The sequence below is a fragment of the Brevundimonas goettingensis genome (assembly GCF_017487405.1).
Taxonomy (GTDB): Bacteria; Pseudomonadota; Alphaproteobacteria; order Caulobacterales; family Caulobacteraceae; genus Brevundimonas; species Brevundimonas goettingensis.
The window spans coordinates 936895-1052237 of sequence record NZ_CP062222.1 but is presented as its reverse complement, the minus strand read 5'-3'; the positions used below and the strand labels follow the sequence as shown (position 1 = coordinate 1052237).

General features: G+C 67.4%; 94 protein-coding genes and 1 tRNA gene (2 of these 95 only partly in view). 49 read left to right on the top strand and 46 right to left on the bottom strand.

Annotation, left to right across the window (positions count from 1 at the left end; genetic code table 11):
- The 8 genes from IFJ75_RS05215 to IFJ75_RS05180 form a co-directional block, all read right to left on the bottom strand.
- On the bottom strand, window positions 1-1875 hold the 5' portion of the coding sequence (locus IFJ75_RS05215) for a penicillin-binding protein 2 (protein ID WP_207931573.1). It extends 861 nt beyond the left edge of the window; the window shows 1875 of its 2736 coding nt (coding positions 1-1875); the start codon lies at window positions 1873-1875; the stop codon falls past the left edge of the window.
- Window positions 1875-4598: a hypothetical protein gene (locus tag IFJ75_RS05210; protein WP_207931572.1), complete on the bottom strand. Its 2724-nt coding sequence runs from the start codon at window positions 4596-4598 to the stop codon at window positions 1875-1877. The genes IFJ75_RS05215 and IFJ75_RS05210 overlap by 1 nt, the downstream gene beginning before the upstream one ends.
- Entirely contained in the window at window positions 4595-5239 is a 645-nt protein-coding gene (locus tag IFJ75_RS05205; protein WP_207931571.1) for a hypothetical protein, read from the bottom strand. Before IFJ75_RS05205 ends, IFJ75_RS05210 begins: the two co-directional genes overlap by 4 nt.
- Complete coding sequence (locus IFJ75_RS05200) at window positions 5236-6792, bottom strand: hypothetical protein (protein ID WP_207931570.1); 1557 nt, start codon at window positions 6790-6792, stop codon at window positions 5236-5238. The genes IFJ75_RS05205 and IFJ75_RS05200 overlap by 4 nt, the downstream gene beginning before the upstream one ends.
- Window positions 6792-8363 (bottom strand): hypothetical protein, encoded by a 1572-nt coding sequence (locus tag IFJ75_RS05195; protein ID WP_207931569.1) that lies wholly within the window; start codon window positions 8361-8363, stop codon window positions 6792-6794. The genes IFJ75_RS05200 and IFJ75_RS05195 overlap by 1 nt, the downstream gene beginning before the upstream one ends.
- A complete protein-coding gene (locus tag IFJ75_RS05190; protein ID WP_207931568.1) occupies window positions 8360-8899 on the bottom strand; it encodes a hypothetical protein in 540 nt (179 codons plus the stop codon). Before IFJ75_RS05190 ends, IFJ75_RS05195 begins: the two co-directional genes overlap by 4 nt.
- A gap of 88 nt (window positions 8900-8987) precedes the next feature.
- Complete coding sequence (locus tag IFJ75_RS05185; RefSeq protein WP_207931567.1) at window positions 8988-10307, bottom strand: tetratricopeptide repeat protein; 1320 nt, start codon at window positions 10305-10307, stop codon at window positions 8988-8990.
- Window positions 10292-12229 (bottom strand): SEL1-like repeat-containing protein kinase family protein, encoded by a 1938-nt coding sequence (locus tag IFJ75_RS05180; RefSeq protein ID WP_207931566.1) that lies wholly within the window; start codon window positions 12227-12229, stop codon window positions 10292-10294. Before IFJ75_RS05180 ends, IFJ75_RS05185 begins: the two co-directional genes overlap by 16 nt.
- Before the next feature lie 319 nt (window positions 12230-12548).
- Between IFJ75_RS05180 and acs the strand changes: the two genes are divergently transcribed.
- Together acs and IFJ75_RS05170 are read left to right on the top strand one after the other, a co-directional pair.
- Entirely contained in the window at window positions 12549-14486 is a 1938-nt protein-coding gene (gene acs / locus IFJ75_RS05175) for an acetate--CoA ligase (RefSeq protein WP_207931565.1), read from the top strand.
- A 133-nt stretch (window positions 14487-14619) separates the two neighbouring features.
- Window positions 14620-14709, top strand: a tRNA-Ser gene (locus IFJ75_RS05170).
- 22 nt (window positions 14710-14731) lie between these two features.
- Here the strand turns inward: IFJ75_RS05170 and IFJ75_RS05165 are convergent.
- The 3 genes from IFJ75_RS05165 to IFJ75_RS05155 form a co-directional block, all read right to left on the bottom strand.
- A complete protein-coding gene (locus IFJ75_RS05165; RefSeq protein WP_207931564.1) occupies window positions 14732-15295 on the bottom strand; it encodes a Crp/Fnr family transcriptional regulator in 564 nt (187 codons plus the stop codon).
- Between the two features lie 62 nt (window positions 15296-15357).
- The gene (locus IFJ75_RS05160; RefSeq protein ID WP_207931563.1) at window positions 15358-16077 is read right to left on the bottom strand and encodes a Crp/Fnr family transcriptional regulator; all 720 of its coding nucleotides are present in this window, start codon (window positions 16075-16077) and stop codon (window positions 15358-15360) included.
- The gene (locus IFJ75_RS05155) at window positions 16078-16341 is read right to left on the bottom strand and encodes a DUF6894 family protein (RefSeq protein ID WP_207931562.1); all 264 of its coding nucleotides are present in this window, start codon (window positions 16339-16341) and stop codon (window positions 16078-16080) included.
- 131 nt (window positions 16342-16472) lie between these two features.
- Between IFJ75_RS05155 and msrA the strand changes: the two genes are divergently transcribed.
- Window positions 16473-16991 carry a peptide-methionine (S)-S-oxide reductase MsrA gene (msrA, locus tag IFJ75_RS05150; RefSeq protein ID WP_207931561.1) on the top strand — a complete coding sequence of 173 codons (519 nt, stop codon included), beginning with the start codon at window positions 16473-16475 and terminating at the stop codon, window positions 16989-16991.
- Between the two features lie 355 nt (window positions 16992-17346).
- Here the strand turns inward: msrA and hmgA are convergent, their stop codons facing one another.
- The 12 genes from hmgA to IFJ75_RS05090 all read right to left on the bottom strand — a co-directional run bounded on the left by hmgA (window position 17347) and on the right by IFJ75_RS05090 (window position 39690).
- The gene (hmgA, locus tag IFJ75_RS05145) at window positions 17347-18642 is read right to left on the bottom strand and encodes a homogentisate 1,2-dioxygenase (protein ID WP_207931560.1); all 1296 of its coding nucleotides are present in this window, start codon (window positions 18640-18642) and stop codon (window positions 17347-17349) included.
- Between the two features lie 43 nt (window positions 18643-18685).
- Complete coding sequence (locus tag IFJ75_RS05140; RefSeq protein WP_207931559.1) at window positions 18686-19726, bottom strand: LacI family DNA-binding transcriptional regulator; 1041 nt, start codon at window positions 19724-19726, stop codon at window positions 18686-18688.
- Between the two features lie 90 nt (window positions 19727-19816).
- On the bottom strand, window positions 19817-21346 hold the full coding sequence (locus tag IFJ75_RS05135) for a tryptophan halogenase family protein (RefSeq protein ID WP_207931558.1): 1530 nt from the start codon (window positions 21344-21346) through the stop codon (window positions 19817-19819).
- A gap of 11 nt (window positions 21347-21357) precedes the next feature.
- Window positions 21358-22896, bottom strand: coding sequence for a tryptophan halogenase family protein (locus IFJ75_RS05130; RefSeq protein WP_207931557.1), 1539 nt, complete (start codon window positions 22894-22896; stop codon window positions 21358-21360).
- Between the two features lie 107 nt (window positions 22897-23003).
- Window positions 23004-26084, bottom strand: coding sequence for a TonB-dependent receptor (locus IFJ75_RS05125; RefSeq protein ID WP_207931556.1), 3081 nt, complete (start codon window positions 26082-26084; stop codon window positions 23004-23006).
- A 62-nt stretch (window positions 26085-26146) separates the two neighbouring features.
- Complete coding sequence (locus tag IFJ75_RS05120; RefSeq protein ID WP_207932478.1) at window positions 26147-28387, bottom strand: beta-glucosidase family protein; 2241 nt, start codon at window positions 28385-28387, stop codon at window positions 26147-26149.
- A 490-nt stretch (window positions 28388-28877) separates the two neighbouring features.
- Window positions 28878-30116 carry an MFS transporter gene (locus tag IFJ75_RS05115; protein WP_207931555.1) on the bottom strand — a complete coding sequence of 413 codons (1239 nt, stop codon included), beginning with the start codon at window positions 30114-30116 and terminating at the stop codon, window positions 28878-28880.
- A 105-nt stretch (window positions 30117-30221) separates the two neighbouring features.
- Window positions 30222-31499, bottom strand: a complete 1278-nt coding sequence (locus tag IFJ75_RS05110) for a cation:proton antiporter (RefSeq protein WP_207931554.1) — start codon at window positions 31497-31499, stop codon at window positions 30222-30224.
- A 70-nt stretch (window positions 31500-31569) separates the two neighbouring features.
- Window positions 31570-34116 (bottom strand): glycoside hydrolase family 3 protein, encoded by a 2547-nt coding sequence (locus IFJ75_RS05105; protein ID WP_207931553.1) that lies wholly within the window; start codon window positions 34114-34116, stop codon window positions 31570-31572.
- A gap of 126 nt (window positions 34117-34242) precedes the next feature.
- Window positions 34243-35247, bottom strand: a complete 1005-nt coding sequence (locus IFJ75_RS05100) for a cupin-like domain-containing protein (protein WP_207931552.1) — start codon at window positions 35245-35247, stop codon at window positions 34243-34245.
- Complete coding sequence (locus tag IFJ75_RS05095) at window positions 35244-36758, bottom strand: tryptophan halogenase family protein (protein ID WP_207931551.1); 1515 nt, start codon at window positions 36756-36758, stop codon at window positions 35244-35246. Before IFJ75_RS05095 ends, IFJ75_RS05100 begins: the two co-directional genes overlap by 4 nt.
- A 142-nt stretch (window positions 36759-36900) precedes the next feature.
- Window positions 36901-39690, bottom strand: coding sequence for a TonB-dependent receptor (locus IFJ75_RS05090; protein WP_318781069.1), 2790 nt, complete (start codon window positions 39688-39690; stop codon window positions 36901-36903).
- A gap of 348 nt (window positions 39691-40038) precedes the next feature.
- On the opposite strand from IFJ75_RS05090, the gene IFJ75_RS05085 reads away from it, so the two are divergent.
- Both IFJ75_RS05085 and IFJ75_RS05080 read left to right on the top strand, forming a co-directional pair.
- Window positions 40039-41826, top strand: coding sequence for an alpha-amylase family glycosyl hydrolase (locus tag IFJ75_RS05085; protein WP_207931550.1), 1788 nt, complete (start codon window positions 40039-40041; stop codon window positions 41824-41826).
- Window positions 41823-43454 carry an alpha-amylase family glycosyl hydrolase gene (locus tag IFJ75_RS05080; RefSeq protein WP_207931549.1) on the top strand — a complete coding sequence of 544 codons (1632 nt, stop codon included), beginning with the start codon at window positions 41823-41825 and terminating at the stop codon, window positions 43452-43454. The genes IFJ75_RS05085 and IFJ75_RS05080 overlap by 4 nt, the downstream gene beginning before the upstream one ends.
- Before the next feature lie 5 nt (window positions 43455-43459).
- On the opposite strand, the gene IFJ75_RS05075 is transcribed toward IFJ75_RS05080, so the two are convergent.
- Window positions 43460-44434: a LacI family DNA-binding transcriptional regulator gene (locus IFJ75_RS05075; RefSeq protein WP_404822093.1), complete on the bottom strand. Its 975-nt coding sequence runs from the start codon at window positions 44432-44434 to the stop codon at window positions 43460-43462.
- 146 nt (window positions 44435-44580) lie between these two features.
- Here IFJ75_RS05075 and IFJ75_RS05070 point away from each other — a divergent pair, with 146 nt between their 5' ends.
- The 5 genes from IFJ75_RS05070 to IFJ75_RS05050 all read left to right on the top strand — a co-directional run bounded on the left by IFJ75_RS05070 (window position 44581) and on the right by IFJ75_RS05050 (window position 53285).
- A complete protein-coding gene (locus IFJ75_RS05070) occupies window positions 44581-46653 on the top strand; it encodes a glycoside hydrolase family 97 protein (RefSeq protein WP_207931547.1) in 2073 nt (690 codons plus the stop codon).
- Complete coding sequence (locus IFJ75_RS05065; protein ID WP_225897004.1) at window positions 46650-48161, top strand: MFS transporter; 1512 nt, start codon at window positions 46650-46652, stop codon at window positions 48159-48161. Before IFJ75_RS05070 ends, IFJ75_RS05065 begins: the two co-directional genes overlap by 4 nt.
- Complete coding sequence (locus IFJ75_RS05060) at window positions 48161-49105, top strand: alpha/beta hydrolase (protein ID WP_207931546.1); 945 nt, start codon at window positions 48161-48163, stop codon at window positions 49103-49105. The genes IFJ75_RS05065 and IFJ75_RS05060 overlap by 1 nt, the downstream gene beginning before the upstream one ends.
- Before the next feature lie 83 nt (window positions 49106-49188).
- Entirely contained in the window at window positions 49189-51534 is a 2346-nt protein-coding gene (locus IFJ75_RS05055) for a glucan 1,4-alpha-glucosidase (protein ID WP_207932475.1), read from the top strand.
- A gap of 98 nt (window positions 51535-51632) precedes the next feature.
- On the top strand, window positions 51633-53285 hold the full coding sequence (locus IFJ75_RS05050) for an MFS transporter (RefSeq protein WP_207931545.1): 1653 nt from the start codon (window positions 51633-51635) through the stop codon (window positions 53283-53285).
- Between the two features lie 12 nt (window positions 53286-53297).
- On the opposite strand, the gene IFJ75_RS05045 is transcribed toward IFJ75_RS05050, so the two are convergent.
- The 3 genes from IFJ75_RS05045 to IFJ75_RS05035 form a co-directional block, all read right to left on the bottom strand.
- A complete protein-coding gene (locus tag IFJ75_RS05045) occupies window positions 53298-53885 on the bottom strand; it encodes a class I SAM-dependent methyltransferase (protein ID WP_225897003.1) in 588 nt (195 codons plus the stop codon).
- A 108-nt stretch (window positions 53886-53993) separates the two neighbouring features.
- Complete coding sequence (locus IFJ75_RS05040; protein WP_207931543.1) at window positions 53994-55166, bottom strand: glycosyltransferase family 4 protein; 1173 nt, start codon at window positions 55164-55166, stop codon at window positions 53994-53996.
- Window positions 55167-55168: 2 nt separating this feature from the next.
- Window positions 55169-56155, bottom strand: coding sequence for a glucosamine inositolphosphorylceramide transferase family protein (locus IFJ75_RS05035; RefSeq protein WP_225897002.1), 987 nt, complete (start codon window positions 56153-56155; stop codon window positions 55169-55171).
- Window positions 56156-56395: 240 nt separating this feature from the next.
- On the opposite strand from IFJ75_RS05035, the gene IFJ75_RS05030 reads away from it, so the two are divergent.
- The 6 genes from IFJ75_RS05030 (at window position 56396) to IFJ75_RS05005 (ending at window position 64240) form a co-directional block, all read left to right on the top strand.
- Window positions 56396-56920: an RNA polymerase sigma factor gene (locus IFJ75_RS05030; RefSeq protein WP_225897001.1), complete on the top strand. Its 525-nt coding sequence runs from the start codon at window positions 56396-56398 to the stop codon at window positions 56918-56920.
- A 100-nt stretch (window positions 56921-57020) separates the two neighbouring features.
- A complete protein-coding gene (locus tag IFJ75_RS05025; protein WP_207931542.1) occupies window positions 57021-58025 on the top strand; it encodes a FecR family protein in 1005 nt (334 codons plus the stop codon).
- A 46-nt stretch (window positions 58026-58071) separates the two neighbouring features.
- Entirely contained in the window at window positions 58072-60468 is a 2397-nt protein-coding gene (locus tag IFJ75_RS05020; RefSeq protein ID WP_207931541.1) for a TonB-dependent receptor domain-containing protein, read from the top strand.
- Between the two features lie 55 nt (window positions 60469-60523).
- The gene (locus tag IFJ75_RS05015; protein WP_207931540.1) at window positions 60524-63601 is read left to right on the top strand and encodes an intermembrane phospholipid transport protein YdbH family protein; all 3078 of its coding nucleotides are present in this window, start codon (window positions 60524-60526) and stop codon (window positions 63599-63601) included.
- A 70-nt stretch (window positions 63602-63671) separates the two neighbouring features.
- Window positions 63672-63863 (top strand): YnbE family lipoprotein, encoded by a 192-nt coding sequence (locus IFJ75_RS05010; RefSeq protein WP_207931539.1) that lies wholly within the window; start codon window positions 63672-63674, stop codon window positions 63861-63863.
- Window positions 63863-64240, top strand: a complete 378-nt coding sequence (locus IFJ75_RS05005; RefSeq protein WP_225897000.1) for a YdbL family protein — start codon at window positions 63863-63865, stop codon at window positions 64238-64240. The genes IFJ75_RS05010 and IFJ75_RS05005 overlap by 1 nt, the downstream gene beginning before the upstream one ends.
- Before the next feature lie 21 nt (window positions 64241-64261).
- Here IFJ75_RS05005 and IFJ75_RS05000 read toward each other — a convergent pair whose 3' ends face one another.
- Window positions 64262-67525, bottom strand: a complete 3264-nt coding sequence (locus IFJ75_RS05000) for a S41 family peptidase (protein WP_207931538.1) — start codon at window positions 67523-67525, stop codon at window positions 64262-64264.
- A gap of 147 nt (window positions 67526-67672) precedes the next feature.
- Here IFJ75_RS05000 and IFJ75_RS04995 point away from each other — a divergent pair, with 147 nt between their 5' ends.
- The 4 genes from IFJ75_RS04995 to IFJ75_RS04980 all read left to right on the top strand — a co-directional run bounded on the left by IFJ75_RS04995 (window position 67673) and on the right by IFJ75_RS04980 (window position 69296).
- A complete protein-coding gene (locus IFJ75_RS04995) occupies window positions 67673-67999 on the top strand; it encodes an ArsR/SmtB family transcription factor (RefSeq protein ID WP_207931537.1) in 327 nt (108 codons plus the stop codon).
- Window positions 67996-68418: an SRPBCC family protein gene (locus tag IFJ75_RS04990; protein ID WP_207931536.1), complete on the top strand. Its 423-nt coding sequence runs from the start codon at window positions 67996-67998 to the stop codon at window positions 68416-68418. The genes IFJ75_RS04995 and IFJ75_RS04990 overlap by 4 nt, the downstream gene beginning before the upstream one ends.
- Window positions 68419-68422: 4 nt before the next feature.
- Window positions 68423-68629 (top strand): hypothetical protein, encoded by a 207-nt coding sequence (locus IFJ75_RS04985; RefSeq protein WP_207931535.1) that lies wholly within the window; start codon window positions 68423-68425, stop codon window positions 68627-68629.
- Between the two features lie 91 nt (window positions 68630-68720).
- Window positions 68721-69296 (top strand): DUF4136 domain-containing protein, encoded by a 576-nt coding sequence (locus IFJ75_RS04980; protein ID WP_207931534.1) that lies wholly within the window; start codon window positions 68721-68723, stop codon window positions 69294-69296.
- 254 nt (window positions 69297-69550) lie between these two features.
- Here the strand turns inward: IFJ75_RS04980 and IFJ75_RS04975 are convergent, their stop codons facing one another.
- Both IFJ75_RS04975 and IFJ75_RS04970 read right to left on the bottom strand, forming a co-directional pair.
- Window positions 69551-70519 carry a formylglycine-generating enzyme family protein gene (locus IFJ75_RS04975; protein WP_207931533.1) on the bottom strand — a complete coding sequence of 323 codons (969 nt, stop codon included), beginning with the start codon at window positions 70517-70519 and terminating at the stop codon, window positions 69551-69553.
- Window positions 70520-70659: 140 nt separating this feature from the next.
- On the bottom strand, window positions 70660-71247 hold the full coding sequence (locus IFJ75_RS04970; protein WP_207931532.1) for a response regulator: 588 nt from the start codon (window positions 71245-71247) through the stop codon (window positions 70660-70662).
- A gap of 284 nt (window positions 71248-71531) precedes the next feature.
- Here IFJ75_RS04970 and IFJ75_RS04965 point away from each other — a divergent pair, with 284 nt between their 5' ends.
- Together IFJ75_RS04965 and IFJ75_RS04960 are read left to right on the top strand one after the other, a co-directional pair.
- A complete protein-coding gene (locus IFJ75_RS04965) occupies window positions 71532-72518 on the top strand; it encodes a sensor histidine kinase (protein ID WP_207931531.1) in 987 nt (328 codons plus the stop codon).
- Window positions 72519-72630: 112 nt separating this feature from the next.
- Window positions 72631-73548 (top strand): HAD family hydrolase, encoded by a 918-nt coding sequence (locus IFJ75_RS04960; RefSeq protein WP_207931530.1) that lies wholly within the window; start codon window positions 72631-72633, stop codon window positions 73546-73548.
- A 10-nt stretch (window positions 73549-73558) separates the two neighbouring features.
- Here IFJ75_RS04960 and IFJ75_RS04955 read toward each other — a convergent pair whose 3' ends face one another.
- On the bottom strand, window positions 73559-74428 hold the full coding sequence (locus IFJ75_RS04955; protein WP_207931529.1) for a bestrophin-like domain: 870 nt from the start codon (window positions 74426-74428) through the stop codon (window positions 73559-73561).
- Between the two features lie 217 nt (window positions 74429-74645).
- Here IFJ75_RS04955 and IFJ75_RS04950 point away from each other — a divergent pair, with 217 nt between their 5' ends.
- Window positions 74646-74858 carry an SHOCT domain-containing protein gene (locus tag IFJ75_RS04950; RefSeq protein ID WP_207931528.1) on the top strand — a complete coding sequence of 71 codons (213 nt, stop codon included), beginning with the start codon at window positions 74646-74648 and terminating at the stop codon, window positions 74856-74858.
- Between the two features lie 296 nt (window positions 74859-75154).
- Here IFJ75_RS04950 and IFJ75_RS04945 read toward each other — a convergent pair whose 3' ends face one another.
- On the bottom strand, window positions 75155-75628 hold the full coding sequence (locus IFJ75_RS04945; protein WP_207931527.1) for a DUF202 domain-containing protein: 474 nt from the start codon (window positions 75626-75628) through the stop codon (window positions 75155-75157).
- 171 nt (window positions 75629-75799) lie between these two features.
- On the opposite strand from IFJ75_RS04945, the gene IFJ75_RS04940 reads away from it, so the two are divergent.
- From IFJ75_RS04940 to IFJ75_RS04910, 7 genes are all read left to right on the top strand, one after another.
- A complete protein-coding gene (locus IFJ75_RS04940; RefSeq protein WP_207931526.1) occupies window positions 75800-76162 on the top strand; it encodes a DUF1622 domain-containing protein in 363 nt (120 codons plus the stop codon).
- A 423-nt stretch (window positions 76163-76585) separates the two neighbouring features.
- Window positions 76586-77059 (top strand): Csu type fimbrial protein, encoded by a 474-nt coding sequence (locus tag IFJ75_RS04935; RefSeq protein ID WP_207931525.1) that lies wholly within the window; start codon window positions 76586-76588, stop codon window positions 77057-77059.
- An 8-nt stretch (window positions 77060-77067) separates the two neighbouring features.
- Window positions 77068-77769, top strand: a complete 702-nt coding sequence (locus tag IFJ75_RS04930) for a fimbrial biogenesis chaperone (RefSeq protein WP_207931524.1) — start codon at window positions 77068-77070, stop codon at window positions 77767-77769.
- Window positions 77750-80104 (top strand): fimbria/pilus outer membrane usher protein, encoded by a 2355-nt coding sequence (locus IFJ75_RS04925; RefSeq protein ID WP_207931523.1) that lies wholly within the window; start codon window positions 77750-77752, stop codon window positions 80102-80104. The genes IFJ75_RS04930 and IFJ75_RS04925 overlap by 20 nt, the downstream gene beginning before the upstream one ends.
- A complete protein-coding gene (locus IFJ75_RS04920) occupies window positions 80092-80553 on the top strand; it encodes a spore coat protein U domain-containing protein (protein WP_207931522.1) in 462 nt (153 codons plus the stop codon). The genes IFJ75_RS04925 and IFJ75_RS04920 overlap by 13 nt, the downstream gene beginning before the upstream one ends.
- A 22-nt stretch (window positions 80554-80575) precedes the next feature.
- A complete protein-coding gene (locus tag IFJ75_RS04915; RefSeq protein WP_207931521.1) occupies window positions 80576-80761 on the top strand; it encodes a hypothetical protein in 186 nt (61 codons plus the stop codon).
- A gap of 107 nt (window positions 80762-80868) precedes the next feature.
- Window positions 80869-82152 (top strand): BamA/TamA family outer membrane protein, encoded by a 1284-nt coding sequence (locus IFJ75_RS04910; RefSeq protein WP_207931520.1) that lies wholly within the window; start codon window positions 80869-80871, stop codon window positions 82150-82152.
- A gap of 39 nt (window positions 82153-82191) precedes the next feature.
- On the opposite strand, the gene IFJ75_RS04905 is transcribed toward IFJ75_RS04910, so the two are convergent.
- Together IFJ75_RS04905 and IFJ75_RS04900 are read right to left on the bottom strand one after the other, a co-directional pair.
- On the bottom strand, window positions 82192-82539 hold the full coding sequence (locus tag IFJ75_RS04905; protein WP_207931519.1) for a hypothetical protein: 348 nt from the start codon (window positions 82537-82539) through the stop codon (window positions 82192-82194).
- A 40-nt stretch (window positions 82540-82579) separates the two neighbouring features.
- A complete protein-coding gene (locus tag IFJ75_RS04900) occupies window positions 82580-82768 on the bottom strand; it encodes a hypothetical protein (RefSeq protein WP_207931518.1) in 189 nt (62 codons plus the stop codon).
- A gap of 312 nt (window positions 82769-83080) precedes the next feature.
- Here IFJ75_RS04900 and IFJ75_RS04895 point away from each other — a divergent pair, with 312 nt between their 5' ends.
- The gene (locus IFJ75_RS04895; protein WP_207931517.1) at window positions 83081-84277 is read left to right on the top strand and encodes a DUF2252 family protein; all 1197 of its coding nucleotides are present in this window, start codon (window positions 83081-83083) and stop codon (window positions 84275-84277) included.
- 3 nt (window positions 84278-84280) lie between these two features.
- Here the strand turns inward: IFJ75_RS04895 and IFJ75_RS04890 are convergent, their stop codons facing one another.
- The 3 genes from IFJ75_RS04890 to IFJ75_RS04880 all read right to left on the bottom strand — a co-directional run bounded on the left by IFJ75_RS04890 (window position 84281) and on the right by IFJ75_RS04880 (window position 88722).
- Window positions 84281-84784 carry a DUF1543 domain-containing protein gene (locus IFJ75_RS04890; protein ID WP_207931516.1) on the bottom strand — a complete coding sequence of 168 codons (504 nt, stop codon included), beginning with the start codon at window positions 84782-84784 and terminating at the stop codon, window positions 84281-84283.
- Entirely contained in the window at window positions 84781-86445 is a 1665-nt protein-coding gene (locus IFJ75_RS04885; RefSeq protein ID WP_207931515.1) for an FAD/NAD(P)-binding protein, read from the bottom strand. The genes IFJ75_RS04890 and IFJ75_RS04885 overlap by 4 nt, the downstream gene beginning before the upstream one ends.
- A 132-nt stretch (window positions 86446-86577) precedes the next feature.
- Window positions 86578-88722 (bottom strand): catalase, encoded by a 2145-nt coding sequence (locus IFJ75_RS04880; protein ID WP_207931514.1) that lies wholly within the window; start codon window positions 88720-88722, stop codon window positions 86578-86580.
- Between the two features lie 233 nt (window positions 88723-88955).
- On the opposite strand from IFJ75_RS04880, the gene IFJ75_RS04875 reads away from it, so the two are divergent.
- Complete coding sequence (locus tag IFJ75_RS04875) at window positions 88956-89177, top strand: hypothetical protein (RefSeq protein WP_207931513.1); 222 nt, start codon at window positions 88956-88958, stop codon at window positions 89175-89177.
- Here IFJ75_RS04875 and IFJ75_RS04870 read toward each other — a convergent pair.
- The gene (locus IFJ75_RS04870; RefSeq protein WP_207931512.1) at window positions 89166-89888 is read right to left on the bottom strand and encodes an N-formylglutamate amidohydrolase; all 723 of its coding nucleotides are present in this window, start codon (window positions 89886-89888) and stop codon (window positions 89166-89168) included. The two genes, IFJ75_RS04875 and IFJ75_RS04870, sit on opposite strands and share 12 nt — an antisense overlap.
- 55 nt (window positions 89889-89943) lie before the next feature.
- Between IFJ75_RS04870 and IFJ75_RS04865 the strand changes: the two genes are divergently transcribed.
- Together IFJ75_RS04865 and IFJ75_RS04860 are read left to right on the top strand one after the other, a co-directional pair.
- Window positions 89944-90882, top strand: a complete 939-nt coding sequence (locus IFJ75_RS04865; protein WP_225896998.1) for a transglutaminase family protein — start codon at window positions 89944-89946, stop codon at window positions 90880-90882.
- Between the two features lie 2 nt (window positions 90883-90884).
- Entirely contained in the window at window positions 90885-91700 is an 816-nt protein-coding gene (locus IFJ75_RS04860; RefSeq protein ID WP_207931511.1) for a transglutaminase-like domain-containing protein, read from the top strand.
- A gap of 30 nt (window positions 91701-91730) precedes the next feature.
- Here the strand turns inward: IFJ75_RS04860 and IFJ75_RS04855 are convergent, their stop codons facing one another.
- Together IFJ75_RS04855 and IFJ75_RS04850 are read right to left on the bottom strand one after the other, a co-directional pair.
- Window positions 91731-92309, bottom strand: coding sequence for a peptidase S14 (locus IFJ75_RS04855; RefSeq protein WP_225896997.1), 579 nt, complete (start codon window positions 92307-92309; stop codon window positions 91731-91733).
- Window positions 92310-92313: 4 nt separating this feature from the next.
- Window positions 92314-92544: a hypothetical protein gene (locus tag IFJ75_RS04850; protein WP_207931510.1), complete on the bottom strand. Its 231-nt coding sequence runs from the start codon at window positions 92542-92544 to the stop codon at window positions 92314-92316.
- A gap of 258 nt (window positions 92545-92802) precedes the next feature.
- Between IFJ75_RS04850 and IFJ75_RS04845 the strand changes: the two genes are divergently transcribed.
- Window positions 92803-94299, top strand: a complete 1497-nt coding sequence (locus IFJ75_RS04845) for an ATPase domain-containing protein (RefSeq protein ID WP_207931509.1) — start codon at window positions 92803-92805, stop codon at window positions 94297-94299.
- Between the two features lie 155 nt (window positions 94300-94454).
- Window positions 94455-95969, top strand: coding sequence for an ATP-binding protein (locus IFJ75_RS04840; RefSeq protein ID WP_207931508.1), 1515 nt, complete (start codon window positions 94455-94457; stop codon window positions 95967-95969).
- Window positions 95970-96105: 136 nt separating this feature from the next.
- Here the strand turns inward: IFJ75_RS04840 and IFJ75_RS04835 are convergent, their stop codons facing one another.
- The 3 genes from IFJ75_RS04835 to IFJ75_RS04825 all read right to left on the bottom strand — a co-directional run bounded on the left by IFJ75_RS04835 (window position 96106) and on the right by IFJ75_RS04825 (window position 99125).
- Window positions 96106-96444, bottom strand: a complete 339-nt coding sequence (locus IFJ75_RS04835) for a response regulator (protein WP_207931507.1) — start codon at window positions 96442-96444, stop codon at window positions 96106-96108.
- 1171 nt (window positions 96445-97615) lie between these two features.
- Window positions 97616-98179: a type 1 glutamine amidotransferase domain-containing protein gene (locus IFJ75_RS04830; RefSeq protein ID WP_207931506.1), complete on the bottom strand. Its 564-nt coding sequence runs from the start codon at window positions 98177-98179 to the stop codon at window positions 97616-97618.
- A gap of 58 nt (window positions 98180-98237) precedes the next feature.
- Entirely contained in the window at window positions 98238-99125 is an 888-nt protein-coding gene (locus tag IFJ75_RS04825) for an SDR family oxidoreductase (protein WP_207931505.1), read from the bottom strand.
- A gap of 143 nt (window positions 99126-99268) precedes the next feature.
- Between IFJ75_RS04825 and IFJ75_RS04820 the strand changes: the two genes are divergently transcribed.
- From IFJ75_RS04820 to IFJ75_RS04785, 8 genes are all read left to right on the top strand, one after another.
- Window positions 99269-100306: an alpha/beta hydrolase gene (locus IFJ75_RS04820; protein WP_207931504.1), complete on the top strand. Its 1038-nt coding sequence runs from the start codon at window positions 99269-99271 to the stop codon at window positions 100304-100306.
- Between the two features lie 255 nt (window positions 100307-100561).
- Entirely contained in the window at window positions 100562-101512 is a 951-nt protein-coding gene (locus tag IFJ75_RS04815; RefSeq protein WP_207932470.1) for a histone deacetylase family protein, read from the top strand.
- A 239-nt stretch (window positions 101513-101751) separates the two neighbouring features.
- Complete coding sequence (locus IFJ75_RS04810; RefSeq protein ID WP_225897088.1) at window positions 101752-102849, top strand: AraC family transcriptional regulator; 1098 nt, start codon at window positions 101752-101754, stop codon at window positions 102847-102849.
- A gap of 35 nt (window positions 102850-102884) precedes the next feature.
- Window positions 102885-104351 (top strand): S41 family peptidase, encoded by a 1467-nt coding sequence (locus tag IFJ75_RS04805; protein WP_207931502.1) that lies wholly within the window; start codon window positions 102885-102887, stop codon window positions 104349-104351.
- A gap of 53 nt (window positions 104352-104404) precedes the next feature.
- Window positions 104405-104791 (top strand): hypothetical protein, encoded by a 387-nt coding sequence (locus tag IFJ75_RS04800; protein WP_207931501.1) that lies wholly within the window; start codon window positions 104405-104407, stop codon window positions 104789-104791.
- A gap of 268 nt (window positions 104792-105059) precedes the next feature.
- Window positions 105060-105368 (top strand): hypothetical protein, encoded by a 309-nt coding sequence (locus tag IFJ75_RS04795; RefSeq protein ID WP_207931500.1) that lies wholly within the window; start codon window positions 105060-105062, stop codon window positions 105366-105368.
- 8 nt (window positions 105369-105376) lie between these two features.
- Window positions 105377-106975, top strand: coding sequence for a methyl-accepting chemotaxis protein (locus IFJ75_RS04790; protein WP_207931499.1), 1599 nt, complete (start codon window positions 105377-105379; stop codon window positions 106973-106975).
- Window positions 106976-107125: 150 nt separating this feature from the next.
- A protein-coding gene (locus IFJ75_RS04785; protein WP_207869564.1) for an IS5 family transposase occupies window positions 107126-107892 on the top strand; the annotation gives its coding sequence in 2 pieces (ribosomal slippage) (window positions 107126-107450 and window positions 107450-107892; 768 coding nt in all).
- Here IFJ75_RS04785 and chrR read toward each other — a convergent pair.
- The 3 genes from chrR to IFJ75_RS20070 all read right to left on the bottom strand — a co-directional run bounded on the left by chrR (window position 107889) and on the right by IFJ75_RS20070 (window position 111279).
- Entirely contained in the window at window positions 107889-108524 is a 636-nt protein-coding gene (gene chrR, locus IFJ75_RS04780) for a cadmium/peroxide/UV radiation responsive anti-sigma factor ChrR (protein ID WP_207931498.1), read from the bottom strand. The genes IFJ75_RS04785 and chrR overlap by 4 nt on opposite strands.
- On the bottom strand, window positions 108521-109084 hold the full coding sequence (locus IFJ75_RS04775) for a sigma-70 family RNA polymerase sigma factor (protein ID WP_225896996.1): 564 nt from the start codon (window positions 109082-109084) through the stop codon (window positions 108521-108523). The genes chrR and IFJ75_RS04775 overlap by 4 nt, the downstream gene beginning before the upstream one ends.
- A 701-nt stretch (window positions 109085-109785) precedes the next feature.
- On the bottom strand, window positions 109786-111279 hold the full coding sequence (locus tag IFJ75_RS20070) for a globin-coupled sensor protein (RefSeq protein ID WP_207931497.1): 1494 nt from the start codon (window positions 111277-111279) through the stop codon (window positions 109786-109788).
- A gap of 220 nt (window positions 111280-111499) precedes the next feature.
- Here IFJ75_RS20070 and IFJ75_RS04765 point away from each other — a divergent pair, with 220 nt between their 5' ends.
- From IFJ75_RS04765 to IFJ75_RS04745, 5 genes are all read left to right on the top strand, one after another.
- The gene (locus IFJ75_RS04765) at window positions 111500-112117 is read left to right on the top strand and encodes a response regulator transcription factor (RefSeq protein WP_207931496.1); all 618 of its coding nucleotides are present in this window, start codon (window positions 111500-111502) and stop codon (window positions 112115-112117) included.
- Between the two features lie 254 nt (window positions 112118-112371).
- On the top strand, window positions 112372-113424 hold the full coding sequence (locus tag IFJ75_RS04760; protein ID WP_263973023.1) for a sensor histidine kinase: 1053 nt from the start codon (window positions 112372-112374) through the stop codon (window positions 113422-113424).
- A gap of 7 nt (window positions 113425-113431) precedes the next feature.
- Entirely contained in the window at window positions 113432-114028 is a 597-nt protein-coding gene (locus tag IFJ75_RS04755) for a response regulator transcription factor (RefSeq protein WP_207931495.1), read from the top strand.
- A 372-nt stretch (window positions 114029-114400) separates the two neighbouring features.
- Window positions 114401-115015 (top strand): response regulator, encoded by a 615-nt coding sequence (locus tag IFJ75_RS04750; protein ID WP_207931494.1) that lies wholly within the window; start codon window positions 114401-114403, stop codon window positions 115013-115015.
- Window positions 115012-115343: the 5' portion of a hypothetical protein gene (locus IFJ75_RS04745; RefSeq protein ID WP_207931493.1), read on the top strand. The gene runs 148 nt beyond the window's last position; only the first 332 of its 480 coding nucleotides appear in the window; its start codon is at window positions 115012-115014; its stop codon lies off the right edge, out of view. The genes IFJ75_RS04750 and IFJ75_RS04745 overlap by 4 nt, the downstream gene beginning before the upstream one ends.

Genomic DNA, 115343 nt, shown 5'->3' with positions numbered 1-115343 from the left:
CTCGCGCTCGAGCCCCAACGCCTGCAAGGCCGGGCTGTCGAGGTTCACCCCGCCGGCCTTGGCCTGCCAGACGGAGGTGTCGCGGCGCGGCGTCTCGCGGTCGAACTCGGCCTGGACGCCGAACAGCCGGGTCAGCTCCAGCGCCCAGGGCACGGCGCGCTGCTGGGCCATGTCGGGGACGATGCCGAACTCCCCGCGCGGCTGGCCGGACAGGATCGGCGTCACCGGAAGCTGACAACGCTGGGCGCCCGAGATGCGGTAGCAGTCGGTCGGCGCGGCCGGCAGGCTCTGGTCCGGCTTCGTCGGATCGTCGCTGAGCGACAGCAGCATCAAGGCCGCCGCATATTTGTTGCTGGAGGCCTCGAGGAAGCGCGTGAAGTTCATCCAGGCAGGGCCGGAGACGGTGTCGGAGAAGGCCATGCCGTCGGCGCGGCGGGTGCCCAGATCGACGCCCAGCAGCTCGCGGAAGCCGGGCGCGCCGGGCCGCACCTCCAGCGTCGCCAGGGCCGGGAAGGTCTGGAGGATGGCCATCGACAACGGCGCCTTGGCCACCGAGCCCACGGGCATCAGATCGAAATTGTGGTTCGAGGTGGTGAAGCGGTGGCGGCCGCGGGTGTCGTCCTGCTGGTCCGCCGTCGCGACGGGCAGGCTGGCGATGGCCAGAACCTCGCCGGTCATGCCGTCCATCATCGTCACCGCCGAGCGGAAGGCGGGCGCCGGGGCAAGCTGGTCGACAATGGCGTGGAGCTGGCTCTCGGCCTCGGACTGGAGACGCTGGTCGAGGGTGACGACGATCGGCCGGTCGTCGCGGCGGGTGACGGCGGGCTCCAGCGAACGGGCGAAGCTTTCCAGACCGGGCGCGCGCAGCCTCTGGCCGCTGACGGCCTCGAAGCGGGACACGGTCGGCGCCGCGACCTCATAGACGAAGCGCTCGGCCCGCTCGCCCCGGGTAAAGACCAGATCGCGGTCGGCGGGCAGGCGTAAGTACTGGACCTCGCCCGGCCCGGCCGAGGCCTCGACCCCGGCGACGGTGACCACGACCGGCGAGCCGCCGATGACGCGCACCAGGGCGTTCTGGTTGTCGAGGGCGATGACGTCGGCGACCTCCTTCTCGTCGACGAAGCGGTAGCGGCGCGGCCAGAGCGACTGCCCCTCCCCCTCCTCCGGCTTGAACAGGTTCAGTGTCGCCGTGGTCAGCCCGCCCTCGGAGGCGCCGCGCGCCGGGCGGAACAGGAAGGCCCGAGTCTCGCCAACGCGCCTCAGCGACGCCCCGCCCGAGGAGCCGGTGCGGAACTGGATGTCGCCGCGCCATTGCAGGGTCCCGGCATAGGGGCCGAGCACCTGGTGCGCCGTGGGATCGATCTCGGTCAGCCGGGCGCCGCGCCCGAGGTCGTCGTCGAACAGCCAGCGGCCGGGCTCGGTCATGTCGACGCGCAGATAGGAGCTGCGCACGAACGCCTTCCAGCCCTCGGCATCGCCGGGAGCCAGGGCCGAGGGCTGGATGCGCACCTCGCCGTCGGGACGCTGTTTGATCTCGAGCCAGCCGCGCTTGAGCACCAGATCGTTGATCAGGGCGTTGTAGGCGTCGGCCTGACGCACGGCGTGGATGTCCGAGCGCGGATGCCCCATCAGCTCCCGGATCCAGGGCGCGCCGACGATCAGCAGAACGAAAACGAAGCCCACGATCCAGCCGGGCGCGAGGCGCGACGACGGCAGGGACACACGCGGGATCGTCGGGCCGCGCGGGGCTTCGGGCGGCGGCTCCTGTGGCGATCCGGGCGGCGGCGGGGTCGCGGCAGCCTTGGCCGCCAGAGCCTCGGCGGCGGCGGCGGCCTTCTTCTTGCCGGCGGCGATCAGGGACTTTCCACGGGCCATCAGACGACCTCGTCTTCAGGCGTGGAAGGACGCAGCGCCGTCAGGCCGAACCAGGCCATGAAGAACAGGGTCATCCCCTCCAGCAGGTCGCTGTCGGAGGCGGCGGCCAGCAGATAGACGTTGCGGCCCGTGAAGGGCGCCAGCTGAAGATTGGCCAGCACCACATAGGCGCCGACCCCGAACAGGATCCACAGGGCCATCAGGCCGAGGATCCGCCCCTGCCCCGGCTCGCCCGCCACGTCAGGCCGGGTCGCCCGCGCCGCCGCCGCCGCCAGCACCCCGAGGCAGAGCAGCAGGGCCGCGGCCCCGAACCGGCCGTAGGGAGCCATGATGTGGATGGTCGAGACATTGTCGTTCAGCTGGACCGGCTTGAGTACGCTCAGATTGACCGGCGCCAGCCAGCCCCGGCCGAACAGGGTCGCGGTATAGTCGGACAGGTGCTGGGACCAGACGCGCAGGTTCTCGGCCTCCCACGACCCGTAGCGCTCGACCTGATCGGGCGAGCCGAAGGCCCAGAGGCGCAGCTGGTTCTGGCTGTAGGCGCCGGCGCGGGACAGGATGTCGAGGGCGGGCTGGTCCGAGGCCGAGACGGCGGCGCGGGCCAGATCCTCGGGCGAGGCCGCGGCGGGCGCCTGGAAGACAACGAGCGCGGCGAAGACCATCAGCACGGCGCCGCACAGGGGCGCGGCCCAGGCGGCGGCGGCCAGCCGGGCCTCGCCGTCGGTCGCGCGGCGGCGACGCTCCCACACCCCCATGGCCGCCATGACCATGATCGGGATGCCGACGAGGGCATAGCCGTTGTCCTTGACCCCCACCGGCAGCAGGACGAACAGCACCCCGAGCGACAGGCAGAAGGCGAGCCCGAGCCGGATCGCCTGACGCCCCGACGCCTTCGCTCCCTCGGCCATCAGGCTCGAAAAGCCGAGGATCAGGGCGGGCGTATAGAGGGCGCTGACGGCGAAACCGAGCACCGGCAGCCGCTCCTTGATCGACATCAGACCCAGCAGACCGCGCACGATCCCGGTCGTCGGCAGGACGGTCTTCCAGTCGACGGTGCGGTTCCTGAGGAGTTCAGGAACAAGGCCTTGAGCACGGGATTGCAGGTTCTGAACGAGGTCGGCGCCCCGTTCGGTCGCGCCCCAGGCCTGAAGGGCGCTGAGGGCCAGAACACCCGCCGTGGCCAACAGCGACAGGCCGCCGGGCGTCGGGCTCCAGAACGGCCCGCCCATCCACAGGTGCAGCGCCAGACTGACCGCCAGCATGAAGCCGAAAACCAGGGCGAGCCGCAGCGCCCGCCCCTGCGTCGGCGGCGCCATCAGCAGGAACAGGCCGGTCATGGCGACATAGGCGAGGCCCGCTTCCCCCACGACCGTGATCCCGCCCGCCAGCTCCGGATCGGCGACGAGGCCGGCGAAGGCGGTCAGCATCCGCATGGCCAGCAGGGCCTGCAACGCGACGAACAGCATCCAGTGCAGGCGCCGCTTGCCGCCGCTCTCGCCCCGCCAGTCCTCGCCCCAGACGGCCAGCACCACCACGGCCCAGGCGAGGCTGAGCCAGCCGAGGATCCAGGGCCCGCCTAGCCGGTCCAGCCGCAGCTCCGCCGCCTTGCCCACCGCTACCGGGTCGGTCAGACGGAAGGTCCCCGAGACCAGTTCCGCGCAATGGGCCGGCTCCGGATAGGGCAGATCCTGGGTCAGGGCGTTGGACAGGTCGCCGCCCAGCACGGGGAAGTCGGGCGCCACCGGCGAGGGCGAGCCGTTCCTCGGGCAGCGCCCCACCCGTTCCACCGCAGGGGTCGACAGGGCGGCCGTTAGCACCGTGCCGGACTGGCCGAGCGCGATCTCGCGCCGTTCCTGCAACCGCCCCAGAGGATCGCCCGGATCGACGGCGTTGTAGGTGCGGATGTCCCAGATCGACAGGGCGCGGGCCTGATCGACCGGGATGGGTTCGGGCTTGGGCGTCGGGAACGGGACGACCTGCCCGCCCTCGACCTTGCCGAGGCGCGCCTTCGGATCGAGCAGGACGATCTTCCAGCCGCCGAAGAGCTTGCCCGTCTGATAGACGAAACCATGCGTCGCGGGCGCGCCGGGCAGAACCCGGTTCAGGGGATGGATGGCCTGGGACGGCTTCCACGACACCGTCGGCGCCAGGCCGAAGGCGCGGCGCTGCGGCAGGGCCGGTCCGGCCTTCCCGTCCTGCTCGAAATGGAAGGGCCCGCGTTCGAAGCGATACCAGACGGCGTCCGGGGCCTCGCAGCCCTTCAGGCAGACGGCCATGCCGGGGTCGAAGTCCTGCGCCCCGATGACGTCATAGGATCCGCCGTGCCGGACCGCCGCGACCGACAGGGTCTCGCCGACGGGGTTGGGCGCCGGGGCCTCAGGGACCTCCATCAGGACGGCGCCCTTGCCGGGGGCCTGACGCGGGATGGTCACGACCGAGGGCGAGGCGCCGCGGATGAAGAGGTCGTCGTCGGGGCCGCCGCCGATGCTGAGGCTTCCTCGTGTGACGTCGACCGTCAGCCGGCTGAGCGACAGATGCATGTCGCCGAACCGGCCGTTCAGCGCGCCGTCGATCAGGCTGGCCCAGACAAGGGCGGGGGCGATGGCGACGCCCAGCCCTACCAGCCAGGGCGTCATCGGCCGCGACCGGTCCGACGCCCGCCAGATCGCCCAGACGGCCGCCAGGAACAGGGCGGAAAAGACGACCCCCAGCCAGCCGGTCATCGGCTCTCCGGATCCGGCCGGTGATGCGAGACATAAAGGCGGCGATAGGCGTCGCGGACCCGGGCGAAGGCATAGACACCCACCCCCATCCCGACCGCCAAGAGGGCCAGGATCAGGCCGCCGAGGATCGCGCCGGCGCCCGCCCCGAAGGTCCGGGCCAGCCGCGCCTGATCAAGCGTCTTGTCAAAACCTTGGCACAGACCATTGGATTCACTGATGCGATAGGCGACGGCGGCACGGCTGACAGGGTTGGACTGGGCCTTGGAGAAGGGGCCGCAGACGTGGCGGTCCAGCCAGTCCCGCTCCTGCCCGGGACCCGCCGGGAACGGAGGCAGGCCCTCAGGAGCCTCCCCGTCTCCGCGCAGGAACTCGGCCCACTGGAAGGCGGAGTTGCCCGCCGCGGCGCCCAGGCCCTCGTCGCTCTCGGCGCCCGCCGGGATGACCATGGCGCCGCGCTCCCCGCCCCAAGGCGAGGGGAAGCCGGTCAGCCAGACGGCGACGATCAGCCAGATCACCACAAAGGCGGCGACCAGCACCTGGACCGGCCTCTGGTCGGCCTCGCCGAAGACGATGTCGATGCCGTCCATGCGCCAGCGGCGCAGGCGTTGGGTCAGGGTCGGGGTGGCTGCAGCGTCGGTCACAGGCTACGTCTCTTCACCGGGGTCAGGCGACCGTCGTCACGGAAGCGGCGGATGGCGCGGGCGGCGGAGATGAAGGCCCAGTCGGCCTGGCTGGACAGCTGCTGCCCCCGCCCGGCCCACTGGATCCAGCGGATCACCGGAACCACGCCCCAGCTGCGCCGGGAATAGTCGACGCGCAGGGGATCGCGCTTCCTGCGCGCCGGGTCCTCGGACTCGGCGAAGGCGGTGACGAAGTCCAGTTTGCACCAGCGGAAGCCCTCCATGCACTGGACCAGCCCGCGCCGGAACCGGCGCACCGTCGACAGGGGATCGTCGTCAAACTTCTCCAGCGCCAGCAGGTCTTCCTCGGCGTCCTTGAACAGCAGGTGCAGCAGATTGACCGGCTTGTCCGGCACGCCGTCGGCATAGGCGTCCTGTATCTCGCGGATGTAGTCCTTGATGACGTCAGCCTTGGCCAGGCCGATGAAGACCGGCTTGGACGGGCGTTTGGCGGTCGCGGCGTGGGCGATGACTCCGTCGCGGCCCATGGCGATGACCTCATCGACGTCGACGCCGGTCTCCAGCAGGGACAGCAGGTCCTGCAACCGGCCCAGGGTCTTGATGAACCGCTCGAGCTGGGGGTTGGATTTGGCCAGCTCACGGGCCTGGGCCTCCAACGTCTGCTGGGCGCGCGGGACGCGGCTCTTGCCCGGGACGTCGTCCTCCCACAGGGCGTAGCGTTCGGCGGCGCGCTCGGCCAGCAGCACCTCGTCGGCGGGCAGGACGATGATCACCGACTTGCACACCTGCAGCGCCAGCAGCTCCTCGCGGCGGCCGAACAGGTCGATGCCCGCCACCCCCTCGAACCGCTCGCCGGGCATGTCGATGATGTGGAACAGGTCGTCCGCGTGCGCCCCTTCTGCCCCGCCGACCGGCAGGAAGCTGTGCGAGGAGATGTTGTTCGAACGGCTGACCCGCGCCCCTTGGTCGGCGAAGGCGGGCTCGGACCGCAGCGGGAACCACGGATCGTGGAACAGCTTGTGCTTCAGCCGGGTCAGGAACCAGCTCTTGCCCGCCGAGGCGAAGCCCAGCAGCACCACCACATTCTGGTTGGCGTTTTTCCAGCTGTTGAGCAGGTTTTCGGAGACCGGCTGGTCGTGCTCGGGCACCCCGGCCAGACCGCGCGCGGGACGACGCGGCGGCGGTCGGACGGCGACCTTGGCCGGGTCGGCCAGCGGGTCGGCGACGGGGTCGGCCGGTGCGGCTTCGGCGGTCTCGACCACCACGGCCTCGAGGACGACGGTATCGCCACCGGGGGCGCTGTCGAAGGTCGGGACCACGACCATATCCGTCGTGGCAGGCGTGAGGGCGGCCGGCGCCGGTGCGGCCTCGGCCCCGACCGCCGCCAGGGCGTCGATCCCGGCCAGAAGCGCGGTCTGGTCCTCGCCGGACGCCGGGGCCTCGGGCGGGCGCGGCTTGGCCGCCTCCTCGCGCCGGACCTCGACGCAATAGGGGCATTCGTCGAGCTGTTCCGGATAGGAGATGAAGTGGATCGGACAGGTCTTGTCGGCCATCAGCGTCCGCCTCCGTTCACCGCGTGGAGCGCCGTTTTCAGCGCCGTAACATAGGCTTGTTTCGGCATCTGGATGTCGTTTCTCAGGATCGGCGAGAGCACCCGCCCGGCATAGGCGGCGCGGACGGCGGGGCCGCCGGCCTTGAGCAGATCATAGACGGCCGGGGTCGCCAGAGCCGCGTCATCGGCGCCCGGCGGCAGGGCCAGCAGGCTGGCGACCGCCTGTGCGCAGACCTTTCCGGCGCCCGGTTCCGGCAGACACAGACCGATCAGCCGCACCGTCAACCGGCGCCGTTCGGCCGCCCCGGCGGGCTGGATCGCGGCCTTGAGCAAACGCAGCCGGGTCGCCGCGGGCAGGCTGTCCAACGGATAGGCCGTCTCGGCCGCCAGACCGTCGGCCAGCCCCGCGAAGGCCAGCAGGTCCAGCGACTGGGCCGACATCCACGGCAGGACGCCCTCGCGCAAGGCAAGACCGGCGACCAGCGCCACGGCGGCGGGCCGGTCGGCATTGGCTTCGACATAGTCGTTCAGATACCAGGCCGCGCCCTCGGCCTCGCCGGGCTGCTCCATCAGACGGCCGAGGGCGATGGCGGCGCCCTTGAGCAGGTCGGGACCATCGGCGGCGCGGTCGGACTGATCGGCGACGGCAGCCAGAAGGGCAGCGCGGCCCACCGGATCGAGATCGAGGCAGGCTTCCAGAATAGCGATGGCCGCGACGGCGTCCGGCGCGTGGTCGGCATAACGCGGCTGCCAGTCCAGATCCCGGCCGGTGGCGGTGGCGCGGACGACGCCCTCGACCTCGGTCCAGACCCGCCAGGCGGGCGGCGGGGCGGCGGGCGTGGCAGCGGGTGTCAGGGAGGCGATCTGGCCCTGGGTCAGGCGGCCCGCGTGACGCGCGGATTTCGCGGGCGGCTCGCCCTCCCCGGCTCCACGCACGATCAGGCGGAAGGCCTCGTCCGGATCGAAGGCGCCCGAGCGGGTGAAGGCGCCGGAGGTGGCCCAGCCGGTGATCCGCGCACGCTGTTCGGGCGGGTCCATGCCCTCGACCGCGCCGACAAGGACGGCCTCGGGACTGGCGGCGCCGACGGCGATGTCCTGATCGACCCACTCCAGGCCGAAGGAGGCGAGACGCGGCCCCGCTTCGGCGCGGGCGAGGGCGTCGAGATCCAGACTCAGCGGGGCATCGGCGAAGCTCAGGTCGTCCTCGCCCGTCGGGGCCGGGATCCGGGCCAGCAGCCTGTGCGCGCGCCAGTCCAGCGCCCGCATGGCCGCCGACGGAACGATAACCACATGGGCCATCGCCACCGTACCCAGATCGGCCTCGCCGAGGAAGGCGACGCGGGCCACGGCGAACATGTCGCCCGAGGCGTCCAGCGGAAACATGACCACGCAGTCCGACGGCTGCCGGTCGGCCCAGCCCGCGAGAGCCAGACTGAAGTGACGCAGCATCCCCTCGGTCGCCACGACCTCGGGACGGTCCGACGACTGGGCGAGGATGGTGTAGCCCCGGCCGTTCTCGACCGGGCCGAGGACCGCCGTCGCCAAGGTCGTCGCCCGGGCCGTCTGGCTCACCGGGGCCGCTCCTGCAGTTGGGTCGCCATACCGGTGGTGGCCGCGCCGGTGGCCGGAGCGGTGGAGGTTGAGGGTGTCAGCCCGTCCGTGGTCGTGGGCGGCAAGGCGTTGGGATCGGTCAGGACGGTCGTCGGGACCGCCGCCGGCGCCGGCTGCAGTTTCTCCAGCCCTCCGCCCAACGCGAAGCCGCCGAGGAAGATGGCCACCGCCAGCAGGGCGGCGACCCCGATCAGGATGATGTCGCGCGTGCGGTTCGGGGCGGAGGGCGTCGAACCGGAACGGAAATCCGCCGCCCCGCGCGGGTCTGTCCCCATGCGCCGGGCGATGGCGTCGGCCAGGGCCTCGCTGTCGATGACGGCGCCGCCGTGACGCAGTTCCTCGACCGCGCCGGCCATCTCGCGCCGGACGATGCCCGCCAGCAGCTGGGCGACCGGAGACTTCGGGTCGGCTGCCACGCGCCCGCCCGCTTCTCGCAAAACCAGATCGATCAGATCACGCCGGACCTGGTCGAGGCCGTCATCCTGGGCTGTCGCCATTTCCTGCTCCCGATCCCTATGCCTATACGATTCCGGCCCGAACACACGTGAACGAGAAGACAGAAAGAAGGCCAGTTTCCGTCACCGTTCACCATCCCGCCATCGGGCGAATGACGGGGGTCGAAAGCTGGGCCAGACGGGCTCGGGCGTCGGGGTCGCCGGCCTCGGCCGCCCGGGCGTACCACCGCGTCGCCTCGCCCAGATCCCGGCCGACGCCGAGCCCGCGCTCAAAATTCTGTCCGGTCCTGAACATGGCCCGCGCATCTCCCCCTTGCGCCGAGGTCAGCATCAGGGCGGCGGCGGCCATGGGGTCGGGTTTGAAGCCTGCCAGACCGTCCAGATGGAAGAGGGCGAGGTAGTACTGGACGCGCGGGTCGCCGCCGTCGCCCGCGCGCTCCAGCCAGAGCCGGGCCTCGCGGTCGTCGCGCGGGGCGCCGCCCCAGCCCTGATAGAGATATTCGCCCAGACGGCCCATGGCGGGGACGATCCCGGCCTCGGCGGCCTTGCGGAACAGCGGATAGGCCTGATCGGGATCGGGCTGGACCTCCCCAGGGACGCCGGCGTCATAGAGGAGCGCCAGGTTGTACTGGGCCGCCGCCACGCCCCGGTCGGCCGCGCCGCGATACTGGCGGATGGCCTCGGCGCGGTCGCCGATGGGCGCAGGCTGAACCTCGTAGAAATAGCCCAGATTGGCCATCGCCAGGGCGTCGCCGCGCGCGGCCGCATCGACGGTGTCGGGCGTGATGTTGGCCCCCTCCACGACCCGCCAGCCCGAGCCCTCCCCGCATTCGAGCACGGCGTCGGCGACGCTGGCCCAACGGCAGCCGGAGGGAGCGGACGGCGGCAGGGTCGCGACCGGCTCCGGCTCGGGCGCAGCCGCCGCGGCCACGATCGGCGCCTGGACCCGGGCCTGGATAGCGGCGGACAGGCTTTCCGAGGCGTCCACCGGGGCAAGGTTCAGCCCGACCGTCGGACTGACGGTGGTGTTCAGGCGCGGGGTCGAGGTGGGGGCGTTCAGCCGGGGCGTGATGGTCGAGGGGAGCGGACGCGGGGCGGGCGGCGGACGTACCGGGACGGGAGTCGGAGCCGGCGGCGGAGCGGGCGCGGGCGTCGGCACAGTCCGCGCGATGGGCGGGTTGGGGGCGTGGGGCCGGACGCGGGGCGCCGGGGCGGCTCGTGCGGGCGCGGGTCTGGGCGTGATCCGGGGCGGCGGGGGCGCGCAGCCGCCCAGGGCCTCGCGCTTGGCCGCGATCATGGCGCCGTCAAAGCCGGGGTTGCGGGCGGTGAAGGTCGTCAGTTGGGCGCAGGTCTCCACGCTCTCCAGCCGCAGCCCGCCGGCCATCTGGGCCCGCGACACGCCCGGGGCCGCCGCCAAGAGAACCAAAACAGGGATCAGTCGGCGGAACATGCGGTCCACCTTTCCACCGAATTGGCCACGTCCAGACGCCGCTCGACCAGTTCGTCCCCGTCGCGGGTCAGCAGGTAGCGCTGGCCGGTCATCAACTTCGGCCCGTCGAGGGTGACCAACAGCCGGTCGTCCTCGCGCGGCTCGGCGATCTGGCCGACAGCGGGCTCCCCGTCTCCCACAGCGAAGGCGAAGCGGTCGTCCTTGATCGTCAGCCGCGCCGTGATCTCGCCAGAGCGCCAGCAGCCGGCGAAGGCGCCGTCGCGGGCCTGGACCAGCCGCGCCTCGATGCGCAGCGCCCCCTCGTCGGCGAGACGGATCTGATCGGGCGACGGGATGCGAGCCGAGGATCCCTCAGCAGCCGGCGCATTGACCATCCGGTACCAGTCCAGGCTCTGGCGCAGGACCGCCGGCGAGCCGCTCTCCTCCCCCGCCGAGACCTCATAGAAGTCGCCGAGGTCGAGCATGGCCGAGGTCTCGCCGGCCGAGGCCGCGCGGCGCAGCCACTCCAGCCCGGCCTGTTCGTCGCGCCCGGGCGTGTCCCTCAGATAGAAGGCGCCGAGCCGGGTCATGGCGGCGGACTGGCCCGCGGTCGCATCGGCCACGTCGCCGGGCCTGAGCGTCCCGCGATCAACCACCTGCCCCTCGCCCGAGCCGCAGCGCAGGGTCAGGTCGCTTTCGTCCTCGCCCTCGGTCCAGGAACAGCCGTCCGGCGCCTTGGGCGGTTCGCGCCGAGCAGAGACGGCCTCGGCTTCGGCATCTGCGGGACCCGTGCCCGGCCGCGCGCCGCTGAATCTGCCGCCCGCGAAGGCCATGACGGCGACCAGACCCGCGGCGGCGGCCATCACCCCGACGCCGATCGCCCGGTTCCGCCCGACCCTGTGCCCGGGCTTGCCGCCGGATGGGATCGAGCCGAACTTGTAGGACAGCATCTCCGGCGTCGGCGTGGGCCGGAGCGCGCCCAGGTCCTCGACCACCGGCGCGGGGTCGGGCTTCACGGGCGGCGGAGCCAGAGCCAGATCGTCGGGCGGGGTCGGCGGGACGTTCAGATCCTCCACCGCATCGAACCAGACCCGCCCCTCCAGCGGCGGCGCCTCCGCCAGTCCCGCGACCGCGCGCCAGTCACCGACGGTGGCGAACCGGTCGGCGGCGTTGCGCGACAGCCCCGTCTCGACGGCGGCGATGAAGGCGGTCGGATAGTCGGCGGCCTCCGGACGGGCCGACAGTCGGGTCTCGTCGGTCCAGCCGAACCAGTCGGGCGCATCGCGTCCCGTGATCACTCGATAGAGGACGGCGCACAGGCCATAGAGGTCGGTCGCGGGAACCAGGGGCGCGCTCTCGGTCGCGTCCTGGGCCTCGAACGGCGCCAGGCCCGGCCGGAACAGGCCGTCGAGACGCCGGACGAGAGGGATGAACCGCCGCCGGTCGACGGAAGGGTCGTACAGCACCGCCCGCCCCGTCCCGACGCCGATGCTATTGGGCGCGAGGTTCAGATGCAGCTGCCCCCGGGCGTGAATGGCCTCCAGCCCCGCGGCCAGATCAGCGGCGAGGGCCAGCACCGCCTTGGGCCGGACCACCGCCCCGCCACCGAGTCGTGCGGCGAGACTGACGCCCATCGGTGTCGTCCGCACCACCGCCAGGTCGTCGAGATCGGAGATGGTCCGGATCGTCCCCACATTCGGATGGGACAGGCTCGCCAGAGCCGTCGCCTGGGCCAGGAAGGCGCGCCGCCCGGCCTCATAGGCTTCGGCCCAGTCGGGATTGGCGATCACCGGTTCGCCAGTCTCGCTGCGCACCAGAATCCCGGCCGGCCAGTAGAGACGCACGCGCTCGTCGGCGGCCTCGTGCGTCCAGACGTCACCGACGGATTGGGCGCGGTTCGCTGAAACCAGCTTCAGCACGGTCTGGCGTCGATCCGACGTCATTACAGCTCCGCCGCGAACAGGCCTGACACGGGACGAACCGTCGCCCCTGCCCTGTCCGTGTTTACTGGCGCCCCCATGCCTGAGCACACTCTAGGGTCACTCCCGCCCCTCGAACAAGTCCGCACAAACCCGAAACCCCGCCGGAAAAGAAACTCGTCCCGACCGGGTCAGATTCGCGACACTGTCCGGGGTGCAAATCGTCCCTGCCGCCCGATGCGGGACTGGACCCGGGCCGGGGCTTGATGTTCGGTGCGGGCGGCGGAAATCAACCGCTCCGGGCCTACGGCCCACGCAGAAACCGAGACCCGAGGCGACGCTGATGACTACCGAAACCGAATTCTACCCCGTGCCCGCCGAATGGGCGGCGAAGGCGCATATGGATCGGGCGGGCTATGAGGCGGCGCGGGTCGCGGCGCAGGCTGCGCCGGACGCCTTCTGGGCCGAGGCGGCGAAGCGTCTGGACTGGGTCAAGGCGCCAACGAAGATCAAGGACGTGTCGTTCGCCAAGGACGATTTCCACATCCACTGGTTCGCCGATGGCGTGCTGAACGTCGCGTACAACTGCATCGACCGGCACCTGGCCGAGCGCGCCGACCAGACGGCCATCATTTTCGAGGGCGACGACCCGTCCGTCTCGGGCGCCATCACCTATGCGGAGCTGCACGCCCAAGTCTGCCGCATGGCAAATGTGCTCAAGAACCTGGGCGTCCGGAAGGGCGACCGCGTCACCATCTATCTGCCGATGATCCCGGCGGCCGCCGTTGCCATGCTGGCCTGCGCCCGCATCGGCGCCATCCATTCGGTCGTCTTCGGCGGCTTCAGCCCCGACAGTATCGCCGGCCGCATCGAGGACTGCGGCTCGACCGTCGTCATCACCGCCGACGAAGGCCTGCGCGCCGGCAAGCGCATCCCGCTCAAGGCCAATGTCGACGAGGCCCTGACCAAGGTCTCTGTCGATAAGGTGCTGGTCATCGCCCACACCGGCGCCGACGTGCCGATCGTCGAGGGCCGGGACGTGCGCTTCGAGGAGGCGGTGAAGACCGTCGCCGACGACTGTCCGTGCGAGCCGATGAACGCCGAGGACCCGCTGTTCATCCTCTACACCTCGGGCTCGACCGGTAAGCCCAAGGGGGTGATGCACACCACCGGCGGCTATCTGTTCTGGGCCAGCTACACGCACGAACTGGTCTTCGACTACCGACCCGGCGAGGTGTTCTGGTGCACCGCCGACGTGGGCTGGGTCACGGGCCACTCCTATGTCGTCTACGGCGCGCTGGCCAATGCCGCCACGACCCTGATGTTCGAGGGGGTGCCCAACTATCCCGACAACGGCCGCTTCTGGTCGGTCGTGGACAAGCATCAGGTCGAGATCTTCTACACGGCCCCCACGGCCCTGCGCGCCCTGATGCGCGACGGCGACGCGCCGGTGAAACGCTCCAGCCGCAAGTCCCTGCGCCTGCTGGGCTCGGTCGGCGAGCCGATCAATCCGGAGGCCTGGCGCTGGTATCATGAGGTCGTCGGCGAGGGCCGTCTGCCGATCGTCGACACCTGGTGGCAGACCGAGACCGGCGGCATCCTCGTCTCCCCCCTGCCCGGCGCCACCGACCTCAAGCCCGGCTCGGCGACCAAACCCCTGCCCGGTGTGGAGCTGGAACTTGTCGACGCGGACGGCAAGGTTCTGGAGGGTCCGAACAGCGGCAACCTCGTCATCACCGACAGCTGGCCCGGCCAGATGCGCGGCGTCTGGGGAGACGACCAGCGCTTCTTCGACACCTACTTCTCCGCCTATCCGGGCAAGTATTTCACCGGCGACGGGTGCCGCCGGGACGAGGACGGCTATTACTGGATCACCGGCCGGGTCGACGACGTCATCAATGTCTCGGGCCACCGGATGGGCACCGCCGAAGTCGAGTCAGCCCTGGTCCTGCACGACGACGTCGCAGAGGCCGCCGTGGTCGGCTTCCCCCACGACATCAAGGGCCAGGGAATCTACGCCTTCGTCACCCTCAACGCCGGCGTCACCCCCTCCGACGAACTCCGCAAGGCCCTGATCGCCCAGGTCCGCCACGAAATCGGCCCCATCGCCGCCCCCGACGCCATCCAGTTCGCCCCCGGCCTACCCAAGACCCGCTCCGGCAAGATCATGCGGCGGATCCTGAGGAAGATCGCCGAGAACGACTTGGGCTCGCTCGGGGATACATCGACGCTGGCGGATCCGGGCGTGGTGGAGGATCTGGTGAAGAACCGGGTGGGGTGAGCGGTCCGCGCTGAAAACTTCATCCGGGGGCCACGCGGCGCTTGCCGATGTGCGCGGGCTGTTCTATCAGCCTCGCCTCCCGCCGGAGAGACCATCCGGCGCTGCGTACGGCCCTCGGGCATGTCGTGGAAACGGACAGGTGGCGGAGTGGTCGATCGCGCACGCTTGGAAAGCGTGTGTAGGTGAAAGCCTACCGAGGGTTCGAATCCCTCTCTGTCCGCCACGCCCCCTCCCCTGATCTCCGCCTATGAGCCCATGTCGGGATCGGCGAGACCGCTCTCACAGCCGCAGGCCGCCGCGGCCAGACCCTCCGGGTTGCAGATGTCCACCCGACCCCGACCGATGCGGACGATCTTGCGGTCCTGCAGGGCCTGAAGCGCCTCATTGACCGTCGCACGGCGCAGGCCGACCAAGGCGCCAAGCTCCTGCTGGGTGATGGCCAGCCGCTCGTCCTGCGTCCGGTCATGGACCGTGGCCAGAAGGTCGGCCAGGCGGGCGGCGCCGGCGTGGGACATCAGACAGTCCAGCCGGGCCTTGAAGACCCGGACGCGGCGATCCACGGCGGCGGCCTGTCGCGGATCGGCGGGATCGGCGTCCAATTCGCGAAACCGCCCGTCCGTCGCCCAGACGCCTTCGTCCTGGATCGGCTCGCCCGGCCCGACGACCCGCGCCAGCCGCCCGGCCGGAGAGGTTTCGATGAAAACGCCGGCCTCGACCCGGGCCGGGCCGACCCCCGCCTCACGCCGCAGTCCCTTGGCGGCGACAGACGGCGGACCGGGTTCGTCCGAATCGAGGAAATCAGAAATCATCCCTCGCCGATGCGACGCTCCACTCCCGCGCGCATTAACATAGGTGAATCCCACTTCGTTTCTCAGGTGGGTTCGCGGTGCAGACGCAGATAGGTGGGGTCGAACTCCGCGATCTCGGCCAGCCGATGCCATTGCAGAATGGTGATCCGCGCACCGGTCCAGCTGATGATCTCCTCGGACCGAAGCTCGCCGATCAGCCGGTTCACGTGGACCGTCGACAGGCCGAGCGCATCGCCCAGCACCGCCTGGCTGAGCGGCAGGTCGAACGTCTGGTGGCAAGCCTGCCCGACGACCTCAAGCCGGAGATACATCTCGCAGAGCAGATGGCAGAGGTGCGCCAGTGCGCTGCGCCGGCCCATGGCCACCAGCCACTGCCGGTGGATGGCCGCGTCGATCACCGTGTCGAGCCACAAGAGGCGCGCCAGATGGCCATGGGCGTCGATGAGCTTGCGCAGATCGGCGTGGCTGGCGTGGACGATCACGCAGTCCGTCAGGGCGACGATGCCGTGGTCCATCTGCTTCATCAGGAGGCTGTGCAGGTCGATGAAGTCGCCGGTGATGTTGATCTCGGTGATCTGCCGCCGCCCGTTCGCCAGGGTGGTGTAGCGGGCCGTAAACCCGCTGATGATCAGGGTGCTCTGTTCGACGCGCACGTGTTCGCTGACGATGTCACGGCCGGCCGGCACTCGGATCGATGGTCCCAGCACCCGCTCCATCGCGGCCTCCTCGACCGCGTCCAGAACGTCGCGGCGCGCCAGTTTTTCGATCAGGGCGTTCTTCATCTAGCCGACCAGGGCAGAGGCGCGATCATCGTCGGGCAGGTCCGTCGAGGCCTGGGCCGTGAGGGCGATGACGACCTCCCGCTGCTCGTTGGTGGCGATCACGCTGAACGTGCCTGAGTGCCAGAATTTGTGACCGCAGTGCTGCAGCAGTTCCCCGAAGACGACCAGCGCCTCCTCCCGGGCGGCGTCGTCGCCGGCGAGCTCCTCGCCCAGTTCATCGCGAACGCATTCGCCGTCGAGCGTGTGGAAGAAGTATCGGGCCATCTCTGTCTCCGTGGACTGCGGAAACCCGTGACGAAGCGCGCCGTTCCTCGCCGGTTCGATCCAGGCGGCCCCTTTTTCCGGACGGCGGCGCGTCCTATCTATCCGTGCGAACTGATCAAGGAGCGACAGACATGGCCAAAACCGAAACCGCGATCCTGGCCGGAGGCTGTTTCTGGGGCGTGCAGGACCTGCTGCGCCGCTATCCGGGCGTGCTGGAGACCCGCGTCGGCTATTCCGGCGGCGACGTGCCCAACGCCACCTATCGCAACCACGGGACCCACGCCGAGGCCATCGAGATCATCTTCGATCCCGAGGTCATCACCTATCGCCGCCTGCTGGAGTTCTTCTTCCAGATCCACGATCCGTCGACCCTGAACCGTCAGGGCAATGACATCGGGACCAGCTACCGCTCGGCCATCTTCTACACCTCGGACGAGCAGAAGGCGGTCGCGCTGGACACGATCGCCGATGTCGACGCCTCGGGCATCTGGCCCGGCAAGGTGGTGACCGAGGTAACGGCGGCCGGCCCTTTCTGGGAGGCCGAGCCCGAGCACCAGGATTATCTGGAGCGCCTGCCCGACGGCTATACCTGCCACTTCATCCGCCCGAACTGGACCCTGCCCGTCCGTGCGGAAGCCGCCGCCTCCTGAGGCGCGCGGAGTTCCTGAAACAGAAAAGGCCGGGGAGCCCCCTCCCCGGCCTTTTCCTTTTCGCCACGCCTTCGCCGCGCATGGCGCGATCCAAAGGGGCCAGGACCCAGGCTCCGATCCGGGTCCGAATGGCCGCTTCATAGCCGAAACGGGAACAACGGAACATTACCCGCTGGCCGTGTCTATTTGAAATTGTTGGTAAATATAACCAAAGTTAGGTGACAGCCGTCACATTGATCTGCAAGATCATCTTCAGGGCATGGCCCACAGTCCAAAAGACCTTGAGCCTCGCCTTGCGGCGGCCGGTCCGGCGTATTCACCACCAGTCACCTCGCCGGGCCGGTCGTTTGCCGCCCTACCCCGTCGGCTTGCCCTTGTCGAAATCCGACCAGACGTCGTCATAGTCCAGCTGCATGGTCGGGGCCTCCATGGCGTGGTCCGTCGGGCGGATGACCCAGCGGCTCTCGAACATGAAGGCCATGGTGTTCTCGATCTTCATCGGCTTGAGGTCCGCCTCGACCGCCTTGACGTAGCTGGCCTGATCCGGCCCGTGACCGCTCATACAATTGTGCAGCGAAGCGCCGCCGGGGGCGAAGCCGCCCTCCTTGGCGTCATAGGCGCCGTGGATCAGCCCCATGAACTCGCTCATCACGTTGCGGTGGAACCACGGCGGCCGGAACGTCGCCTCGGCCACCATCCAGCGCGGCGGGAAGATGACGAAGTCGCAGTTGGCCGTCCCCGGTGTGTCCGACGGACTGGTCAGGACCGTGAAGATCGACGGATCGGGGTGGTCGTAGCTGACCGTGTTGATCGTGTTGAACCGCCGCAGGTCATAGCGATAGGGCGCCAGATTGCCGTGCCAGGCGACCACGTCGAACGGCGAATGGTCCAGCATCGTGGACCACAGCTCACCCTGGAATTTCTGGATCAGCTCGACCCCGCCCTCGACGTCCTCATAGGCCGCGATCGGCGTTTCGAAGTCGCGCGGATTGGCCAGGCCGTTGGAGCCGATCGGGCCGAGGTCCGGCAGGCGGAACAGGGCGCCATAGTTCTCGCAGATGTATCCCCGCGCCTGCGGCCCCATCAGGGCGACGCGGATGCGGACGCCGCGCGGGATGACCGCGATCTGCTCCGGCTCCAGGTCGATGATCCCGAATTCGGTGGTGATCACCAGCCCGCCTTCCTGCGGCACGATCAGCAGTTCGCCATCGGCGTTGAAGAAGACCCGCCCCTCCATGGAGCGGTTGCAGGCGTAGAGGTGCACGCCGATGCCGGCGTTCTGGCCCACCTCGCCGTTGCCGCCATAGGTGACCAGACCCTCCACGAAGTCGGTCGGCGCCGTCGGCATGGGCAGAGGATCCCAACGCAACCGGTTGGGCGTCGGCGGCCGCTCGAACGGACCGGATTTGAGCAGACTACCGCCCAGCCACGGCTGGAACGGCGGATGGTTGGCGGTCGGGCGCAGGCGATAGAGCCAGCTGCGCCGGTTCTCGTGCCGCGGGGCGGTGAAGGCCGTGCCGGACAGCTGCTCGGCATAGAGGCCGAACGGCGCGCGCTGGGGCGAGTTCTGGCCCTCCGGCAGGGCGCCGGGCACGGCCTCTGACACGCCGTGATTGCCGAAGCCGGGCAGATAGGCTCGCGCATTCGCCATTGGGGGTCGCCTCCGAGTCTTGTTTTGACGTCGGTGTAGGGCCTCAGGCGCGCCGAGTGGAGTCCCGGATCGCCAGACCGAAGGGCACGACCACCGCATCGGGCAGATCAGCGTCCCCCGCCTTGGCCCGGATCAAGAGGCGCGAGGCTTCGGCCGTCATCGCCGCAATAGGCTGGACGATGGCCGTCAGGGGCGGATGACTGAATTTGACGATGGGGGTGTCGTCGAAGCTGACGATGGCCAGGTTCTCGGGCGACTTCAGCCCCCGGCTGTTGATGACCCGCAGCGCCGCCAGCCCCATCTGGTCATTGGAGGCCACCAGGGCCGTCGGGGGCTCAGCCAGTTCGCAGAAGGCCTCCATCGCCGCCGTGCCGGATTCGAACGAGAAGTCGCCGCGCCCGATCAGGGCCTCGTCGATGGCCAGGCCTCGCTCCGTCATCGCCTGTTTGTAGCCGTCCAGACGCGCCCCGCTGATGGCCCATTCGTCGCTGCCGGTGATGAAGCCGATGCGGGTGTGCCCGAGGTCCAGCAGGTGATCCGTCGCGGCCTTGCCCGCCGCGCGGTCGTCCATGGTGATGGCGAAGCCTGGGCCGTCGACGACCGAGCCGATCCGCGCGAACGGCAGGCCCAGCTGGACCAGCAGGTCGATGATCAGCGGATTGTCGGAATGTGGCGGGGTCAGGATGACGCCGTCGGGGTGAAGGGCCGAGATCGCCGCCCGAACCTCGCGCTCGACATGGTTCGAATGGGTGTCGACCAGTTCGAAGATCATGCGGTAGCCGTGCTCGGCGCACTCCAGCATCCCGCCCATCAGCATCTTATCGACCCAGTCGGTGCCCTCGCCCAGACGCCAGCCCTCGATGGTGCGGTCACGGTCGTTCAGGGCCAGCAGCAGCCAGGACCGCGAGCCGCCCATGCGCTGGGCCGCGATACTGGGCACATAGCCCAGCTTGGCCACGGCTTCATTGACGCGCTCACGCACCTCCGGACGGACGTTGGGCCCATTGTTGATGACCCGCGAGACGGTCTGCAGCGAGACCCCGGCCTCGGCGGCGACGTGTTTGATCGTTACCGGGCGACGCACGCTGTTCCGTTCCCCGGCTGTCCGCTGAGTCCACTCATAAGGTCACGCTAGCCGATCCCGCCGCGCCCGTCCCGGCAAAGATCATACGATTCAGGCCGCCATTTCCGGCGTCACCGCCGCACAGTGCCGGGCGATGAACTCTTCCTGGGTGGGCAGGTCGGCGACGACGCGGCGGAGCATTTCCCGCGCGTGATCCAGCTGCTCGGGCACGTTCTCGAACGGAATGCGGTCGACCAGCGGGTGATAGCCGCGCGGATGGACGCCCATCCCCTCCATCACCGACTGCCAGCTGACGGCGCGGAACAGCTCGTCCAGGCCCTCCGCTCGCGTCCCGTTGACGCGGAACAGCTCGATCTTGCGCTTCAGGGAGGCCGGCGGCTCCATGGCCTTCACCTCGCGCCAGAAGGGCGTGTCTTCCCTCTGGGTCGTGCAGTAGTGCAGGATCACGAAGTCGCGGATCTCCTCGTAGTCGGCGATCATGCGGCGATTGTACTCGGCGGCCAGGGCCGGATCGCAGTCGCGGTCGGGCAGGAAGCGGAAGAAGAAGTCCATGCCGCGATAGATCAGATGGATCGCGGTGGATTCCAGCGGCTCGATGAAGCCGCCCGCCAGGCCGATACCGAGAACGTTCTTCTCCCACAGCTTCTCCCGCACGCCCGTCTTGAACGGCACGATCCACGGCTTGGTCACGGGCTTGCCCTCGCACTGGGCCAGCAGGGCCGCGGTCGCCTCGTCATCGCTCAGATGCTTGCTGGAGAAGACATAGCCCGTGCCGCTGCGGTGCTGCAGCGGGATGACCCAGCGCCAGCCGCAGTCCATGGCCTGAGCCCGGGTGACCGGCATGGGCGGGGTCTCGTTCTCGATCTGCAGGGCCACGGCCCGGTCGCACAGCAGCCAGTCGGACCAGTCGTGGAAACCGGTCTGCATCGCCTTGCCGATCAGCAGGCTGCGGAAGCCCGAGCAGTCGATGAAGAAGTCCGCGTCGATGGTCCGGCCGTCCTTGAGGATCAGCTTCTCGACAAAGCCGTTCGGCAGCAGGGCGACGTCCTGAACCATGCCCTCGGTGCGCTTCACGCCCCGCGCCTCGGCGTATTTGCGCAGATAGCGGGCCACCAGCTTGGCATCGAAATGCAGCGCATAGCTGGCGCTGGCGATCGGGGTGTTCGGAGCCTTGTACGGCAGCATGAATTTGCGCTCGCGCGCCATCACGGCGGCGGGGGCGAAGTCCTGCAGCGGCCCCTGATAGCCGTTGGCCCTGGCCTTGAGCCACAGCTGGTAGAAGTCGGACAGATCGACCCGCGCGCCGAGATCGCCGAACGGGTGGAAATAGTTCTCGCCCTTCACCCGCCAGTCGCGGAAGTCGATGCCCAGCTTGAAAGTGCCCTGGGTCTCGCGGATGAATTCCTGTTCGTTGATACCCAGCTTGGCGATCAGCTCGAGCAGGGGCGGAACGGTCGATTCACCCACCCCGACGGTCGAAATGTCGTCGGACTCGACCACCTCGATGGCGCCCATCGTTCCCTTGAAGTGCTCGGACATCAGGGCCGCGGCCATCCAGCCGGCGGTGCCGCCGCCGACGATGCAGATCTTGCGGATCGGGCGGTGGGGATTGTTGGCCATCAGCGTGTCTCTCAAGCGGCTACAGGTCGGTCGAGCCGCGCCAGGAAGGCGGCGTGGCTCGGGGTGCGGGCGACGGTCTCGGCGACCGACGCCTTCATCTGGTGAAGGCTGTTGGCGAGCTGGCCGGGGTCCAGCCCCTCGACCGCGGGATCCAGCTGTTCGGGCAGGACGCCGAAGCCGTCGTAGATGGCCAGCCAGCTGGCCGGGTGGAACATCTCCCAGCGATAGCGGACGAACTGTCCCCTCGCCTTCCAGAGCTCGACCTTGCGGGCCAGGGTGTCGGGAATGGCCGCCTCGCGCCGCTCCTGCCAGAAGGGTTCGTCGCGGCCGTTCAGCCAGTAGTGCAGGATGATGAAGTCGCGGGTGCGCTCCATCTCGCGCGCCGACTGGTCGTTGAACTCGTCGATGATCGAGGGGGCGAAGGTCTTGTCCGGGAACAGGGACTTGAGCCGCTCGATGCCGTTCTCGATCAGGGCGATGCTGGTGCTTTCCAGCGGTTCCAGGAAGCCCGCGGACAGGCCGATGGAGACGCAGTTCTTGACCCATGCCCGGTCGCGGCGGCCGGGACGGAAGCCGATACGGCGCGGCTCCATCAGGGGCTTGCCCATCAGATTGGGCATCAGGGCGTCCAGCGCCTGCTGGTCGGTCATATGGGCGCTGGAGAAGACCAGGCCGTTGCCGGCGCGGTGGCGCAGCGGAATGCCCCACTGCCAGCCCGCCGCATGGGCGGTGACCTGGGTATAGGGATGGGGCTCCATGCCCGGGCCGTTCTCGCTCTGCACGGCGAAGGCGGCGTCGCAGGCCAGCCACTGACCCCAGTCCTCATAGGCCGAGCCGAGGGCCTCGCCGATCAGCAGACCGCGGAAGCCCGAGCAGTCGACGAACAGATCGCCCTCGACCTCGCGCCCGTCGCCCAGGGTCACGGCCCGCACGAACCCATCTTCGGGGCGCAGCTGGACATCAACGATGCGGGCGTCGATGCGCTCGACGCCGCTGGCCTCGGCGTACCTACGCAAGTGCTGGGCGAACAGGGAGGCGTCCAGATGCAGGGCCCAGTCGAACACCGACAGGGACGACGGCGGCGTCGGCGACGGCTCGATGAATTTGCCGCCGAAGGCCAGGGCTGCGCCCAGGGAATAGGCCGCCAGCGGCGTCTGGTCGCCCGTCTGGCGCTGCTTGGCCCAGTAGTGGTGGAAACCCACCCCGCGCAGGTCCTGTCCGTACAGGCCGAAGGGGTGGATGAAGTCCGACCCGGCGCCACTCCAGCCGGTGAAGCGGATGCCGAGCTTGCAGCTGGCCTGGGTCGCCGTCATCACCTCGGCGTCGGTCATGCCGAGCTGTGCGTAGAAGCGGCGGATGGTCGGAATGGTCGCTTCGCCGACGCCGATCGTGCCGATCTCGGACGACTCGACCACGGTGATGCGCACGCCGGTGTGCCGCAGGTGCTGGCTCAGGGCCGCGGCCGTCATCCAGCCCGCCGTGCCGCCGCCGACGATCACCACCCGACGGATGGCGTTCGGGGAAAGTCTGTCGCCAGACGCTGTGTTCATGGCCGTTTCCTCGCCTGTCTGACGCAAGCTGATCCTGGAGGATTACGCGAAAAAATCGGCCGACGACAACGCGAACGTCGTCGTCGGCCAGGGTCCAGGGGTGGTGGTTAGAACTTGGCCCGCGCGCCGATCGACCAGCGGGGTTCGAACTCGTTGCGGGAGTGGAACTGCTCCGCCCCCTTCTCGAACTCGAGGTAGTATTCCTCGATCTCGCCCAGAACGTTGGAGCCGTTGGCGTAGAGGGTGACGTTCTCGGTCAGGTTATAGGTGACGTTGACGTCCACATACTGGGCCGTGTCCTGGTAGATCGGGATGGCGCCGAAGGTGCTCTGCAGCCGAGGCGTGCGGTAGTTGTAGGCCACCCGCGCCTGCAGCTTGTCGCTCTGGTACCAGACCGCGGCGTTGACCGAGTACTCGGAGTTATCCGGGAACGGCAGGTCCTCGCCGGACAGGTTCTGGGCGTTCTGGGAGCTGTCCGAATAGGTGAAACTGCCGTCGAAGCCGAAGTCCCGGATGAAGCTGTCGGTGTCCCAGATGTCGCTGACGGCCAGCTTGGCCCCCAGTTCGACGCCCTGCAGCGAACCGCCCTCGCCCTGCACCGGCATGTTGACCGGCACGTCGCGGCGAATGATGCCGTCGCCGTCCGGGAACCGGCCGCCCGGAACCGTGGCCCGGGTCACGAAGCTCTCGATCTCCAGTTTGAACAGGGCGATGCTGAACATCGTCGCCCGGCCCATGTAGTATTCCAGGGTCAGGTCGTAGTTGTTCGACCGCCAGGGGTTCAGGTCGGGGCTGCCCGCGAAGGTCGCGCCGGTGACGCGGCGGATGCCGAGCGGCGGAGCGGTCGGATCGGCCGCGGTCGGGCCGGCCGAGTCGGCCGTCGAGATGGTGACGCCGCCGCCGTAGGCGCCCAGATCCAGCGGGATCATGGTCTTGTTGTAGGCCGCGTGCAGCTTCAGCCGGTCGGTGAAGTCGTAGACCATGTTCACCGACGGCAGATAGTCGGTGTAGGCCCGCTTGGAGATGGTGTCGCCGACATCCAGGTTGGTGTCACCGTAGTTGCGGGTGTCGCCGGTCTGGTTCTGACGCACGTGCAACTGGGTGCGGATGGCGCGGACGCCGATGTCGCCGTGCAGGTTTCCGAAGCCGATGTTGGCGTTCAGATAGCCGCTGTCCTCGTACAGATCGACGTCATAGGTGTTGCCCGGAATGATGACTTCATAGGCGCTGCCGAAGACGCGCTGCTGGAAGGACACGATATCGTCGAAGTCGCGCGGATCCACGACCCAGACGCCCGGCAGGCCGCTGGTGATCGAGCCGTAGTTGTCCAGGAAGTAGGTGTTGTTGTTCGTATAGAGCTTGGTCGGCCGGTTGACCGTGTAGCCCTGGAACACCGTCGTCGGGTTGGTGGTGCTGACCGGCAGGGCCGGGTTGAACGCCGGGTTCGGCACCTGCTCGCCGGCCGAGCACTGGTTCTGGTTCATGACGACGTCGATCGCCTTCCACTGAACCGAACAGCCGTTGACGTCCGAGAACAGGTGGAAGTTTTCGATCGAGACCTGGCGATCCGAGTGACGCAGGCCGACGTCGATCTTGTTGACGAAGCCCAGCAGCGGCTCGGCCTGGAACTCGTAACTACCGTCCATGCGCACGGCGCTGAGGTCGGACTGGTTACGCTGGTTGCCTTCCGACGAATAGGCCGCGACGGCGTAGCTGTCCTGGTTGGCCATGTACTGGGCCAGGGGCACATTGCCCAGGCCGCCGACGATCGGGTTGTTGAAGTTGCTCCAGACCGTCTGGCCGCCACCGATGTTCAGGTGGATCTGCGGGTCGTTGCCGATCCCCAGCGGGTTCGGGTTGATGTAGCGACCGCCCGCCGATCCGACGATTCCGTTGGAGTATTGCGAGGCCGGATACTGGGCGGCGATCGCCGCCGAATAGAAGGGCCCGCGCGTCCGGTCGGCCGTATCGCGGAACAGGGTGAAGGACCGGTCAGGCGCATACTGCCAGTTGGACAGATCGCCCTGGACCTGGCCGTTCATGCTGAGCAGCGAGGCCTCGGCGTGAATGGCGCGAGCCGAGAAGGTGAAGGGACCGCCCTTGTCGTAGTTCAGCTCGAGATTGAAGTTCTTGGAGTCGTTGTTCTTGGTGCGGTTCACCGTGAAGGAGTTCATCCACCAGACGTCGAGATCGTACTCGGTCACGTCCAGCCACGGGTTGCCGTTGGAGCCGTTGACGCCCGTGGTCGTGAAGGCCGTCGGGGTCGTCCAGGTCAGGCCGTTCCAGCGATTGGAGATGTTCAGGCCGGCGGCGCGGTCATGCTCTTCCAGCTTGGTATAGAAGAACTCGCCGGTCAGTTCGAAGCCGTCGTCGATCTGCCAGGTGAAGGCGGCGTTGACGCCGGTCCGCTTGCGCTCGACCTCGCGGTGGAAGGTGTCGTAGCCGTGCGGCGAGATCCAGTTGTTGTCCGTGCCGCCCCAGTCGTTGTTACCGAACACGCCCTGGGAAATGCCGGAGTAATTGTTGCCCAGGTTGGCTTCCTGCTGGACTGCGGCGACCATGACGCCGAAGCGGTCGTTGCGCCAGTTGAGCAGGGCGTTGAACAGATAGTCGTCCTGACGCGTGTCCTCGCCGGTGGCGTATTCCGGCGCCAGGGCGGTGGTCAGGCCCTCCTTGAAGTTGAGGGGCCGCTGGGTGCGCAGGTCGATCGTGCCCGAGATGCCCGACAGGGCGTTGCGCACATCCATCGACTTGTACACGACCAGCGAGTTCATCAGCTGGGCGGGAATGTCGTTCAGATCGGGCTGGGCGGTGCCGAGGTTGCCCGGCGTCAGATATTGTTCGCCGTTCATCAGGGTCACGACCTGGGGCAGGCCGCGAATATTGACCGTGGCGCCCTCGCCGGCCGTGCGCCGGATCTGGACGCCCCCGATCCGCTGCAGGGCGTCGGCGACCGTGACGTCGGGCAGCTTGCCGATGTCTTCCGCCGAAATCGCATCGACCACGGCGGTGGTGTTGCGCTTGATATTGATCGCCTGCTCCTGCGAGCCGCGGATACCGGTTACGACAATCTCGTCGACGGTCGTCGCCTCCGGATCGGTCTGCCCGGACGATTGGGCGAAGGCCGGCGAGGCCAGGGCCGTACTGGCCAGCAAGGCCGTCAGAATGGATCGTTTTTGCAGTCTCATGGTCGTCTCCTCCTCCGTGTGCGCCGCCTCTCTGTGCGGCTTGGTCCGTAGTGTTTCCGGCGTCAGGGCTTCAGTGTCTGTGAAGACAAGGTCGCCTCTCCCCCGAGTTCGTTATCCAGGGCGTCGTGTCCGATGTGGACGCGATAGGGTCCCGCCGCGATCCGCCAGCCGGGCGTCGAGGTGTCGTACTCGGCCAGGATGCGGGGCTCGGCGGTGATGGTGACGCGGTGGCTCTCGCCCGGCTTCAGCGTCACCCGCGACCAGCCGGCCAGGCGGCGCGCGTGACCCGAACCGTCGGCGGCGACATAGAGCTGGGGCACGTCGGTCCCCTCACGGTCGCCGGTGTTGGTGACGTTGAAGCTGACCGTCAGGCCGGAGCCCCCCTCGACGCGCAGGTCGCCGTACTGGAAGCTCGTGTAGCTGAGGCCATGGCCGAACGGGAACAGGGGCGCCCTGCCCTCGCGCTCGTACCAGCGATAGCCGACGTCGGAGCCCTCCGGGTATTCCACCGGGAAGGGCGCGAAGACGATCGACGAACCCGAACCGGCGTTCGAGGCCTCGTCATGCGCCTTCATGGCCTCCAGACCCGGCACGGTCGGGCGCGGCGGCTGGTCGGCGCTGCGCGGGAAGGTGATGGGCAGGCGGCCGGACGGATTGACCTGACCGAACAGGATGCGGGCGATGGCCTCGCCGCCCCTCTGGCCCGGGTACCAGGCCTGGACCACGGCCGGGACGGCGTCGATCCAGGGCATCAGCACCGGCCCGCCCGTCTCCAGCACCACGGTGGTGTGCGGATTGGCGGCGGCGACGGCGGCGATCAGGGCGTCCTGATCATCGGGAAGAGACAGGGTCTCGACATCCTGGGCCTCGGTCGTCCACTGGGTGGCGAAGACCACGACGGCGTCGGCGCCACGTGCGGCCCGGGCGGCGGCGGCATGGTCGGTTCCGGAGACGAAGACGACTTCCGCGTCGGGCGCCGTCGCCTTGATCGCGTTGAGCGGCGAGGAAGCATGCCAGGTGACGCGGGCGAACGAGGACGCCGCGCCCGAGGTCAGCGGAATCTCGACCGGAGCCCCGCCGACCGACCGCACCTGTGACGAGCCGCCGCCCGACAGGACGCCGACGTCGGCATGGCCGCCGATCAGCACGATCCGCTTCGCCGTCGCCATCAGAGGCAGGGCGCCGGCGTCGTTCTTGAGCAGGACGATCCCGGCCTCGGCCGCACGCTGGGCGACCTCGGCGTGGGCGGCGTAGTCGGGCGTTTCCGCCGTCGTCGACACCGGATGGTCCATGGCGCCGGTCTCGATCATCCCGACCAGGATGCGCGTGACCATGTCGTCCAGCCGAGCTTCAGGCACCCGTCCGGCCGCCACGGCCTCGGCAAGTGGGGCGGCGAAGAAGAGCGCGCGGTCCAGTTCCTGACCGGACGCCTGGTCCAGCCCGTTGATCGCGGCCTTCTCGGTCGAATGGACCGCGCCCCAGTCGGACATGACCCAGCCCGGATAGTTCCAGTCGCGCTTGAGCACCTGGTTGAGCAGGAAGTCGTTCTCGCAGGCGTAATCGCCGTTGATGCGGTTGTAGGCGCACATCACCGAGCCCGGATGGCCGCGTTCGATGGCGATCTGGAAGGCCAGCAGGTCGCTTTCACGCAGGGACGCCTCGTCGAGACGGGCGTCCATGATCATCCGGCCGGTTTCCTGGCTGTTGAAGGCGAAATGCTTGATCGTGGAAACGATATTGTTCGACTGGACTCCCATGATATGCGCGCCGGCCAACGTCCCGGCCAGCAGCGGATCCTCGCCCAGATATTCGAAATTGCGGCCGTTCCACGGGTCACGGGTCAGGTTGACCCCGCCGGCCAGCAGGACGTTGAAGGTCTTGGACCGGGCTTCCGAGCCGATCATGACGCCGCCGGCGTGGGCGATCTCGGGGTCGAAGGTGGCGGCGGTGGCAAGACTCGACGGCAGGGCCGTGGCGACGTCGCCCTTGCGCTGCTCGACTTGGTTGGCGACACCCAGGCTGGCGTCGCTTTCACGCAGGGCGGGAATGCCCAGGCGCGGGATGCCGGGCACATAGCCGGCCGAAGGGATCATCTCGGCGACCGGGGCTCCGGGGGTGCGGTCGGCCCAGGGCGGGAAATAGCCGTGCACCAGAGACAGCTTCTCCTCGCGCGTCATCTGGGCGACCAGACCGGCGGCGCGCGTCTGGGCGGGGGTCCGGCCCGGGGCCTGGGCCGAGGCGGAGACGGCAGTCGTCGCGGGCGCTGGAACGCCCTCGGCCGCCCATGCGGGCGCGCCAAACATCTGCGTCGCGACCAGCGCGATAACGCTGATCGACACACTGTGACGCAAACGACGCTGACCGATACTCTGCATTCGCCCTCCAGATTCGCCTGAGACTGGAATTGCAGAGAGTTCAGATCAGACACAGTTGATCGAAGGCCGCAAAGCAGCCCGTGAGCATTCGCTCACCTCATCCGAACCGATTTGACCCTCTTCAGGGCCGATCTGGCGGCTGACGATCCTCAAAAGTCGATCTTCCCGCGGCCCCGAAACCTTTCGGCGCGCCGCATGTCTGGAAAGACGTCTTCAGATTCCGTGTGTCTGCTGCTCCTCTGTTTCCGTCCCTGGAGGGTCTTCGCCCCCTCATGCTCAAGATAGAACACGGGTTGAGAGCGTTCACAACCCCAAAGAAGCCACAAATGGTTACAGTCCCGCTCGGCGGCCACAGGACGTTGATTTCAGACGCGAAACAATCGACGAACCGTCGAGTTTCAACCTCTTCGCGGGTCATTCAGGCCTCGTCGCGAACCTGAAGACAGAGGATCAGGGCGACGCCGGTGAGTCCCGCCAGCACCAGAAGAAGCAGGGTGAAGTCCCCCTCCCCCGCCATCAGATAGGCCATCGACGGCGCGATAAGGGCCGGGATGGTGTTCGTCAGATTGAGCACCCCCATGTCTCGCCCGCGATGCTCGGGCGTGATCAGGAGTTGCATGGCGTAGGCGCTCTGAAGGGCGAGGAACAGGGCGCACCCACAGGCGAACAGCACATAGCCCATCGCCGCCGGCCCCCATTGCGGCGCCAGCGCCATGGTCAGGAGGCCGACCGTGACCATGGCGGCGGTGACCACCAGGAAGGGCTTTCTCGACCGCACCGCATCGGACACCCGGCCGGTGGCGATCGCCAGAGGCGCCAGCACCACCGTCACCGACCCCGCCAGCCAGGCCACCTGGCTGGTGATGTCGCCACCGGCGAAGGCCAGCCCCGTCCGGTCCACCGTCTCGAAATAGAAGAGCAGATAGGCGAAGAAGATGCTGCCCGAGATCTGCACCAGCAGCCGGGCGATCCAGATGCGGATCAGGTTGTGCTTGCGGCGGCTCCCGGCGCGGATCATCGGCGCCGAGGCCGGGACGATGGGCCCCCGCTTGCGGCTCAGCAGCAGGAAGGGCAGCACGCCCGCCGAGACCAGCACGCCCGCAATGGTCAGCTGCATCCGCTCCGAGAACCAGGGCGAGGCGGTGACCACCATCCCCGCCAGGGCGCCGAAGGTATAGACCGCCCCCATCAGCCCCCCGACGAGGCCCTTCTGGGTGTCGGGAATCTCATCCGCCGGCACGGCGCTGAGCGGGGCCAGCATCAGGTTGAGCGCGGCCTGGAACAGCATCACCCCCATCACCAGGGCGACCGGCGTCGTCGCGGCGTGCAGCACGGCATAGGAGATCAGGGTCAGGACCAGCCCCAGAGCCACCCAGGGCCTGCGCCCCCGCTCACGCATCACCGTATGGTCGCTGGCCATGCCGATCAGGACGTTCATGGCGCTGGCCACCACGGCGCCCAGCAGGGTGGTCAGGCTGAGCAGGGCGACCTTGTCGTCAGGAGCGATGGCCTCGATCTTGACCGGCAGGATCAGGGTCAGCAGCGGCACATAGGCGATGACGCCTCCGCCCCAGGCCAGGGCGTAGAGCAGCAGGAAGCCCAGCCCCCGGGATGGGACCTCGCCCGCCTTCGCCTCCCCCGGGGCGGAATCGGACATCAGGCTGTGGCTCCGGTGGTCCGATGCATTCGCCCATGTGTCAGCCAGAGGCGCGGCTTTCGCAAGCGGTTCAACGGTCTTTCGAGCGGCTCACTTTCGGTACGGTCAGGCCTCGACCTGCCTCGGCGCGACATGTCCGGTCTTCGGCAGCAGCCATTTGAGCAGAGGCCCGGTCATGACCGTGGTCACCACGGCCATGATGACCAGCATGGTGAAGACCTTCTGCGGCAGGAAGCCCATGTCGTAGCCGATGTTTAGCACGATCAGCTCCATCAGGGCCCGGGTGTTCATCAGCGTGCCCAGCACCATCGACCGGGGATGATCGAAGCCCGCGATCCGGGCGCCGAAATAGACCGGAATGATCTTGCCGAGGATCGCCGCCGCCAGGATCACGCCCAGCCAGCCCAGATCGCCGAGACCCAGACCCAGCAGATTGGTCCGCAAACCGGTGAAGGTGAAGAAGATCGGCAGGAAGAAGACCAGCACGAACTGGCCCACCTGCTGACGCCAGGCGACGACGAAGTCCTCGTGCTTGTGGAACAAAAGGCCCGCCGCGAAGCCCCCGAAGATGGCGAAGATGCCCAGCTTGTAGGTCGTGATGCCCAAGGCGAAGGTCAGGATGATGACGATGGCCATCAGGGTCGGCGGAATCTGGCCGTCCACGATAGGGAACCGCTTCAGCAGCCAGTCGACGGCCGGCCGCAGCACAAACCACAGCACCAGCCCCAGACCGGCCAGCCCGCCCAGCTGGATCCCGACATGGGCGGTCGAAAGTCGGGACGCCGCATAGGCCGAGATCAACGCCAGCAGTATCCAGCCGACGACGTCGTTGACCGCGGCCGAGGAGATGGCGACGACGCCCATCTCGTCGCGGGTCAGGCCGAACTCGCGCAGGATCCGGCCCAGGATCGGCACGGCGGTGATGGCCAGGGCCACGCCGCAGAACAGGCTGTAGACCAGGGCGTTGATTCCCGGCGCCAGCACCGGCTGGGACATCTGACCGATGGCGAAGCCCAGGCCGAAGGGCACGGTGATCGACAGCAGGGAGACCCAGACCATCGCCCGCCGGTTCTTTGGCGTCTTCAGATGACCGAACTCGAACTCCGACCCGATCTGGAACATCAGCAGGATCAGGCCGATCTGGCTCAGGATCACGATCGGCTGGGCCGCCTTGGCGCCGAACAGACTGACCGACAGCTCGGGGAAGAAATGCCCGAACAGCGACGGCCCGAGCAGCAGACCGGCGACGATCTCGCCGATCACCCCGGGCTGGCCCATCCTGCGGAAGGCCAGATTAAGCAGCCGGGCCGCGCCGATCATGATGATCAGCTGAACCAGTATCGAGAACAGCAGCAGTTCGGTCGCGTGGACGGATGCGGTCATCTTTTTCTTCCCCCTCGGCGGCCCGTCTTGTGCGAGTCTCGCCGTCGTTCAGCTTAGCAGTTCAGCCGCCCTATTGTCTCGCGGGACAGACGGTGTCGTTGGCGTTCGGCGCCAGTTCGATTTCCGACACCGAGACCGTGAAGGCCGCATCGGTGTCCAGTCGGAACGGCACATCGACATGGGCGATGTCCGCGCCCGCGTCGCGCAGGCAGGACAGCCGCACCTTCAGCGTTCGCCATTCGCGCACCGGGGCCGAGCGGAACAGTTCGGTGACGTCCACCCTGCCCTGCCCGACCGACAGACCGACCGCCCCCTGCGGCGCCGCGTCGATGCGATAGCGGAAGCTGAGCGCCAGTTCGCCGTTGGCCTGACGGGTCAGATCGATGGGCGTGCCCTCGATAAAGGCCTGGGCCGGACCGTTGCCGGAGAAGGCGAACTGCTGTCCGCTTTCCTGGGCCAGATCGTCGATGGGCCGCACCGAGACCCCGCCGCGCGGGCTGGAGGCGACCTTGACCGTGCCCGGCTTGTTCTGGCCCCCCGCGTCGCGGAGCATCAGGCCCCAGGGCGCGACATAGCGGCCATCGACGAAATAGTGGTCCACGTTGGAGGTCGCCGCTTCGACGCCGCTTTCCTCCGACAGGGCCCCGACCGAGGCGCCATGGGCGTAGGTCAGGCCATAGCCATAGGCGAACTGCGGGTCATAGCCCGGCTGGCCGTGGTTCAGGAGCTCACCCCGGGCGTTCTTGGGCCAGCTGAACGACAGGGTCCCGTGGAAATCGTTGCGCGGCTTGCCTGCGGCATCGCCAATCAGGACGTCAGCGACGCCGCCGCCCTCGGTGCCCGGCAGCCAGGCGGCGACGAAGGCGTCCGACGCATTGATCTCGGGATTGGTCCACATCGGACGGCCCGAGAGGAAGACCGACACGGTCGGGATGCCCGCCGCCTTCAACTTCTTCAGCGTCTCCAGCGGCCCGGTCGGGATGAAGTCCAGGGTGTCGACGTCGCCCTGGAACTCGGCATAGGGGGTTTCGCCGAAGACGACGATGGCGACATCGGGCTTGTCGGTGAAGGCGCCGTCGGCGCTGAGGGTTGCAGTTCCGCCCGAGGCCTTCACCGCCTCCTCGATGCCGCCCCAGATTGACTGCCCCTGCGGGAAGTCGACGTTGGTGTTGCCCGTGCCCTGCCAGGCCAGGGTCCAGCCGCCCGCGGCCTGGCCGATATCGTCGGCGGCGGTTCCGGCGACCAGCACCCGCGCCCCGGCCCGGATCGGCAGGACCGAACCCTCGTTCTTGAGCAGGACCAGCGACTCACGCACCGCCTCGCGGGCGAGGGCCCGGTGCGCGGGCGAGGCCAGTTGCGACAGGTCGCCTTCGACCGGGCGGTCGGGCCGGAAGACGCCCGCCTTGACCTTGGCGCGCAGGATGCGGCGCACGGCCTCGTCCAGACGCGCCTGCGGGATCACCCCGGTCCGCGCGGCCTCCAGCGTGCTGGCGTAGAGCGGCTTCCAGGTGTCGGGCGCCATCAGCATGTCGATCCCGGCGTTGATGGCCAGGGGACAGCTGTCGTTGGTGCAGCCCGGCAGCTGGCCGTGGGCATTCCAGTCGGAGACCACAAAGCCGTCAAAGCCCAACGGCCCGTGCAGGACGTCGGTGAGCAGGCTGTGGTTGCCCGAATGCTTGACCCCGTTCCAGCCCGAGAAGCTGGCCATGACCGACAGCACGCCCGCGTCGATCGCCGCCGGATAGCCGCCCAGATGGATGTCGATCAGCTCCTGCTCGGTCCCCCGGAAATCGCCCTGGTCCTCACCCTCGAAGGTGCCGCCGTCAGCCAGGAAATGCTTGGCCGAGCCGGCGATATGGCCGGGCGCCAGCGGATGGTCGGCCGACAGCTCGCCCTGCAGGCCCAAGGTCATCGGACCGGCGTAGGACCGCTGGACCTCCGGGTCCTCGGAATAGCCTTCGTAGGAGCGGCCCCAGCGGTCGTCGCGGGGCACGGCCAGGGTCGGGCCGAAGGTCCAGTCGGCGCCGGTGACCGCCACCTCCATCGCTGTCGCCTCGCCGATGCGGCGGATCAGGTCGGGATCGCGCGCGGCGCCCAGGCCGATGTTGTGCGGGAAGATGGTCGCGCCCGGGACGTTGTTGTGGCCGTGGACGGCGTCGATGCCGTAGATCAGCGGCACCTTGGCGCCCGGACGGGCCGCGGCGGCGGCGCGGAAGGCGCGCGACAGGTCGACCCATTTCTGCGCCGGCGCCTTGTCGTCGCCCCAGGGACCGGAGCTGCCGCCCGCCAGGATCGAGCCCAGCGGATATGTAGCCAGATCCTCGGGCGTGATGGTGCTGATGTCGGCCTGGATGGTCTGGCCGACCTTCTCCTCCAGCGTCATCCGGCTCATTAGTTCGGTGACGAAGGCTTCGGTCTCGGCGTCGCTCATCGCCGCCGGAGACGCAGCGTGGGGCCACAGGGCGGGATGGGCGGTCGAGTCGGGTCGGGCGCTGGAAACCTGGGCCGGGGTGGGGCCCGCCCCGACACTGGATTGCGCCGAAGCGGGGCTCAGGACCGAAAGACTCAGCAGCGGAATCGCGGCCGCGAGGGCCAGTCTGGAGACGGCGGACTTCATGGATTTTTCCTCGACCAATGCCCCCTGCCCCGGTCGCTCATTGAGCGGCGACCGTCCCGGCGAGGAAGCCTTGAGCCCACTGATGGCTCATTCGGCGACCCTTGTCATCAAAAATTGAGAACGCTCTCAACGTTGCAGGCTGCGACCGATCAGCGCCCTGATCCGGCCCAGAAGATCGCCCGTCATCGGAGCCAGAACCCCTCTCGCCGCCACCGGAATATGGGCCACGGGGTCGTCGCCGGTCTGGAAAATGTAGTGGTCGAAGAAGGCGCGCCAGCGCATCCGCTCGTCCGCCGGCAGGTCGCGGATCGTTGTCAGGGCATGGAACAGGGTCAGCAGCGGCGTGGTCATATAGGCCGGCCCGTCGCGCCACCACAGATTGACCATGGCCCCGAAATCCTCAGGCGTCTCAACATGATGCCACCACAGGCTGGGCAGGTAGAGGGCGTCGCCGGGCTCCAGCTCCGCGACCTCGGCATGCTCGAGCGCCTCGCGGAATTTCGGATGTTTGTCGAAATCGGGATCGACGACGTCGACCAGGCTGATCGGCTGGCCGGCCAAAGTGAAGTCCAGCGGCCCGACGTAGAGGTTGCCGATCTGGTCGGGCGGAAAAAGGGTGAAGCGCCGCTCGCCCCGCACAACACAGGCGAGGTTCTGCGGCAGGTCCCAATGGGCCGCAGTCCGCGACCGGTTGCCGATCCACAGCGAGGTCAGCCGCTCCATCCCCGGATCCAGCAGCGGCATCGGATTGGCCTCGGCCAGCCCCGGCAGGACATCCGGCGCGGGCACGCCCCCGGCATAGACGTGCGGCATGCGCGGATCGCCCCGCCCCGCCAGCAGCCGCCGCAGCAGCTCGGCCAGAGGCGCCGTCATCTGTTCGTGGTTGAAGCCCTTGAGGTCGGGGGAATAGCCGAACCGCCCGCCCATCTCCGGCGCCCCGACGAAGGTCCGGACCGGCCGGCCGTTGTCGAAGCCGCCGATGTAGGCGGCCAAGGCCTCGTCCGAGGTCGCCGCCTTCACGATCGGCCAGTCGGCGATCAGCCCCTTGAGCACGGCCGGACGACCCGCCCGGACGATCTCGGCCTCGAACCGGGCGCGGTCGACGCCGCGGAAGACCGGAACCGGCTTCATTCCGCCCCCGCCCACATGCCCCGCGCCTTCAGGAAGTCGTCGTGCATCGGCATCCGCGCCGCCACCTCGCGCCAGCGTTCGGCGATCTGGCCGAAGCCGGCCTGGACCTGATCCAGGTTCTGGAAGCCGTACAACGGGTTGAACCCCGTCGGCTTGATCCCCTGGCCATACATCACCGCCATCCACGAACCCTGGCTGAAATACTCGTCCGCGCCCGACTGATAGAGCAGGCCCCGGTTGCGGAAGGCCTCGACGCGCTGACTCAGGGTATCAGGCACCGGCATGGCCGCGACGTGCCGCCAGAACGGCGTGTCGTCCCTCTGGGTCGCATGATAGTGCAGGATGACGAAGTCGCGGATCAGCTCGACCTCGGCGCCGATGCGCCGGTTGTAGGTCTCGATGTTCACCGGGCTGAAGCGGCTGTCGGGGAAATGCTGCAGCAGGCGATAAATGCCCGACTGCACCATATGGATGCTGGTCGATTCCAGCGGCTCGATGAAGCCGCTCGACAGGCCCAGAGCGACGACATTCTTCTCCCAGAACCGCTTGCGCCGTCCCGTGGTGAACCGCAGCGGACGCGGCTCGGCCTGGGCCGGGCCGTCGAGGTTGTCCAGCAGCACCTGCCGCGCCTCGTCGTCGCCCATGAAGTCGTTGCAGTAGACGTGACCATTGCCGGTCCGGTGCTGCAGGGCGATGCGCCACTGCCAGCCGGCGTCGCGGGCCGTGGAGCGGGTGAAGGGCGTGGTCGGCGCCACCCGGTCGCACGGCACGGCCCAGGCGCGGTTCATCGGCAGCCAGTGCGACCAGTCCTCGAACCCGGCCTTCAGCGCCCCCTCGATCAGCAGGCCGCGGAAGCCGGTGCAGTCGATGAAGAGGTCGGCGGTCAGTTCGCGGCCGTCCTTGAGCTTCACCCGATCGACGAAGCCGTCCTCGGGCCGCAGCGCCACATCGACGATCTCGCCCTCGATGCGGGTCACGCCTCGCCCCTCGCAGACCTTCCTCAGGTAGCGGGCATAGAGGCCGGCGTCGAAATGATAGGCGGTGAACAGGGCGTTCAGTGGCGAGCGCGGGTCGGGATCGCGGAACGCCGCCTTGCCCGCCTTGATGGCCTGGCTGCACAGCGAATAGGCCTCGACGTCGTCGGCGATCCGGTCCCCCGCCCTCAGAGCCAGAAACGACTGCTGGAACTCGCCCAGCGTCGGCCCCGGCCCGAAGGTGCCGAAGGGATGCAGATAGGTGTTCCCCTTCGAGCCCCAATCGACGAACTCGATGCCCAGCTTCAGCGTCGCCTGGGTCTCGCGCATGAACTCGGCCTCGTCGAGGTCGATCAAGGCGTTGAAGTCGCGGATGGGCGGCACGGTCGCCTCCCCCACCCCGACAATGCCGATGTCGTCGCTTTCGACCAGCGACACCTGACAGTGGGGGCCGAGCGAGCGATTGAGCGCCGCCGCGGCCATCCAGCCGGCGGTGCCGCCGCCGACGATCAGAACGGACTTTATGGGTTCAGCCATGGTCTCTCCCAAGGCCTGTTTCCCGGCCTTTTCATTAATCTAGCAGCTTGCAGGCGCGGCAAACAAAACGCCGCCCGTCGGGGGGACGAGCGGCGCAAGTTTCAGTGTCGGGTCAGGGAGGAAACGCCCGACGCTGGGTTCGTCAGTACTTGTAGCTCACACCGAACAGGAAGGTGCGGCCATAGCGCTGGAAGTCGATGGTCTGGCGCTCGTCGCCGTTCTGGAAGGTCTTGAACGGCTCGTCGGTCAGGTTGTTGACCTGGGCCAGGATGCCGAGGTTCTCGAGCGGACCCGACTGGAAGGTATAGCCGATCTGGGCGTCGACGACGTTTTCGGCGGCGACCGAACGCAGGGTGCGGCCGTTGCCGAAGCCGGCGACCTCGCCCAGGTAGTCTGAACGATAGCGGTCCGAGATCCGCGCCTGGAAGCCGTCGCGCTCGTAGTAGACGGTCAGGTTGGCGACCTTTTCCGACAGGCCGGGCACCGCGGTCGGGGCCTGGGTCGGATCGGGCTGGATTTCGCTGGAGGTCTCCGAATAGCTGAACTGGGCGCCGAAGCCCTCCAGCATCGGGTGAATCATCTCGGCCGGGATCGACAGGGCGAACTCGAAGCCCTGAATATAGCCGCCCTGACCGTTGGCCGGGGCCGAAACCACGCCTTGGTTGATCAACGGGGTAACGCCGCCGGTCGGATAGCCGGTAAAGTCGAAGACCTGGTTCTTCGTATACACGAAGGTCTCCAGGTTCTTGTAGAAGCCGGCCAGCGAGACATAACCGCGACGGTTGGCGAAGTATTTCTCGATCGACAGATCGACGACGTCGGCGATGTAAGGCTTCAGCTCGGGATTGCCGCCACCGCCGCTCCACGGAGAGTTGAGGTCGGGTTGTGCGCCGGCGATGTTCTTGGAGACATCGAAGCCGAAGTTGCGTGAAGCCCGCATGTCATCCATCCGCGGCCGCGCCAGGGTGCGGGCGACGGCGAAGCGAACGAACATGTTCTCGCCGGTCTCGAGGATGAAGTTGGAGCTCGGCAGGATCTCCAGATACTCGGCGCCGCCGGTCACAGGCAGGGACACCGTCGAGGCGCCCGTGCCACTGGCCGAGAAGCCATTGGAGCTCTGATCCGTATAGACCGCCTGGACGCCGACGTTGCCGGTGAGCGGCAGGCCGAACAGGTTATGGTCGATATTCGCCTTGATGTAGGTGGTCGAGACCTTCTCGGTCACCTGCCAGTTGCCCGACAGAACATCGGCGTTGGGGTTGCGGACCAGGTTGTAGAAGCCGCTGTTGACCAGGCCGATGGCGTCGTAGCTGAGCACCGCCGGGATGCCGAGGTAGCCCAGTTCGGTCGGGGCCAGCAGGAACTGGCTCGGGACCACAGCCGACGCGCCGCCGGGGACGCCCAGGAAGTACTGGTCGTTGACGAAGTCCTTCTGGCGTTCGGTGTAGTTGAAGCCGAAGTCGATCGAGCTGAACGGGCTCTGGTGCAGTTCACGACGCGCAGTCAGACGCACCGCCTTGATCTCGTCGGTGATCGTCGGCGTGTTCAGATAGCCGTCCTGGCCGCCCGGGATGATGTCGCCGCCCCAGCCCTGCGGGCTGGTCAGACGGATCAGGTTCGGGTCGGCGTAGTTGATGTTGCTGGTCAGATGGGTGACGCCGTCGTCATCCAGGGTGAAGCCCAGGGTGTCCAACTGACCGGCGATGTTGCGACCCGTGCCGGAGTAGCTCTCCAGAATGGTGTCGGTGCGGTCAACCTTCGAATAGTTCAGATCCAGGGCGAAGCCCCAGTCATCGGTGGCCTGGAACTTGGTATTCCAGCCGATCGAGGTGATCTCGCTGTTGCGACCGTTGAAGTCGTTGCGGATCACACCCTTCACGTTGTCGAAGGTCCCGGCCGTGACCAAACCGTCCGTCACCGTATAGCCGGCGCGCAGCGCGGGGCCCGGGCGACAGATGGCGCTCTGGACGTTGACCGTGCAATCGCCAGCCGAACCGCCCCAGGCGAGCGGGAATTCGATGCCGCGCAGGACCTGGGAGTTTTCGAACTTCGAATAGAAAGCGTCGATGGTCGAGGAGAAGCGGTCGTTCGGCTTCCACTCCAGGGTGCCCATATAGCCGTCGCGCTTCAGCTCGCTCGACATGACGTAGGGCTTGAGGCCGCCCTCAACGAGGGTCGTGGCGTTCAGGTTGGCGTAGCCCCAGCTGTTGAAGCGCTCGGACTGATAGGGGCTTTCCATGTGGGCGTAGCCGAGGGCGACGCCCAGGGTGCCGTCCAGGAACTGGTCGATGTAGGAGATCGAATAACGGTTGCCGTGATCGGTCGTGCCGGAGTTCAGCGCGCCGATGTCGTTCATCTCATAACGGGCGTTGGCCGCGATCGTGCGGCGGCCATAGGCCAGCGGGCGGATCGTCTGCATGTCGACGGTGCCGGCAAGGCCCTGGCCGATCAGGCCGGCGTCCGGGGTCTTGTAGACGGTCACGCCGCTCAGCAGTTCCGACGGATACTGGTCGAACTCGACGCCGCGGTTGTCACCGGTGGTGACCTGTTCGCGGCCGTTCAGCAGGGCGGTGGTGAAGTCCGGACCCAGGCCGCGGATCGACAGGGCCTGCGAGCGCCCGTCCAGACGCTGGGTGCTCAGGCCCGGCAGACGGCCCAGCGATTCGGCGATGGAGACGTCCGGCAGCTTGCCGATGTCCTCGGCCGAAATGACTTCGACGATGGAGGTGTTGCGGGCCTTGGCCGCGACCGAGTTGGCGATCGACGCGCGGATGCCGGTGACGACGATCTCATCGACCTGGGTCGCGTCAGGATCGGTCTGGGCAGGCGTGGATTGGGCGCTGGCCGCGCCGGCGAAGGCCATCATGGCCACGACGCCGATGGCGCCCCCGGTCATGAGACGTGCGCGAATGTTGAAACGATTGATCATCATCTACCTCCCTGGTGGCCGCCCGCGTTTCTGACGCTGCGATCTGGCCTGTCGCAAAAATATGCAAAAGATCGCCAGCCTTGCAAGTCCGTAATGATTGGACGCGCAAAAACCGTCGGTATGGCGTCGCTAAAACACAGTTAGAATCGAGATGTTGCAGCGCAGCATGCGATTTTGCCGCAGGACAACACGGCAAAATCAGGCGATTGACAGGCCAGAGCGGTTTTGCAAAATCTTGCAAACACGTCAGGCAAACGATGCATTTGCCTGCAAACTGGACAGGAACGTATGGGACGGCGAATGACCCGAAACCGAATGATCCGTGCGTCTGTGGCCGTTGCAACCGGTGTCATGGGCATGATCGTGTGCGGGGCGGCGATGGCCCAGGCGGCTTCCGCCACCACCTCCCCCGCCGTTCAGGCCGCGCCGGCCGACTTCCGCGCCCGCCTGCCCCAGGATGAGGTCATCTATTTCCTGCTGCCCGACCGGTTCGAGAACGGGAATCGCGGCAACGACACGGGCGGCATCCCGGGCGGCAAGCTGCAGAACGGCTTCGATCCGACCGATGAGGGCTTCTACCACGGCGGCGACCTCACCGGCCTGACCCGCCGCCTCGACTATATTCAGGGCCTCGGCGCCACCGCCGTCTGGGTCGCCCCCGTCTTCAAGAACAAGCCGGTCCAGGGCGAGCCGGGCCGCGAGTTCTCCGGCGCCCACGGCTACTGGATCACCGACTTCACCTCGGTCGATCCCCATTTCGGCACCAATGAAGAGTTCGCCGCCCTGGTTCAGGCCGCCCATGCGCGCGGGATGAAGGTCTATATGGACATCATCGCCAACCACACGGCCGATGTGATCCGCTATCGCGAATGCCCGAAGAACGACTGCGCCTATCGCAGCCGCGCCGACTATCCTTATTCGCGTCAGGGCGGCGTCGAAGGCGCGGCGATCAATGACGGCTTCGACGGCTCGAATTTCGACCGACTGACCAGCCCGAACTACGCCTACACCCCCTACCTGCCCGCGGGTGAGGAGACGGTGAAGGTCCCGACCTGGCTGAACGACCCGATCTACTATCATAACCGCGGCGATACGACCTTCACGGGCGAAAGCTCCACCGAGGGCGATTTCGCCGGCCTCGACGATCTGTTCACCGAGAACCCGCGCGTGGTTCAGGGGATGATCGAGATCTACGGCGACTGGATCGACCGCTACGGCGTCGACGGTTTCCGCATCGACACCGCCCGCCATGTGAACCCCGAGTTCTGGCAGGCCTTCGTCCCCGCCATGCTGGAGCGCGCCAAGGCCAAGGGCATTCCGAACTTCCACATCTTCGGCGAGGTCTATGACCACGACCCGGCGATGCTGGCCCGCTTCACCCAGGTGGACCGTTATCCGGCGGTGCTGGACTTCGCCTTCCAGAGCACGGCGACCGACGTCGCCAACGGGGTCAAGGGCACGGACGCCCTGGCCCGCCTGTTCATGGCCGACGCCCTCTATGCCGGCGGCGAGCAGGGCGCGATGCAGCTGCCGACCTTCCTCGGCAACCATGACATGGGCCGCATCGGCGGCTTCATCGCCAAGGCCCATCCGGAGGCCTCGGACGAAGAACTGCTGGCGCGGGATGCGCTGGCCCACGCCCTGATGATGTTCTCGCGCGGCGCCCCGGTCCTCTACTACGGCGACGAACAGGGCTTCGCCGGCGAAGGCGGCTACGGCGCCGCCCGCGCCGACATGTTCACCAGCCAGGTCGCCGACTACGCCCGCCACAAGCGGATCGGCGGGGATCACGCGCCCTTCGACACCTCAGCCCCCCTCTATCAGCGCATCGCCGAGATGGCCCGCATCCGCGCCGCCGACCCCGCCCTGCGCCGCGGCCGCCAGATCGTGCGCTTCGCCGGCGACAAGCCCGGCCTGTTCGCCGTCTCACGCGTCATTGACGGCGAGCCCGGCGAGACCCTGATCCTCTACAACACCTCGACGGAAGCCCTGACCGCCAATGTGGAAGTCGCGGCCGCGTCGCAAAAGTGGAACAGCCTGCGCGGGACCTGCCCGACCACGGCATCGGCGCCCGGAACGATCCGGGTTAGCGTCCCTCCCCTCGACTACATGATCTGCGTTTCGGAAGGCCAAGAGTGAACGTCCAGACCCTGAGCCATCCTCTGACTTCTGCCGACGCCGCCACCGAATGGTGGCGCGGCGCGGTCCTGTATCAGGTCTATCCGCGAAGCTTCGCCGATACGAACAATGACGGCGTCGGCGACCTGCCCGGCATCACCGCCCATCTGGATCATATCGCCTCGCTGGGCGTCGACGGCGTCTGGCTGTCGCCCTTCTTCACCTCGCCGATGAAGGACTTCGGCTACGACGTCTCGGACTATACCGACGTCGATCCGATCTTCGGCACCCTGGCCGACTTCGACGCCATGGTCGCCCGCGCGCATGAGCTGGGCCTGAAGGTCATCATCGACCAGGTCTATTCCCACACATCGGACGAGCATCCGTGGTTCACCGAAAGCCGCCAGAACCGCACCAACCCCAAGGCCGACTGGTACGTCTGGGCCGACGCCAAGCCCGAGGGCTCGCCGCCGTCGAACTGGCAGTCGGTGTTCGGCGGTCCGGCCTGGACCTGGGACGCCCGGCGTCGCCAGTACTACATGCACAACTTCCTCAAGGAGCAGCCGCAGCTCAACGTGGCCAATCCGGAAGTGCAGGACGCCCTGATCGACGCCATGCGGTTCTGGCTGGACCGCGGCGTCGACGGCTTCCGCCTGGACGCCATCAATTTCGCCATCCACGACCCGAAGCTGACCGACAACCCGGCCTTCACCTCGAACGGCAAGCGGACCCGGCCCTTCGACTTCCAGGACAAGATCCACAACCAGTCCCAGCCGGAGATCCCGCTCTTCCTCAGCCGCCTGCGCGCCCTGGCCGAGACCTACCCCGGCGACCGCTTCCTGGTCGCGGAGGTCGGCGGCGACCGCGCCAATGAGGAGATGAAGCAGTACACCCAGGGGATTGACCGGCTGCACTCGGCCTACGGCTTCCTCTATCTCTACTCCGACCACCTCAGCGCCGAACTGGTCGAGCAGGGCCCGGCCATGTGGCCCGGCGTCGACGGCGAGGGCTGGCCCTCCTGGACCTTCTCGAACCACGACGCCCCGCGCGCCATCTCCCGCTGGGCGGAGGGCCGCGACGAGAAAGCCTTCGCCGAGATGGCCATGCTGCTGCTCATGTCCCTGCGCGGCAATGTCTTCGTCTATCAGGGCGAGGAGCTGGGCCTGCCCCAGGCGCACGTCCCGTTCGAACGGCTGGTCGATCCCGAGGCGATCGCCAACTGGCCCGAGACCCTGGGCCGCGACGGCGCCCGCACCCCGATCCCGTGGAAGGCCGACGCCGTTCAGGCCGGCTTCTCGACCGTCGAGCCCTGGCTGCCGATCGACCCGCGCCACTATCCGCTGGCGGTCGATGTTCAGGACGCCGATCCGACCTCGATCCTGAACCTGTCACGCGAACTGATCGGCCTGCGTCACCGCTATCCGGCGCTGCGCACCGGCGGCATGCACATGTATCCGGTCGCCGGTCCCGTGCTGTCGTTCGAACGCGGCGAGGGCGATCAGGCCCTGCTGTGCGTCTTCAACCTGGGCCACTCGCCCGAGGCGTGGAGCATCCCCGCTGGTTGGCAGGTGGTGGAGGCGGTCAATACCCCCGATCCGGCCGCCGGAACCCTGCCCTCGCTGGCCGGTCTGTTGCTGGCGCGGGCCTGATGCGATCAGCCGCCGCAGGTCTCGCGCACGATCAGGTCGGTCGGAATGCGTTCGGACCGGCCGGCACGGTCGCCCGTGGAATCGAGCAGTTTGGAGACCATCAGCCGGCCCGCCTTCATGGTGTCCTGGGCGATGGTCGACAGGGCCGGACGGCTGTAGCGGCTGAAGGGCACATTATCGAAGCCGATGACCGAGACGTCGCCGGGTACGGTCTTGCCGTGATGCAGCAGGGAGCGCACGGCGCCGAGCGCGATCAGGTCGGACGCCGCGACGATGCCGTCGAAGTCCAGCCCGCGCGCCAGCAGGGAATCGACCGAGGCTTCGGCGCTCTCGACCTCGAAATGGGCCGGCACGACCAGATCGGGATCCAGACCCAGACCGGCAGCCTCCATGGCCTCGGCATAGCCGCGCTGGCGCTGCATGGCCTCGGGCGGATCGAGATCGCCGAGGAAGACGATACGCTTGCGGCCCAGACGCGCCAGGTGGGCCGTCGCCCGGCGCCCGCCGTTGGTGTTGTCCGACCCGATCGAGCAATAGTTCTGGTCCGGCAGTTCGGCGCCCCAGACCACGAACCGGCTCTCGGTCTCGGCCATGCGGTTGAAGGCGGCGTGAAGCGTGCTCTGACCCAGGAAGATGACGCCGTCGGCGCGGCTGGTGGTCATGGCCACCGACAGGTCGTCCAGATTGGCCGGCGAGACGTGGCTCATCACCAGATCGCAGCCCCGTTCGCGCGCCGCCTCGCCGACGCCGGCCAGCAGTTCAAGGAAGAAGGGATCGCTCAGTCGCCCTTCCCGCCCCTGCGGACGCGGCGTGACAAGCGCGATCGTGCCTTGCGCCCCGATCGGGCCGGCCGGCATATAGCGGCGGAACGGATAGTCGTGCTCGCGCGCCAGCTTCCAGATGGCCTGTTTGGTGCGGTCGTTGACGGCGGGACTGTCGTTCAGCGCACGCGACGCCGTCGCGATCGACACCCCGGCCATACGCGCCAGGTCTTCCAGTCGGGTGGTCTTGCGGCTCAAGGTCGCGGGCTCCAGGCAGGCCGTCTGCAAAATTTTCTGCAAAACTTGCTTATTCATGCGGCGCCACAACGCCGTCTGGCAAGTCCTCGTAACAAGGAAGCTTCGTCATGATGCAACGCCGTTCGTTTCTGGCCCTTTCCGCAGCCGCGGCGGGCGTCACGGCCCTGACGTCGCGCCCCGCCCGCGCCCAGACCGCGCCCAATGTTGCCCGCGCCTCCTCCCCCGGCGGCCTGCTGACGGTCGAGGTCACCACCGACAACGACGGCCGCCCCATGTATTCGGTGATCCGTCAGGGCCGCCCGGTCGTGACGGCCTCCAAGCTCGGCTTCCTCCTGACCGACGCCCCGGCCATCGAGCGCGGCCTGAAGCTGACGGCGGCCCAGCCCGTGACCTTCGACGAGACCTGGGAGCAGCCCTGGGGCGAGCGCCGCTTCATCCGCAATCACTACAACGAGTTCCGCGCCAGCTTCACCGAAACGGGCGCGCTGGCCCGCCGCGTTGATGTGGTCTTCCGCCTGTACGACGACGGCCTTGGCTTCCGTTACGAGGTGCCCGAACAGGCGGGCCTCAAGACCGTCCGCATCGGCTCTGAGCTGACCGAGTTCAACCTCGCCGAAAACGGCACGGCCTGGTGGATTCCGGCCTGGGAGTGGAACCGCGAGGAATACCTCTACGACCGTACCGCCATCGACGAGGTCGGCTCCTGCCAGACCCCGATCACGGTCAAGGGCCAGTCGGGCCTGCACGTCTCCATCCACGAAGCCGCCTGCGTAGACTACGCCGGGATGAACCTGCGCCGCTCGGAAGGCACGAAGTTCCGCAGCGCACTGACCCCCGGCCTGACCAACGCCGCCGTGGTGCGCGAGGCCCCGTTCAACACCCCGTGGCGCACGCTGCAGATCTCGGACACGGCCGCCGGTCTGGTCGACTCGAGCCTGATCCTGAACCTCAACGAGCCCAACAAGCTGGGCGACATCAGCTGGTTCAAGCCGATGAAATACGTCGGCGTCTGGTGGGAAATGCACCTGGAGCTCAAGAGCTGGAACGCCGGTCCCAAGCACGGCGCGACCACCGAGAACACCATCAAACACATCGACTTCGCCGCGAAGCATGGCCTCGGCGGCGTTCTGGTCGAGGGCTGGAACAAGGGTTGGGACGGCCAGTGGTTCGCCAACGGCTCGGACTTCAGCTTCACCGAAGCCTATCCGGATTTCGACATCGAGGCCGTCTGCGCCCATGCCCGGTCCAAGGGCGTCCAGCTGATCGGTCACCACGAGACGGGCGGCAACGCCTTCCACTATGAACAGCAGCTCGAGCCGGCCATGGCCCTGTACGAGCGGCTGGGCGTCCATTCGGTCAAGACCGGCTATGTCGCCGATGCCCAGGGCGCCCGCGTCGCCGCCCCGGACGGCTCGATGGTCATGGCCTGGCACGAGAGCCAGGCGATGGCCCAGCACCATCTGCGCGTCGTCGAGACCGGCGCCCGGCACAAGGTCGCGGTCAACGCCCACGAGCCGTTCAAGGACACCGGCCTGCGCCGCACCTATCCGAACATGATCAGCCGCGAAGGCGCGCGGGGGATGGAATATGCGGCTTGGGGCAACCCCGGAAACCCGCCCGAGCATGAGCCCAATCTGGTCTTCACCCGCCTGCTGGCCGGGCCGATGGACTATACCCCGGGCATCTTCGGCATGGAGACGCGCAGTCCCGGCGGCGTCCAGACGACCTGGGCCAAGCAACTGGCGCTGTACGTCGTGATCTACAGCCCGGTCGTCATGGCCGCCGACCTGCTGGTCAACTACGAGGCAAACCCCGGCCCGTTCCAGTTCATCAAGGACGTGCCCTGCGACTGGCATGAGACCCGGGTGCTGAACGGCGAGGTCGGCGACTTCGTCACCATCGCCCGCAAGGACCGCAACTCCGACGTCTGGGCCCTCGGCGCCATCACCGACGAGAACCCGCGCGTCCTGACCGCCGCCCTCGACTTCCTCGACGACGGTCGCCGCTATCGCGCTGAAATCTATCGCGACGGCCCGAACGCGGACTACAAGGGCAAGCGCGAGGACATCATCATCGAGCAGCGCGAGGTCACCTCGGCCGACACCCTGACCCTGGCCCTCGCGCCCGGCGGGGGTCAGGCGATCCGCTTCGTTCCGTTGGGCAGAGGCCGCCGCTCATGAGCACCAGCACCACAGGTCTGTTCTCGATGCGGCCCCGGCTCAGCCCGGTCGCCATCGTCAACATGTGCGTCGGCTTCTTCGGCATCCAGATCGGCTTCGGCCTGCAGAACGCCAACACCAGCCGGATTTTCCAGACCCTGGGCGCTGAGGTCGACAGCCTGGCCATCCTCTGGATCGCCGCGCCCCTGACCGGCCTGCTGGTCCAGCCCCTGATCGGCCACCTGTCGGACCGCACCTGGGGCCGGCTGGGACGGCGGCGGCCCTATTTCCTCGTGGGCGCGATCCTGACCACCCTGGCCCTGATCGCCATGCCCAATGCGCCCAGCCTGTGGTTCGCCGCGGCCATGCTGTGGATCATGGACGCGTCGATCAACATCACGATGGAGCCGTTCCGCGCCTTCGTCGGCGACAATCTGAACGAGGACCAGCGCACCGCCGGCTATGCGATGCAGAGCGTCTTCATTGGCGCCGGCGCCGTCTTCGCCTCCATCCTGCCCTGGCTGCTGTCGAACGTCTTCCACGTGGCCTCGACCGCGCCCGAGGGCGTGGTGCCCGACAGCGTCCGCATCTCCTTCTACGTCGGGGCGGCCGCCCTGCTGACGGCGGTGCTCTGGACCGTCTTCACGACCAAGGAATACAGCCCCGACCAGATCGCGGCTTTCGAAGGCCCGGCCGCTGACGACGAACACGCCGCATCCGGCCGCCCGGTGCGCGCCTGGATCGGCGGCGGCCTGATCTGGCTGATCGTCGGCGCGCTCGGCGTCGCGGGCGTCTTCGCCTGGGGCGTGGAGAAGGAGCTCTATGTCCTGTTCGGCGGTCTGGCGGCCTTCGGCCTGCTCCAGATCGCCGTCGGCCTGATCCGGCAGGCGAACGCGTCGAACGGCCTGTCCGAGATCATGGGCGACATCTTCGCCATGCCCGCGACCATGCGCGATCTGGCCGTGGTCCAGTTCTTCAGCTGGTTCGCCCTGTTCGCAATGTGGATCTACACCACCCCCGCCGTGACCGCCGTCCACTTCGGCGCCCTCTCGCCCACCGACCCCGCCTATGGCCGGGGCGCGGACTGGGTCGGGGTGCTGATGGGCGTCTATAACGGCGTCGCCGCCCTCGCCGCCTTCCTGATCCCGATACTGGCCAAACGCACCGGCAAGCGCGGCGCCCATGCGATCAATCTGGTGCTGGGCGGTCTGGGCCTGATCGGCATCTTCCTGATCCGTGACCCGAGCCTGCTCTGGCTGCCGATGATCGGCGTCGGCTGCGCCTGGGCCTCGATCGTCTCGATGCCCTACGCCATCCTGTCCAGCGCCGTGCCGGGCCGGAAAATGGGCGTCTATATGGGCGTCTTCAACATCTTCATCGTCGTGCCGCAGCTGGTGGCCGCGACCCTTCTGGGCCTGATCCTCAAGAGCGTCTTCGGCGGCCAGGCCATCTGGGCCCTGGTCATCGGCGGGGTGTCCTTCTTCATCGCCGCGGCGAGCGCCCTGCGGGTCAAGGAGATCAAGAGCTGATGGACCGCCGCACCCTCCTGACCCTGTTCGCCGCGCTCCCGTTCGCCGGTCGCGCCGTCGCCGACGTCCCCACGCTCGGCCGTCTGGTCGAGCATCCGGAAAGGACCTCCGCCCATGCGGCGACGCGCAACGTCACCGTCTGGCTGCCGCCCGGCTATGACGGGACCGACGCCCGCTACCCCGTCCTCTACATGCACGACGGCCAGAACCTGTTCGACGCCTCGAAAGCCTATTCCGGCGAGTGGGGCGTGGACGAGCATCTGGGCCGGCTGATCGCCGCCGGTCAGGTTCGGGCGCCGATCGTGGTCGGGGTCTGGAACACGCCGCTGCGTCTGCGCGAATACGTCCCTGCCGACCTGATCGCGGCCCTGCCCGACGACATGCGCGGCGACATTCAGAACATCTACGGCGGCCCGTCGCTGTCCGACGGCTACCTCGCCTTTCTGACCGATGAGCTTAAGCCCTTCATCGACCGGACCTACCGCACCCTGACCGGCCCGGCAGACACCGCCGTCTCCGGTTCCAGCATGGGCGCGCTGATGTCGCTCTACAGCGTTATGAAGCGCCCCGACGTCTTCGGCGCCTGTGCCTGCCTCTCGACCCACTGGCCGCTGAAGGTCGTCGGCCTTGAGGAAGGCGCGCCCTTGGCCACCTGGCGCGAGCGTCTGGTCGCCGCCTGGACCGGCGTCGTCTCCGCCGGCCTGCCCGATCCCGCCATGGGCCGCCGCTTCTACTTCGACCACGGCGACGAGACCCTCGACGCCTTCTACGCCGCCTTCCAGGTCAAGGTCGACGAGACCTTCCGCGCCCGCGGCTATCAGCCCAACCAGTTCGAGACCCTCGTCTTCCCCGGCGCCCAGCACAACGAGACGTCCTGGAACGCCCGCCTCGACGTCCCGCTGAAATTCCTTCTGTCGCCGTCCCCCACAGCGACCGCTTCGTGAGTACCCAGACCATGCCCCTGATCCAGAAACTCGCCGCTTCCGTCGGCGTCGCCGCCTTGCTGGCGACCGGTGCCTGCGCTTCGATGCCCGCCGCTGCCGTCGAGGCCTCGCCCGCCGCGCCCGCGGTCGTCAGCGAACCCGTCGCCCCCGGCGCGCCGGGCGCGGCGACCACCTGGTCCAGCGCGGCCAAGACCGGCGTCGGCGCGTCCTACGAGGCCTATGTCGACGGCCAGTACAAGGACGGCGGCCCGACCGGCGCTGTGTCGCGCGTCTGGTTCTCCATCGCCGACGGCGTCCTGACCGAGACCATGTACGGCCTGATCCACGAGGCCCAGATCAAGTCCCTGCGCTTCGCCCTAGCCTCCGACGCCGGCCTGTCGCTGGAAGGGACCGACACCACCGAGCGCACCGAATATCTCGACGTCGACGCCCAAGGCCGCCCCCTGTCGCCCGCCTATCGGGTGGTCACCACGGACAAGGCCGGAAAGTATGAGATCGAGAAACGTATCTTCACCGACCCCGACCGCAACGCCCTGGTCCTGCGCGTGACGATCAAGGCCACCGGCGCCGCCGTCACCCCCTACGCCATCCTCGAACCGCACATGGCCAACACCGGCGGCGGCGATTTCGCCTCGGCCGACGCCAACGGCCTCTATGCCCATGAGGGCGACGTCCATCTGGCCCTGCGCCCCAGCGCCCCGTTCGAGACGGCCAGCGCGGGCTTCCTCGGATCGTCGGACGGCCTGACCGACCTCAAGGCCAACGGCCGCCTGACCCACGCCTGGGCCTCCACCGGCGACACGGCCGGGGCGGTGGTCCTGACCGGCGCCCTGCCGACCATCCCGGCCGGCCAGAGCCTGACCCGTGACTTCGTCATCGGCTTCGGCGCCTCGAAAGCAGAAGCGGAAGCCGCTGCCGACGGCGGGTTCTCCACCGGCCTCGACGAGGTCCTCGCCCGCTTCAACGGCACGGGCGACCGCCTCGGCTGGGAGGACTGGATCGGCTCCCTGACCGACCTGCCTCGCATCGCCCAACAGTCCACCGACGGCGGCAAGCTGGCATACGCCTCGGCCCTGATGCTTAAGGTTCAGGAGGACCGCACCCACGCCGGCGCCCTGATCGCGTCGCTGTCCAACCCCTGGGGCGACACGGTCGACGCGACCAACAGCTCGACCGGCTACAAGGCCGTCTGGCCGCGCGACTTCTATCAGGTGGCCATGGCCCTGCTCGCGCTAGGCGATACCCAGACGCCCGTCGCCGCCTTCCGCTATCTGCCCCAGGTCCAGGTCCGCGCCGACACCCCCGGCAATACGGGCGCGACCGGCTGGTTCCTGCAGAAGACCCACGTCGACGGCGAGGTCGAATGGGTGGGCGTCCAGCTGGACCAGACCGCCATGCCGATCATGCTGGGCTGGCGTCTGTGGAAGGCCGGCCTCGTCTCCGACGCCGAGCTCCAGACCATGTACGGCCGGATGATCAAGCCCGCCGCCGACTTCCTGGTCACCGGCGGCAAGATCGGCATCCTGTGGAACGACCGCACCGTCACCCCGCCCTTCACCCAGCAGGAGCGCTGGGAGGAGCAGGACGGCTTCTCGCCCTCGACCACCGCCGCCGTCATCGCCGGGCTGACGGTCGCCGCCGACATCGCGAAAGCCTCGAACGACACCGCTTCGGCCGCCCGCTACCTCGCCGCCGCCGACGACTATTCGAAGAAGGCCGACGCGCGGATGTTCACCACCAACGGCGCCTTCGGCGACGGAAACTACTTCCTGCGCCTGTCCAAGACCGAGAGCCCGAACAGCCATGCCCCCATGGGCGACAACAACGGCCAGCCCGGTCAGCCCCAGGACCACGTCGTCGACGGTGGCTTCCTCGAGCTGGTCCGCTACGGCGTCCGCGCGGCCAATGATCCGCACATCCTCGCCACCCTGCCCGAATACGACGACCAGACCCGCCCGGACCTGACCCGCGTCCGCTATGACTTCGGTCCCGCGGGTGATGCGACCCCCGGCTGGCGGCGCTATGGCGTCGACGGCTATGGCGAGGACCGCACCAACGGCGCCAACTACGGCATCGGCGGCGTCATGGCGCCCGGCCAGCGCGGCCGGGTCTGGCCGATCTTCACCGGTGAACGCGGTCACTATGAACTGGCCCGCGCTCTTCAATCAGGCGGCGCAGCCGACCTGACCGCCATCCGCCAGACCTATGTCCGGGGCATGGAGCGGTTCGCCAACGACGGCCTGCTGCTCTCCGAACAGGTCTGGGACGGCGTCGGGGTGAAGCCGGAGGGCTATGAAACCGGCGCTGGCACCGACTCGGCGACCCCCCTCGCCTGGTCCCACGCCGAATACATCAAGCTGCTGCGTTCGCTGGCCGACAAGGCCGTCTGGGACCGCTACGCACCGGTCGCCGACCGCTACGGCAAGTAAACACGAAGACGGTTCGTCAGAATCGGACTGACGGACCGTCGTTCGCGTGCCATCCTGCCCTCAAGAACGCCGCATTGACGGCGCGAGGGGGAACAGGAATGACGACGGAAGACACCGGCCACACGGTCGATCGCAACGACAAGCTCGTCATTCTGGCCTCATCGGTCGGGACCGTGATCGAGTGGTACGACTTCTACCTCTACGGCTCCCTGGCCGCGATCATCACGACCCAGTTCTTCTCGGGCGTGAATGAGACCACGGGCTATATCTTCGCCCTTCTGGCCTTCGCGGCCGGGTTCGCGGTTCGGCCGTTCGGGGCCATCGTCTTTGGGCGGCTGGGCGACCTGTGGGGGCGCAAGAACACCTTCCTCGTTACCATGCTCCTGATGGGGCTGTCGACCTTCGTCGTCGGCCTGCTGCCGTCCTATGCGGCCATCGGGGTCGCGGCGCCGGTCATTCTGGTGCTCATGCGGCTGGTGCAAGGGCTGGCCCTGGGCGGGGAATACGGCGGCGCGGCCACCTATGTCGCCGAGCATGCCCCGAACGGGAAGCGCGGCTTCTATACCTCCTTCATCCAGATCACCGCGACGGCCGGCCTGATGATCAGCCTCGTCGTCATCCTCGGTGTGCGGCTGTCGATCGGCGAGGAGGCCTTCGCCGCCTGGGGCTGGCGCATTCCCTTCCTCGTCTCGATCCTGATGCTGGGCGTGTCGCTGTGGATCCGGCTGAAACTGGCCGAAAGCCCCGCGTTCAAGAAGATGAAGGCCGAAGGCAAGGGCTCGACCACCCCTCTGAAGGACTCCTTCGGCAAATGGCCGAACCTCAAGCTGGTGATCCTGGCCCTGTTCGGCCTCGCCGCCGGCCAGGCCGTGGTCTGGTACACGGGCCAGTTCTACGCTCTGCTGTTCCTCGAGAAGACCCTCAAGGTCGACGGCGCCCTGACCAACACCCTGGTGGCCGTCGCCCTGCTGCTGGCCACGCCCTTCTTTGTCTTCTGGGGTTGGATCTCGGACAAGATCGGCCGCAAGCCCGTCATTCTGGCCGGCTGCCTGATCGCGGCCCTGACATACTTCCCGCTGTTCCACGCCCTGACGGCGGCGGCCAATCCGCGGCTGGCGGCGGCGGCGGCTTCGGCGCCGGTGACCGTCTATGCCGACCCGGCCGACTGCTCGTTCCAGTTCGATCCCATCGGCAAGACGACCTTCTCCAAATCCTGTGATCTGGCGAAGTCGTATCTGGCCAAGGCCGGCGTCGCCTATGCCAACCAAGCCGCGCCCGCCGGAACCGTGGCCCAGGTCCGCATCGGCGCGACCACTGTCGAAAGCTTCCGGGGCGACCAACTCCCCGCCGCCGACTTCAAGGCCGCGAAGAAGACCTGGGAGACCGGTCTCGGCGATCATCTGAAGGCGGCCGGCTATCCCGCCAAGGCCGACAGCGCTCTGGTCAACAAGCCGCTGACCGTCGCCATCCTCTTCGCCCTCGTCTTCTATGTGACCATGGTCTACGGGCCGATCGCGGCGGCGCTGGTGGAGATGTTCCCGACCAACATCCGCTACACCTCCATGTCCCTGCCCTATCACATCGGCAACGGCTGGTTCGGCGGCTTCCTGCCGACCACGGCCTTCGCCATGGTCGCGGCCTCAGGCAACATCTACCACGGCCTCTGGTACCCGATCGTCATCGCCGTGATCACGGCGGTGGTCGGCTTCCTATTCATCAAGGAAGGCAAGGACGTCGACATCCATACCTGAGGGCGCGCCTCATCAGGTGCGGACCAGGGCGTCATAGACGTGGGTCACTTCATCGAACCGCACCCGGCTCTCCTGCCCGGCGTAAGGCGTCGGCGCGAACTCGGGTGAGGTCAGGCCGGCCGCGACCGGGTCCTCGATCTTGTCCGTGTTCCAGCCCAGCAGCAGCCGCCCGCCGGGCCGCAGGATGGCGGCCATCGCCACGAGAGCCTGGCGCTGCTGCTCCGGCGTATCGACGCCATAGCCCAGCACGCCGTTGCAGCTGATGGCGTCGAAGATCATGTCGGGGAAGATCTTGTCGATGATGCAGACGTCGCCCGTCCGGTGCCGACCCAGCACGCCCCAGCGCGCCGCCTCGGGGTCGATGTCGGTGGTCCAGACCTCGGCGCCGCCCGCTTCCAGCGCCGCATAGTCATCGGCCGTATAGGCGCGGCAGCCGACCCAGAGGATGCGTCCGCCATCCGCCGCCATCGCCGGCAGATAGGCCTCGGCCAGCAGCTTGCGGTCGGGCAGTTGCAGGATGCGCTTGGCGCCCGCGGTCTTGCGTCGGGTGACCCCGGCCTCGCCGAAGAACAGGCGGGTGAAGAAGGTTCCAGCGCCCAAGGCGGTCTCCATGCATCGGAGCGCACACGGGCGCCGCGATCGAGGGGTTGGCGGGCCGGTCCTCCGGGGTCAAGCCCGAGCGGACCCTTCTCCCAGCGACGGATGGCCTCAGCCGGCGGGCTGGACCGTCCACGGACGCCCACGCAGGGCGCCGGACACACGGCGGCGGATCGACGACGGCGCCCAGACCGGACGGCGCGACAGGGCCTGTTCGACCAGCAGACGTTCGCGCAGATCGTCCAGCTGGGCCGAGCGGACGGCCGGGGCGTGGACGGAGGCGACGAAATCCTGACCGGCGCGGGCCATGGCGACGCGTTCGTCGTCGTTGGCGACCAGGGCGGCCAGGGCGCGGGTCAGGTCGGGCGCCTGGGGCGGATCGACATAGACGGCGTGATCGCCGCTGGCCTCGCGCAGGCCGCCACGGCCCGAGGAGATCAGGGCGGCACCGGCGGCGTGGGCTTCCAGCGCCGACAGGCCAAGCGCCTCGGCGACGAAGGACGGGGTCACGGCGATGGCGGCCCGGCGGGTCACGGCCTGGACCTGCGGCAGCGAAGCCGACTTGTGGATCTCGACGCGATCGCCGAACCGGGCCAGGGCCTCGATGCGCGGCGTCGCCCATTCGGCGTGTCTGTCCCAGTCGCCCAGCATCAGGGCGCCGCGCCAGTCGGCGTTCTTGTCGAGGACGGCGGCCAGGGCGTCGCAGAACGGCTCCAGCCCCTTCTCTTCCATGGCGCGGCCCGAGAACAGGATCAGCTTCTCACGGCTGTCGGGGCAGGCCTTCCACGCGTCCATCTCGATGGGGTTGCACACCGAGGCGACGCGGCCGGCCAGCGCCGGATAGTCGCCGACGAACTCCTGCCCGGCCGCCTTGGACACGAAGATCAGCCGGTCGAAGGCCTTCAGCCGCGCGCCGTAACGCAGGCGGTCGAGGGCGCTCCTGGGCTGCTTGATCCGGGTGTGGCGGTACAGGACGTTGATCTTGTTCGGGAAGCGGCGCGCCAGGGCGGCCGAGGATTCCAGCTGCTGGTGGTATTCGATGTAGTCGGGGTCGAAGCCGGCCAGCAGTTCGGCGACGGCGTCGGCGCGTTTCCTCTTGCTCAGGCCCGCGGGCACGGTCAGCAGGTCCGGCAGGGCGGGCGTCTCGGCGCCGGCGTCGCAGATCACGCGGATGGAGCCTTTCAGGCGGCTGTTCTCCAGCAGGGTCCGTGCGACCGTCTCCATGGAGTTGGCCTTGTCCCGGCCCATAACGCTGCCTCGCGGCATGACCACGGCGATACGCATACTCAACCCCTCACTCGGGCTTCACGGAGATCAACGGCCGTCAAGCGGCTGATGTGCCCGGCTTTTTTGCCACGGCCGGCGCGACGACCGGCGCGCGGCTTGTTCAGCCCCAGCAGGCGGCGCAGCTTGAACTGGGCCTTGATCCAGCCTTCGGACGAGGACTGCAGGATGCGCTTCACGTCCACGAAGGTCAGGTCACCCATCCCCGAAAGGGTGTGGAGGCCATCCTCGTGATCGCCCAACAGGCCGGTCGGTTCGAACCGCTTGACCGGCCGCGCTTCGAAGGTCTCGGGCGTCAGGACGTCGATGCGCAGCAGGTTGATCGCCGCGCCATAGGTGGTCGAACAGTCCTGCACCGGCAGATGCAGGGCGCCGTCGTGGACGAAGGCCGTGCCGCCCGGACGCGAGGTGTCGAAGCCCGTCCGCACCGGATTGGCCGCATGCGGGGTCCAGGGCCCCATCAGGCTGTCGGCGTAGGCGACGTGCAGTTCGCGCATGGCCCGGTCGGCCGGACCCGGCAGGCTGTAGAAGGCCCACCATTTGTCGCCGTGCTTCACGACCGTGGCGTCGATGGCCGGCACATCCATGATCTGCCGCGCCGGCTCCCACTGGTCGGGGAAGCGCACGCAGCGATACAGGGTCAGACCCCCGGCCTTGTAGCCCTCGGGCAGCATATAGAGCTCGCCGCCGTCCTCGATCAGCGAGGGATAGGACAGGTGCACCGGCTCGATCAGGGCCGTCCCCTGCCCGATCAGGGCGTCGTCCGCCCCGTACTGGTAGAAATGGATCTCGCCGCGCCGGACTCGATAGTCGAAGGCCTCGACGAAGACGGTCAGGACGCCGTCGCGCTCGATCCCGAACGGATCGGCGACATACTGGAACGGGCCGGAGTCCGGCAGCCACACGAGTTCCGCAGCGTCCACGCCGCCGGTCGCCGTCACGCTGGACAGCGAACGCCTGACAAATCCGGAACGCCAGATATCGTACATCACGGCCCCAACCGACCGCTCTGTGTCGGTCTCAGGGGTAGGACGGCGCCGGGTGGGGCCGACCTCAAAAAACACAGTGAAAAGATCGTAAATACCCGCGTTCGCGCGCGGACGTGTTCGCTGCGGACGACGCGAAAGGCGTCTTGCCTCAAAAAATCAGGCGCGGCATGAAGCCTGCAGAGTTCGCCTCCAAGGGCGCGACAGCGCCAAAATAGGGCGACCGGGAAGGACATCCGCTTTTTGACCGCGCCCGCCGCGCAACCTCTGATCGCAGCCTATTTCGAGCAGCGCGAAGCCTTGGGGCGGTTCCTTCAGGCGCGCCTCGGCGCGTCCGGCGATGTGGAGGACCTGCTGCAGGACCTGTATCTCAAGGTCGCCGGCCTGGACCCCGCGACGGACGTCCGCGACACCCGCGCCTTCCTCTACCGCCTGACCTCGAACATGATGATGGACCGCTGGCGCTCGGGCCAGAGGTCGGTCGCGCGTGACGCCGCCTGGCGGCTGGCCACCCATGCGGTCGGCGCCTCCGAGGACATGGACGACAACCCCTCCGCCGAGGCCGTGGTCGCGGGCCGCCAGAGGCTGGCCAGCCTGACCGCCGCCGTCGCCCGCCTGCCCGAAAAGACCCGCACCGTCTTCAACCTGCACAAGTTCGAGGGCCTCAGCTACGCCGAGGTCGCGACCCATCTCGGCATCTCTCGCAGCTCGGTCGAGAAGCACATGATGGACGCCCTGCGCACCCTTTCGGCCAAGGTGAAGTCGTGAATTTTGCGGCCAGGCTAAATTATAACGAAGGTGATACCCTTTCGGTGACGTCTAGGGATTAGACGATCTTTCACACGACGCGAGTTCAACCCCTCCACCCATGACCACGACGCAACCGCAAATCGAAGACCAGGCGCTGGAGTGGTTCGTCCGCTTGAGCGACGTCGATGCGCCCGCGTTCGCCTGGATCGCGTTCCAGGACTGGCTGGAGGCGGACGACGCCCATCGTCTGGCCTATGACGACGTCGAACGGACCTGGGTCGAGCTGGACATCATTCCGGTCTCCGCCGCCGTGGCTGCGCCCGCCGAGGTGACCGTCCTGCCCGTCGCCGCCAATGACGAGGACGTCAGTCCCGCCGCCCGCCGGGCCCTGCGCCGCCGTCCAGCCTGGCTGCTGCCCTCCTTCGCCGCCGCGGCCGCCGTGGCCGTCGTGGTCGGCGTCTGGCCCCAGGTGGCGGACGTCGCCCCGACCGAGAGCTATCACACCGACGCCGCCCCGCGGACCGTCGTCCTGTCGGACGGCACCCGCATCGACATGAACCGGCATTCCGAGCTCAGCGTGCGCATGGGGCGCAAGGCCCGGACCGTGACCCTGACCGACGGCGAGGCCGCCTTCGACGTCGCTCACAACGCGGCCCGCCCGTTCACGATCGCGGCCGGCGACCACAGCGTGCGCGTGCTGGGCACCGCCTTCAACGTCCTCAGCCACGGCGATCGTTTCGCGGTCGACGTCGAGCGCGGGATCGTCGCCGTGACCCCGGCCGGCGCAACGAAGACGGCCGCCGTCCGACTGGTCGCCGGACAGAAGATCGCCCAGACCGGGACGCAGACGCCGACACTCTCACAGGTTGCGGCCGATCAGACCGCGATGTGGCGTCAGGGCATGCTGGTCTATCGCGACGCCGACCTCGGCGATGTCGCCGACGACCTGTCGCGTTATTTCGACAAGCCAGTTACAGTGGACGCGTCCGCGCGGTCTATGCACTTCACTGGTGCTCTGCGCGTGGGCGATGAGGCCACGATGTTGAAGCAGCTCCAGGATTTCGTCCCCGTCCGTGCGACCCGGTCCCCGACCGACGTCCGCCTGAGCGGTGACGCCCGCTAGGAACCGGCGTCGCCTCGGGGCGGGGTTTCACCGGGCCTTAGGGTCGATGCTGGCCATCAGTTGTTTGACCACGCTTCTGGCGACCCCCGCCGAGGCGCGGCAGTCGCGCGCCTTCAATATTCCGCGCCAGGGCGTCCGCGACGCCCTTCTCGATCTCGCCCTGCAGAGCCGGCGCTCCCTCGGCGGCGAGGTCGGCGCCTGTCGCGGGACCAGCCCCGCCGTCCACGGCGCCGTGAGCCTTGAGACCGCGCTCGACCGCATCCTGACCGGCAGCGGCTGCAGCTGGTCGATCGGGACCAATGGTGCGGTGATCATCCGCCGCGCGGCGCCGCCCGCCGCCCCCGTCCCGCGTCGCCCCGCCCCTCCGGCGATCGACTATCCGGCCGAGGCCTCGGAGCTCAGCGACATCGTCGTCACCGCCGAACGCCGTCCGGACACCGCCCAGCAGGCCCCGACCGCCCTGACCGCCCTGTCCGGCGACCGCATCGGCCTGGCCGACGTCACCGACCTGACCGACGTCAGCTCCCTCGTCGCCGGGATGACGACGACCAACCTCGGCTCGGGCCGCAACAAGATCCTGCTGCGCGGGATGTCGGACGGCGCCTTCACCGGCCTGACCCAGTCAACGGTGGCCATCTATCTCGACCTCGCCCCGATCACCTACAGCGCTCCCGATCCGGACCTGAAGCTGCTCGACATAGAGCGCGTCGAGGTGCTGCGGGGGCCCCATGGCACCCTCTACGGCACCGGCCCGATCGGCGGAGTGGTGCGCATCGTCACCCATAGTCCGAACCCGGATGATCTGAAGCTCGAGCTGTCTGCGACCAATTCCTGGACCCATTCGGGCGGCCAGAACACCGACTATTCCGCGACCGGCAACCTGCCGCTTATCGACGGACGGCTGGCCATCCGGGGCTCGATCTACGAGGAGTCCTTCGGCGGCTATATCAACGATGTGAACCTGAACCTGCACCGGGTGAACGACGGCACGCGCCACGGCGGACGGATCGCGGTGGGCGCCTGGCTCAATCCCGACTGGAGCCTGACCGCCGGCTATGTCCGCCAGTCGATCAAGACCGAGGACACCCACTATGTCTATCGGGTGCTGGGCGGGCTGACCCGCGCCAATCTGGTGCGTGAACCGCACGAGAACCAGTTCGAGGAGACCTATGTCACCCTGAACGGCCAGGGCGACTGGGGGCGGCTGGACGCCTCGGTGGCCGAGATCAATCACGACTTCACCAGCCGCTACGACGCCTCCAGCGCCCTGATCACCTTCGGCTCCTTCGGCCGGATCGGCGCCCTGGACGAGGTCAAGAACATCCGGCTTCTGGTCGGCGAGGCGACCTGGCATTCGCCCGACGCCGGTCCCCTGCGCTGGCTCGCCGGCGGCTTCTTCTCGACCAGCCGGACGCCGTCCGTGACCAACCTCTCGGCCCTGCGCCCTCTCCCCGTGGAGCAGATCTACACCGAGAACCGCCTCGACAAGCTGGACGAGGTCGCCGCCTACGGCGAGCTGTCGCTGGACCTCAAGCCCGACCTGACCGCTACTGTCGGCGCGCGCTACTACCGGGTCAACTACAGCGCCATTTCCGACGTTGACCACTACGGCTTCCATCGCCCGTTCGCCGGCGAAGGCGACGGCGACGGCCTGTCCCCGAAATTCGGCCTCGACTACCGCTACAGCCCCGACCTGAACCTCTACGCCCTGATCAGCCAGGGCCACCGCACCGGCGGCTTCAACACCGCTGGGCCCATCTGGCAGCAGTTCACCGGCCGGGTCGGGATGCCCGCGCGGGAGTATCGTCCCGACACCCTGTGGAACTATGAGGTCGGGGCCAAGGCGCGGCTGTGGGACGGCAAGGTCCAGGCCCGGGTCGCCGCCTTCGTCTCCCGCTGGAAGGACATCCAGAGCGACCAGTTCCTGCCCACGGGCCTCGCCTATGCGGTCAATGTCGGCGACGGGGCGAACAAGGGCCTCGAGATCGAGACCAATTGGCAGCCCAGCGACCGCCTGATCCTGCGCTTCAACACCCTTTTGGCCGATCCTGAGATCACCCGCCCCAGCCCGGCCTTCAACTCCAAAGGCGACGCCGGCCTGCCCGGAGTGCCGGCCATCTCGGCCAATCTGAACGCCAGCTATCGTCGCCCGCTCTGGCGCGATCTGGTCTTCACCTCCGACGCCGTGGTCGCCTATGTCGGGGCCTCGCGCCTGACCTTCGACGCCTCGCGCCGCTACCGGATGGGCGACTATGTCACCGGGCGTCTGTCGGCCGGGATCGAGGGCGACCACTGGACGGCGACCGCCTTCGTGGACAATCCCGCCGACACCGAGGCCAACACCTTCTCCTTCGGCGACCCCTTCCGCCTGCCCGAAGCCCTGGCCACCACCCCGCTCCGACCGCGCACCATCGGCCTGACCCTGACCTGGTCGCCCTGGTAGGCTTCTCCAATTTCATCATGGCGATCCGGGGTTTGATTTGCTCTAAGTCGCGGTGATGCGTTCCCCCGCCGCCTCAGAAACGCCGTCCGAGCCCCCGCTGAAAGCGAGGAAGCGACGCAGGGCGGGCCGGATCGCCCTCGTCACCGGCGGCACGGCCCTCGTTGTCGTGGTTGTCCTGGCCGGCGGCCTCTATCTGAACCGACGCGCCGCGGCCCAGCAGATCCTCACCGGCTGGCTCAAGGACCAGGGCGTCGCGGCCCAGGTTCAGGTCCAGCGCATCGAACTGGACGGCTTCGTCGGCCGCATCGTCATCGGCGACCCCGCCCATCCCGACTTCGTTGTCGACCGGGCCGAGGTCGACTACGCCATCGGCGCCCCCTGGTCGCGCGCGGGCTTCGGCGTGACCCCCGGCCGAATCCGACTCGTCCGCCCCGTCCTCTCGGCGCGCTGGCATAACCGCCAGTTCTCGCTCGGGTCGCTCGACCCGCTGGTGAAGAAGTTTACGGGCCAGCCGCCGAAGCCGGACAGTCGTGGCCCGTTGATCCTCGTGGAGGGCGGGCGGCTGCGGCTCCAGAGCGATTACGGGACTGTCGATGTGCTGGCCGACGCCACCGTCAATGACGGCAAGCTCATGCGACTGGTCGCGCGGATGCCCGCTGCGTCCCTCAGAAGCGGCCCTACGACCGTGACGAACCTTCAGGCCGACATCGACCTGACCACCACCGGCGACCGGGTCGCTGTGACGGTCCATTCGGCGGCAGACGCCATCTCCGGTCCCCGGGGCAGTGGGCGCGACCTGCGCCTGACCCTGACCGGCGCCCTGCCCTATCCGGACCTCAAGACCCGGCGCGGCGACGGACAGGCCCGGGTTCAGGCCGCCCTGACCGCCGGTTCGGCGGCCACCGACGACAACAGCCTGACCGACGCCGCCCTCAACCTGACCTTCGACGGCCGGACGCAAGGCTGGATCGAGGCCTTCCGCATCACCGGCGCCACCGACCTGGCCCTGACCGCGCGCGAGGCCGCGACCGGAACGCTGAAGCTCACTGGCCTTCGCGCCACGACCAGCAACGCCCCAACGGAAATCGCGCGCGGCGGTACAGGCTTCCGCACCGACCTTTCCGGCCCGGTCGCGGCTGCCGCCGATCGCTTCCGCTTCGGCGAGCTCGACCTCAAGACCGTGCGCACCACCACCGCGCTCCGGCTCGTCGCCGACGACGCGCTCAGGATCAACGCCGACATCGCCGCGACCGCCGCCCACGGCGCCTGGCCCCTGTTCGGCCCGGTCGCCTCCGACGACACCGCCGAACTGGCCGACATGAAGCGGGCGCTTGGCGACTTCGCCGTCTCCGCCCCCGCCGTGCATCTGACCGTCGGGCCTACGGGGACCGAGGCGCGGCTGACCCGCCCCGTCCGCCTGACCCCGTCCAACGGCGGCGTCCTGACCCTGATGGCGCTCTCGGCGCCCGTCTTCGTCTCCGTCCCGGGCCAGTTGGGTGGCGGCGCCCTGTCCATCACGGCCACGCGCGGCAAGGGCCTCCCGGAGGCGGCGGTCGCCGTCCCGCGCTGGAGCCTGACGCCCACCGGCTTCACCGCCGACCTCGACGCCCGCGCCGCCCTCGACTTCGGCCTGGCCCAAGGTCTGACGGTGCGCACGACGGGACGCCTGACCTCGGCCGACAGCCGCCTGATCTTCGCCCCCCGGGGCTGCAGCCCCTTCGCCGCCCGTCTGCTGGAGTTGGGCGAGAACGACGTTTCCGACGTCGCCGGCCACCTCTGTCCGCCCGCCGGTCCGCTGGTCGTCGTAGCCGACGACGGCTGGCACGTGCGCGGCCGCTTCGCCGGGGTCTCGGCCGCCGCCCCCTTCCTTGAGGCCCGCGTCGCCGACGCCGAGGGCAGCCTGAGCGTCGACGGCTCCAGGGGCGGCGACCTGAGCCTGTCGGCCCGGATAGAACAGGCGACGGTCCGCGACGCGGCCGCCACCCGCCGCTTCAACCCGCTGCGCCTCACCGGAACCGCCGGTCTGGCGAAGGAACAGTGGACCGGGACCTTCGACGTCGCTTCCGGCCAGAACCCGCTCGGCCAGATCACCCTGCACAACAACGGGATCACCGAAAGCGGCGGTCTGACGATCGACACCGGTATGCTGACCTTCGCCCAGGGCGGGCTCCAGCCGCTGGACCTCAGCCCCCTCGTCGCCGGCTTCGTCGAGCCGCCGGTCACCGGCCAGGCGCGCTTCACCGGCCGCTTCGACTGGACGCCGGAGACCCAGACCAGTTCGGGCCTCATCACCGTCCCCGGCCTCGACTTCGTCAGCCCGGTCGGCGCGGCCAAGGGCCTGAAGGGCGAGGTCGTCCTGACCAGCCTCGTCCCTCTGACCACGGCCCCGAACCAGACCCTGACGCTCGACAGCCTGGCCTCTGTCACCCCCCTGACCGATCTGAAGCTGGAGTTCGGTCTCGACCTGACCCGCTTCACCCTCGGCGGCGCCGATCTGCGGGTCGGCGGCGGCGTCGTGCGGATCGAGCCCCTGTCGGTGCCCTTCGATCGGACCAAGACCATTACCGGCGCCCTGGTCCTCGACAAGGTCCAGATCGGCAACATCTTCTCGGGCGCGGGTCTGGACGACAAGGTCAAGCTGGACGCCATCGTCTCGGGCCGCCTGCCCTTCACCTCCGGCCCCGAGGGCGTCCGCGTCCAGGGCGGGGTCCTGAACGCCGTCCAGCCGGGCCGGCTGGAGCTGCAGCGCGAGGCCCTGACCGGCATGGAAGCCTCCAACGCCGACACCGAGGTCCCGCCGAACCTGATGACCGATCTGGCCTATCAGGCGCTCGAGAACCTGGCCTTCGACGACATGACCGTGGTGGTCAACAGCCTCGACGCGGGCCGCCTGAACCTCAGGTTCGCCATCCACGGCCGTCACGATCCGCCGCAGAAGCAGGAGATCCGCCTGACCTGGCTGCAGGTCCTGCGGCGTCAGTTCTTCGACAAGCCCCTGCCCCTGCCCTCGGGCACCGGCGTCAATCTGAACCTCGACACGACCCTGAACGCCAACCAGCTGATCGGCGACCTGCTGGAGCTCAACCGCGTGCGTCAGGGTCAGGTCTCGGCGGAGACGCCGCCCGCCCCCTGAAATTGTTCAGGGGCCATTCACCCCGCACCGCGTTAAGGTGGGGGACGTCATCGATTCCGGAGTTGCGATCATGATCACAAAGCGGACCCTCGCCGCCCTCGTCCTCGGCGGCCTCGCCGCGGCCGGAGCCTCGGCCTGCACCCCGACCGTGCGTCTGGAAGTGGCCCCGATCACCATCAACGCCACCCTCAGCGCCGACGTGCGCATCCGTCTCGACAAGGAGCTGCAGACGCTCCTTCAAGAGAACCCCAACCTGTTCTGATGGGAAAGATTCAGCAGATGACCTTCCGCAAACTCATGATCGCCGGCGCCGCCGTCGCCCTCCTTGCTGTCGGCGCCACCGCCGCCATGGCCCAGACCTCGGCCCAGAAGGCCCTGATCGACGCCGCCAAGTCGCAAGGGACGGTGGGCGAACAGGCCGACGGCTATGTCGGCGTGCGCACCAACGCCGACGCCGAGCTGCGCGCCGCCGTCGACGCCACCAACAACGGCCGCCGCGCGGTCTATGCCCGCAGCGCCACCGAGGCCGGCACGACGACGGAAATCGCCGCCGCCCGGATGTTCGAGACCCAGCTTCTGGCCCGCGTCAGCTCCGGCCAGTGGTACAGGAACGCCGCCGGCCAGTGGGTCCAACGCTAAGGACAGCCTGACCGGCGGGGATCACCCCGCCGGTTTCAGCAACTGGGCGATGGCCGCGTCCAGCTGGGCGTCCCGGCCCGACAGGGTCTCGCCCAGAGGCCGTTCCACGGCCTGATCCACCGCGCGCGGATGCATCTCCATATCGTCGCCCGCCGAGCCCTGGATCCGCGATCCGGGCAGGCGCACGGTCGAGCCGTCGATCAGCCGCTCGCTGCCCGTGAAGATGATCCAGCCCGCCGTCGGCTGCCCCACCACCTTGCCCAGACCCAGGGTGCGATAGCCCTCGGTGAAGTCCTCGGCGTCCGACAGGGAGGACTCGTTGGTCACCAGCACCGTCGGCTTGTCCAGCGCCCTCTGCCCCAGCGCCTGCCGGCTGGGCAGGGTGAACAGATCCCGCGGCGTCATGTGCAGGAAGTTGCGTCGCGAGAAGACGTCCAGCGCATAGCCGTTCACGAACCCGCCGTTGTTGTTGCGGATGTCGATGACGATGCCTTCCTTGCCCTGGTTCTGGCTGTCGAGGTCCAGATAGAGCTGGTTCAGGCTGTCCGCCGACATGTCGGCCATATGGACATAGCCCAGCCGTCCGCCGGACGCGCGCTCGACATAGGCCCGACGGCTCGCCACCCACTGACGATAGGCCAGACCCGAGGCCGTCCCCGCGCCCACCGGCCGCACGATGGCCTCATGCCGTCCCGAGGCGTTGACGAAGCCCAGGGCCACCCGGTCGCCGACCTGGTTCTGCATCAGGGCGTCCAGATTGGTGTTCGCCTCGATCGCCTGGCCGTTCACGCTGACGATCCGGTCGCCGACCTTGATCGACCCGGCGATGAAGGCCGGGCCCAGATTGACCACCTCGCGCACGATCAGGCCGCGTCCGGCCTCATAGGCCTCGCGGTCGAAGCGCAGGCCCAGGTCGCCGATCCGGTCGGTTGGAACCGCGCCGCGCGGCGCCCCGGTGCCCGAGTGCGACGCATTCAGCTCCCCGATCATCAGATTGATCGTTCGGCGCAGTTCGTCCCCGGTCCGGGCGCCTGCCACATAGGGCTGGAACCGGGCGCGCAGGGCGGTCCAGTCCTGGCCGTTGAAGTTCGGATCGAAGAAGTTGCGGTTCAGGGTGCTCCAGGCTTGGTCAAACACCACCTGCTTCTCGCGGGCGAAGTCGACGTCCATCTGGGCCTGGATGCCGATGGTCTTGGCGCGCGGGCTCTCCAGCGGCGTGGTCACCACCGAGCCGCCATCCAGATAGAACAGGGTCTTGCCGTCGCCGGTCAGATAGAAGTCCGGCTTGGGCTTGGGGGTGGAGCTGATCTGCTGCGCCACCGGCGGCTCGGTCGCCAGCTCGTCCAGCGACCAGGAATAGAGGCTCTCCTGTCCGCGCTCGCTGGCCCGGAAGACCAGGGTCTTGCCGTCGTTGCTGATCACCGGCCCGTCGGCGTTGAGGCCCAGCGGCAGCAGGGTCGCGCGTTCGCGGATGCCCTCGAAGACGATGGAGACGCTGACCGGCGGGGTCCGGGGCGGGGTCGCGGGCGGCGCGGCGCGCTGGCTGCGGCCGGACGTCCCGCCCGATGCGGGCGGGGTCGCCGGCGGGGTGGTGGACGGCGCATCGGGCGTCTCGGTCTTCGGCGCCTCCGGGTTGAACAGGTCGCGGAAGGCATCCTCCCGGTATTTGGGCACATGCGGCAGCAGGTCGATGCGGACGATCCGCGAGTCCTCGGTCCGCTGGGAGGTGTCGAACAGGATGAACTTGCCATCCGGCGACCAGACGATCTTGCCCATCTGGCCATTGCCCAGGAAGCTCACCGGACGCGCCTCGCCGCCCGCCGCGGGGACCACATGCACATTGGTGAAGGACCGGCGGTCGACCACCGGGAAGGCGATCCATTTGCTGTCCGGCGACCAGACCGGCGTCGGCCCGCGCTCGTCGGTGTTGAGAGCGCCTGTGAACAGGACCCGATCCACCGCCGGCGCGCTCGCCGTCGGCAGGGTCATGACATGCAGTTCCTTCACGTCGGTCACATAGGTGATCGACTTGCCGTCGGGCGCATAGGCCAGGGCGGACGCCATGCCGGACGTCGTCAGCAGGATTTCGGTCGAGGTCTCGAAATCATACTGGGCAATCACATGGTCCAGACCGCGCTCGGTGACATAGAGCAGCTTTCTGGAATCCGGCGACCAGACCATCTCGCGCTCGGCGGCGATGCTGGTGGTCACGCGCTGGGCCGGGCCGCCGTCCTTGGACCCGACCGCGAACAGTTCGCCATGGGCCAGGACCGCGACCTTCTTCCCGTCCGGCGACAGGGCCATGCGCTCGAAATTGGTCAGGGTCACATGGCGCTGGCTCTCGGCCGCAGAGGCGCCGCGCAGGGTGATCGGCACCTGCGCCGCCCGCCCCGTCGCCGGATCGACCTTCCAGACGCCGAAGTCGCGCTCGAACACCACCGCCGAGCCGTTGGCCGCCATGTTCGGATAGAGGAAGCGGCCGCTGGTGAACCGGGTCACCGGCGTCGCCTCCCCGCCCGCGACGGGCATCCGCCACAGGTTCTCGGCGCCCGACTTGTCGCTCATGAAGTACAGCGTCCGGCCGTCCGGGCTCCACATCGGCCAGGCGTGTTTGGCCTCGTCGGCCAGCAGCTTGCGATAGGCGCCGTCCCCGGCGACCGGCTTCACCCAGATCTCGGTCTCGTCGATGTGGGAATGGCCGTTGCGCCACCACTGGCCGGCGCTGAGCCCCCGCGCCATCAGGGCGATGGACGCCCCGTCCGGCGACGGCGCCGCCTGGAACTCGGACAGATACTGCTCGCGGCTGACCTCCAGCGGCGTGCCGCCGGTCGCGGCGACGCGGAAGATGTCGGGCTGACGGCCCACGTCATTGATGCCCGAGGCGAAGTAGAGCCACTTGCCGTCCGCGGACCAGGCGTCCAGCTCCTCGTTGGACTCGGCATAGGTCAGCCGCGTGGTCGCACCGCTGGCCAGGTCGAGGATATAGATGTTGGCATTGCCGCCCCGGGTCGAGGTGAAGGCCAGCTTGGTCCCGTCCGGCGAATACAGCGGCCGTCCCTCCGTCGCCGCATCGGTCACCAGCAGATGCGCGGTCCCGCCCGAGGCTGAAACCTCCCAGATGTCTCCGCCCGAGACGAAGGCGATCTGTCCACCGTCCGCCGACAGGCTGGGTTCGGCCAGGGACGGCCTGGCCTCGACGGAAGACGTCTGCGCAAACGCCTGGCCCTGAACGAAAAGCTGCGTCAGGGCGACCGCGATCAGGGTCGCCGCCTTGGTGGATGTCATCTGGTGTTCGCCCCGGGAGAAGTCGTCTGGAAGTCGTCTGGTTTGGGCGCCCATCGCGCGGCGAATGGCCGCGCTTGTCAAGCGACTTGACGCACCCATAACCCCGCAGTTATGAGATAATCCATAACCACGAAGTTATCGATCTTCATGACCCCGGCCGACCCCGACCTCCTGTTCCGCACCCTCGGCGACCCGACCCGCCGGGCTCTGTTCGAGCGCCTGTGCCGCGAGGGTGAGCAGACCGTCGGGGCCCTGACCGCCCGCGCGGGCGTGTCCCAGCCGGCGGTGTCGAAACATCTCGGCGTCCTGCGTCAGGCCGGGCTGGTCTCGGACCGGCACGAGGGCCGCCAGACCCACTACGCCGCCCGCCCCGGCGCCCTGTCGGCCCTGACCGACTGGACCCGCGATATGACCGACTTCTGGGAAGCCCGTCTCGACGGCCTCGGAGACCTGCTGAACAGGATGGACCAATGACCGCCAACACCGAATCCGTCGTCGTCGAGCGCGATTATCCGCACGCGCCCGAGAAGCTCTGGCGCGCCCTGACCCAGCCGCACCTGATCGAGGAATGGCTGATGAAGAACGACTTCGTCCCCGAGGTCGGCCACGGCTTCAAGCTGCGTGGCGACTGGGGCGGGGTGCTGGACTGTAAGGTTCTGACCCTCGAGCCCGAGCGGACCCTGGCCTACAGCTGGGACTTCGACAGCGAGGACCCGGCCTACGCCCTCAAGAGCGTGGTCACCTTCACCCTGACCCCCACCGACGGCGGCGTCCATCTGCGCATGGAACAGGCCGGCTTCCGACCGGAGCAGAAACAGGCCTCCGGCGGCGCCAGGTTCGGCTGGTCGAAGTTCCTCGACAACCTCGACCAGCTTCTGACGCAGGAGGGCTGAGGCCATGAGCGCCCTGATCCGTCAGACCCACCGCTGGCTCTCCATCGCCTTCACCCTGGCGGTGATCGCCAACATCGTCGCCCTGATGCAGAAGCAGCAGTCGTTCTGGATCGGCCTTCTGGCCCTCGTGCCCCTGATCCTGCTGCTGGTCTCGGGCCTCTGGCTGTTCGCTCTGCCCTATGTCGCGCGCTTGCGACGCCTCGCTAACTGAACCGGTCGGGGTATCACCCTATTCAAACTCCGGCTCCGGCAGCGCTTCCTGATCCTGCGATCGCAGGGATCGCGACGCCGGAGCCGACGCCATGCGCGGGCGAACCTTCGCAGCCTGCTTCATCGCCTCCCTGACGACCGGGTGCGCGAGCACGGCGGGCAAGATCACGGTGCTGACCTCCGACCCGGCCGGCCTCGCGCCCGGCTCGACCTATGTCTGGGCCTCGCCTCCCGCCGACGCCAGGCCTGATCCCCGCGTCGCCCGCGTCATTGTCGAGCAGCGGCTGCACACAGCCGTCGACCAGGCCTTGGCCGCCCGGGGCTACCGGCGGGTCACGGCGCCCGAGGACGCGGCCCTTCAGGTCGCCTACCATGCCGTCCTTCAGGATCTGCAGGACACGTCGATCACCGGCTTCAGCCTGGCGGGCGGCACCACCTGCGGCGTTCGCGGCTGTCGCGACGGCTGGGGCCTGTACGGCCCGCCCAGGGGCGGTATGAACCTCGCCGCCTATGCCAAGGGCACACTGATCCTCGACGTCACCGACGCCCGGACCGGCCGCCTTGCCTGGCGCGCCACCTCGGACAAGCGGGTAGACCACGCCGACGCCACCCAGGCCGGGCTGAACAGCATCGCTGCCGAACTGACCCGGGCCCTTCCCGGCCCTTGAACCAGCATATCCATCGACCCCAGCCCGCTGAAATCATGCAGGCTTTCCGCCGCGACCGGCATTCGGCCCAGCCCCCTCCGGGGCCGTGCTAGACTGGCTCCCGGTCTTTGACAGTTCAGGAACCCTCGCCACCGAAGCGAAAAATCACTCCCGACGCACACCCATTCAATTCAGATAGTTAAGATGATAATCTGATCCATCACATCCGAATTGCACTTTTTGCACTCATCTTTTTCGAGTGCATCGGGAGCCGCTCAGCGGATACGGACGATGCACCGGAAGCCGACGTGAGAGGTCGAGGTATCCACCGGCTGGGCGTGCCGCGCCGCCGGCCGATATCGCCGGCAGTAGGAAGGGGCACACAGGTGCGAACCGCCCTTGAGCACCTTGCGCGGAATGCGGATGGCCGGTTGGGCCGGGTCGAAGCTGGCCTCGAGCTCGCCCCCGCGGGGGTTCTTCGGCGCACAGCAGGCCTTGGTGACCGGGGCCTCGGTCGACCACCAGTCCTGGGTCCACTCCCAAGTATTGCCGATCATGTCGTACAGGCCGAAGCCGTTCGGATCGAACGATCCCACCGGGCTGGTGTAGCGCTGGTCCATGGGCTTGCGATTGTTCCAGGGGAAGTCACCCTGCCAGGTGTTGGCCATGACCTTGCCGCCAGGCTCGAACTCGTCGCCCCAGGCATAGGCGGTGTCAGCGCCGCCGCGCGCCGCATACTCCCACTCCGCCTCGGTCGGCATCTCGCCCCCCGCCCAGCGGGCATAGGCGGTCACATCGGCCCAGGCGACATGGACCACCGGATGGTCCCAGAGCCCGTCCAGATCGCTGCCCGGCCCGCGCGGGCTCTTCCAGTTCGCACCGTTCTGGTAGGTCCACCAGGCGCGGATGTCGTTCAGCGGCACCGGCCCCGGCGGCGGGGTGAAGACCAGCGATGCGGGCTGCAGCATCTCGGGCGGGGCGCCCGGATAGTCCTTCGGGTCCGGCGGGATCTCGGCGAAGGTGGTCCAGCCGGTGTCCTCGACGAAGGCCGCGAAGTCCCGGTTGGTCACCGGATAGGCGTCGATGGCGAAGGAGTCGACCATCACCGCATGGACGGGCGCCTCCTCGGCATAGTGGTCGTCGGACCCCATCATGAACAGCCCGGCGGGCAGCTCTATGCGCAGCGGGTTGCGCGGATCGGGTTGCTGCGACCTGTAGCGGCCGAACACACTGGCGCGTGACATGGTTGATTGACCCCCTCGTTCAGGCCTCGAAGGTGGCGGTCCCGGCCGCTCCGGACGATCAGGTCAAACCCCGAACTCGCCCGGGAAACAGCGCCTTACGGGCGCCCATGTGGCCCATGAAACACGCCGCTTCGGCCCGCTCAGGGCGTGATCAGGTGCTGCTTGATGGCGAAGCGGACGAACTCGCCCGCCGTCCTTACCCCGGCCTTGCGCATGGCCGAGGCCCGGTGGGTCTCGACCGTCTTGACGCTAATGCTCAGGTCGCGGGCGATGGCCTTGTTCGACTGGCCCTCGGCGATCAGCTGCGCCACCTCCAGCTCGCGCACCGTGAAGGTCTTCAGCCGCGACCGCTTGCGGTCCTGAACCAGCCCGTCGAGCAGCAGCTCCGACACCCACGGCGAGAAGTAGGGCCGCCGCGCCCCGATGGCCGAGATCGCCGCGCTCAGGTGCTGCTGGGTGTCGGTCTTGAGGATGTACCCCTTGGCGCCGGCCGCAAGCCCCTCGTTCACCGTCTCGTCGTCATCGCGCATCGTGAACAGCAGCACCGAGATCTCCGGCGCCTCCTGCTTCAGGCGGCGAGTAAGGGTTACCCCGTTCATATGCGGCAGCGAGACATCGAGAACAGCAATGTCCGGTCGCAGACTCAAGGCTAGTTCAAAGGCTGTATCGCCATCTGCGGCCTCTCCGACCACTTCCCACGCCGGGTTTGCAGAAATGATCTCGCTCACCCCGCGGCGAACGACCTCATGGTCGTCCGCCAATAGTATCCTCAGCACAGCGCCCTCCCCGACAGCCCAGTTCAGGTAAAACCATTAGGGGCTGAATATCTGCAGTATATCAGAAAAAACCCTTAGGAGTTGTGTTATGGTGCTTCCGTAGGGCTTTTCAGGAGGCGGCTTTGTCAGGGGCCGATACCCGATCCCGCGCGGCCAGTTCGGCGTCATTCGACGTCGATGAGTCGCGCCCACCGCCGGTCGCGGACCACCACCATGGTCCGGGCCTGTCGCCGGGTATGGCCTATATCCTGGATCTCGAGACCGGCCGGCCGAAGTACATAGACGCCTTCCTGGAGCGGCTGCTTGTCCCTTCCGGCGGGGCCTTCCGCTTCGGCGGGCTGCGGCGGCGACTGACCCCGTCCGACGTCACTATCCTCAACGCCCACCTCAAGAAGCTGCACGAGCTGCCGCCCGGTGAGATGGCGGACATGGTGATCTCGATCGCCCAGGACGACGACCGGCTGTGCTGGCTGCACTTCCGCTCACGCCTGCTCGCGCGGCCGGGCGAAGCCAGCGCCCGACAGATCATCGGCGCGGCCGTCGAGGTCACGGCGGACTACGCGCCTGCGCTGATCAAGGACCTGGAACGGCGGATCATCCACGCCGAGGAGGCCGAGCGCCGCCGCATCGGGCGCGAACTTCACGATTCGACCATCCAGCATCTGGTCGCGCTCGACATGCTGCTGGGTTCGCTGGAAGGCAAACCCGAGGGCCCGAACGAGGCGATCGTCCGCGAGATGCGCGAGACCCTCAGCTCGGTGCAGAACGAGATGCGCACCTTCGCCTTCCTGCTCCATCCGCCCAGCATCGAGGAACAGGGGCTGGAGCAGACCCTGCGACGATTCGCCCAGGGCTTCGCGCGCCGCACCGGCCTGGCCATCGACATGGACGTTCGCCTGAACGGCGCCTTCCTGCCCTTCGATACCGAAGTCGCCCTGTTCCGCATCGCGCAGGAGGCGCTGATGAACGTGCACCGGCACGCCCAGGCGACTTCGGTCAGCGTGGAGCTGGTCGCCGAACCGGCCGAGGTCAGCCTGGTGGTCACCGATGACGGACGGGGCATGAACAGCGCCCAGCTGGCCCTGGCGATGAAGGGCGGGGGCGTAGGCATCGCGAGCATGCGCTCGCGCATCACCTCCTTGGGCGGCGCCATGCGCATGGACTCCAACGGGCGCGGTGTCAGCGTCCTCGTGAGGGCGCCGCGGCGTTCGCGCCGGGCCTGACGACAAACCTGACAACCAGAGCCGGGCATCCACGAACCGCGCGCTAGGGTCTGACCTGATGCCGCGGGTGTCGGTCCTGTGGTGTGGTCGCTCAAATTGTCTGGAAGCCGCCATGCCCGCAGTTCTCCCGTCCTGGAGAGATGACGCCGCCCGAAGCGCCATCCTGAACTTCGTCGCGCTGACGACCGATCCCTCGAGCGCCCACTTCGTGGCCCAGGAAGATCGCATCGCCGTCTTCGGCCACGACGGGACCCTGTGGTGCGAACAGCCGACGACGGTTCAAACCCTGTTCGCCCGCGAGAGTCTGGAGAAGCTGGCCGAGAGCGCGCCCTCGCTGCGGGACCGGGAGCCGTTCCGCACGTTGCTGGAGCGAGATCCGACCGCCGCCCACCGCCTGGGCAAGCGCGCGATCTTCGAGGCCATGGCCCTGATCGACGCCGGCCTGACCCTGCCGGAGTTCGAAGCCCGGGTGCGGGCCTGGCTGGAGGTCACGCCCAACCCCGCCCTGGTCCGCCTGTGCGCCAACCTGGTCTACCAGCCCCAGCTCGAGCTTCTGCAATATCTGCGGGCCAGCGGCTTCAGCACATGGATCATCTCGGCGGGCGGCGTGGACTTCATCCGCGCCCTCTCCCAGCGCCTCTACGGCATCCCGCCGGAGCAGGTCGTCGGCAGTTCGAACCGGATCGAGCAGCGGTTCGACGCCTTCGGCGGCTCGGTGCTGTGCAAGCTGCCGACGGTGCGGCTGTTCAACGACGCCGAGGCCAAGGTCGAGACCATCGCCGACCATATCGGCCGCCGGCCGATCCTGGCCTTCGGCAGTTCAGACAGCGACCTTCCCATGCTGCGCTACGCCATGGGCGGTCCGACGCCGGGCCTGGCCCTGTTGCTGCACCACGACGACGCCTTCCGCGAGGCGGCCTACGACCGGGAGAACCATCTCAGCCCCCTGATCGAGGGGCTGGATCATGCCCGGGAACTGGGTGTCACCGTCGTGTCGATGGCCAGGGACTGGAAGAACGTCTTCGCCTGAAAGCCTCGCTTCAGAACGCGGCGGGATCAGTCAGTTCCGGCGATGCGACGCCTTCGACGGTCCGGTTGAAGACCTTGGGGGGCTGGCTGGCGAGCGAGTCCTTCAGCAGCAGCATCGGCGTCTGCGACTCGCGCACCCCGCCCGAGGTCGGACGGTCGACGTCGATGATCAGAAGCAGCGACAGGGTGAAGAGCAGGCACAACATGGTGGCCAGGGCGATGCCATGGCGGCCGTACAGGACGAAGCCCAGCACCCCTGCGCTGACGATCTGATAGACCAGCAGCAGCAGGAAGACCTCGGACGGCACATGCAGCCCACGGGCGACCTTGCGAGCGGTGTCCATGTCGATGACCGCATTCACGGACTCGATATAGGCCCCGGAGAACTCTGCGTCGCGGATGCTGGGCATGACCGCGACCGTCTCGGCCCAGAGGTCGGTCAGAAGCCTGTCGTTCTGGCGGACCAGCCCGTCGCGCTCGGACCCGGAGCCATGGACCTGGGCGAGAGCGATCCGGTTGTCGGTGTAGACCACCAGGATGTTGCTGACCCGCTCGCGGTGCGGCGACGGCAGGATCTGGGCGCGCAGATAGGCGGTGCCGATGTCGTTGGCCTCTTCCAGCACCAGGGCCCTGCGCCCCTCGTAGCGTTCGATCGCCAGCGAGAAGGTGAAGCCCAGAAGCAGGGCCAGCAGGCCCAGCGCACCCGAGACGATATAGCCCTCCTGGTCCGACTTCTCGCGCTCGCCCGAGGCGGCGACCAGCCGTCGCCGGACGAACCAGCCGATCGCCGCGGCGATCGCCATGGAGAGTACGAGGCCGATCCCGATGACCCACAGCGGGGTTCCGTCCAGCAGGCCGCTCAAGGTGGTGATCATGGTCATGCCCTCCGTCGCCGCCATGGTGGCGCTTGGAGCGCGAGGGCGCCTATCGGTTGGAGTCCCTAGACGCCCTCATGGTCCCCCTGCCCTCGCCGCGACAGGCGGGCCTTGATGGCGGGCGGGTCGCGGCCGCGCCGCCCCTGACAAGCGTTGCGGGTTAGACCTGAGTGCCGTGCCGGGCGGATGATCGCAGTCTGGCGCTCCATCTGGAGAGATCGCCATGCCCCGTCTGTCATTGCTCGTGATCACCGCGCCGGTCGCGCTCGCCCTGTCGCTTAGTCTCACGGCCTGCGGCGGCGGCAGTTCCACGACCGCCATCGAGACCCAGACCACGGGTCAGCAGCTCATCGACCTGAAGGCCGCCCTCGACGCCGGGGTGATCACCCAGCGCGAGTACGACGCCAAGCGTCGCGACATCCTGCGCAACAACTAGGGCCAGGGAACAGGATTGAGGATCGTCATGGCGGCGACGCCCATCCCGCCTGTCAGTTCCGGACGCCCTTTCATCAGGCGCGGCCTCTCGGCGCTTTCGGTCCTGACGACCTTGTCCGTCGCCTTGTGCGCGGCGCCGGCCTTCGCCGGTCACGGACCGCTGCAACAGGCCTCGCCCGTCGCCGCAGCGCGCCAGGGCTGACGCACAGCGCTTCGGCGCGCGCCTCCCCCTCCCCGATCAAGGAAAAGCCGCGCCGTCGATGACGGCGCGGCTCAACGTCTTGATCCCCGTTGCGATCAGTGCGGGCCGATCAGCGGACGCGCCGCCATGAAGGCGATCGCCAGGATACCCACCGCCAGCAGCAGGAAGGCGATAATGAAGGTGGGCGTCGCCGAATAATGAATGTCGCTGTGCAGCAGCTTCTCGCCATACAGCCGCTCGCGCCGGCCGTTCAACCCGCGCCCGAAATGCATGTGGGAGACGATGCCCATGATCAGCAGCAGAATGCCCAGCCCCACCAGCGCCATGCCCAGATTCCTGGGGCCGTCGCTCATCGAGGGAATGGCCCCGCTCTTCTGCAGCTGCCGAAAGCCCTCGAAGATGGTGAAGCCGAAACTGATCAGCGACAGCGAGGTCCGCACGATCGACATCAGGGTCCGGTCCGCGCTCATCCGGGTCCGTTCGAACGACAGACTGGTGCGATTGGACGACAGTTCGACCGACGGCGAGCCGGCGATGAACTGATTGTCGTCTACGGGCTTGTCGGACATGGAGGCCTCGCGGGTTGATGTGGCCTCATCCAATCCCCGCGGCCCCGGCTTGACGATCAGGTCTTTCCCCCAGCCCCCCTGTCTCTCCGGAAGGTTCCCTGTCGGGTTTGACCCGATGCCGGGCGCGCTTGAAGGCTGGTCTCCTCTGTCTCCTGGCTTTTGGAGGTGGATATGGAATCCGTGTTCAAGGAGGTCGCGAGCTACGTCTCGCTGCTGTGCGAGTTCCTCGCGGTGCTCTGCGTGGTGGTCGGCGCGTGCAAGGCCGCCCTCATGTGCCTCAAACCCCTTTTGAGCGACAGTCCCGGCGGCGCGTACAAGCCGGCCTGGATCGCCTTGGCGGCCTGGCTGATGCTGGCGCTGGAGTTCGCTCTGGCCGCCGATATCGCCGACACGGCCATCGCGCCCAACTGGACCGAAATCGGCCAGCTGGCCGCCATCGCCGCCATCCGCACCGTGCTCAACTTCTTCCTGGCCCGCGATGTCGAGACCCTGGCCGAGCCGGAGAGATCCGAGACCGTCGCCCCCGCCGCCTGAACCTCTGATCTCCACCGCACCGACGGCCCCGCGTCTTCCAGCGCGGGGCCGATTTGCGTCTGGAGGTATCCGTCAGGCCCACGGGCTTGCGGCCAAAAGAAAACGACCCCGCGTCGGAGAACGCGGGGCCGAGTGCGCCCGGGAGTTGGGGCGTTCCGGGACCCGACGTCATCCGGCGGTTGGGGGGCTACCGGGCTGTCGGGCACGCTCAGAAGACACCTTTTCCGTCTCTCATCCCATCCGGTCGAACCCTGATATCCGGCGCCGCGAACCCCGAGAATCGATCGCACCGCGGCCGTTGGCGCTGTGTCCCTCTCCCTGCCGAGCTCGACTCCGCGGGCTGCGGGAGCGCTAGGGGTTTGTGCCGATTGGTCCCCGTCCGGACGTGGCTAACCTCCGTGCTTTCAGGGCCGGGAGGGTGTGATGCGACGGATTTGGCTGGTTGGGGGTCTTGCGGCGATAGTCGTTCCCGGCGTCGCTCTGGCCCAGACCAAGACGGCCCAGTTCGCAGTCCGCGCCCAGGTCGTGGCCGATTGTCAGGTGACCGCACAGGATCTGAATTTCGGTGTCTACAGTTCTGCGGCCGCGTCTACGGCGACGACCGTCGTGACCGTGCGCTGCACGCCCGGATCGGCGGCGACCGTCAGCATGGACGGAGGCGGATCGGGCAATCCACAGGCCCGACGCATGAGCGGTCCGGCCAATCTCAACTATCAGATCTTCCGCGACGCGGCCTTGCAGGATCCGATCAACACCGGCGGCGCGGCCTGGCAGCTGTCGGGGCAGGACAACACGGGCCAGACCGTGACCTACACCGTCTACGGCCAGGTCCCGACGGGACAGGTCGTACCGGCCGGCAACTATGTCGACATGGTCCGTGTGACCATCCAGTTCTAGGAGCTTCCATGACACGCGCCTTGATGATCGGCGCCCTCGCGGCGCTTCTGGCGGCATCGTCCGCCCTCGCGGACTCCATCGAGATCGGGCCGACGCGCCTGCAGATGGTCGGACCCGAGCGGACCACGACCCTGACCATCCGCAACTCCAACGACACCCCGGCCAATATTCAGGTCCGGGCGATGGACTGGAGCCAGGCGGACGGGACCGATCAGTACGCCCCTTCCGCCGTCCTGCTCGCCAGCCCGCCGCAGGCAACCCTGGCGCCCGGCGAGTCCCAGGTGATCCGGCTGGTGATCGAGAACCTGCCCGCCGCCGACCGCGAGCGCGCCTTCCGTCTGGTGATCGACCAGATCCCGAGCGACGCGTCGCCGAGCGGCGCAGGCGTACGCACCGCGGTCCGGGCCCTCGTCCCCGTCTTCGTCACCACGGCCATCACCGACCGGCCGAGGCTTCAGTGGACCGCCGTCCGAAACGGGACCTTGGTCACCCTGACCGCGACCAACGATGGCGCCGCTCACGAGCGACTGGTCGGCGCCGCCCTCAGCGCCGGGGGCCAGACGGTCGGCGCCCCGCTCGAAGGCTATGTGCTGGCCGGCGCCCAGCGGGTCTGGACGATCGGGGGCGTGCCCGGCGAGACGCAATCGCTGACGATCGCGGGCGAAGGCGAGTTCGGCCAGGTCCGCGCCGATGTTCCGCTCGCGCCATGAGACCGCCCTGGTTTCGCTTCTGCTGACGACCATGGCCACCGCGCCGACAGCCTGGGCGCAGCCAGTCGATCCCGCGCCGGCCGCCCGAGAGAACGCCCTCGAAATCTATCTGCTCGACGTCAGCATCAACCACTGGCCCCTGGGTCTGGTCGGGCGCTTCGTGAGCGACCAGGGCCGGCTGCGCATCCCCGCCGAACAGTTCGACGGCCTCGGCTTCGTGCTCGACGCGGGGCTGGCAACGCCGATCCAGGGCGAAGCCTGGATCTGGCTGGATCGGGTCGCGGGGCTCAGCTGGACGACAGACGAGCGCGCCCAGACCATCGACTTCACCGCCGCCCCCCGCCTTCTCAAGACCACGGAACTGCGGGTCTCACCCGGCATCGCGCGGATCGAGGCGCGCGCGGACTGGGGCGCGATGCTGGCCTGGGACGCCTTCGGCCAATGGTCGCCGCGCGAAGACGACCCGATGTTCTCGCGCAGTTTCTCGGTCAACCTCGATACGCGGCTCTTTTCGCCGGTGTTCACCGCCTCCAGCGGCGGCGTGATCTCCGGCGGACCTCAGGAAGAGATGCGATTCACCCGGCTGGAAACCCGCATCGACTTCGACGATCCCGGACATAGCCGCCGCCTGCGACTGGGCGATTCCTTCACCGTCGGGCCGAACTGGTTCCGCACCCTGCGCTTCGGGGGCGTCCAGTTGAGGCGGGACTTCGGCCTGAGGCCCGATCTCGTCACCACCCCCGTGCCGACGTTGACACAAGAGGTCTCGGTCCCCTCGACCGTCGATGTCTTCATCAACGGCATTCAGCGCTATTCGGACGCGGTGACGCCCGGCCCGATATTGTTGAGGGACCTTCCGGTGGTCACGGGCGCCAATACGATCCGGGCGGTCGTAACCGAACAGTCCGGGCGGCGGGTCGAGGTGGACCTGCCCTTCTACGCCGGCAACAGCCTGCTTGCGAAAGGCAAGACCGACTACTCCGTCGCGGCCGGCTTCCCGCGAGAGAATTACAATCTGAACAGCAATGACTACGGGCCCTTCTTCATCTCGGGCAGCGGCGCCTATGCGGCGAGCGACACGGTCACGCTGCGCGGCTTTGTTTCAGGATCCAGCGACTATTGGGGCGGCGGCCTTGGCGCGACGACCGCCGTGGGCCGGTTCCTGGTGTTTGACGGCGCTGTGCTCGGCAGCCGGGCCGGGGGCAATGACGGGTTCGCCGTTTATGCCGCCGCGTCGCGCATGACCGCACGCCTCAACGTTTCGGCGGCCTATGTTCGCAGTTTCGACTACGTCGATCTCCCGGGCTGGTTTGGGTATTCCCGATATGTCGAACGGTTGACCGGATCGCTCGGATACAATTTCGGCAGCCTCGGCCAGATGAATCTCGTCTATGCGCGAGAGCTCGCCGAGAACCGCACCCTCACCAGCGTCGTATCCGGGACATACGGCGTGGACGTTGGAAATCGCCGTCGCATCCGCCTCTCCGCCTCGGCTTATGCAGACACCGGCACGGGGGCCTGGGGCGGGCTCTTTTCCCTGACAATGCCCCTGGGTCAGAATGTGCAGGGTTTCGCCCAGCAGAGCTGGCGTGACGGCCGGCCCGACAGCGAAATCCAGTTTCAGGGCCAGCAATTCGAGAACCGGCTCGACTGGCAGTTCTATGCCGCCGCCGATCAGGACGATAACGCCGCCGTATCCGCGGACGCGAGCTGGCACGGCGCCCGCGCCGAGCTGTTCGCGCGAGCGACCCGCATCAATGACTCGACCGGGCTACAGGCCGAGATCGCTCAATCCCTGGTGCTGATGGGCGGACAGGCGTTCCTGACCAGCCGGATCGACGATGGATTCACGGTGGTGGACACCGCGGGCACGCAAGGCGTCCGGGTCGCGCTCGAGAACCGACCGGTCGGACGGACCAACGGATCGGGACGACTGCTCGTCACCGATCTCCAGTCCTGGCTCCCGAACGCGATATCGCTGGATGCCACCGACCTGCCGATCGATGCCGCCCTGTCCGACAACACCCTGCTCGTCGCACCCCGCGCCGGCGCCGGTATGGTGACCCGCTTCGAGGTGACCCGGGCGCGGGCGGCCATCATCGTGCTCCACACCCCCGACGGCGAGACTCCGCCCGCCGGGGCCAGCGTTCGGCTGGTCGGGCAGGATGCGGAAGCGCCGCTGGGGTTCGGCGGGGAAATCTACGTGCGTGGCCTGACACTCGGCGAGAACCGGCTGGAGGTGCGCTGGCGTGGCGGCGGCTGCGCCGCCCGGTTCACCGTCGCGGAATCCGAAAGCGCCCTGCCCCGGTTGGGACCCTATCCATGCGTGCCTTGATAATCGTGACCGTGCTGTTGACCCTGCCCACCGTCCCCGCCGCAGCCCAGAGCGGAGCCTGCAGGATCAGCGTGACCGGCCTCACCTTCGCGCCCTACCGCAGCCTGAACGCCAGCCCCACGACCAACATCGGACGGCTCGAGGTCTTCTGCCTCCCCGGCGAGGGCAGCGCGGCCGTCCCCGTGGTGACCCTGAGCGCAGGCAGGTCGGGAAACTATGTCGACCGCACTATGACTGCAGGGTCTTCCGAACTGCACTACAACCTCTACGCCGAGCCGACCCGGCGGCTGGTGCTGGGTGACGGCACGGCGGGGACGGTCGCCTTTCCGGCGCCGCGTACACGCACCATAGGCCGGGCGAGTTGGCCGATTTTCGGTGTTATCCCTCCTGGTCAGCGCGTGCCGGCAGGCAGTTATTCGGATACGCTCTTGATCGAAGTGGCGTTCTAGGCTTGGTCGCGGTGTGGTCTCGATGCTCCTCCTCGCGGTGTTCCAGAACGCCCATACCCCTCCCCCGGCCTCCAGTGTGCCGATGATGGTGAGGGTGCGGGTGGAGCAGACCTGCGTCCTTTCGACGTCGGGCGCGGTCTGCGGCGGCTCGCGCGACGCACCACCTCGGGTGACCCGCGAGGTCGGCCGGATCGTCTACAGCTTCTAGACCTGTAATCTCACGGGATTTCCTGCCGCCTCCGATCGGGGTTTCCCCGGATGCCTGCGCCGGGGCGGTCGCTTCAAGGTGAGGTCAGATCCGCGAGGAGGCCGACCGTGCCGGGCAGACAAATCGGAAATCCTCGGGCGGTCGAGGCAGTCGCCGGTCGAGCGAGGCTCGGCGGAACATGGGTCTTCGGCGCTCTCTTCCTCAGCCTGGCGTTCCAGGCGGCCCCCGTTCAGGCCGAACCCGTCGCCGGGCCGGAAAACCGCGAGCCGACGAGCCCGCCGCCCCCACAGGACGCGCCGGAGGCCGGCTCAACCCTCGCCACGCCGCGGGTCAAACACAGCTTCTTCTCCCAGTTCATAGACCCCGAAGACCACGCCCTCGACTTCTCGGCCTTCCTGGCCAAGGGCGGCTTCATCCCGGCGCCGATCATCATCACCGAGCCGGCGGTGGACGGCGGCGGCGGCGTGGCCCTGGCCTTCTTCAAGGCCAATCCGGAGCATCCGCGTCAGGTGACCCGGCACATCATCGGCGCCTTCCGGACCGGCAACGGCTCGGAGGGTCTCGGCTATTTCCAGAGCGGCTACGCCTTCGACGGGCGGCTGAACTACCGCTTCGGCATCGGCCATGGCGAGGTCACCCTCGACACCTTCCCCGCCTTCGCGCCCGACGGCGTCGAATACACCAGCCAGTACGACTACGGCATCGTCGGCTCGGCCCTCTGGCATTTCAGCGACGACCGCTTCTCGATCGGTCCGGTCTTCGACTTTCGCAAGCTCACCTCGACCATCAACACCAGCTTCCTGCCGGAGGACGTCGCCGACGACTTCGGCATGACCCTCCAGACCGGCGCCCTGGGTCTGGGCCTTCACTTCGACAGCCGCGACAACGCCATCAGCCCGACGCGCGGCGTGAATGCCTATGTCGAGGGCAAGTTCAATCGCGAGGCCTTCGGCAGCGATCGCGACTATGAGGTCTATGCCGCCGATCTGTACGTCTTTGGCCCGGTCGCCGGTCCCGTCCGCTATGGCGCCAAGGTCCAGATCGACGCCATCCGCGACGACTTCCCCTTCTTCTACGCCCCGGCCGTCAGTCTGCGCGGCGTTCAGGCCGCCGAATACCAGGGCATGACCGCCGTCAGCACAGAGGTCGAGACGACCTGGCAGGTCTCGCCGCGCTGGGCCCTGCTGGCCTTCGCCGGCTATGGCTCGGCCGACAGCGGCGACCGCCGCATCTTCTCGGACTCGGGCGACATCTGGGCCGGCGGTGTCGGCTTCCGCTACCGTCTGGCGCGCAGGCTCGGCATGGACGCCGGCGCCGACTTCGCCTGGGGCCCCGGCGGTTTCATCTGGTACCTGCAGTTCGGCCACGCCTGGTCGTTCGGCATGGACTGAGGGAGTCGGGCTATCCGCAGCCGCACGACACGCCGGTTTTCAAACGAAGCTGGCGATCCGGCTGCTCCGATCCGGCAAGGTCTGCTCCACGGCGCCAAGCCGAGAAGCGACCTCCGCCAGAAATCGGTGTCGGCTCGCGATCGCACCGATGTCATCGGCCAAGACGTTGTGGATCGTCGAAGGGAGCCGACCCGCCTCATCCTTCAACCGGCTGATCAGCGCCGCTAGATGGCCTTCTCCCTTCCGGGCGTCCATGACGCCGGCATGTTTGCGGGCCTCGACGATGCGCCTTTCCAGCGCGGGATCATCCGCGGCCATGAGTCCGGGGCGCTTGGCCATACGTACAAAATCGGACGCGTACAGCCTGACAAAATTCTCTTCGATCATACGGGGCTTCCGATGCGCATAAGGATTGGCGGTTAATTCGCTAGAACGATTGTCCGCCGCTCAGGGGATTCGGCTCGGCCGGAACAGACCGGTTCAGACGCCGCTCGGCTTGCTGTTGCGCCCGGATGACCTGTGCGGAGAGATCCACGACATCATTCTCGAGTTGGGCGACACGCATGCGCAGATAGGCGTTCTCGGCCTCGAGATCGGGTGGCGGGCGACTGGTCATTGAATGGTCTCAGGAGCGCGCCCGTGATCGCAAAGACGATCGGGCCCGATCTGCGTGCAGCGGTTCGGCGCAGGCAGCTTTCATATAGGAAGGATCGCCGGATTTACGAGTCCGGCCCGTTCCAGCCGCCTGTGCCGACAACACGCACCAGGAACTCGACGCTAGCCGGGCATCTCTCCGATTTTCGTCTGGAGCATCTTCTCACGGGCGGACGATCAGGAGGCGCCATTCTGGCGGAACGGCTACGCCCCCGCACCGTTGAGATTGCTCGAGCTTGGCCTTTGGGGCCGAGATGTCCTTTCCCGAACGATCATGACCCACAAAGACATCGCCCGCTCGCCCTCCGAGCGGCAGGCGAACCTGACCCGGAGCCGGCGGCTGAAGATGGCGCGGTCGGCGCACGCCTATGTCCGGGGCAGCACCAAACAATTCTACGACTGGCTGGAATCCTCCCCTGCCCTTGTGCCCGAGGGGCCGCCGGTGTGGATCTGTGGCGACTGCCACATTGGCAATCTGGGTCCGATCGCCGATCACAAAGGACGAGTCGCGATCCAGATTCGCGATCTGGATCAGACCGTCATCGGCAATCCCGCGCACGACATCATCCGGCTGGGGCTGTCGCTGGCCTCGGCGCTCCGGGGATCGGACCTGCCGGGGGTCACGACCGCGCGGGTGCTGGAGGCCCTTATGGTCGGCTATCAGGCGGCGCTGGACCCCGCCGCGGAAGGCGATGGCAACCCGGGGCGTTCGCGCCTGGTCGAACGTCTGCTGTCCCACTCCATGCACCGGCGATGGCCGGAGCTGGCGCAAGATCGCCTGGACGGCGCCCAGGCGAAAATCGCCTTGGGCAAGCGCTTCTGGCCGCTGACGACCGAGGAGCGCGAAGCCATCGGCGCCCTGCTGGAAGACGACGAGATCCGAAGCCGGGTCTTACGCGCCAAGGCCGGGCGCGCGGTCCGGCTCGTGGACGCCGCCTACTGGATGAAAGGCTGCAGTTCGCTCGGTCGCAGCCGTTATGCGGCGCTGGTCCGGATCGGGTCAGGCAAGTCGGCCTCGACCCGCCTTATCGACATCAAGGCCGCCGTGGCGGCTGCGGCTCCAAGGTCTGAGAAGGGGGCGACGCCGCGCGACAACGGCCAGCGTGTTCTGACCGGGGCGCGCGCCCTGTCGCCCCATCTGGGAGACCGGATGGGGGCGGGTCGTCTCGACCGTCAGGCCGTCACCGTGCGCGAACTGGCGCCGCAGGACCTCAAGATCGAACTGTCGCAGACCACATCGGCCGAGGCCGTCGCTCTTGCCACCTATCTCGGCGGCGTGGTGGGCGAGGCGCATGGCCGCCAGATGAGCGAGCCCGACCGGACGGCCTGGAACACGACCCTTGCCCATAGTCGCTCCACCACACTCGACGCCCCGTCCTGGCTGTGGTCGAGCGTGGTCGAACTGATGGGCTTGCACGAGGCCGCCTATCTTGAGCATTGCCGCCAGTACGCCCTGCAGGAGGCGGCGTGACGCCTATCGGATCGGGGTGTAGCGGCAGGTGAAGGGCAAGGGTCCGGTCTGCAGGCCCGGCGTCAGGTGAATATGCAGCCGCTGGTCCGCGGCGACCTCGCTCAGGGCGAAGGCCTGTTCGGCCTCGTACATCTCGTCGCGGTGGGGGTCGGTCCAGTCCTTCGCGAGCTTGATGGCGCGAGACTTGGCGCCGGCCAGGCTGTCGGCGACGACGAAGACGTTCCGGTGCTTCTCCGCGAAGTCGACGCCGTCGTATCCCCCAAGATTGACGTAATAGAGCCGCTCGCCTCGCGCGAAGGGCTCGGACCGCAGTGTGACCTCATAGCCGTCCGCGTGACCGACCTCGGCCCAGCAGTCGACGTGCAAGCTGCCCGGCTTGCCCCACCATTGGCGCAGCAGCGTCGGGTAGGTGGCTTCGATGGTCGGAGCGACGACAAATCGCATGTCGTGCACCTCGATATTGGCTCCGGGGTGCTCGCCCCCGATGTAGATCGCGAAGAGCTTCAAGCCGCCTCTGCCGTCATCGCCATGTTCTCCAGGGCCGGCGTGTCCGCGCGGACGCCTCTGGCCAATGCCCTGCCTACAACCTCGCCCATGTCGTGGGAACTGGTGATGCCCTGGATGAACGGGTGGCGCCCCATGAGGAACGGCAGGCCCAAACAGAAGAGGCGCTCCAGGGGCCGACCATCGACCATCGGGTGGAAATCCTCATTGACGACGATTCCACGTGAGGGGCCTGTCTCGGTGGTGACCTCATCGCGGACGATCCCCTGCTCCAGCAGGGACAGGAAGGGAAACTGTATGGCGGATAGCGGACGCTGGCCGGTCGCCTCGACGAACACCGGAAAATGGCGCGCCTTATTGCCCTGCGTCAGCAGGACGCCGCCCTCCGGCCGATGGGCGTCAATCCTGTAGTCGTCGCCCAGTGCCAGAACCTCCAGCTTGCCGGCCTTGTGCAGCGCCAGCATACGCTCGATCGATTCATGTGGGACCGCCCCATAGTCGTCGACGAAGACGGGTTTGAGATGTCGGCTGAACCGCTCGAAGCTCGCGCCGTCGAGGTGTGGCGCGATGACCGCCACGACCTCATGCATCCGCAGGATGGCGTCACGCCACGGCACCGTGACCCGTTTGGCATGGTTGCGGCGCGCCTCTCGCAGATTGGCCTCGGCCCAGACGAAGGGATCCGTCGCCGCCCGATTCGCAAAATAGGCCTCGCAGAAATCTTCCAGCGTCGCGGTTTCAAGGGCCATGGCGTCGGCATAGGCCGGATCCGCCTGCATCAGCTCCCGCCGGAACAGATCAAAGACCCGGTCCAGCAAATCCGCTTCGGCGCTCTTGAGGAGGCTGTTGATGGCCTCAGGAGTACAGATCGACAGGGGCGCATGCGGGAGGGGGAAGAAGAAGTCCGCCTCCGGCAGCAGGCCCTTGCGGGACATCATCGTCATCCGGAAGCCGTCCGTTCCCGGCGCGGCGTCATAGACCAGACCATCGTCCATTCGGTGGAAGACACCATGGGCGCCGGCAAGAGCGACGGCCGCGTCGATCGCCGTCAGGGATGAGCCCCTGATGCCCACCTCGACCGCCGGCGTGGCGGCCAGGGCCTCGGCTGGCCAGGGACTGAGAAAATAGCCCGGCCGCACCTCTTGCTCTGACGGCCATTGGTGGCCGGTGGCCAAGACGACGCGATCGAACATCTCGTGGAAGACGCCGCCCTGACGCGTGAAGGTCACCAGCATCCCGTTTTCGGTCGAGGTGATGTCGATCACCCGGGTGCGCGTCCGGATGTCGATATCCACACTCCGGGCCCGGCCGGCGGCGACCAGCGCCTCGAACTGGTCCCTGAAATAGCTGCCGAGGGCGATCCGGGGCACGAAGGCGCGTTCGTCGACCTCGGCCGCGTCGATCCCCATGGCCGCCAGGTCCGCGACAGGCTGACGCTGCATCCACGCCAGCAGGCTTTCGGTCAGCGGCGGGATCTCCACGCTGGCGATATTGGACAACATGGCCGGATCGTTCCAACCGGGACGATAGGGCGCGCCCAATCCCGCCGTCGGCTGTTCCTCGAAAACCGTGATCGTCACCCCGCCTTCAGTCCCGGCGAGAAGGGTATTCAGACTGTACAGGGTCGTCGGACCAGCGCCGACGAAGGCGATTGAGGGGCTCATTTCGGCTCAATGCGCCAACAGCGGATTGGCGCCACGGCCGGAGAAATTTCCACGCAAAGTCAGCCGCTTCGTGTCTACTAGCTGACACAAGAGCCGTGTCCGGCCTGTCTGTCTCTCCGGCTCTTCCATGGCTCAGGCCAGAATCCGGACCTTGGGTTCGCGATCCCACTGCCGGCCCGCCGCCACGGCCACGAAGGCCTTGCCGTCCTTGCCGAGGAGAACGACGCGGTCGTCGGCGACGACCCCGGCCTTGTCGAGGAGCGGCTGGGCCTCGGGCGTGTGACCCATAGCCTTGAGGTGCCCGAACGCGTCCTTGGCGAAATCGACCGCGGCGCCTTCGCCGAGCAGGAGTTCGCATCCCGCCTCGGACAACACCAGCGCCACGGCGTCGAACAGGACCGAAGGCGATCCGGCCAGCTGGCGATCGACCTTGAGCTTCGAGCCGTCCTTGAGGACAACGCCGCCGACCTTGGGCGCGATCAGTTGAACCTGGGCTCCCTGCCCTTCCGCCGCCGCCTTGACCGCGCTGACGACCTTGCCGTCCGCGCCGTCAGTGACCAGGACGCCGACCAGACGCCCCTTCAGGGTATCCGGATATTTTCCCACAATGCGCAGGGCCGGGCTGTCATCCATGTCGAACGGCTCCGCCGCCGGCGCCGACGCCTTCGGCAGGTCCATGCCGAGACCGTCCGCGACCCGCCCGGCCAGGGTCTCGTCGACGTTCAGCAAGTTGGACATCACACGCAGGCGCACGTGCTCCAGCGTCACCTTGGACAGTTCGAATACCAGGGCGCTGGCGAGGTGGGCCTGTTCGATGTCGGTCTGGGAGCGGAAGAAGAGCCGCGCCTGGCTGAAGTGATCGGCGAAGGTCTCGGCGCGGATCCGGACCTTGGTTCCCTCGACCGGCGTCTGGAAGCTGCGGAAGCCGCCCTTGGGGTCCTCGCGCGGGCCGCCGTCCTCGCCGGCCTCGGCGAGGCTGTTGGGCTCATAGTTGGCCCGGCCCTTGGGGACCTGCATCTGCATATGGCCGTCGCGCTGCATGTTCTGGAACGGGCAGCCCTTGGGCTGATTGATCGGAATCTGGTGGAAGTTGACCGTGCCCAGACGCGACAGCTGGGTGTCCTGATAGGAGAACAGCCGGCCCTGCAGCAGCGGGTCCTCCGAGAAGTCGATGCCGGGCGGGACGTTGGTGGGCAGGAAGGCGACCTGTTCGGTTTCGGCGAAGAAGTTGTCGGGGTTCCGGTTCAGCACCATCCGGCCGACGACGCGGACCGGATACAGCTCCTCGGGGATCAGCTTGGTCGCATCGAGAACGTCAAACGGCAGGGCGTCGGCCTGTTCCTGCGTGAGCAGTTGGACGCCGAACTCCCATTCGGGGAAGTCCCCCTTGTCGATGGCGTCGAACAGGTCACGGCGATGATAGTCCGGATCGGCGCCGGCGATCTTGACCGCCTCGTCCCAACAGGTCGACTGGGTCCCCAGCTTGGGCCGCCAGTGGAACTTGACCAGGGTCGCCTCCCCCGCCGCATTGACCAGCCGGAAGGTGTGGACGCCGAAACCCTCGATCATCCGCAGGCTGCGGGGGATCGTTCGGTCAGACATGGCCCACATGATCATGTGGGTGCTCTCGGGCATCAGGCCGATGAAGTCCCAGAAGGTGTCGTGAGCGGACGCCGCCTGCGGATAGCCCCGGTCAGCCTCCATCTTCACCGAATGGATCAGATCGGGGAATTTGATCGCGTCCTGGATGAAGAAGACCGGGATATTGTTGCCGACGAGGTCCCAGTTGCCCTCGACCGTGTACATCTTGACCGCGAAGCCGCGGACGTCGCGCGGCGTGTCGACCGAGCCGGCGCCGCCGGCGACCGTCGAGAAGCGGGTGAAGACCTCGGTCTGTTTGCCAACCTCGGTCAGGATTTTCGCGGTCGTGTAGTCCGCCAGGCTCTCGGTCAGTTCGAAGACGCCGTGCGCCGCCGAACCGCGGGCGTGGACGATCCGTTCGGGAATCCGCTCATGGTCGAAATGCTGGATCTTCTCACGGAGGACGAAGTCTTCCAGCAGGTGGGGCCCGCGCGGGCCGGCCGAGAGGGTGTTCTGATCATCGCTGATCGGCATGCCGTGGTTGGTCGTCAGCCGCTGGTCCTGCGCAGATGCGGCCTGGTGGACCTCGCCCCCGGCGCCGATCGTTGTGGTGATCGCAGGCTTCGCCGTGTTTCGACCTGAGGACTTGTCGGGCCCGCCGCTGGCGGTGCGGGGAGCGGTGGGCGTCTTGGCCATGGCGATGTTCCGGAAACTGTCGAGCGCGGACCAGACGGGTCAACTGCTGTTTCCGGCAGGGTCCGCGCCTCTAACAAGCCCGGACGACGGCGGTTCCTCTGTCGGGCTGCGGACTGACGGGCTCGCGACGCCCGGGCTGCTGAATTGAAAGCGGGTCCAGCCCGGTCTGCGGTCCGGCTGCGGACACAGGAACAGGACCCCGGCGCCGTCGTTTGAAGGCGCTGGAGACGCGTATGGCAACAGACATCACCCCCATCCCCGGCGCCGAGCACGACATTCCTCCTCTGACGCCGGAGGCCGAGGCGGCGCTCGCAACGGTCGATGACCTTGATCCGGAGGCCATCGCCCCGATCGCCGCGACCGAGCCGGATCCTCATACGGCGCGGGAACTGCGCAGCCGCGTTCTGATGCTGAAGGCCGGAGCCGGTCCGGCGGACCAGACCTCAGGCCAGTGACGCGAGCGCGCTCCTGAGCCCGTCGGCGATCCGATCCGCCCAGAGCATGACGCCCGCGTCCGTCGACAGATGGTCCTGCCGGATCTCGAGCTCCACATAGGGCAGACGCGCCGCAAAGGCGTGCCGAGGAACGGTGTGATCGATCCCGTCCATCTTGTAAGGCTCGTTGTCCCCGATCGTCAGTCCCGGCGCGGCCTGCAGGATCGCCAGCATGGCGTGGGCGAACGTCAGGTCGCCGCGGTCGTGCAGAACGCCGGCGTCCCAGGGCCGGTCCGTCCCCTGCATGCGAGGCGTGAAACTGTGCAGCGCCACCAGAACCGTCTCACGCCCTGCCCGCCGCGCCAGCTCGGCGGCGATGGCGTCCTGATAGGGGGCATGGACCTCAGCGATCCGCGCCGCCCTGTCCGCCGGAGTCAGTCCGACGTTGCCGGGGATGGGAGACCCGTCGCTGACTTCCGGAATGGCGTCGGCTCTAGCAGGATCGCGGTTGCAGTCGACAACCAGTCGCGACCAGGTCTGGGCGATGAAGACCGCATCCAGCCTCTGGGCCAGGGCTTCGCCGAGCGCCCGGACACCGATGTCCCAGGCGATGTGCCGGACCCGATCCTCTTCCGACAGCCCCAGATCGCCGAGCGCTTCCGGAAGGGCGCGCCCGGCATGGTCCCCGATGAGCAGGAACGGAGAGGCTCCGGTCGGGTTTACAAGCGACACCGTTCGCGGATCCCGCGGCCCCAGAAGTCCGCCGCCCCTCATTCCGCTGTCCGTCATGCCAATTCTCACCCTCTCCCACCTGACCGTCTACCGGTACAACCAGCCGGTCGCCTTCGGCGAGCACCGCATCATGGTGCGGCCGCGCGAGAGCTATGACCAGCGGCTGATCGAGGCGTCCCTCGACATCGACCCGGCGCCCGTCGACCTCCGGTGGGTCCAGGATGTGTTCGGCAACGCCGTCGCCCTGGCCCGGTTCGACCGTCGCGCCACGGAACTGCGCTTCGACAGCCGGGTGCGGATGGAACACGCCCCGGTCGAGCCTGAACGCGTCGATATCGAGGACTATGCCCGCGACTATCCTTTCACCTATTCGTCGGAGGACATGCCGGACCTGCTGCGCTCGATCGAACGCCAGCATCATGATCCGGACCGGATCGTCGACCATTGGGCGCGGCGGTTTCTCGACACCGACACCCGCACCCCAACGCTCGGTCTGCTGACCGAGATGACCCGGACCATCAAACGCGAGTTCACCTATATCCCGCGCCCGGAAGGCGGCGCCCAGTCGCCGCTGGAGACGCTGCGCACGCGTCAGGGCACCTGCCGGGACTATGCGGTCCTGATGATCGAGGCGGTGCGGTCGCTGGGGTTCGCGGCCCGGTTCGTATCCGGCTATGTCTATTCGCCGACGCAGCACGAGGGTCGGATAGGCGGCGGCAATACCCATGCCTGGGTCAGGGTCTTCATCCCCGGCTCGGGCTGGGTCGAGTTCGATCCGACCAATGCCATCATCGGGAACCGCGGCCTGATCCGGGTCGCCATCGCCCGCGATCCCTACCAGGCCCTGCCCCTGTCCGGCGCCTGGACCGGCTTTCCCGGCAGCGCTATCGGGATGGACGTCACCGTACGCATCGATGTGGAGCCGGAACCATTATCCGCGCCTGCGCTTTCTGACCCGCCCCCTGCCCCATCCGCGCCTCAGGACGTCCGCTGACCATGCTCATCCGCGTCGGATACGACATCCGCTTCGAGACCGACCGCCCGACGCCGATGCTGGCCCTGTTGAGCCTGCATCCCTCGCGCCACCACGACCTGCGCACCCCGCACCGGATCGTTGCCTCGCCCGACGTGCCGATGTTCGAGTATGCGGACAGCTTCGGCAATGTGGTCAGTCGCTTCACCTTGCCGGCGGGCGGCCTTGATCTTTCCTGCGACTTCGTCGTCGAGGACTCCGGCCAGCCCGACCCGGTGGTTGCCGACGCGATCCAGCATCCGGTCGAGGATCTGCCGGAGGACGTGCTCGTCTATCTCCTCGCCAGCCGCTACTGCGAGACGGACCGGATGCTGGACGCCGCCTGGGCCGCCTTCGGCCACACCGAGCCCGGCTGGGCGCGGGTCCAGGCCATCGTCGACTATACCCATGAGCGGATCGCCTTCGGCTACCATCACGCCCGGGCGACCAAGACGGCCTACGAGGCTCACGATGAGCGCGCCGGCGTCTGCCGGGACTTCGCCCACCTGGCCATCACCCTGTGCCGCTGCATGAATATTCCCGCCCGCTACTGTACTGGCTATCTGGGCGACATCGGCATTCCGCCGATTGACGCGCCCATGGATTTCTCGGCCTGGTTCGAAGTCTATCTGGGCGGGGCCTGGCGCACCTTCGACGCCCGCCACAACAGGCCCCGCATCGGCCGGATCGTCATGGCCCGGGGGCGGGACGCGGTCGATGCGGCCCTGACCACCGCCTTCGGTCAGGCGACCCTGACCCGGTTCAAGGTGGTGACGGAAGAGGTGCAGTCCGTTCCCTGACGACCGACGGCCGATCGGCGCGGAGCGTGATCAGATCACATCCTGGATGAGCCCCAGCGCCTTCGCCTCCTGGGCTTCGAGATACCAGTTCTCCGGCGCGCGCCTCAGGACCTCGTCCATGGTCACCTGCGATCCGGCGATCAGGTTTTCAAAGCCCTCGTTCTGGATCGCGATCGAGTGTTCGATCTCGTGCAGCGCCGCCTTCACCCCGGCGATGCAGGTGGTCAGCGGCCCGTTGATCTCCAGCGTCTTGCACAGCTTGCGCTCGTGGATCATCAGCCGGGTCCCGCGCGTGAGGTAGCGGTTTCCGCGCGCGAAGAAGCTCATGAAGGTCGCACCGGCCGAATAGATGGCCGCCTTGCCGAGAAAGACGAAGCGGCGCTCGGCAGACAGTTCGCTGTGAAAGCGAACGTCCTCGCCCATCATCCGCGCCACCTCGGGGTCCCCGCCGAGGGTCGACAGCTCGATCACCACCAGACCCGTCGCCGGCGCCACGGCGAACTGATCCCGAAAGCGGTGGTACATGTCGTAGCCGACCGGACCGGCCAGCAGAATCCGCGGCGCATCGAACGCCTTGGGGCTCAGGGTCTCGTTCCAGTCCATGGTCATCTCGTCACTCCGGGGACGGCGAAGCGTCTGTCGGATCGACGGGTTCCGTCGTGACCTCGGGCTCGGCGGCGGAAGGACCGGATTTGCGATCAGCCGCGGGATCGTCCGGAGCCCTGAGATCAAGGCCATGCGGGTGAAGATCGCCCACGACATAGACGCCTTCGGCGGCGAGCGCTCGCGCCAGACGCGCGGTGTTCTCGGCGGCGAGAATCTGGCGTTTTCGATCTCGATCCATCGAGGGCCCTTCTCCACATTCCGTTTCAGGGAATGGCGGCATAGGCCGCTTCCATCCGCCCTACCAGCCTCTGGCGCATTTCCGGGCCGCTGTGTCCGATAGCGTTCTCCGTCTGGACAGCCTTGGCCGCGCATCGAACCGATAGGGCTAAACGGAGCCCTTTACACCCGCCGAGGTTTCGCCTGACACCAGGTCTGCGGCAGCTTGTAACCATCTGGTCGGACGCGCATTACAGCTATGCAGCAGAAGGACCTTTAGGTGCCTAAAACCACTATCGAGAGGGCCGAGGCCGCCTTTGGCGTCCCGGGCCTCGATGACATTCTCGTCGGCGGCCTGGAGCGTGAACGCGTCTATTTGCTGGAAGGCGCACCCGGCACCGGCAAGACCACAGCGGCTATGAAGTTTCTGCTGGAGGGCGCGCGCCTGAAGGAACGCGGCCTCTACATCACCCTTTCGGAAACCGAGGAAGAACTCCGCAGTACGGCCCGCTCCCACGGCTGGGACCTTGAAGGCGTCGAGATCTTCGAACTGGTGCCCCCGGAGAGTTTGCTGGACGAGCAGCAGCAGCAGAGCCTGCTGTACTCCTCCGACCTCGAATTGGGCGAAACCACGCGCATGATCTTCGAGTCGGTGGAACGCCATGTTCCGCGCCGCGTCGTGATCGACAGCCTTTCAGAAATCCGGCTACTGGCGCAAAGCTCACTGCGCTACCGCCGCCAGGTGCTGGCCCTGAAGCACTATTTCGCCAAACACGGCGCCACCGTGCTTCTTCTTGACGATCTGACCACCGACATTAACGACAAGACTGTTCACAGCGTCGCCCACGGCGTCGTCCAGTTGCAGGAACTCGCCCCCGAGTACGGCGCGGAGCGACGGCGGGTGCGGGTCATCAAGTATCGGGGCCGACGTTTCCGCGGCGGCTACCACGATTTCACCATCAAGACCGGTGGGCTCGAGGTCTATCCCCGCATCGTCGCTTCGGAACACCATTCCGCCTTCGCCCGCGATCCGATGTCGAGCGGCCTGGCCGAACTGGACGATCTCCTCGGAGGCGGCGTGGAACGCGGCTCCAGCGCCCTGATCCTCGGGCCCGCCGGCACCGGCAAGTCGCTTTTTACGATCAACTTCGCCGTTGCGGCCGTGCAGCGCGGTGAAAAGGCCGCCCTGTTCGTCTTCGACGAGGAACTCGGACTGCTTTACGACAGGATGGCCAAGCTCGGCATCGACCTGCGATCGATGGAGGCGGACGGCAAGCTGATCATCGAACAGGTCGACGCTGCCGAACTCTCGCCCGGCGAGTTCGCCTCCCGCGTCCGTTCCTGTGTCTCGGCCCAAAACATCCAGACGGTCGTGATCGACAGCCTCAACGGGTATCAGGCCGCGATGCCCCAGGAGCAGTTCCTCGTCCTGCATATCCACGAGCTTCTGCAGTATCTGAACCGTCAGGGCGCCTCGACTTATCTGACCGTCGCCCAGCATGGCCTCGTGGGCGAAATGAAGGCCCCGATCGACGTCACCTATCTGGCTGATACGGTGATCCTGCTGCGTTACTTCGAAGCGCGGGGCCAGGTTCGTCGCGCTGTCTCGGTGATCAAGAAGCGGGCCGGCGAGCATGAGACCACCATCCGCGAGTTCAGCATCGGCGCCAAAGGTCTGACCCTCGGCGCGCCTCTGAATGACTTCCAGGGTGTGTTGCGCGGCGTCCCCAACTTCGTCGGCCCGGGGTCCGGTCTTATGGGTGATCCGTCCGCATGAGCAGCGGCGGCGGCCTCTCACTTCGATCGCTTGTCCTCACTCCTTCCGGCCGTGACAGCGCAATAGCGACCACCATCCTGGGTGAGGCCGACTGTCCTGCCCTGCCTTGCCGTGACCTGGACGATTTGCTGGTTCGGATGAACGAGGGCGCCGGCATGGCGATCATCGTGGAAGACGCGCTCCGTTCCGCCGACCTCAGCGGTCTTTCAACCTGGATCGGGGAGCAGCCGTCCTGGTCCGACTTTCCGTTTTTGATCCTGACGCAGCGTGGCGGCAGTGTGGAGCGAAACCCGCTCGTTCAGCGGCTTTCCAGGACTCTGGGCAACGTCGGCTTCCTTGAGCGGCCCTTTCATCCGACGACCCTGGTCAGCGCCGTGCGAACGGCCCTGCGCGGGCGCAGCCGTCAGTATGAAGCCCGCGAGCGCATGGAGGAAATCCGCCGCGGCGAACTTCTGCTGGAAGGCCGCGTCGTTGAACGCACTGCAGAACTCGAGGCCGCGAACCGGCAGCTAGCGGCCCAAATCGCCGAGCGGGAGAAGGCGGAAGCCGCCTTGCGTCAGACCCAGCGCCTTGACGCCGTGGGACAGCTGACCTCGGGCATCGCCCACGACTTCAACAATCTGCTCACGGTGGTCATCGGCAACGTCGAACAGTTGCAGAAGCGTATCGACGACCCGGCCATCCAGCGGCGCCTGGCCATGATGCACGAAGCGTCGCGGCGCGGCGCCCAGCTGACGGCCCAGATGCTCGCCTTCTCCCGCCGACAGAAGCTTGAGCCCCGCGCCGTCGATCTGAACGAGACGGTGCGCGGCATGGGCGACCTTCTCCAGAGTACGATCGGCGGCAGCGTGCACATCCTCGAACCGGATCTGGCCGAGGGCCTTTGGGCGGCGATGATCGACCCGACCCAGATTGAACTGGTCATTCTCAATCTGGCCATCAACGCTCGCGACGCCATGGACGTCGGCGGAACGTTGCAGATCGCCACCGGGAACGTCACGCGCTCTGCACCGCAAAGCCCCGAAGAGCCGCCGGCGGGCGAACATGTCATGGTGTCGGTATCCGATAACGGCTCCGGCATGCCGTCCGAAGTGCTGGCCAAGGTTTTCGAACCCTTCTTCACCACGAAGGCGGTGGGCAAGGGGTCGGGACTGGGTCTGAGCCAGGTCTACGGTCTGGCCAAGCAGTCGGGAGGCGGCGTCACGATCGAAACCAGCGTTGGCCAGGGTACGACCATTCGCGTCTTCCTGCCTCGCACCCATGCCAGTCCCGCCTGGAAGGACACATCAGCGGCGATCGCGCCAGCCGCGCCCTCAGATGGCTTGACTATTCTTGTGGTTGACGACGACGAGGCGGTTCGCGGGGTCACGGCGGATATACTGAAAGACCTCGGCTATGGAGTCGTTGAGGCAGGGAGCGGCGGAGCGGCCCTGGACCTTTTCGACACCCGTGCGGACATCCGGGCGGTCGTTCTCGACTTCGCCATGCCCGGGATGAACGGCGGCGACGTGGCGCGCGAACTCTCTGGTCGCAGGCCTGGTCTGCCCATTCTGTTCGCCACCGGCTACGCGGACGCCCAGGCCCTGGCGTCGACCCCTGAGGAAGCGATTGTTCACAAGCCGTTCGACAGGGTTGAACTGGCGCACAAACTCGCTTCGGCGCTTTCCTGACGCGGGTGCCGTCAACCTTGCCGAAGGCTCGCGGTACCGCCCGGTCAGGCGCATCGCCTGCGAGAAGATTTCGAAACCGCGGCCGGTGCCCCTCAAGCTATCGCACCGCTCTCAGAACACGGAAAGCGACGCGAGCCTAGCCGTCCCGCGGGAACGCGCGGACCATTTCGGTGATGACGTCCATATTATACGGCTTGGCGATAAATCGGCCGTCAGGGGGCATCTGCGCCTGCGTGGGATGCTCCTGGCCGGAGGTGATGATCACTCGAACGTCCGGTCGCTGCCGGTATGTCTCACCCGCCAGGGCAAGGCCGTCGCGTATGCCGGGCATGTTGATGTCGGTGAACAGAACCGAGATTTCAGGGTGACGTTCAAGCAGCGCCAACGCGGTTTCGGTCTCCGCGGCCTCGTAGGTCAAACACCCGATGTGATGCAGTGCATCTACAGGGAAGTCAGAGACTTCTGCCGTTTCCATACCGTCAGACGGGCACCTTGGTGCTGACAGTATGGGCCATCGCCGGGCGCCACAATGGGCGCCCGTGCCGTCCCAGCTACCGACACACCCTCGCGAAGCCTCCGAAGAGGTAGCGAGAGAGCACGAAAGGAACTTCGCGACCAAATCGGAAGCGATATCGAAAAGCTCCGAGAGCCCCGAATTATTCCCACTCGATTACTTACAACCGTTTAGCGCGTTGTGTTTTCTTCGGTTTTTCGGAATGACCCACAATGAAACCGAAGAGAAGACCGATCATATTTATCGCTCTTGAAAACATTAAAGAATATAGCGATATAAAATTTCGGTGATGACGCTATCTTTCGGCACCATTTGGCACATCAACGCCAATTTCGATGTCGAGTTACACCGAAATCGAGTCGCGAATGCGAATCTCATCTCTTCATATCGCCATCGGCCCAATTGATTCTACTGCTCCACCCCGGCACCCTGTTGAGCATCGCTTACCACCCGGGGCGCCGTGACGGTCCGGACCTGGGAGCGCCCGCAGCGCGCCGTCAAGCGAGATCGGACCCGACCTCAATGTTGCCGAGCGGCGAAGCTCGACACCGTACCATCGGCGAGGGGATTTCCTTGGGGAAACTCGCGGAACACGCTGAGGTGCGCTTCGATAGCCGATCATGCGTCTCCCCAACTCGGCGCCGGAGAAATGACCTTCAGGACCTCGACGATGTGCTGGAGCAACCGGATCGGCCAAGGCCTCCGTGAGCCGGAGAGACCTTCGACGAGGTCGCGTTGGCTTCGTCGGCCGTCGCGGAGCATGAGGCCCTGCCAGGCAAGCCAGCCTACGCAGCACAACGCCTAGCCAGTTGCCGTCCCAAGAGACTGCGGTGTGGTCACCGGTCGGCGGAGGGACCTACCGAGCCGCCGAGACGGCATTACTCGATTGAGATCGGATCAGGCGAAGGTCTACTCCGCTGAACCGGACGTCGGGCCGCCCCCGGCAGCAACTCTGCGCCGAAGGTCGGCGAGATCTTCGCGGGAATAGTATCGGCCATCGCGAACCACCGGATGGATGGCATGCAGGTTGGCGGTGCTTTCGATCGGGTTCGCGTCGAGAATGACGAGATCCGCCACCCTGAACCTGGCTGCGCCTCGGTTGTTCCCAGCGGATGCCTCTGTAATGACCTGCTCACGCAGGCTCGGGACGATGAGCACCCTCTGCGATCTCTTCGATGAGCTTGGCGCAGAAGGCTGGGAGATCGTCCGGCTTGCGTGACGTAACGAGACCCTGATCGACCACGACCTCCTCGTCCACCCAGTCCGCGCCGGCGTTGCGAAGGTCCGCTTCCAGGGACGGCCAGGACGTGACCCGGCGTCCGTCCAGCGCCCCGGCGTTGATGAGCGTCCACGGCCCGTGACAGATGGCTCCGATCGGCTTTCCGGCGGCATGGATGTCGGCGATGAAGGCGATGGCCAGCGGTTCCAGCCGCAGGGCGTCCGGGTTGATCACGCCACCGGGCAGGACCAGAGCGTCATAGTTCCTCGTAGACGCCTCATCGAGGGTCTGGTCCACCCTAGTCTTGTCGGCCTTGTCATGGTGCTTGAAGCCCTGGATCTCACCGGCCTTGAGTGAGACGACCTCCACCGTCGCCCCTTCGGCCTTCAACGCCTCGACCGGCGTGGTCAGTTCGACCTGTTCGAAGCCGTCGGTGGCCAGCACCGCCACGCGTTTTCCGTTCAGCTTTCCAGCCATCGTCTGTTCCTCTCTGATCGCGCTCTCTGGCGCTGGTGTTCGGGTTTGAAGGGCGATCTCAAGCCGGTTGGCGATTGCCGCCGGTCGCCGCGAAGATCTGACCCGTCGAATAGCTGAGCGCCGGATCGGCGGCGGCGACATAGAGGCCCGCGATCTCGGCCGGCTGGCCGGGCCGCCCGAAGGGGCTGGAGGCGCCGAAATTCTTCAGCTTCTCCGGGGTGGCGCCGCCGCTGACCTGAAGCGGAGTCCAGAAGGGTCCCGGGGCAACGGCGTTGACCCGGATGCCCTTCGGCGCCAACTGGGTCGCCAAACCCTTGGTAAAGTTGAGCATCGCCGCACGGGTCATGGCATAGTCCATGATGTCCTCCGACGGATCGCCCGCCTGTTCGGAAGCGGTGTTCACGATCACCGCCCCCTCCGCCATGATTTCCAGCGCGGCTTTGGACAGCCAGAAGGGCGCATAGACGTTGGTTTTGAAGGTCGCGTCGAAGTCCTCGGCGCTGATGTCGGCGATGGACGGGCGCGTCTGCTGGCGAGCGGCGTTGTTGACCAGGATGTCGAGCCCGCCGAGGGCCTCGGCCGCCTCCGAGACCAGCCGGCGGCAGAAGGCCTTGTCGCGCAGGTCGCCCCGGATCGACACCCCTTTGCGGCCTTCTGCGGTGATCAGGTCGATGACCTCGCGCGCGTCCGGCTCTTCCTCGGGCAGGTGGTTGATGACCACATCGGCGCCCTCGCGCGCGAAGGCGATGGCCGCGGCGCGTCCGATGCCGCTGTCGCCGCCGGTGATCAGCGCGCGCTTGCCCGCGAGACGGCCCGAGCCCCGGTAGCTGGTTTCGCCGTGGTCCGGCCGCGGCTCCATCTTCGAGGCCAGCCCCGGCCAGGGCTGCTTCTGGTCCGCAAACGGCGGGGTCGGATAACGGGGCGTAGGGTTGGAGGCGTCGGCCATGGGCATCACTCCGGTCTGGTTCGCTTCAACCGCCCGGCGCTTCGCCGGTTCCGCAGCAAGGCGCTCTCCGTCCGGTTCCGAACGCAGGAACGAACTCACCGCCAAGCGCTTGAATTCGCTCATCCACAACACACGAGTTCACAATGTCCATTCTCGACAAGGTTCTTGGTCGCCACGACGATCAGCCGCGCACCTCTCCCGCCAAACCCGACATGATGATGGGCAAGGTACTCGACGCCCTCGCCGGCCTCGGCGGCAAACCCATCGAGACCCTGTCGCCACAGGAAGCGCGGCTGCAGCCGACCCCGACCGATGCGGTGAAGAAGATTCTGCGCGAAACGATCAAGGATAAAGATCCGACGCTGGGCATCCAGACCCGCGACATCACCATCGAAGGCGCGGCGGGTCCGCTGCAGGCCCGCATCTACAGCCCCGACCTCGACAGCAAGGACCTCAAGCCTCTGGTCGTCTATTTCCACGGCGGCGGCTTCGTCATCGCCGACCTCGACGTCTATGACGGCGGTCCTCGCGGGATCAGCCGATTCGCTGACGTCGTGGTCCTGTCGGTCCACTATCGCCAGGCGCCCGAGCACCAGTTTCCGGCCGCCCATGATGACGCCGTCGCGGCCTGGAAATGGGCGCTGGCCAACGCCCAGACCCTCGGTGGCGATCCGCGCAAGGTGGCGGTAATGGGCGAAAGCGCCGGCGGCAATCTGGCGATCAACGTCTCGATCGCGGCGCGGGACCAGGGGCTGCAGGCCCCGGCCCACCAGGTTCTGGTCTACCCTCTCGTCGGCAATGACCTGAACACCGAGAGCTATGTCGAGAACGCCACGGCCAAGCCCCTCAACAAGCCGATGATCGAATGGTTCGTGAAACACACCTTTGCCGACCAGGGCGAGACCGCCGATCCCCGGGTCAACGTCGTGGGCGCCGCCGATCTGCGCGGCCTGCCCTCCTCCACCGTCATTACCGCCGAAATCGACCCCCTGCGCACCGAGGGGGAGCAACTCGCGGAGAAGCTGGAAGCCGCAGGCGTCGATACCCGGGCCAAGACCTTCAACGGCTCGACCCACGAGTTCTTCGGCATGGGTCTGGTTGTGCCCGACGCTGCTGTCGCCCAGCAGTTCGCCGCGCATGACCTGAAGAAGGCGTTCGGCACGGCGATCCTGCCGATCTGATTGCGCATAATCCTGCTGCGGAGGCAGGGGCGACGGCCACGCCTCCGCAGGCTTCCCTTCGAGATCGGCGGCGGCGAGTTCGGAGCGGTATTCGAGACCGTTCGTTCTCGCTCCTCCATCCGAGAATCCCGGCGTTGTGCCTGGGCTGCGAATGGGCCACTTGCGGAAACTGGAATGCAGGGGCAAGCCGACCTGTTGATTGCGATCGAAGGAGATGCAGCCTCCCAGTCGTCAGAGTGTTGTCACCCAACGAACATGGCCCCTTCTCGCCCTCTTCCTCCGGTCGTCTACCACCCGGCCTACAGTGCTCCGATGCCGCCGGGTCACCGCTTCCCCATGCACAAATACGCTCGACTGGCTCAGGTGTTGGAAGAGGAGAGGCTGGTCGGACCCGGGGGGTTTCACATCCCCGTCCCCGCCAGCTTCGATATGCTCGCCGCCGTGCACGACCCAGGCTATGTGCGCCAGGTGCTGAACGCCGAAGTTCCTCCGCAGGTCGAGCGGATCATCGGCATGCCGGTCACCCGCGGCGTCTCGGAACGCGCCCAGGCCGCAGTCGGCGGCACCCTGTTGGCGGCGCGTCTGGCGCTTCGCCATGGTCTTGCCTGTAACACTGCAGGCGGCAGTCACCATGCCGGGCCGAACGGCGGCGCGGGCTTCTGCGTCTTCAACGACATCGGCGTCGTCGCCCGCGCGATGATCGACGCCGGCGAGATCCGGCAGGCGCTCGTTGTCGACCTGGACGTCCACCAGGGCGACGGGACCGCCTTCATCTTCGAGCACGAACCGCGGGTCTTCACCTTCTCCATGCACGGCGAAAAGAACTATCCCGTGCGACGCGGCCCCGGCGATCTGGACATCGACCTGCCGGATGGAACCGGCGACGATGCCTACCTGGCCGAACTGCGAGCAATCCTTCCTGTCCTGCTCCAGCGCGTCGCACCGGACCTCACCTTCTACATCGCTGGCGTCGACCCGCACGTGAGCGACCGTCTCGGCAGGCTGGCCTTGAGTGACGAAGGTCTCGCCGCGCGCGACGCCTATGTTCTGGAGACCTGTCTGCCTGCCACGCCGGTCGTAGGCGTCATCGGCGGCGGCTACGACGACGACATCGACAGGCTGGCGCATCGCCATGCCATCCTGCACCGCGCCGCCGCTGACGCCTGGCGAAGTGGTCGGGCGCGACCGGCGGCCCCACGTGACTGACCTCCGGCGTTGAAGCCAGGGGAAGGGCCGTCGGCGACCGCGTCGAGGGTCCTTTTTGCGATGGCCCCACGGGCCGCGTTGACGGTTTGCCGAGGAGGTCTCCACGCTCCGGGTCAAGGATTTGCGTGGCATCCCCTTTCGCCGCCCCCCTGTCGCGCCTAGCCTTCAGCATGGTCGCGACGCACCTTTTCCTCGGATGGAGAACTGCAGTTCTCGGCCTGATGGTCCTGCAGTTGTTCGTGCTCGCCGCCGCGCTCGCGATCGCGCCTGTACAGAAGGCCGCCAACCGCCTCCTCGCCGCGACCCTCGTGGTGATCGCCGGTCTGTTGATTCCTTACGCCATCGGCTTCGCCGGCGCCTATGACGCCTGGCGCGGGCTGACCTTCGCGCCTTTCGCGATCCCTTTGGCTTTGGGACCGCTGCTCTTCGCCTATGCCAGCGCTCTGGAAGAGAACCGGGTCTCGCGCCGTCTGCTCTGGCATTTCGCGCCGCCGCTTGTCCAGGCCGCCTATTTCACGATCTGCTTCCTGCTGCCCATCGGACGAAAATGGGCCTGGTACACCGGTGGCCATGACGCGGTCGTCTCGCCCGTCTTCAGCGCTCTGACGCTCACCAGCCTCGCCGGCTATGCTCTGGCGATCGGTCCGGTGCTCAAACGCTACCGCGCCCGGCTGGCGGACGAGCGCAGCGACGACGACCAGTATGCCGCACGCTGGCTGTCGCGCGTCCGGGCCGCCATCGTCTTCAGCCTGCTCGTCGAAGTCGCCTTCTGGCTCTGGTCGACGGCGACCGGCGGGATCGACTATTTCCAGGAGACCGGTCTCTACCTCGCCCTCGGCGGCCTCGGTCTGTATCTCGGCGTCGCAGGCTTGCGCCAGGCGGGCCTGCCACCGCCCCTCCGCGCTCTTGACCGATTACCCGAACCGAAAGCGGCGCCCGCCCGCGCGCCCACCGATTGGCGCCTCATCGCCGGGGAGATCGCAGACCGGACACGAGCGGAGGGCTGGTGGCGGGAGCCGGACCTGACCCTGCCCGGGCTTGCGCGAAGGCTCGGGACCAACAGTGGACGGCTCTCGCGAGCGATCAATCTGGGCCTAGAGGTCAACTTCTCGGTCTTCATCAACGGACTTCGGGCCGAAGCCGTGGCCGACGCCATCACGATCCGACCGAAAGCCGACCTTCTCGATCTGGCGTTCGAGATGGGGTTCGCCTCAAAGGCGAGTTTCAATCGCGCCTTCCACGCCCGTTACGGGATGGCGCCGTCTGCGTATCGCCGGCAGGTCTCAAATCCTGACTTTTCACCTTTGATGCCGGATCTGAGGCGCGCAGACGCCTGAAGTCCCACACCCTGCGGCAGCCTTCGAGGATCGCCATGCCGTCGCTGAACCGCCGCCGCCTTCTGCAACTCTCCGGAAGCGCTGCTCTCGCCGCGGCGACCCCGGTCCAGGCGCGATCTGTCACGGATGACTGGAGCGGCGACGTTGCCATCCTGCGCCAGACCTGGGAGGCCATGCATCCCGGCCTGTATCGCTACAGCACACCTGAAGAGATCAGTGCGCGTCTCGACGGTCTGGCCCATGCCTGGAGGACGCCGGGATCCTTCCGCGATCGGTTTCTCGCCCTGACAAGGGTCACAGCCTCCATCCGGTGCGGCCATACCTATCCCAGCCCCTACAACGGCTCGGACGCCATGGTCGCGGCCCTCTATCCGGACCGGTCGCTCGTCCCGTTCCGTTTCCGATGGATCGATGGTCGTATTGTGGTTACGGACGACCACACCCCCGAAGGCACCCTGCCCCGCGGAAGCGTGATCACAGCCGTGAACGGCGTCCCGACCTCGGATCTCCTCGGCGGTCTGATTGCCCTGGCCCGGGCCGACGGCCACAACGATCCCAAGCGGATCAATCTGATGGAGGTCCGGGGCGAGGACCGGTTCGAGACCTTCGACATCCACCTGCCGCTCATTCTGCCGCTTGAGAGCCATGCGGATTTCGAACTCGGAGACGGACGGATCGTTCGGGCTGCCCTGGTCACGCTCGCGGACCGACGCAGCCGCCTGGCGCCCTCGGCGGATCCCTCCGGCGACGCCAATCCCTGGACGCTGGAGAAACGGCCCGACGGCATCCATGTCCTCACCACGGCCAACTGGGCCCTCTACGGGTCGACGTTCGCCTGGGAAGCCTGGCTGGGTCAGGTCATGGACGATCTCACGCACGACGGCGCCAAGGGTCTCATCATAGACCTGCGCGGCAACGAGGGCGGCCTGGACTGCGGCCACGTTATCCTGACCCGGTTGATCGACCGGGATCTTCCCCTGTCGCGAAATCAGCGCTGGACCCGCTACCGGAGCGCACCGGAGGCGGTTCGCCCCTACCTCCACACCTGGGATCGCAGCTTCCTCGACTGGGGCGACAAGGCTCAGCCTTCGGCGGATCGACCCGGGTTCTACCGGCTGACCCGCTACGATGACGGCGACGACGGCACGGTGATCCGGCCGCAAGGCACGCGCTTCGCCGGCATGGTCGCTGTCCTCTGCGACGCCTCCAACAGTTCGGCCACCTTCGGCTTCGCCCAGGCCGTTCAGGAGAACGGCCTCGCGACCCTGATCGGCCAGCCGACGGGCGGCAACCGGCGTGGCATCAACGGTGGCGCCTTCTTTTTTCTCCAACTGCCCGCTTCCGGTCTGGAGGTTGATCTGCCGTTGATCGCCAGCTTCCCGTCAACGCCCCAACCGGACGCCGCCATCCTTCCCGACCTCGCCGTTCCGACGACGGCCGACGATATCCGTCTCGGCCGCGACCCGCAAATGACCGCCGCAATCGCGCGCCTGACGGCTTGACCGACGCCAGGGTCTCACGTCACCGACAGGCCCGTATTCGAGGAGACTCTTTCATGCTGATCATCGCTTGCGCCGCCGCCGCAATGCTTGCCCAGGCCTTCCCGTCGCCGCCGTCCCGGGAGGCGCTCACGGGCGAGTGGACCGTCGATCTGTCCACCAACCCGGCCGAGCCTTATCTGAAACCCATGACCCTCGCTCTGGCGGCTGACGGAACGGTCACCGGCGACTTCTACGAAAGCGCGATCGAGGCCGGGCGCTGGAAAGTCCAGAACGGGCGCCTATGCGTTTCCTTCCGCACCACCGATGGCGTCGCCCCCTATCACACCGCCGCCTGCCTCGTCGGCGACCATGTCGAAGGCCAGACCTGGGCCGAGCACCGCAACTTTGTCTTCATCTGGAACGCGCAGGCCCAGGCGGCGACCGCCGTCTCAAAGCGTTGATGTGGCGGACCGGGAAACGCCGCCTGTCGTCTCGTAGCCACGCGCGCCGCCTAGCGGCCTGCCTCCGCACCAGGTCGCAGAAAGTCGGTAGAGCATCGGCAGGCAAGGCCGGCTGGCTTCGCCACCCGCGCCTCTCCGACGGCGTGGTCAGCTGCGTGTCTGCGGGCCGCAACTCAGCTGACTGTATAGGCGAATATACTGCCCCCCGGTTTCACCGTTTGGTAAATCGGGCCTCGGCAATTGGGCGCACGATATCTGGTTCGCGCCCATGTCCTCACGCCTCCCTCACACCCTGTTTCGCGCGACGGCGATCGGAGCCGTCATGTTGGCGAGCCTGCTACTGCCTTTGGCGGCGGCCGCACGTCCGACCCAGCCCTTTGCCGCAGCCGCGGTGTTCCCCCTCTGGTGGAGCCGCCAGCGCGTCGAGACTGCGGTCGCGGATCTCGCCATGACCGCCCGCCCGGGCAGGCTGCCCGCTGTCATCAACGTGACCGGCGGCGCAACCCTGCACCATCAACTCCGCGAAGCTGGCGCCTGGATCCTCCTCGATCCTCGCCTTGTCACCTGCGCCTCCTGAGGTCCGCCATGATTTTTCAGGCTTCCACCCTCGCCCATCAAAGACAACTCGGCGCCCACACCGTTCTCGGCCTCGGCTGGCTCCTCTGCGCCGTGTCGGTCGGCGCCGCCTTCTGGCTCAGCCCCGTGCCGGCGCCCACTGCCCTGGCCGCACTCGCCCTGGCCGCGCTCCAGACCGGCGTGTGGAAGGTGGCGGGCGACGGGTCGATGGGCCGGACTCTGGCCGCGATCCTGCTGATGGCCCAGGCGTCGGTTCTGGTGGCCGCCGGCGCCGGCCATCCCTGGCAGATCGACCTGCACATGGTCTATTTCGCCGCCTTGGCCGTCCTGATCATCCATTGTGACTGGCGGGTGATTCTGGTCGGCGCTGCGACCGTGGCGGTACATCATCTGGTGCTCAGCTTCGTCCTGCCGGACATGGTCTTCCCGGGCTCGGCCAGTCTGGCCCGGGTCGTGCTGCACGCCGTCATCCTCGTCGTCGAGGCGGTGGTGCTGATGTGGAGCGCAGCAAGCGTCACCATGATGTTCGCTATCAACGACGAGAGCCGTTCGGCTGCCGAGGCCGCCACGGGCGAGGCCCTGGCCGCAGGCGCCGAAGCCGAATGCATCCGCGCCGAGAATGACCGTCAGACGGCCGCGTCGGCCGCACGTGATCGCGAGGCCGCGCGCGAACAGGCCGAGGTTGTCGCCCGCACCGCGGAGGGCCTGAGCGCCTTGGCCGAAGGACGTCTCGACTACCGCATTCCCGGCCGCTTCCCCGAGGCCTACGTCAAGCTTCAGAACGACTTCAACTCGGCCATGACGGCCCTGCATCAAGCCATCAGCGAGATCGGCGGCAACGTCCACGGCATCGCTGGCGAGACTGCCGAGATCAGCCAGGCCGCCGACGACCTGTCGCGCCGCACGGAGCATCAGGCCGCGACCCTGGAAGAGACCGCCGCCGCCTTGGAAGAGGTCGCCGCGACGATCAAGTTGTCGGCCGCCGGGGCCGATCAGGCCTCAGTCTCCATGGCCCGTGCCGAGGCGGAGGTCGAGGCCAGCGGGCCGGTGGTCAGAGAGGCAATCGCGGCGATGGATGAGATCGAGTCCTCGTCCGAACAGATCAGCCAGATCATCGGCATGATCGACGAGATCGCCTTCCAGACCAATTTGCTAGCGCTGAACGCGGGGGTCGAGGCCGCCCGGGCCGGCGACGCCGGGCGTGGCTTCGCCGTCGTAGCCTCCGAAGTGCGGGCTCTTGCCCAGCGCTCGGCCGAAGCCGCTCGAGACATCAAGGGGCTGATCTCCACCAGCCGGAATCAGGTCCGCAACGGGGTGGTTCTGGTCGGGCGCACCGGAACGGCCCTGAACGCCATCGCCACAGGCGTGGGCGAGATCGGCGGCTTCGTCGCCCAGATCGCGGCCTCTACGCGTGAGCAGGCGACCGCCGTCGCCGAGATCAACAATGCCGTCGTCGGCATGGACCAGGCCACTCAGCAGAACGCCGCCATGGTCGAGCAATCGACCGCCGCCTGCGAGGGCCTGACCCGGGACGCAGCCCGCCTGGCTGCCCTGGTGTCCCGCTTCAGACTTGAGGACCGATCTGGAGCGACCACCCTGGCCGCATGACCTGGCATCCTGGAGGCCATCTCATGAACGGCCACAAGTCCCGAAGGGCTTGATCGTACTGACCGATTTCGGCCGACTGTTCCTACTAGGGGCCTAGGTTCTGAACCCATAAAGGTCTGAGGGATTCGAGGTCTTCGGAAGGAGACGTCGATGGCGCGATACGATCTGAGCGAAACGGAGTGGCGGCTGATCCAGCCGTTGCTTCCGAACAAGCCCCGCGGCGTGGCCCGCGTGGACGACCGTCGGGTGATCAACGGCATCTTCTACATTCTGAGGACGGGTTCGCCCTGGCGTGACCTGCCGGGTCGCTACGGGCCGCACACGACGGTCTACAATCGCTTCAATCGGTGGGCCAAAGCAGGCGTCTGGGTGCGGGTGTTCGAGGCGCTGTCGGCGGCGTCGCCGGGTTCGATGCACCTGATCGACAGTTCGATCATTCGGGCCCACCAGCACGCCGCCGGTGGAAAAAAGGGGGCCCGGATCACGCCATCGGCCGATCTCGTGGGGGACTGAGCACCAAGATCAACGCCCTGGTCGATCAGGACGGATTGCCGCTCAGGATCACCCTCTCGGCCGGCCAGGCGTCCGACAAGGCCGCCGTCGAGGAACTGATCTACGGCCTCAAGCCCGCCAAGGCGCTCGTCGCCGACAGAGGTTACGACGCACAGGCCGTCATCGATCTGGTCCGCTCTCGCGGCGGCTGCGCCCATATCCCGACCCAGAAGGATCGCAAGGTCCAGCGCTCCGTCGATCCCGCCATCTATCGACAGCGCAACGTCGTGGAGCGCTACTTCTGCAAGCTCAAGCACTTCCGCCGCGTCGCCACACGCTTCGACAAACTGGCCCGCAACTTCCTCGCCGCCGTACTGCTGGCCTCAACCCGCCTGTGGCTCAGAGCTTATGAGTCCACGACCTAGAGCCGGACGAGCGGCTGGAGCCATCGTCCAAGCCACCCGTCCAGGACGATCTGACCGTCAAGCGCGGCCACGCAGAGACACGGCTCCTCCGAAACCACGCGCGGTTGATGCAGGACCTCGTGATCGGCTTCCTCCAGGTCACCGACCTCGAAGCGGCCGGTTTCGGTGGCGTAGGCGCCGGACAGCACACAGGTCAGTTCCACGCCGCCGTGGGTATGGCGTGGCGTTTTACGACCCCTGTCGATCTTGAGCAGAATAACCCGACAGGCGCCGTCGCGTGGCGCACCGACATCGCGGACCCTGACGCCCGGACCCAACCAGCGCCAGGGGCCCAGCGGATAGCCGCGAAGGCAATCGGGGAGTTCGGGCATGTCGTTGAGCACGCGCACCGGTTCGGGACGGGTCCGTGTCTCGATCCGGGCCAACGCCTGATCGAGTGCGTGAGGCGCCATCGGGACAGACGGCTCCGTTTCAAGCAAGTCACCGCCCATGACCTGCAGAATGTGCACAAAGGCGGCCTCTTCCGGTCGGAAAGACAGCCAGGCGTTGACAACGACCGCTTCGGGCGGGCTCAGGGCGCCCGCCGCAAAGGCCAGCAAACGTTCCTCGGATAGACCATGTCTGTCGCTCATGCCCTCCCTCCGTCACGGGATTTCAACAGCCGACGCAAGCGGATCATTCCCTTGCGGATGCGCGATTTGACGGTGCCCAGCGGCAGGTTCAGCTGTCGCGCGACCTCCGCGTAGGGATGGTCGGAGAAGAAGGCGAGCGCCAGCACCTCCTGCTGGTCCGACGGGAGACGCGCCAGGGCGCGCCGGACGCGGTCCGCATCCTCGGCGGCGGTCATATTCGCGTCCGGCAAGGCCGGCGCCTCCAGTGCGAGCTCCAGCTCTGGCGCGGGCATGGGAAGCCTGTCGCGACGCAGGGCATCCAGGCGCCTGTTGCGCGCGATAACATAAATCCACGTCGCGGCGCTGGCCTTGTCAGCGTTGAAGAGGGCCGCCTTGTTCCAGACCGTCAGCATGGCGTCCTGGGCGAAATCCTCGGCCGTACCCGGCGTCGCCCCGCCCCGCATCAGGTACGACTTCAGACGCGGCGCGTAGAAGACAAACAGACGTGCGAAGGCGTCGCGGTCTGCGCGCTCGGCGATGGCCTCTATCCAGCGGGCGTGCTCATCCGCTTCGAACGTCACCTGGATGATCGCCCCTCGCCTGCCGCGCAATGCATGTGTCTGTCCATTCATCGACGTCAGTACGTGATTCCGGCCGGTTCGGATTACCCGATCGAGTCGCTTTTTCAGGCTGAGGAAGAGGCTCCAACGGTTTGGCGGCCTATGCCCCGGATGGCCTGTCGTTTCGGTCAGCGCCGACCGATGTGAGGCCAGATCGACGCAGCCTTGAACCGGTCGCATGGCGACGGGCCGTCAGATCCGACGCTTGTCGGAGGCAGCAGCCCAGCCGTCCCTGCCGTTCAACCGGGCTATGACCTGCCCCTCCCGCCCCTCCACAAGCACAGCGCTCCCGGAGCGATTCCAGGCACGCGCGATCAGCATTGCAACCCGAAGAGGCGCCGGGTCGGACCGGTTTTCGCCAAACGGGTGACGAACAACGGCGGTGAAGAGGTCATCTGGTCTGGCCTTGATCTTCAAACGAACCAACCTGGAATCGAGAGCAGGCGCCGGCGCGTCCACGAGCGCCGGAGAACGGAACGGGCGCGAGCGCCCGGTGATGGGAGAACAGGCATCGAGATTCAGCGATCACCCGGAGCCGGTCAATCTGCGTAGTTTCACCTAAGGGGCGCACGCCGCCGCCAGCTCGGCTCGGCTCGTTGACCAGCAGACGGCATCCAGGTTCCCAATTCGTTTCACCTCACGCGAAGAGCGCGAGAGTCTCGTCAGGCCGCGCTGCGCAGGGGAAACCGGTCGCGCTGCGCCGCAAGTTGAAACTGACCCACAGAACCGGAAAGGCTGTCAGCCTGCTGGCGCAGGGTGTGACTGGCGGCTGTGGTCTGCTCGACCATGGCCGCGTTCTGCTGCGTGACCTGGTCCATCTGGTTGATCGCTACATTGACCTGATGAAGCGCGCTGGCCTGTTCCTGTGCGGAGGCGGCGATCTCGCTGACTAGGTTGTCGACCTCGGCGACCCGGTCGACAATCCTCTGAAGGGCCTCGCCCGTCTGGCCGACAAGACCGACACCCGAGCCGACTTGGCTGGTTGAGGTGGAAATCAGGATCTTGATTTCCTTGGCGGCGTCCGCCGAACGCTGCGCCAGCGCCCGCACTTCGGAGGCCACGACGGCGAAGCCTCGACCGGCCTCGCCGGCCCGCGCCGCCTCCACCCCGGCGTTCAGGGCCAGCAGATTGGTCTGGAAGGCGATCTCGTCGATGACGCCGATGATCTGGTTGATTTCCTGTGACGATTTCTCGATAGCGTCCATCGCGACAACCGCGTCCCTGACGATGGTACCGGACGTCTGGGCTTCGCCTCGGGCGGACTGAACGGTCAGTGACGCCTGCCCCGCGCTCGAGGCTGTCCGTCCAACCGTCGCCGTGATCTCGTCGAGCGCCGCGGCCGTTTGCTCAAGGCTCGCCGCCTGCTGCTCTGTGCGACGTGACAGATCGTCAGCCGCCTGGCTGATCTGGTCGATGCCTGACTGGATCGAACCGGCGTTCTCGGCGACCGCCCTCATGGCGTGATGCAGATTTCGGACGGCTCCGTTGAAGTCGGATTTCAACAGTTCGTAGGCTTGCGGAAATTCATCGTCGACGTGCAGCGTGAGGTCTCCCGCCGACAGGCCGCTGAGGGCTTCACCGACGATCGCGACAACGCGGTTCTGGCTGGCTTCCGCCTCGGCGCGCGCCGCCTCGCTGCGATCCCGCTCGATCTTCAGAACCTCGAGATAGATCGAGATGGACAGGTCCATGTCGAGCATGACGCGCCGGGTCAGCTCCGCGATGGCCTCGCCGGTCATACGGTCATGGTCGGCCTGCCTGCCGCCCCACTTTCGTGGTCGGTTGGCAACCCGTCCGATGAGATGCGCGAGCAGGACGCCGTAGCCGCCGATATACCACCGAGGTTCCAGCCCGATCCGGGCATGGACCTGCCCGATCGTGCGAACGGAGCGCCCATAATCGGCATCGATACGGCCCTCGATGAGGGCGTTCCAGTGCGTACGTTGGGCAGAACTGGCCGCCGCCATGTGGCGTTCATCCTGAAAGAAGCGGCTTGTTTCCGGAAAGGCCCTGACCTGGTCATAGAAGGCGTTCAACGCGCCCGGCAGAGCCTCACGCAACAGGTCGCCGATCTCCCTGTAGCCCGCGCACGGCGCGCCGAGCCCCATAAAGGCGGCCCGCCGTTCCAGTTGATCCTCAGCCTGATCATCAGTCATGTGGTTCGCCCCGTTCCAGAACGAGACTCCCCGAACAAGATTGGCTCAACCTTAATCAAGGGCTTTGCGAAAATACCTACCTCAGGCTGCATCAAGGACGGCTCGATAGGTAGAATCGCCTACTTGGCGATGTCCCGAACGGGCGTCTACCAATGACGCTTGGCGCCTTGCGGATGTAAATCATTACCAGTTTCAGCAAAGAGTGGCTCGGGGAGCGCCGGTGACCCGCAGTGTCGTGATCATCGATGACGATGCAGACGTTCTGGAATCGCTTGAGGCCGTCTTTGCGTCCGCCGGTTACGCCGTTCGGGCTTTTGCCTCCGCCGACGCGTTCCTTGCCGTCATTGAAACCGTCGCTCCCGCCTGCATTGTGACTGACCTGAGGATGCCCGGGATGGACGGACTGGACCTTGTCAGGACCCTGCAAGGCTGCCCGCAGAAATCGTGGCCCATCATTGTTCTGAGCGGTCACGCCGATGTCGCGGACGCCGTCGCCGCCATGCGCGCCGGCGCAGTCGACTTCCTCACCAAACCTGCCCCTCCACGGAAGCTGCTCGAGATCGTCGATGCCTTGAGCGTAGACTTGGTCACGCGTTCGTCTCGAACGGACCTGGCCGAGCGCTACGCGACCCTGTCGCCACGCGAACGGGAGGTCGTCGAACTCATCGCGCTTGGCGCCACCAGCAAAACAGCGGCGCTCGCCTTGGGCCTCAGTCCTCGAACCGTCGACATTTTTCGCGGACGAATCCTCCGAAAAATGGGCGTTGAAAACGTGACCGCCCTTGCCGCCGCCCTCACCGGCCTCGTCGGGATGACCGCGCGAGACCAACTGGACTGAAACCTCGCCGCCGCGCCCGAAAGGGCGCGCACTCGGCTCACCCGGTTTGGTTGGCGGACTTCGGCCCCGCAGAGCCTCGGCCGCTCGCGAAGGTTTTATTACAAAAGATATCTCGCGCAGCGGCGCTCTCCCGTCTAGCTTGAACCTCAAGCCAAGGCGGTGCGGGGCCCGCCACCGATGCACCTCGGCGCAACCTCGCCGGGAGGACGACCGTGGAAGCCTCGTTCGCCAGGAGTATCCTGCTAGACGCCCCGATGGCCGTCGTCGCGATCGACCGGGAGGGCTTTATCCGCAGCGCCAATGCGACGGCTGAAAAGTTCTTCGGCTGCAATCTCTCCGATACGGAATCCGTTCGCATCACGGACCTGATTCCGGAGTTCAACGTTCCCGCACTTGAGACGTCGGAGGGTCTGGACAGGCTCAATTCCGGAGGCCGAAGCCAGGGGCCCGGTCGGCATATGCGGGCTATGCGAACGGGCGGAAGCGAAGCGTTCGTGGACGTACAGGCGGCCCGGTTTTCTGTCAGGGGCGAAGACTTCCTGACCCTGTTCATCCAGGACGTCACCGCCGTGGTTGAGGCGGAAACGGCTGCGCAGGATCTTCGTCTGCAGATCACCTACAACTGGCGGCTGAATTCCCTCGGTGAGATGGCCTCCATGGTCGCCCACGAACTCAATCAACCCCTGTCTGCAGTTCTGAACTTTCTGGAAGCCGCCCAGACCCTCCTGAACCGACCGCAAATCGAGCCGGACAAGATCCGAAAGTTCCTGGCCTCTGCCGCAGGTCAGGCCGAGCGGGCCGCCGACGTGATCCGCCGTCTGAGATCATTGATGTCTCGCGACACAGGCTTTCATGCCGAGGCGAATCTCGGCGAGGTCGTCACGGAAGTCATGCCGATCCTGCAGATCAACGCCAGAGAGCTTGAAGCCGACATCACAGTCGCCATTCCCCAAGAGGCCTGTGTCCGATGTGATCGCGTGCAGATTCAGCAGCTGATTATAAATCTGGTCCGCAATGCACTCGACGCGCCCGTCACGGGCCAGAAGCGGCGCGTTCTCATTTCCAGCAGCCCCGTCGAGGACGGACACCGACTTCTGGTGGAGGACAACGGTCCCGGCGTCTCCGACGCTGTCGCGGCGCGGCTCTTCGACCCCCTTGCCAGCACGAAGCCCGGCGGAATGGGGTTGGGTCTCTCGATCTGCAGAACCATCGTGGAGGCGCACGGGGGCGCCATCAACCATGTACCGTCAACCCTGGGCGGGGCCGCTTTCGCCTTCACGCTTATTGAGAGGACAGCAGATGCCTAGTGGAAAGGTGATCATCGTTGATGACGACGCCGCGGTGCTGGAATCGATCGAGGCCATGTTGGCGACGGCAGGGTTCGAGGTGACGGCCTTCACCTCGGCGACGCGCTTTCTCAACATGCTCGAGATCATGACATTCGCCTGTGTCGTGACCGATGTGCGAATGCCGGAAATGTCTGGCCTCGATCTGGCGGAGCGTCTGGCGCATGCCGGTCGTGGAGACTGGCCGTTGATCGTCATCAGCGGTCACGGCGACATCCCCATGGCCGTTTCCGCCATGAAGGCGGGCGCATCGAACTTCCTGCAAAAGCCCTTCGCACCCGGCGAGCTGGTGCAGGCGATCGTGGATGCTTTCGAAGCGCGCAAGGTCGTGAATGTTCAGAGTCACGCCTATGCGCAAGCGTGCGAACGCCTCCAGACCCTGTCCCCACGGGAAAGGGAGGTCCTTTCCCACCTGGTGAACGGCGCCAGCAGCAAGGTGACGGCCCTCGTTCTGGGCATCAGTCCGCGAACCGTGGACGTCTTCCGCAGCAACATTCTGAGAAAGATGCAGGCGCCCAATATCGCGGCCCTGGCGACGTGGGTCGGGCGCGGTCTGGCCGCGTGAGGCCGGGTCCCGTCCACGCCGCGCGCTGCTGACCGGCGCCCGGAAAGACCATTGGCGCAGCAGACCCTATCATGGTCTGTGCAAAGACCCGGTCCGCCCCGCCGCGCCCGGACTCACGGAAAGGCGATCCGGATAAGCGAAACTACCTAGCCTCGTGAAAGCGACTGTTGACCGCAAGGTCGTAAGCATCGGTCCTTAGCGATGGGTCGGGCTCCGGCGCAAATCGCGCCGGGAAACAAGCATGTTACGGATCATTCGCATCGATCGCGAGCGTCCACGGAAGACGCAGCGCCCGACGCAGCAATACGACGGACGTACCGCAGCAACACCGACGCGCTTCCAGCGGCAAGATGCGCTCGCAGCGAGCCGCCCATGCTGACCGACGCCCCCGCCCTCCCCGTCGCGGGACGCATCAATCTGCGCGCCCTCAAGGCGCTCTGCGTCGACGCCAACCCTCTGGGGCTCGACATTTTAAGCCAGACACTGCTGGGCTTCGGCGTCGACCGCATCTTCCGGGCGCCGACCATGGCCGAGGCGCAATCGATACTTAAGGCGGAAACGATCGACCTGGTTCTTTGCGACGCCGAACTCGGCGGCGAGAGCGGCAACGATTTCGTCCGATGGCTGCGCCTGTCCCGACTGGAGCCCAACTGCCACGCCCCTACCTTCGTGATCACCGGTCACGCGCTTGAACCGGAAGTGATCAACGCACGCGACTGCGGCTCCAGCTTCGTGATCGCCAAACCGCTGACTCCGGCCGTGCTGATGCAGCGCATTCTTTGGGTGGCGGCCGCGGATCGCCCCTTCATCGAATCCGATCACTACACCGGCCCGGACCGGCGGTTTAAAAACCAGGGCATCCCGCCCGAGGCGCCGAAGGGGCGACGCAAATCCGATACGGCGGAGGCTTTGGGCGCTCCTACCGGACATAACATGAGTCAGGAAGAGTTGGACGGTCTCGTGAAGCCTCAGAAGGTCACCCTGTGAGCGTCGTCGTCAGAAGAGTTCCCAGCGCGTTGCGGCGCGAATATCGCAAGGCTGGCGGGATGCGGATCGCAGATGCGCTTGCCCAGGCTGACGAAAATCTGGGCGCCCTTGCGCCTAACGCCCTAGTGCGGATCGATCGTGCGGTGAGCCGCATCGCCGGTCTGATCGCCAGCCCGAAACGCCCGCTGACGTCAGACGATCTCCGCCTGGCCCATACCTTGGTCAATGAGATGCTCGCCTGCTGCACCACAGTGGAAATCCCCGGCTTCGTGGAGGCGCTCTACGCTTGCGGACGTCTCATCGCCGCACTGCTTTCGGCCGAACACCG

Bases quoted from the DNA above. Each gene is read 5' to 3' on its own strand.
- IFJ75_RS05100 (WP_207931552.1), bottom strand. From the start codon at position 35,247: ATGAAGCCGGTTCCGGTCTTCCGCGGCGTCGACCGCGCCCGGTTCGAG.
- IFJ75_RS05020 (WP_207931541.1), top strand. From the start codon at position 58,072: ATGCTGGCCATCAGTTGTTTGACCACGCTTCTGGCGACCCCCGCCGAG.
- IFJ75_RS05130 (WP_207931557.1), bottom strand. From the start codon at position 22,896: ATGAACACAGCGTCTGGCGACAGACTTTCCCCGAACGCCATCCGTCGG.
- IFJ75_RS05010 (WP_207931539.1), top strand. From the start codon at position 63,672: ATGATCACAAAGCGGACCCTCGCCGCCCTCGTCCTCGGCGGCCTCGCC.
- IFJ75_RS05070 (WP_207931547.1), top strand. From the start codon at position 44,581: ATGATGCAACGCCGTTCGTTTCTGGCCCTTTCCGCAGCCGCGGCGGGC.
- IFJ75_RS04950 (WP_207931528.1), top strand. From the start codon at position 74,646: ATGCCCCGTCTGTCATTGCTCGTGATCACCGCGCCGGTCGCGCTCGCC.
- IFJ75_RS04945 (WP_207931527.1), bottom strand. From the start codon at position 75,628: ATGTCCGACAAGCCCGTAGACGACAATCAGTTCATCGCCGGCTCGCCG.
- IFJ75_RS04880 (WP_207931514.1), bottom strand. From the start codon at position 88,722: ATGGCCAAGACGCCCACCGCTCCCCGCACCGCCAGCGGCGGGCCCGAC.
- IFJ75_RS04895 (WP_207931517.1), top strand. From the start codon at position 83,081: ATGACCCACAAAGACATCGCCCGCTCGCCCTCCGAGCGGCAGGCGAAC.
- IFJ75_RS05190 (WP_207931568.1), bottom strand. From the start codon at position 8,899: ATGGCGACAGCCCAGGATGACGGCCTCGACCAGGTCCGGCGTGATCTG.
- IFJ75_RS04920 (WP_207931522.1), top strand. From the start codon at position 80,092: ATGCGTGCCTTGATAATCGTGACCGTGCTGTTGACCCTGCCCACCGTC.
- IFJ75_RS04805 (WP_207931502.1), top strand. From the start codon at position 102,885: ATGCCGTCGCTGAACCGCCGCCGCCTTCTGCAACTCTCCGGAAGCGCT.
- IFJ75_RS05000 (WP_207931538.1), bottom strand. From the start codon at position 67,525: ATGACATCCACCAAGGCGGCGACCCTGATCGCGGTCGCCCTGACGCAG.
- IFJ75_RS05110 (WP_207931554.1), bottom strand. From the start codon at position 31,499: ATGACCGCATCCGTCCACGCGACCGAACTGCTGCTGTTCTCGATACTG.
- chrR (WP_207931498.1), bottom strand. From the start codon at position 108,524: ATGAGCGACAGACATGGTCTATCCGAGGAACGTTTGCTGGCCTTTGCG.
- IFJ75_RS04930 (WP_207931524.1), top strand. From the start codon at position 77,068: ATGACACGCGCCTTGATGATCGGCGCCCTCGCGGCGCTTCTGGCGGCA.
- IFJ75_RS05160 (WP_207931563.1), bottom strand. From the start codon at position 16,077: ATGAAGAACGCCCTGATCGAAAAACTGGCGCGCCGCGACGTTCTGGAC.
- IFJ75_RS05085 (WP_207931550.1), top strand. From the start codon at position 40,039: ATGGGCATGATCGTGTGCGGGGCGGCGATGGCCCAGGCGGCTTCCGCC.
- IFJ75_RS05015 (WP_207931540.1), top strand. From the start codon at position 60,524: ATGCGTTCCCCCGCCGCCTCAGAAACGCCGTCCGAGCCCCCGCTGAAA.
- IFJ75_RS05090 (WP_318781069.1), bottom strand. From the start codon at position 39,690: ATGATGATCAATCGTTTCAACATTCGCGCACGTCTCATGACCGGGGGC.
- IFJ75_RS05165 (WP_207931564.1), bottom strand. From the start codon at position 15,295: ATGATTTCTGATTTCCTCGATTCGGACGAACCCGGTCCGCCGTCTGTC.
- IFJ75_RS04800 (WP_207931501.1), top strand. From the start codon at position 104,405: ATGCTGATCATCGCTTGCGCCGCCGCCGCAATGCTTGCCCAGGCCTTC.
- IFJ75_RS04915 (WP_207931521.1), top strand. From the start codon at position 80,576: ATGCTCCTCCTCGCGGTGTTCCAGAACGCCCATACCCCTCCCCCGGCC.
- IFJ75_RS04960 (WP_207931530.1), top strand. From the start codon at position 72,631: ATGCCCGCAGTTCTCCCGTCCTGGAGAGATGACGCCGCCCGAAGCGCC.
- IFJ75_RS05040 (WP_207931543.1), bottom strand. From the start codon at position 55,166: ATGCGTATCGCCGTGGTCATGCCGCGAGGCAGCGTTATGGGCCGGGAC.
- IFJ75_RS05075 (WP_404822093.1), bottom strand. From the start codon at position 44,434: ATGGCCGGGGTGTCGATCGCGACGGCGTCGCGTGCGCTGAACGACAGT.
- IFJ75_RS04855 (WP_225896997.1), bottom strand. From the start codon at position 92,309: ATGACCATGGACTGGAACGAGACCCTGAGCCCCAAGGCGTTCGATGCG.
- IFJ75_RS05155 (WP_207931562.1), bottom strand. From the start codon at position 16,341: ATGGCCCGATACTTCTTCCACACGCTCGACGGCGAATGCGTTCGCGAT.
- msrA (WP_207931561.1), top strand. From the start codon at position 16,473: ATGGCCAAAACCGAAACCGCGATCCTGGCCGGAGGCTGTTTCTGGGGC.
- IFJ75_RS05035 (WP_225897002.1), bottom strand. From the start codon at position 56,155: ATGTACGATATCTGGCGTTCCGGATTTGTCAGGCGTTCGCTGTCCAGC.
- IFJ75_RS04815 (WP_207932470.1), top strand. From the start codon at position 100,562: ATGGCCCCTTCTCGCCCTCTTCCTCCGGTCGTCTACCACCCGGCCTAC.
- IFJ75_RS04935 (WP_207931525.1), top strand. From the start codon at position 76,586: ATGCGACGGATTTGGCTGGTTGGGGGTCTTGCGGCGATAGTCGTTCCC.
- IFJ75_RS04940 (WP_207931526.1), top strand. From the start codon at position 75,800: ATGGAATCCGTGTTCAAGGAGGTCGCGAGCTACGTCTCGCTGCTGTGC.
- IFJ75_RS05105 (WP_207931553.1), bottom strand. From the start codon at position 34,116: ATGAAGTCCGCCGTCTCCAGACTGGCCCTCGCGGCCGCGATTCCGCTG.
- IFJ75_RS05095 (WP_207931551.1), bottom strand. From the start codon at position 36,758: ATGGCTGAACCCATAAAGTCCGTTCTGATCGTCGGCGGCGGCACCGCC.
- IFJ75_RS04840 (WP_207931508.1), top strand. From the start codon at position 94,455: ATGGCGATCATCGTGGAAGACGCGCTCCGTTCCGCCGACCTCAGCGGT.
- hmgA (WP_207931560.1), bottom strand. From the start codon at position 18,642: ATGGCGAATGCGCGAGCCTATCTGCCCGGCTTCGGCAATCACGGCGTG.
- IFJ75_RS05185 (WP_207931567.1), bottom strand. From the start codon at position 10,307: ATGTTCCGCCGACTGATCCCTGTTTTGGTTCTCTTGGCGGCGGCCCCG.
- IFJ75_RS05065 (WP_225897004.1), top strand. From the start codon at position 46,650: ATGAGCACCAGCACCACAGGTCTGTTCTCGATGCGGCCCCGGCTCAGC.
- IFJ75_RS04820 (WP_207931504.1), top strand. From the start codon at position 99,269: ATGTCCATTCTCGACAAGGTTCTTGGTCGCCACGACGATCAGCCGCGC.
- acs (WP_207931565.1), top strand. From the start codon at position 12,549: ATGACTACCGAAACCGAATTCTACCCCGTGCCCGCCGAATGGGCGGCG.
- IFJ75_RS20070 (WP_207931497.1), bottom strand. From the start codon at position 111,279: ATGACTGATGATCAGGCTGAGGATCAACTGGAACGGCGGGCCGCCTTT.
- IFJ75_RS04760 (WP_263973023.1), top strand. From the start codon at position 112,372: ATGGCCGTCGTCGCGATCGACCGGGAGGGCTTTATCCGCAGCGCCAAT.
- IFJ75_RS04925 (WP_207931523.1), top strand. From the start codon at position 77,750: ATGTTCCGCTCGCGCCATGAGACCGCCCTGGTTTCGCTTCTGCTGACG.
- IFJ75_RS05125 (WP_207931556.1), bottom strand. From the start codon at position 26,084: ATGAGACTGCAAAAACGATCCATTCTGACGGCCTTGCTGGCCAGTACG.
- IFJ75_RS04990 (WP_207931536.1), top strand. From the start codon at position 67,996: ATGACCGCCAACACCGAATCCGTCGTCGTCGAGCGCGATTATCCGCAC.
- IFJ75_RS04835 (WP_207931507.1), bottom strand. From the start codon at position 96,444: ATGGAAACGGCAGAAGTCTCTGACTTCCCTGTAGATGCACTGCATCAC.
- IFJ75_RS04905 (WP_207931519.1), bottom strand. From the start codon at position 82,539: ATGATCGAAGAGAATTTTGTCAGGCTGTACGCGTCCGATTTTGTACGT.
- IFJ75_RS04955 (WP_207931529.1), bottom strand. From the start codon at position 74,428: ATGACCATGATCACCACCTTGAGCGGCCTGCTGGACGGAACCCCGCTG.
- IFJ75_RS04980 (WP_207931534.1), top strand. From the start codon at position 68,721: ATGCGCGGGCGAACCTTCGCAGCCTGCTTCATCGCCTCCCTGACGACC.
- IFJ75_RS04865 (WP_225896998.1), top strand. From the start codon at position 89,944: ATGCCAATTCTCACCCTCTCCCACCTGACCGTCTACCGGTACAACCAG.
- IFJ75_RS04795 (WP_207931500.1), top strand. From the start codon at position 105,060: ATGTCCTCACGCCTCCCTCACACCCTGTTTCGCGCGACGGCGATCGGA.
- IFJ75_RS05025 (WP_207931542.1), top strand. From the start codon at position 57,021: ATGACCACGACGCAACCGCAAATCGAAGACCAGGCGCTGGAGTGGTTC.
- IFJ75_RS05180 (WP_207931566.1), bottom strand. From the start codon at position 12,229: ATGACGTCGGATCGACGCCAGACCGTGCTGAAGCTGGTTTCAGCGAAC.
- IFJ75_RS05115 (WP_207931555.1), bottom strand. From the start codon at position 30,116: ATGTCCGATTCCGCCCCGGGGGAGGCGAAGGCGGGCGAGGTCCCATCC.
- IFJ75_RS04850 (WP_207931510.1), bottom strand. From the start codon at position 92,544: ATGGATCGAGATCGAAAACGCCAGATTCTCGCCGCCGAGAACACCGCG.
- IFJ75_RS04995 (WP_207931537.1), top strand. From the start codon at position 67,673: ATGACCCCGGCCGACCCCGACCTCCTGTTCCGCACCCTCGGCGACCCG.
- IFJ75_RS05120 (WP_207932478.1), bottom strand. From the start codon at position 28,387: ATGTTTGGCGCGCCCGCATGGGCGGCCGAGGGCGTTCCAGCGCCCGCG.
- IFJ75_RS04975 (WP_207931533.1), bottom strand. From the start codon at position 70,519: ATGTCACGCGCCAGTGTGTTCGGCCGCTACAGGTCGCAGCAACCCGAT.
- IFJ75_RS05060 (WP_207931546.1), top strand. From the start codon at position 48,161: ATGGACCGCCGCACCCTCCTGACCCTGTTCGCCGCGCTCCCGTTCGCC.
- IFJ75_RS05135 (WP_207931558.1), bottom strand. From the start codon at position 21,346: ATGGCCAACAATCCCCACCGCCCGATCCGCAAGATCTGCATCGTCGGC.
- IFJ75_RS04965 (WP_207931531.1), top strand. From the start codon at position 71,532: ATGGCCTATATCCTGGATCTCGAGACCGGCCGGCCGAAGTACATAGAC.
- IFJ75_RS04985 (WP_207931535.1), top strand. From the start codon at position 68,423: ATGAGCGCCCTGATCCGTCAGACCCACCGCTGGCTCTCCATCGCCTTC.
- IFJ75_RS05050 (WP_207931545.1), top strand. From the start codon at position 51,633: ATGACGACGGAAGACACCGGCCACACGGTCGATCGCAACGACAAGCTC.
- IFJ75_RS04790 (WP_207931499.1), top strand. From the start codon at position 105,377: ATGATTTTTCAGGCTTCCACCCTCGCCCATCAAAGACAACTCGGCGCC.
- IFJ75_RS05005 (WP_225897000.1), top strand. From the start codon at position 63,863: ATGGGAAAGATTCAGCAGATGACCTTCCGCAAACTCATGATCGCCGGC.
- IFJ75_RS04900 (WP_207931518.1), bottom strand. From the start codon at position 82,768: ATGACCAGTCGCCCGCCACCCGATCTCGAGGCCGAGAACGCCTATCTG.
- IFJ75_RS04830 (WP_207931506.1), bottom strand. From the start codon at position 98,179: ATGGCTGGAAAGCTGAACGGAAAACGCGTGGCGGTGCTGGCCACCGAC.
- IFJ75_RS04750 (WP_207931494.1), top strand. From the start codon at position 114,401: ATGCTGACCGACGCCCCCGCCCTCCCCGTCGCGGGACGCATCAATCTG.
- IFJ75_RS04885 (WP_207931515.1), bottom strand. From the start codon at position 86,445: ATGAGCCCCTCAATCGCCTTCGTCGGCGCTGGTCCGACGACCCTGTAC.
- IFJ75_RS05210 (WP_207931572.1), bottom strand. From the start codon at position 4,598: ATGACCGGCTGGCTGGGGGTCGTCTTTTCCGCCCTGTTCCTGGCGGCC.
- IFJ75_RS05055 (WP_207932475.1), top strand. From the start codon at position 49,189: ATGCCCGCCGCTGCCGTCGAGGCCTCGCCCGCCGCGCCCGCGGTCGTC.
- IFJ75_RS04875 (WP_207931513.1), top strand. From the start codon at position 88,956: ATGGCAACAGACATCACCCCCATCCCCGGCGCCGAGCACGACATTCCT.
- IFJ75_RS05200 (WP_207931570.1), bottom strand. From the start codon at position 6,792: ATGGCCGACAAGACCTGTCCGATCCACTTCATCTCCTATCCGGAACAG.
- IFJ75_RS04860 (WP_207931511.1), top strand. From the start codon at position 90,885: ATGCTCATCCGCGTCGGATACGACATCCGCTTCGAGACCGACCGCCCG.
- IFJ75_RS04825 (WP_207931505.1), bottom strand. From the start codon at position 99,125: ATGGCCGACGCCTCCAACCCTACGCCCCGTTATCCGACCCCGCCGTTT.